The following is a 111725-nucleotide window of genomic DNA, read 5'->3' as shown; positions in this document are numbered from 1 at the left end:
GCTCGATCGGGTTGCCGTAGGCGTCGTTGACCTTCATGACGGCGGTCTCGTGGTTGCGCACGCGGGTGGAGACCACGTCGCGGCTGGTGAAGGGGTTGACCCAGCGCAGGCCCTCGGTGCGGATCGTGCCGCGGTAGCGGCCGAAGAGCTGGACGACGCGCGCCTGGCCCGGGGCCACGGTGTTGAGCCCGCTCATGGCCGTGAGCGAGGCGATGCCGGCGAGGATGCCCGCCACGACGAGTGCGGCGCACAGCGCGCTCTTGCCGTCGTGGCCGAAAAGCACCGCCAGGGCGATGAGTCCGGCGGCTATGAGCAGGCCGGCGAGCCCCAGCAGCAGGGCCGTCCCGCCGCCGATGTCGCGGGCGGGGAACTCCCGCACCCGAGCCGCCGGCATGACCGGCGGCTCCGTCGGCGGTGCGGTCTCCGTGGCGGTGATGGCGGTGTCCTGCATGGAGGTTCCCCGTTTCCTCGGCGTCGCGCGGTGGTCGGCCGCACGTCGTTGGGTGTCTAGCAAAGTGATAGCACATTATCGCCCTGTACCGTTTTCCGCACTGCGCCGTACCCGGTTCCCGCCACCCGGGGTGCTGTATGTCACGTGCCGCGAAGCCTTGATCGATGGGCGTTTGGTGACAGTTGCGGTGTTAGCTTCGTGAGCTGGGTTGGGGGCGGACAGAGTGGAGCTACGGGAGAGATGGGCCGAGCGGAAGCGCGACGGGCGCAGAAGAGCACCCGCACAGCAAAGGGCAAGAAGCCCAAGAAGTCCGGCATACGCCGCTTCTTCACCTGGAAGAAGCTGCTCGCCTACTTCGTGGGGCTCATAGCCCTCGGCGCCGGCGCCTTCGTGGCGCTCTACATGTACGTCGATGTGCCCACCGGCAAGCTGGAGACCCAGCTGCAGAGCAACGTCTACAAGCTCGACAACGGCACGGTGCTGGCCCGTACGGGACAGGTCAACCGTGACACGGTCACGCTGGACAAGATCCCCGAGGGCGTCCAGCACGCCGTCGTCGCCGCCGAGAACAAGGACTTCTGGACCGACCCCGGCGTCGACATCAAGGGCACCGCGCGCGGCATCTTCAACACCCTGATGGGCCGCGGCAAGCAGGGTGGCTCGACCATCACCCAGCAGTACGTCAAGAACTCGTACCTGAGCCAGGAGCAGACCGTCACCCGCAAGGTGAAGGAGCTGATCATCTCGCTCAAGGTGCAGCAGAAGTTCGACAAGAAGGAGATCCTCGCCGGGTATCTGAACACCAGCTACTACGGCCGCAACGCCTACGGCATCCAGGCCGCGTCCCGCGCGTACTTCGACAAGGACGTCAAGGACATCACCGTCGAGGAGGGCGCCTACCTCGCGGCGCTGCTCCAGGCCCCGAGCCAGTACGACTGGTCGGCGGCCACCGACGCGGGCAAGGCCAACGCCAAGGCGCGCTGGAACTACGTCCTCGACAAGATGGTCGAGAAGAAGTGGCTCGACCCGGACAAGCGCAGGACCATGCAGTTCGAGGTGCCGAAGCAGCCCAAGCCCCCCAAGGGCCTGACCGGGCAGAACGGCTATCTCGTCGAGGCGGCCAAGAGCGAGATCGAGCACGCCTTCCGCAAGAGCGGACGCGGCGAGGGCGCGCTCGCGGCCGGCGGCTGGACCATCACCCTCAGCATCGACCCCAACCGCCAGAAGGCCCTGGAGCAGGCGGTCAAGGACAAGGTCACCTCCAAGCTCGACCCGCAGGCCCGCAAGGTCGACGCGTACGCCCAGGTGGGCGCCGTGTCGGTGGACCGCAAGACCGGCAAGGTCGTGGCCCTGTACGGCGGCCAGGACTTCGAGAAGCACCAGATCAGCAACGCCACCCGCGAGGACTACCAGCCGGCCTCCACCTTCAAGCCGGTGATCTTCGCCTCCGCGCTGGACAACAAGTCCAAGACGCAGGACGGCCAGCCGATCACGGCGAGCACGATCTACGACGGCACCAGCGAACGCCCCGTCAAGAACAGTGACACGCCCTTCGCGCCGCAGAACGAGGACCACCAGAGCTACGGCCCGGTGACGGTCCAGGAGTCGATGAACAAGTCCATCAACTCCGCGTTCGCGCAGATGGCCGTCGACGTCGGCCTCGACAAGGTCAAGAAGACCGCCGTGGCCCTCGGCATGAACGGCGAGGCCGGCGGCTTCGAGGAGAAGCCCGCCATGTCGCTCGGCTCCATGAGCGCGAGCCCGCTGCACATGGCCGGCGTCTACGCCACGCTCGCCAACCACGGCAAGCAGACCACCCCGAGCATCGTCGCCTCCCTCTCCCGCAACGGTGAGAAGGTCGCCCTGCCGGACGCGATCGGCCCGCAGATCATCGACCGCGTGGACGCCGACGACGTCACCCAGGTCCTCAAGGGCGTGGTCAACGACGGTACGGCCAGCGTCGTGCAGAGCTCGGAGTACGCGGTGGCGGGCAAGACCGGCACCTCTGACGACAACAAGTCGGCCTGGTTCTCCGGCTACACCCCGGACCTCATCACCTCGGTCGGCATGTTCGGCGAGGGCCCCGGCGGCAAGCAGGTCCCGCTGACCGGCACCGGCGGTGTCGACGGCGGCCGTGTCAACGGTGGTGGCTACCCCGCCGAGATCTGGGCCGCGTACACCGGGAAGGTCGCCGACGGCGACACCGAGTTCGACCTGAAGACGGACGAGGCCGGCGCGGTGCCCCCGCCGCCCGCCCCGACGGTGTCCACGAAGCCCTCCGCGCCGCCGTCCGGCAAGCCCTCGTCGACCCCGTCGACCGGCCCGTCCACGCCGCCGTCGCCGAGCGCCTCGCGGAACACCCCGTCGCACGACCCCAAGCCGCCGACGACCAAGCCCACGCCGCCCACGCCGCCGACGACCAAGCCGACGCCGCCCACGCCGCCGACGCCGCCCACGGGCGGTGACGGCGTGGACCCGCCGTTCAACAACCGCGACTGACCCCGTACGCCCGTCCGGCCGCCGCCCCGCACCAGCGGGACGGCGGCCGGACGCGTGGTGCGGGGCCGGTCAGCCGCCGTTGACCGCGGTGGCGATCCGGTCGCCGACGTTCTTGTCGATGTTGCGCCAGTACTGGAAGGCGCGGTCCAGCACGGGCCTGCTCACGCCCTGCTTGAGGTGGCCGGAGACATTGGCGACCAGCCGGTCGCGCGCGGCGTCGTCGAGGACCTGGCGGACCATCGTCCCCGGCTGGCCCCAGTCGTCGTCCTCGCGGTGCAGCTTGTACGCCTCACGCACCATCTCGCCCGCCGCCGCCCAGCCCGCGATCTCACCGAAGCGGCCGGTGTCCGCGGCCGGACCGCCGTAGGAATTCGGCGCGTACGGCCGGGCCACATTCGCCGGCTCGTAACGCATCGGCCCGTCCTTCGCATAGGAATTCACGGCCGAGCGCGCCCGGTTGGGCGGCAGCTGGGAATAGTTCGGACCGATGCGGTAGCGGTGGGTGTCCGGGTACGAGAACAGCCGGCCCAGCAGCATCTTGTCCGGCGACGGGCCGATTCCCGGCACCAGACTGGACGGCTCGAAGGCCGCCTGCTCGATGTGGACGAAGAAGTCCTCGGGATTCTTGTTCAGCGTCATCCGGCCGACCTCGATCAGCGGATAGTCGCCGTGCGGCCAGACCTTGGTGAGGTCGAAGGGATTGAAGCGGTAGTCCGCGGCGTCCGCGAAGGGCATCACCTGGACATACACGGTCCACGACGGGGCATCGCCCGACTCGATCGCCTCGTACAGATCCCGGCGGTGCTTGTCCGCGTCGGAACCCGCCAGCTGGTCCGCCTCCTCCTGGGTGAGGAATTCGATGCCCTGGTCGGTCTTGACGTGGTACTTCACCCAGAACTTCTCGCCACCGCCGTTCACCCACATATAGGTGTGCGAGCTGTAGCCGTTCATATGGCGCCACGTCTTCGGCACGCCGCGGTCGCCCATCAGCCAAGTGACCATGTGCGCGGACTCCGGGGACAGCGTCCAGAAGTCCCACTGCATGTCGTTGTTCCGCAGGCCGGTCCGCGGATGGCGCTTCTGGCTGCGGATGAAGTCCTGGAACTTCTGCGGGTCACGGACGAAGAAGACCGGGGTGTTGTTGCCCACCATGTCGTAGTTGCCGTGCTCGGTGTAGAACTTCAGGGCGAAACCCCGCGGGTCACGCCAGGTGTCCGGGCTGCCCTGCTCTCCGGCGACCGTCGAGAAGCGGGCCAGCATCTCGCAGCGCTTGCCGGGCTGGAAGAGATCGGCCTTGGTGAACTGGCTGACGTCATTGGTGACTTCGAAGAACCCATAGGCGCCGCCGCCCTTGGCGTGGACCACGCGCTCCGGAACCCGTTCGCGGTTGAACTGGGCCATCTTCTCGATCAGATAGTGATCCTGGAGCAGGATGGGGCCGGTATCGCCGATGGTGAGCGAATGCTCGTCGCTCTCCACGGGAATGCCGACGTTGTTCGTGGTGTACGGAACCTGCTGCGCCGAGTCGGTCATGGGACGCCTCCCGGAACGGGGATGGGGTGAGGGCGCGCCCGTGCCGCCCTCCACCCGAGCCAGTGAACTCCGCCGACAGCGCGTCGGCAACAGGAGCCTGGACACTGTCCAGAATTCCACGTCGCCCGGGTGGAGGAAACGGCCGTACGAAGGCCCGGGGCCCCCGGCGCGTGCGCGGCGGCCTCAGCGGGCGTGCGCCGGCAGCGCCATCTCGAACCACACCACCTTCCCCGTGCTGAGCCGGGTGGCGCCCCACCGCCTGGCCAGCCTGTTCACCAGATACAGACCCCGGCCGCCCTCGTCCGAGGGCCGCGCCTGCCGCAGCCGCGGCAGCTGCGGCACATCGTCACCGACCTCGCAGCGCAGCACGTCCGTCCGGAGCAACCGCAGCGATATGGGCCGTTCGGCGTACCGCACGGCATTGGTGATCACCTCGCTGACCAGCAGCTCCACCGCGTCGCTGAGCTCGTCCAGGCCCCACCGGGCCAGCGCGCGCCGGGCCAGCCTGCGGGCCTGGCGGGCCGTCTGCGGGCGCGGGTCGAGGAACCAGTACGCCACGTCGCTCGGCGCGATCCCCTCGAAGCGGGCGGCGAGCAGGGCGATGTCGTCGTCCCGGTCGCCCGGGCCCAGCATGCCCAGCACCTCGTCGCACAGGGGCTCCAGCGGGGGCGGGTTCGGGCCCGTCAGCCGGGCCGTCTCGATCAGCCGCTCCCGCAGCTGCTCTATGCCGGTCCACACATCCCTTATCCGGGACTCCACCAGCCCGTCGGTGTACAGCAGCAGCGTCGCCCCGGCCGGCGCGTCCAGCTCCACCGCCTCGAAGTCGACCCCGCCCACGCCGATGGGCGCGCCCGGCGGCACGCGCAGCACCTCCGCGCGCCCGCCGCGGTGCAGCATGATCGGCGGCGGGTGCCCGGCGTTGGCGATGACGATGCGGTGCGCGACCGGGTCGTAGACCGCGTACAGACAGGTCGCCATGCGGTCCGAACCGAGCCGCTGCGCCTGCTCGTCCAGGTGGTGCAGCACCTCGGCCGGGGGCAGGTCCAGGCCCGCGAGGGTCTGCGCGGTGGTCCGCAGCTGGCCCATGATCGCGGCGGAGGTCATCGAGTGGCCCATGACATCACCGACGACCAGCGCCACGCGGTTGCCCGGCAGCGGGATGGCGTCGTACCAGTCACCTCCCACCCGTGCCGTCTCCGCCGCCGGGAGATAGCGGCTGGCGAGCCGCACGCCCGTCGGCTGCGGCAGCGAGTCCGGGAGCATGGTGCGCTGGAGCTCGTCCGCGATGTACACCTCGCGGCCGTAGAGCACGGCCTTGTCCACGCCCAGGGCGGTGTGGGTGGCGAGCTGCGCCGCCACCAGCAGGTCGTCGCCCTCGAAGGCGGGCCGGTCCGCGCGCCGGATGAAGACCGCCGCGCCGATCACCCGCCGCCGGCCCCGCAGCGGCGCGAGGATCGTGCGCTGCCGGTCCGGCACGGCGCGGTCCTCGCCCAGCAGCTCCGGGAGCGCCGCCCGCGCGGCGGGGGAGTCGCCGTAGACGGGCCGGACCCCTCGCAGCACCTCCGCGAGCGGCCCTCCTATGCGCACCTCGCAGCGCTCCGCCGCGACCGCCGCGAGATCGGTGGCCGGGTCGGAGCGGTCCACCGGGGCGTCGGCCCCGCCCGTCTCGCCCAGGCCGCGCACGTGCTCCGGCAGCTGGTCGGTGCGGCGCAGCCGCAGGACGACGGGGCCCACGGGCCGCTCGTCGCCCACGGGCAGCGGGTCGCGCAGATAGACGAGGATCGCGTCGGCGAAGGTCGGCACGGTGGCCCGGCACAGACCCAGCACGATCTCGTCCAGGTCGATGCCGCGCGCGATCCGCCGGGTCGCGGCGCCCACGAACCGCAGCCGCTCCCCGCCGGTGGCCCCGGCGGAGGGCATGCCCGCCCCGCCGGGCGCCTCCGGCGCGCGCCGCCCGGTGTCAGGCGCCCCGGGCCCGCCGCGCGCGCCGCCGGCCGGCTCGGAGCCACCGGACGCTCCCCGGGCGTCCGCGCCCGGTTCGGGCCGGGCCCTGCCGCCGCCGGAGGGATCAGGGGCGCCGTCCTCGGCGCCGGCCGGGACCTCGGGCCGGGTCCGGGGACCCGCGCCGCCGTCGGCCGGGGCGTCGTGCGTCACCGGCCGGTCCCCGGCACGGCCGGAGTCGTCCTGGCCGTCCCGGCGGGGGGCCGCCCGGTCCGGGCCGCCGGGCCCGGCGGAATCCGGACCCCGGTGGTCCGGGCCGCCCGTGGCGCGGTCGGCGGAGCCGTCGTGCCCGGCGGAAGCGCCGGCCCGGCCGGTGGGCGGATCGCCGGGTTCCGGACGAGCCTGCGAACGGCCGCGGTCGCGCGGGCCGTCCGAGCGGCCGTCCGGCTGGCGCGGCAGGCGGGCGGCGGCCGCGGCGGCCTCGGAGCCGAGCGCGGCCGTGCCCGGCGCGGGGGCGGCCGTCTGCTGGACGGCAGCCTGCCGCGTCGGCGCGGTCCGCTGTCTTCCGTGGGAGTTGGGATGCTCCGTCACGCGTGGGGTTCCATCCGTCGGGGCCGTACGCCCGGGTCGTTCAGGGGGCGCACCGTGGGTCAGGCGCGTCGCAGATTGAAGAAGAGCTGGATCTCTGGTGGTACATCCGTACTCGCCGGGGCGTACGCCAACGTGCTTTCCCCGGCGACGTCGAAGCCCGCCTCGCACACGACCTGGCGCAATTCGTCCCGCAGGTATCCGGATACCCGGATCGTGTTCCCCAGGAACGGAATCGCGAAGTCGTCCACGTCGGCCTCGACCATCGACAGGGCCAGCAGCCCCCCGGGTCTCAGCAGTCCGCGCACCATCCGCAGGGCGTGCGGGATCTCCGCGCGCGGCAGCATCAGCAACGAGAAGAAGGCGGCGACCCCGTCGAACGGCCCCAGCCGCCCGTCCCGCAGCTCGGCCAGGTCGAGCCGGAGGAACTCGGCCCCGGGGACGTTGGCGCGGGCCAGGTCCAGCATGCCGGGGGAGAGGTCGACGCCGACCACCCGGTGACCGGCCTCGTCAAGCTGCCGGGCCGTCGGCAGGCCCGTACCGCAGCCCAGGTCCAGGATCCGGGAGCCGGGCGGCAGCGTCTCCGCCAGCCAGGCACCCGCGGCGAGCTGGCCCTCCTTGTGCGGGAAGGCCTCGTCGTAGCGGTCGCCTATCGCGTCGAACGCCTCGGCCTGACCGCTGCGGTCCAGCCCTAAGCGGGCGTAGCCGTCGTACTCCCGCCCCTCGTCACCGCTCACGGCTCCGCCCTCCTGTGACCGTCTTGTTGTGAACATGCGTCACATGCCGTGTTCTGTTCGCGCCGTGCTGCTGTGCAGTATCGCGGAGGCCGATCCTACGGTTGTCCGTCGGGGGCCCGCCAAGCGCTTCCCGAGGTTACGCCCGGATCCCGGCCGGGGAGCGGTCCCAGTCGGCGGGCAGCGCCGGCACGGTCCAGGAGGGGTCGGGCCGCCAGTTCTCCCAGCCCCCGGCGAACGGCGCCCCCCAGGACTCGATGACCGCGACCGCGGCCCGCCCGGCCTCCCGCACCCGCGCCGCCTGCCCGGCGGACATCAGGCCCGCGCGCTGCGCCTGGCCGAACTCGTCCTCGTCCTTCCACTCCCAACTGCGGTCCGGATAGACGGCGATGTCCAGGAAGTGGTCCTCGGAGTCGACGCCGCCCGCCCAGCGCGCGAGCGGCTCCTCGAGGTTCACATACCAGTTCTTGAAGCCCCAGCCGGCGTCCCAGAACAGCCAGACCGACCAGGGCTCGCCGGGCCGGGCCAGCTTGAGCACGCCGGTGCCGAACCAGCGGGAGACGACGGTGGTACGCGGCTTGGTGTAGCGGGTGTCCAGCGGCTCCTCGTGGATGGCGGTGCCGTCCGCGAGGAGCGGCTTGACGCAGTCGGTGCCCGGTGCCATCCACACCGCGAGGAGCTCGTCGGTGTCCTGCACGACGGTGACGGGACGGCAGATGTGGACACGGTCGGTGCCGTTGCCCCGGTAGCGCCAGAGGATGTGGTCCCCCGGCGCCCAGGGGGCGCTGCCTGCTGTCGTGTCCACGGTGTCCGCTGTCATGCGCAGATCCTAGGCGGGGTGGCCTCGGGTGCGCCGTGATGTGCGCCGCAATAGGTACGGTCCAGGAGGCGGGGGTTGACGCGGGGCGCGTCCGCGGGCCGCCGGCGACAGCCCGCGCGCGGAACTACGGCCGCGTCATCCGCAGGACGTCCAGCGCCTCGTCCAGCTGCTCGCGCGTCAGCAACCCCCGCTCGACATAGCCCGATTCGAGCACCACGTCCCGGATCGTCTTCCGCTCGGCGAGCGACTTCTTCGCGACCTTCGCCGCCTCCTCGTAGCCGATGTAGCGGTTCAGCGGCGTGACGACGGACGGCGAGGACTCCGCGTACTCCCGGGCCCGCTCCGCGTTCGCGGTGATGCCGTCGACCGTGCGGTCCGCCAGCAGCCGGGACGCGTTCGCCAGCAGGCGCACGGACTCCAGCAGGTTCTTCGCCATGACCGGGAGCATCACGTTGAGCTCGAAGTTCCCGGCCGCGCCCGCCGTGGCAACGGTCGCGTCGTTGCCGATGACCTGGGCGGCCACCATCAGGACCGCCTCGGGGATCACCGGATTGACCTTCCCCGGCATGATCGACGAGCCCGGCTGGAGGTCGGGGACACTGATCTCGGAGAGGCCGGTGCGCGGGCCGGAGGCCATCCAGCGCAGGTCGTTGCAGATCTTGGTGAGGCCGACCGCGATCGTGCGCAGCTGACCGCTGGTCTCCACCAGGCCGTCCCGCGCCCCCTGCGCCTCGAAGTGGTCGCGGGCCTCGGTCAGCGGCAGCCCGGTCGTCCGCGCGACCTCGGCGATGACGGCGCCGGCGAAGCCCGCCGGGGTGTTGATGCCGGTGCCCACGGCCGTGCCGCCCAGGGGGAGTTCGGCCAGCCGCGGCAGCGAGGCGCGCAGCCGCTCGGCGCCGTAGCGCACCTGCGCCGCGTAGCCGCCGAACTCCTGGCCCAGGGTGACGGGCGTGGCGTCCATCAGGTGTGTGCGCCCCGACTTGACGACGTCCGCGAACTCGGCGGCCTTGCGCTCCAGCGCCGCCGCGAGGTGCTCCAGCGCCGGGATCAGGTCACCCGTGACGGCCGCGGTGGCCGCGATGTGGATGCTCGACGGGAAGACGTCGTTGGAGCTCTGCGAGGCGTTGACGTGGTCGTTCGGGTGCACGTCCCGGCCGAGGCGCTCGGTGGCCAGGGTGGCGATGACCTCGTTGGCGTTCATGTTGGAGGACGTGCCCGAGCCGGTCTGGAAGACGTCGATCGGGAAGTGGTCGTCCCAGCGCCCGCGCGCCACCTCCTCCGCGGCCTCGGCGACGGCCTCCGCGACGTCCTTGCCGATCACGCCCAGATCGGCGTTGACCCTGGCCGCGGCGGCCTTGATCCGGCCCAGCGCCTCGATGTGCGCCCGTTCCAGGCGCTGCCCGCTGACGGGGAAGTTCTCCACCGCCCGCTGGGTCTGCGCGCGCCACTTCGCGTGGGCCGGGACCCGTACCTCCCCCATGGAGTCGTGCTCGGTCCGGTACTGCTCACTGTCGGTCATCGTCACTTACCTCCTGTACGGCACAGCGTTTGTCCGGTCCGGCCTGTTCCCAAGAGGCACTCCCCCCTAGTAAATACCGCGGGTAACAACTGAAATCGGGGAGGCTCCATGACACGCAGACCCACCCTGCGCTGTGCCCTCGCCGCCGTCGCCGCGTTCGCCGCGGCGCTCGGCGGCATGGCCGCCACCGGACCCACCGCCCAGGCCGCCACCCGCACGGCCGCCTCCACCCCCCTGACCCCGGAACTGGAGAAGATCCGCGCCGCGGAGGCCGCGAAGCTCTACGGCGACGCCGCCGAGCGCCCGCTCGCCGACCGCAAGACCTCCCTGGTCTCGCTCGGCGACAGCGAGATATCCGGCGAGGGCGTGGGGAACTACGAACCGGGCACCAACGGGCCCACCAACTGGTGCCACCGCTCGCCCGACTCCGCCATCCACCGCACCACCATCCCCGCCGACGTGACCTACAACGTCGCCTGCTCCGGCGCCTCCACCGCCAACATCCGCATCGGCGGCAGCAAGCAGTACGCGGACGAGCTGGTGCAGAGCGACGCCCTCGCGATCAAGGCGCGCAACACCCACGTCAAGCTGGTCCTGCTGGTCGCCGGCGCCAACGACGACCTCCAGTTCGGCCCCGTGATGACCGACTGTGTCGAGCGCTATCTGCTGCTCCAGGGCACCTGCGAGCCGAAGTACGCGCCCGGCTGGCAGGCCCGCGTCGACGGCCTGGTGCCCAAGGTCGAGCAGACCGTACGGGACCTGCGCACCGTGATGACGAACGCGGGCTACGCCGCGGGTGACTACAAGCTCGTCGTCATGGGCTACCCCAGCCCCATCGGCCCCGACTTCGAGGACAACCCGGACTACCCCGGCAAGATCCCGGGCGGCTGCGTCGGTTACACCTCCGACGCGGCGTGGGGCCGCGACACCGCCGTGCCGGCCTTCGAGCGCGGCATGCGGCGGGTGGCCCGGGACACCGGCGCGCTCTTCCTCGACAACTCGCGCCTCTTCCACGGCCACGAGGTGTGCTCGGACAACACCTGGGCGCGCGGGCTCTACATCGACGTGGCCAACCCCTTCCCGCCGGACGCCAATTCCGTGCGCCAGTCCTTCCACCCCAACTTCCGCGGCCACGGCGCCTTCGCGTCGTGCCTCGGCCAGCTCTACGCCTCCGGCTACCGCGAGGCGGGCTGCGCGGACCCGGCGAGCACGGGGTCGCCCGTGCTGTACGAGGGCGCGTGGGACGACGCGTACCAGCCGCTGAAGAACGAGGCGACGGGCTCCTGCGTGGACGCGTACGGGGCGAGCAGCCGCAACGGCACGGAGGTCGGCGGCTGGGACTGCTCCGGCGCCCGCAACCAGGGCTGGTGGTACGACGCGCGGCGGCAGTCCCTGCACACGGAGCTCTCCCAGGACCGGTGCGTCGACGTGCCGGCGGGCGCCTACAAGGCCGGGACCGCGGTCGCGCTGTGGGACTGCCACGGCGGCACCAACCAGCGGTTCGTGCGCGACGGCTCGACGTACCGGCCCGCCGCCGCGCCTGAACTGTGTCTGACGCTGGCGGCGGCGAAGGAGCCGGTGCGCCTGGCGGCGTGCGACGGGTCGGCGCGGCAGCGCTTCGCGTAGGCGCGGGTCCGCCGCCTGCGGCGGGACTCGGTGGCCGGACGGGCCGATCTCGGCCCGTCCGGCCACCGAGGACAACGCGCGAAGCGTGTTGCGGGGCCCGGGGCGGAGCCCCCACGCGGCGGAGCCGCACATCGATGCGGCCGGGAAGGGGCGGGTGGGGGAACAAGCCCGCCGCAGGCGGCAACGGACGCGCGGCCGTCCCGAAACCGCTACCCCTGGCGCACCGGAATGCTCGTGAACGTCGGCGTCGGCGCCGGGTCCACGAAGAAATCGTTGCCCTTGTCGTCCACGACGATGAACGCCGGGAAGTCCTCGACCTCGATCCGCCAGACCGCCTCCATGCCGAGCTCCTCGTACTCCAGGACCTCGACCTTCTTGATGCAGTCCTGCGCGAGCCGCGCCGCCGGGCCGCCGATCGAGCCGAGGTAGAAGCCGCCATGGGCCGCACACGCGTCGGTGACCTGCTTCGAGCGGTTGCCCTTGGCGAGCATGACCTTGGAGCCGCCCGCCGCCTGGAACTGCTCGACGTACGCGTCCATCCGGCCGGCCGTCGTCGGGCCGAAGGAGCCGGACGCGTAGCCCTCCGGCGTCTTGGCCGGGCCCGCGTAGTAGACCGGGTGGTTCTTGAGGTACTCGGGCATCTCCTCGCCCGCGTCCAGCAGTTCCTTGATCTTCGCGTGGGCGATGTCGCGGGCGACGACGAGCGTGCCGGTCAGCGACAGCCGGGTCTTGACGGGGTGCTTGGTCAGCTCGGCGAGGATCTCGTCCATCGGCCGGTCGAGGTCGATGGCGACCGCGTCGAGGTCGGGACCGGCGCCCGCGGTCAGCTCCTCCTCGGTGGTGTCCGGCAGGAAGCGCGCCGGGTCGGTCTCCAGCTGCTCCAGGAAGACGCCCTCCGGCGTGATCTTGGCCAGGGCCTGGCGGTCGGCGGAGCAGGAGACGGCGATGGCGACCGGGCAGGACGCGCCGTGCCGCGGCAGCCGGACGACGCGCACGTCGTGGCAGAAGTACTTGCCGCCGAACTGGGCGCCGATGCCGATCTTCTGCGTCAGCTCGAAGACCTTCTCCTCCAGCTCCTTGTCACGGAAGCCGTGACCGAGCGGGGAGCCCTCCTCGGGCAGCTCGTCGAGGTAGTGCGCGGAGGCGTACTTCGCGGTCTTCAGGGCGTACTCCGCGCTCGTACCGCCGACGACGATCGCCAGATGGTACGGCGGGCAGGCGGCGGTGCCCAGGGAGCGGATCTTCTCCTCCAGGAACTTCATCATGGAGGACTCGTTGAGGACGGCCTTCGTCTCCTGGTAGAGGAAGGACTTGTTGGCCGAGCCGCCGCCCTTGGCCATGAAGAGGAACTTGTACGCGCCGCCGTCGGTCGCGTACAGCTCGATCTGCGCGGGCAGGTTGGAGCCGGTGTTCTTCTCGTCCCACATGGTCAGCGGGGCCATCTGGGAGTAGCGCAGGTTGAGCTCGGTGTAGGCGTCGTAGATGCCGTGCGAGAGCGCCGCCTCGTCGCCGCCCTCGGTGAGGACGTTCTGGCCGCGCTTGCCCATGACGATCGCCGTGCCGGTGTCCTGGCACATCGGCAGCACGCCGGCCGCGGCGATGTTGGCGTTCTTCAGCAGGTCGAGGGCGACGAAGCGGTCGTTGGCCGACGCCTCGGGGTCGTCGAGGATGCGGCGCAGCTGCGCGAGGTGCGCGGGGCGCAGGTAGTGCGAGATGTCGTGCATGGCCTCGGCGGCCAGCTTCCGCAGGGCCTCCGGCTCGACCTTGAGGAACGTACGGCCGTCGGCCTCGAAGGTGCTCACGCCCTCCGAAGTGACCAGGCGGTACGGAGTGTTGTCCTCACCCAGGGGCAGGAGATCCGTGTAGGCAAACTCTGGCATTGCGGCCATTCCTCACTCGGCAGACATGCTGGCTACTGCGACAGCATCCACAAGCGTAGAACGCGGGGCCCGGCGCGCGGCTGTGAGGTAAGGCTCACCGGCCATCGCCCCTGTCGCGATCTATCGCGTTTCGCTACCCTGGCGGGGTGGACGAGTCATCGCGCGAGAAGCGCCCCCCGGTGCAGTTGGAGAAGGCCGCTCCGGCCGAAACGGCGCTCCGCGCCTCCGACGCCGACCGGGACCGGACGGCCGACATCCTGCGCGAGGCGCTGGGCGAGGGCCGGATCACGGCGGAGGAGCACGCCGAGCGGATCGGCGCGGTCTATCAGGCCCGCACTCTCGGCGAGCTGGAGCCGCTGACCCGCGACCTCCCCCTCGCCTCCCGGCCCGCGCCCGCCGCGGCCACGCGCCCGTACGACGCACCGGTGCGCCCCGGCGGTGCGGCCGTCGAGGCCGCCGAGAATCTCATCGCGGTCTTCGGCGGCGCCGCGCGCAACGGCCGCTGGCGCGTCCCCCGCCGGATCAACGCCTTCGCCCTGTTCGGCGGCGTGGAGATCGACCTGACGGAGGCCGTCTTCGAACAGCAGGAGATCGTCATCAACGCCACCGCGATCTTCGGCGGCATCGAGATCAAGGTGCCGGAGAACGTCACCCTGCGCTCCACCGGCACGGGCGTCTTCGGCGGTTTCGAGGTCAAGTCCAGCGAGGCACCGGACGAGAGCGCGCCGGTCGTGACCGTCATGGGCTTCGCCGTCTTCGGCGGGGTGGAGGCCAAGCCCAGGAAGGGCAAGCGGCTGCGGAACCTCCGGGCGGGAGCCTGATCGCGGGCCAGTGCGTTCCGCTCATGGCAACGGTGTGAATAAGCACGCGCACAGCGGGTAAAGCTTGGTGCATCGTCTCTCGTACGGCTGCCGGTGCGAATGGCCGTGCGCAGTGGAGGCGGGCAAAGGTGACTCAATCGGCCAAGCTAAGCCGTCGTCAGGAGTAGACCGTGCTGCTACCGCATCAGCCCCTGCCTGAAGCCGCCGTACCGTCCCAGCGGATGCCCGCTCGGGATCAGGCCGGCCCCTGGCATTCGGAGGCGGTGTGCCGCCGGGATGAAGCCGGGCTCTTCTTCGCACCATCCAAGGAACCGACCGCCGCGCGGCTCTCCCGGGAGGAGGCCGCCAAGCGCGTCTGCGCGCGCTGCCCGGTGATGGTCGAGTGCCGGGAGCACGCGCTGCTCCAGCCGGAGCCCTATGGCGTGTGGGGCGGCCTGACCGCGGCGGAGCGCCGCGTCGTCCTGGCCCGGCGCCGCCGCCGCGAGGCGGAGCTGCAGCGCACGACGCGCGTCGCCGCGGCGGGCTGACCGTCCGGCCGCACCTGGGCGAGCAGGGGGCAGCCCGGGTGCGGATCTTCGTCCTCGACCGCCGGACGGGCACGTCGACGGGGGCCGGCCCGCGTCGGAGCGGCCCGGCCGGCGGTGAGGGAGAGGGTGACCCGGCGTGCGGAGACCGCCGGGGACCGTGATCAGCTGGGGCGCTCGAAGTCCACCGTGCTGTAGGCGCGCAGCTTCGACAGCCGGTGCGTGGAGTCGATCTGCCGGATGGTGCCCGACTTGGACCGCATCACCAGGGACTGCGTGGTCGCCGTCTCGGCGCGGTAGCGCACCCCGCGCAGCAGCTCGCCGTCCGTGATGCCGGTGGCCACGAAGAACACGTTCTCGCCGCTGACCAGGTCGTTCGTGTGCAGGACCTGGTCGAGGTCATGGCCCGCCGCCAGCGCGCGCTCGCGCTCCTCCTCGTCCTTGGGCCACAGCTTCGCCTGGATCGTGCCGCCGAGGCACTTGATGGCGCAGGCCGTGATGATGCCCTCGGGCGTACCGCCGATGCCCAGCAGCAGGTCCACGCCCGTGCCCTCGCGGACGGCCATGATGGCGCCTGCCACGTCGCCGTCGGAGATGAACTTGATGCGGGCGCCGGCCTCGCGGATCTCCTTGACGATGCCGTCGTGACGGGGGCGGTCGAGGACGACGACGGTCACGTCCTCCGGCGACGAGTGCTTCGCCTTCGCAACGCGGCGGATGTTGACGCCCACCGGGGCGTTGATGTCGACATAGTCGGCGGCCTCGGGGCCGGTGACCAGTTTGTCCATGTAGAAGACCGCGGACGGGTCGAACATCGAGCCGCGGTCGGCGACGGCCATGACGGAGACCGCGTTGGCCATGCCCTTGGCCGTCAGCGTCGTGCCGTCCACCGGGTCCACGGCGACGTCGCACTCGGCGCCGGTCCCGTCGCCCACGCGCTCACCGTTGTAGAGCATGGGCGCGTTGTCCTTCTCGCCCTCGCCGATGACGACGACGCCGTTCATGGAGACGGTGCCGATGAGGGCGCGCATGGCCTTGACCGCGGCGCCGTCCGCGCCGTTCTTGTCGCCGCGCCCGACCCAGCGGCCCGACGCCATGGCGCCGGCCTCGGTGACCCGGACGAGCTCCAGGGCGAGGTTGCGGTCGGGGGCCTCGGGGCTGACCTCGAGCGGGGACGGCAGGTGATGATCGGTCATCGGAGCACACCTTTCTGTACGGCCGACGGCCGTGGGACCTCTCGTCCCCCGAAGGGGGCAGAGGGTGAGGGTGCTGATGACTTTATCTGTTTACTGCGAGAGTGAGCAGGCCACCCCACGCATGAGCGGCGTCAAGGTCACCCGGCGGCGGCGCCGGCGCGCCCGGTGGCCTCCGGCGGCGTACCGCCGTCAAGATCCGCGCGGCCATGGGGGACGATAGGGGCGTGGCAGGTAGGAACCCTAAGGCGCAGACCGTACGGAACATGTTGCTGGCGATGGCGGTGATCATCCCGATCGCCCTGGTCAGCTATGTGTTCATCCCGAATGACGACAGCAAGGACCCTGTCAGGACCGTCGATTACCGGGTGGAGCTCGAGACGGCCCGGCGCGCCGCGCCGTACCCCGTCGCCGCGCCCGTGGGGCTCGACGCCGACTGGCGCGCGACCTCGGTCTCGTACCGCGCGGGCGGCAAGGACGGCTCCGCCTGGCACCTCGGCTTCCTCGACCCGGACACGCAGTACGTCGCGGTCGAGCAGAGCGACGCCCCCGCCGCGCCGTTCATCGACAACGTGACGCAGGGCGCGACGAAGACCAGGCGCACCGAGAAGGTGGGCGATGCCACCTGGCTGCGCTACGACGGCGAGAAGTACAACGCGCTGGTGCGCGAGGAGCACGGCGTGACGACGGTGGTCACCGGCACCGCCGCGCCGGAGCGGCTGACGAAGATGGCCGCCGCGCTCAAGGCCGACAGGGCCAGGACGGCCGGGAGGGCCTGAGCGCGACGGCCGGAGTGAACCGGTCCGCCCCGGGCGGGGCGGGTCGGGTCAGATGGTCGTGACGACCTCGTCGTAGGCGAGGCGCGGCGAGCGCGGGAACGGCGCGTCACCGGCGGGCTTGCCGATGTTGACGATCATCAGCGGGGTGTGGTCGTCGTCCAGGAACTCCTTCTGGACGGCGGCGAAGTCGAAGCCGGTCATCGGGCCCGCGGCCAGACCGGCGGCGCGGATGCCGACGATGAAGTACGCGGCCTGGAGGGCGCCGTTCACCTTGGCGGACTCCTCGCGGGTGGGGCGCTCGCTGAAGAAGACGTCCTTGGCCTGCGGGAAGTGCGGGAAGAGGGTCGGCAGTTCCTGGTGGAACTCGTTGTCCGCGGAGAGGATCGCGACGAGCGGCGCGGTGCGGGTCTTGGGCTGGTTGCCCTCCGACATGTGCGCCACCAAGCGCTCGCGGGCCTCCTCGGAGCGGACCAGCGTGATGCGCAGCGGCGTCTGGTTGAACGCGGTCGGCGCGTACTTCATCAGGTCGTAGACGGCCTGGATCTGCTCGTCGGTCACCGGCTCGTCGGAGAAGGAGCCGACCGTACGGGCCTCACGGAAGAGCAGGTCCTGGGCGGCGGGGTCGAGTGCGAGGGTCATTCGGGGCGTGCCTTCTCTTGTGTGCGGGAATATGTGCGGTGTGACCCACTCTGCCGCGCGGTACGTTAACTTTCAACTAAATCTGCGGTGGTGTGATGGGGCTCACGGCTCCGGGGTGTGAGCCGCCGGCGCCTGCGGCGGGCAGGGGAAAAGCCCGCCGCAGGCGCGGCCCCCGCGCGGCGGAGCCGCACATCAGACGCAGCCGGGAAGGGACGCGGCCGGGGAAGGAAAGATCAGCCCCGCGAAGCGTCCTCGGAGGAATCCGCCGCGAGCGCAGCGTCAAGGCGGGCCCGCGCCCCCTCCAGCCACCGCCGGCACACAGCAGCGAGCTCCTCGCCCCGCTCCCACAGCGCCAGCGACTCCTCGAGCGACGTGCCGCCCGCCTCCAAGCGCCGCACGACCTCGATCAGTTCATCCCGCGCCTGCTCGTACCCCAGCGCGCTCTCGCCCGTGTCACCGGCAGCCGCATCCGTCTTCGCCATGCCGCCAAGCCTAAGCGGGAGGGGTGACAACGGCCCGTACCCCGAACTCGCCCTCCGCGACCCGGGCCCGCAGCTCCTCCTCCGCCGCGACCTCGGCCGCGGCGCGCACCACCGAGCCGTCCGCGTGCTGGAGCACCGCGTAGCCACGGCGCAGCGTCGCCGCCGGGGACAGGCCGACCACGCGCGCGTGCGTGTGCGTCAGTTCCGAGTCCGCCCGGTCCAGCAGGTGGCCGAACGTGCGCCGCCCCCGCTCGACGAACGCGGCGATCTGCTCCTCCCGTTCGTTCACCATCCGCTGCGGCTGCTCCACGCAGGGGCGCGCCCGCACGGAGGCCAGCCCGCGCTCCTCGCGCTCCAGGTGCCCGGTGACGCAGCGCAGCGCGCGGTCCCGCAGCTGCCGTACGCGGAGCAGCTCCTCGCCCACATCCGGCACGACCCGCTTCGCCGCGTCCGTGGGCGTGGACGCGCGCAGGTCGGCGACCAGGTCGAGCAGCGGCGTGTCCGGCTCGTGGCCGATCGCGGAGACGACCGGCGTACGGCACGCGGCCACCGCCCGTACGAGCTGCTCGTCCGAGAACGGCAGCAGGTCCTCCACGCTGCCGCCGCCGCGCGCGACCACGATGACGTCCACGTCCGGATGGGCGTCCAGCTCCGCCACCGCCTCGATCACGCGTGGCACGGCGTGCACGCCCTGCACCGGGACGTTGCGCACCTCGAAGCGGACCGCCGGCCAGCGGTGCCGGGCGTTCTCCAGCACGTCGCGCTCGGCGGCGGACGCGCGCCCGCAGACCAGCCCGACGAGCTGCGGCAGGAACGGCAGCGGCCGCTTGCGTTCGGCGGCGAAGAGGCCCTCCGCGGCGAGCGACTTCTTCAGCTGCTCCAGCCGCGCCAGCAGCTCACCGACGCCGACCGGCCGGATCGCGGCGGCCCGCAGCGAGAGCGAGCCGCGCGGCGCGTACCACTCGGGCTTGGCGTGCACGACGACCCGCGCGCCCTCCGAGACGATGTCGGCGACCTCGTCGAACACGGAGCGGTAGCAGGTGACGGACAGCGAGATGTCGTGCGAGGGGTCGCGCAGGGTCAGGAACACCACACCCGCGCCCGGTCGCCGCGACAGCTGCGTGATCTGCCCTTCGACCCAGACGGCACCCAGCCGGTCGATCCACCCGCCGATGAGACGGGACACCTGCCCGACGGGGATCGGGGCGTCGGGGGACGTATCGAGGGCCATGGAGCGAGCCTAGCCGCGCGGTCGGCGGTCCGGGGCGGACCCCCGGCAGGAGCCCTCAGGCCGCCCGCGCCCGCCGCCGCACCGCCTGCGTACCCAGCACCGCCAGCCCCACCGCGCACCACACGCCGCCCACCCACTGCGCCGTGGGTGCCGCCTTCACGATCACCGCGATCACCACCGCCAGCCCCAGCAGCGGCACCACCACGTGCCGCACCGGCCGCAGGGCGCCCCGCTTCCGTACCCCGAACCACCCCATCACCGACAGGTGCAGCAGGGCGAAGGCGACCAGCGCGCCCACGTCGACCACCGACACCAGGCGGTCCAGCCCGTCGTCGCGCCGGGCCGCCCACACCGCCGCCACCAGCGTCACCGCCGCCGCGCCCAGCAGCGCGGGCCGGGGGACGCCGGAGCCGGGGTCGACCTTGGCCAGCGGGGCCGGCAGGCGGCGGTCGCGGGCCATGGCGAACAGCAGCCGTCCCGCCGCCGCCTGCCCGGCCAGCGCGGCGAAGGCCGCGCCGACCGCCTTGCTCGCGGCCACCAGGTCGTGCAGCCAGGCACCGGTCGCCGAGTCGACCGTGTCGTAGAAGGCCGGCCCCTGGTCCGCCGGGTGCGCGGCCAGCTCCGCCGGGGACATGGGGGCGAGCAGTGCCGCGAGGTAGGTCTGGAGGACGAACAGCACGCCCGTCACCGCCAGACACGTGAGCACGGCCCGCGCGACCCGCTCGGAGCCCCCGGCCGACTCCTCCGCGAACGCGGCGATCGCGTCGAAGCCGAGATAGGAGAGGACCGCCACGGACACCGCCGTGAACACCGCGCCCGCCGAGAAGCCGCCCTCCCCGGTCAGCGGCGACAGCCACCCGCGCCGGGCGCCGTGCTCCGAGAGCGTGAAGACCGCCGAGGCGAAGAAGACCAGCAGCACGGCGATCTCCACGGCCAGCACCCCGAAGCCCACCGCCGCCGCGGCCCGTACACCCCACAGATTCAGCCCCGTCGTCACGACCACCGCGAGCGCCGTCCACACCCACTGCGGCACCGCCGGCACGAGCGCGTGCATCGCGATGCCGGAGAAGAGATAGGCGACCGCCGGGATCAGCAGATAGTCGAGCATCGCCATCCAGCCGGCGATGAACCCCGCCCCTTCGCCGAGCCCCACGCGCGCGTAGGTGTAGACCGAGCCGGCCTGCGGGGCGACCCGCACCATCTGCGCGTACGACAGGGCGGTGAAGGCCATCGCCACCGTGGCCACTCCGTAAACGAGCGCGACCGCCCCGCGCGCCTTCGCGTCGAGCGTGCCGAAGATGCCGACCGGTGCCATGGGGGCGATGAAGAGGAGGCCGTACACCACGAGGTCCCGGAACGAGAGCGAGCGGCGCAGCGCGTCCTTCCGGCCGCCGCCGGGTGGTGTCGCCATGGAGTCGCCCCTCGTCGGTCCGTACCTCCCGCCCATCGTGCACCAGCTCCGGCCACGGTGCCGGTCGGCGGAACGGCCCCGGAGGGCGGGCCCGTACGATGGAGTGCATGACTGCTGCCGCCGCCCGCAAGGTCCTGCTCGCCGCCCCCCGTGGCTACTGCGCCGGCGTGGACCGCGCCGTGATCGCCGTCGAGAAAGCCCTGGAACAGTACGGTGCGCCCGTCTATGTGCGCCACGAGATCGTGCACAACAAGTACGTGGTGAAGACGCTGGAGAAGAAGGGCGCGATCTTCGTCGAGGAGACGGCGGAGGTGCCCGAGGGGAACATCGTCATCTTCTCCGCGCACGGCGTCGCCCCGGTCGTCCACGAGGAGGCCGCCCGCGGCAAGCTGGCCACCATCGACGCCACCTGCCCGCTGGTCACCAAGGTCCACAAGGAAGCCGTCCGCTTCGCGGGCGACGACTACGACATCCTCCTCATCGGCCACGAGGGCCACGAGGAGGTCATCGGCACGAGCGGCGAGGCCCCCGACCACATCACCCTGGTCGACGGCCCCGGCGACGTGGAGAACGTGAGCGTCCGCGACGAGTCCAAGGTCGTCTGGCTCTCCCAGACCACCCTGTCCGTCGACGAGACGATGGAGACCGTCGACGCGCTCAAGGGCCGCTTCCCGCAGCTGATCAGCCCGCCGAGCGACGACATCTGCTACGCCACGCAGAACCGGCAGACCGCCGTCAAGCAGATGGGCGCCGAGGCCGACCTGGTCATCGTCGTCGGCTCGAAGAACTCCTCCAACTCCGTCCGCCTGGTCGAGGTCGCCCTCGGCGCGGGCGCCCGCGCCGCCCACCTGGTCGACTTCGCCGACGAGATCGACGAGGCGTGGCTGGAGGGCGTGACCACGGTCGGCGTCACCTCGGGCGCCTCGGTCCCGGAGATCCTCGTCGAGGGCGTCCTGGAGTGGCTCGCCGAGCGCGGCTACGGCGACGTCGAGACGATCACGGCCGCCCAGGAGTCGATCACCTTCTCGCTGCCGAAGGAGCTGCGCCGCGACCTGCGCGCGGAGGCGGCGTCCCTGTCGGCCGGGAACGACGGCTCCGACAAGTCCTGAACCGGGCGGCCCGTGCCCGGTTCCGAGGGGTGAGCGCCCGGCTCACCCCTTAGCGTGGTCGGCATGAACGTATTCGGCGTGGACATCGGCGGATCGGGCATCAAGGGCGCACCGGTCGACCTGACGCGGGGCGAGCTGACCGCGGACCGTTTCAAGCTCCTCACACCACAGCCGGCCACCCCGGACGCCGTCGCCGACACCGTCCGGGAGGTCGTGGCGAATTTCGGCTGGTCCGGGCGGCCGGTCGGGGTCACGTTCCCGGGCGTGGTGGTGCAGGGCACGACGCGCACGGCGGCCAACGTCGCCAAGGAATGGGTCGGCGTGGACGCGGCCGGGCTGCTCGCCGCGCGGCTGGGCGCCCCCGTGACCGTGCTGAACGACGCGGACGCCGCGGGCCTCGCCGAGATGTACTACGGCGCGGCGCGCGGTCGCCGCGGCACGGTCGTCCTGCTCACCTTCGGTACGGGCATCGGCAGCGCGGTCTTCTCCGACGGCAGGCTCCTGCCCAACACCGAGCTGGGCCATCTGGAGCTGAACGGCCACGACGCCGAGACGCGCGCCTCGACCCGCGCCAAGGAAGAGGAGGAGCTGAGCTGGGCGCACTGGGCGCGCCGGGTGCAGCGGTACCTCGTCCATGTGGAGAAGCTCTTCTCGCCCGAGCTCTTCGTCATCGGCGGCGGCGTCAGCCGGAAGGCCGAGAAGTTCCTCCCGCTGATCGAGGGCGTCAGCGCGGAGATCGTGCCCGCTCGGCTGATGAACAACGCGGGGATCGTAGGGGCCGCGATGGCCGCCGGCGCGGCCTGGCCCGATCCCGTCGTTGCTGCCTGAGCAGCACCAGGTGGCGTACGAACGCGATCAGCGCGGTGAGCGCGGTGCCCGCGTAGAGCCACCCGGCGTGCAGGGACAGCACGGTGACCAGGCCCATGGCCTGCCCCGCGAAGCTGTCCGGGCCCTCGGCGAGGGGCACCGCGCCGACCGCGAAGGCGATGGGCGCGGTCACCGGCGCGGTGATCAGGTCGGCCGGCCGCACCCACAGGGCACAGGCCGAGCCCGCCACCAGGAAGAAGACGCCGTAGACCGCGGGCGAGCGGCCCGCCACGGAGTCCAGGGCGCCGGCCGCGAGCATGGCCAGGGCGGTCAGCAGGCCGCTGCCGAAGCCGGTCAGCCGGGGGCCGGGGACGCGCAGCGGGGGCGAGGCGCGCCCGGAGCGCGCGCGGTAGACCGTGGCCCGCTCGCCCTGTCCCACGGGGGAGGCGGGCCTGGGCACGGGGGAGGTGCGACGGACCTTGGGCTGGGGCGCACGGGTGCTGGGTTGCTCCACCCGACCAAACTAGGTCGAGAAGTGGGAGGAATCCGACGTTGGACACGCGGTTTGGGCCACCTTGGCCGCGCGTTCGACTGATAGTCCTTCCGGGGCCGTGGCGCGGCGGGGACCCGTAGACTGGTTGACCGGCCCCGCCGTGGGCCGCGGACCCTTTACACCCTTCCCGGGGATGGCGGCGGCCGACCCGCTGCCGGAACCGCCCCGGGAATCTCGCTACGGGAAGTCGCCACGTGTCGCTCACGATCGGAATCGTCGGTCTGCCGAATGTCGGCAAGTCGACCCTGTTCAACGCCCTGACCAAGAACGACGTGCTGGCGGCCAACTACCCGTTCGCCACCATCGAGCCCAACGTGGGCGTCGTCGGCGTCCCGGACCCCCGGCTGGACAAGCTCGCCGAGATCTTCGGCTCGCAGAAGATCCTCCCCGCCACCGTCGACTTCGTCGACATCGCGGGCATCGTGCGCGGCGCCTCCGAGGGTGAGGGCCTGGGCAACAAGTTCCTCGCGAACATCCGCGAGTCGGACGCGATCTGCCAGGTCATCCGCGCCTTCAAGGACGAGAACGTCGTCCACGTCGACGGCAAGGTCTCGCCCAAGGACGACATCGAGACGATCAACACCGAGCTGATCCTCGCGGACCTCCAGTCGGTCGAGAAGGCGGTCCCGCGCCTGACGAAGGAGTCCCGCCTCCAGAAGGAGAAGGTGGCCGTCCTCGCCGCCGTCGAGGCCGCCCGGACGATCCTGGAGTCCGGTCAGACGCTCTTCTCCGCCGGTATCACCAAGGGCACCGAGCAGGGCGACCTCCTGCACGAGCTGCACCTGCTCACCACCAAGCCCTTCCTCTACGTCTTCAACGTCGACGAGGACGAGCTGGTCGACGAGGACTTCAAGAACGAGCAGCGCGCCCTGGTGGCGCCCGCCGAGGCGATCTTCCTCAACGCCAAGATCGAGTCCGAGCTGATCGAGCTCGACGACGAGGAGGCGCTGGAGCTGCTCCAGTCCATGGGCCAGGAGGAGCCCGGCCTGGCCACCCTCGGCCGCGTCGGCTTCGCCACCCTGGGCCTCCAGACCTACCTCACGGCAGGCCCCAAGGAGACCCGCGCCTGGACCATCAAGAAGGGCGCCACGGCCCCCGAGGCGGCCGGTGTCATCCACACCGACTTCCAGAAGGGCTTCATCAAGGCCGAGGTCATCTCCTTCGACGACCTCGTGGCCGCCGGCTCCGTCGCCGAAGCCCGAGCCGCGGGCAAGGCCCGCATGGAGGGCAAGGAGTATGTGATGGCGGACGGGGATGTGGTGGAGTTCCGCTTCAATGTTTAGTGGGCGACTTACCACCACTTCGCTGATCTGACAAACATGCAGGTCAGAAGGGGTCCGGCTCTTCGGGGTCGGGCCCCTAAGTTTTTCCCGTGCTGACTTGGTGCTGACCTGGAGGCACCCCTCATCACCTCTCGGACCCCCTCCTGTGCTGACTTGGTGCTGGGTTCGCGCTGGTATCGATGTCCGCGCCGCTCGCCCCCTGTCAGGGTTCGGGCAAGGTGATGCCCGGCAGGTCGGCGCCGTGCAGCGAGGCGAGCTCATCCAGCACTGGAAGGAGCTCCATCAGGCGGCGAGGGTTCATGTCCCACCCCTCCAGCAGAGTGCGAACCTGCCGCCTCAGAGGTTCCGGGAGGGGCGAGGCGTGAGCGAAGAAGCTCTGCCAGGCGTCGTCTAGATCGCCCGCAATGAGGCTTTCGTGTTCGCCGGGAATTGTGGGAACTTCCCCATACACATGTGCGGCGGCAAGCTGATTCAGGCTGAAAGCGATCTGCCATGCGGCTTCGCGGCTACTCGGTGATTCCATGCCGATGACGTTATGGCCTTGCTGGCGGGAGAGGCGGCTGGTCGCACGGAGGTGTCCTGCCCCCTCCTGTGGGGCGGGTGGCCTCCGCCCGAAGCGCCGGGTCTAATCCGCCTCAAGGATGAGGAGCAAGATCACCCCGTGATCGCAACGGACCCTTGGCAAATGTTCCCCAGCGCGGTGAGATGACCTTCGAGGTAGATCGTCGCGGCAAGGGGAGCAATGTCAAAGGTTGTGGAGCCTCGCATTCAGTTCGCCAGCGAGGTCGTGATACCCAAGGTCCAGGAGGAGATCGGCGCGGTGCTCGACGAGCCCGTGATCTGCCCCTCGTGCACGGCAACCCGGGAGCTGACCTTCCAGGCCCGGGGGCGGGACGCCTTCATCTCGTGCTCCTGCGGCCACGAGTGGACGGACGGGTATGTCACGGCGATTGCGGTTCGTCAGATGACGCACCTGGCATACACGGGTCAGCCGGTCTTCTTCCCCGCCGGCAGGATGAGGGTGGTCGTCTTCCCTGACTTCGAGGACGACCTCACCCTGGCGCCAGAGCCGAAGAAGGATCGGGACGACCCCGCGGACCACGACCGGTTCAGGTGGGAAGTCGGCTGCTTCACCACCCACCACGCAAAGATGATGTTCACCATGTGCCTCCGGACAGCCCGCCACCTGACGAGCTTCGCCATGGCTTCCGACGGCAACCTGTTCGCTCGCCTTCACCCTGCGGCCGACGGCGTCGCTCTGGACGCGCACATGTCCACTGTGCTGGTAGCCCTGGGCCTGTACGACGCTGCGCAGCGCGCCGATGTGGCGAAGCTGCACGACGTACGGCTGTCCGACGTATCTGCTCTGCTCGCCCCTGAGCGCGTCCTCGCGCTGGCTGACCTCCGGCCTCCACTCCTGCTGCCTTCAGGGCACCCCTGCCACTTGCGTCTCTCCGATGTGACCCGCATGCAGACGGCGTCTGCGCCTGAGTGGGACCGCTGGCGGCAGGCCGCCGTCGACATCCTGGAGCGCAACATCGAGGACGCGGTGGCCCGGAAATACCGCCCCGTCCCTGCCCGCGAGGTGCGGGCCGACCCGCTCGCTGACTGGTTCGACGACGATCTGACCTGGTATACCGGCGAACTCCCGTCTGTGTAGGGGCCATGTGAGGAACATGCGCCAGTGCGGCCGGCAGCCCTGCTACGGTCGCAGCTCACCGCGGTCAAGGAGCTCCCGATGCCTTCTGCCCTTGTAGATCTTCGAGTCGAGCCAGTTGACGACGTGCTCACCCACGTGGAGCGCGCCCTTCAGGTGAGCCTGGACCGAGAGGCCGTGGTTCGCAAGCGCCGCTCGATCGGCGCACCGACCTCACGTAACACCTGGGTGCGCATCGAGCGGCGAACCACCGACAGGATCGATGGCCAGGGGTGGAACGGGACCGAGACCTCCGCGGTGCTGGCGGAGGTTGCTCGGCCGGCCTGGTACGCGGGCGCGGCTTGGCGGGACCCCAGCGCCCCGGCGATGTGGAGGGCCGACGAGACAGAGCTGATCACTGCCAAGCCTGTGAAGCCGGGCGGCGTGCTGACGGAAGCGCCCGACCTCGCGGACTCCTGGTGGGGGGCGTTGAACGTCTCGCTGGATGCGTTGGCCAGCTACAGCACCAGCCGCATCGCTACGCCGGACACCGTCCCGATCGAGAGGTCCGGCGTTTGGGCAACGATTCGGCGAGCATTCCCCGACAGCTCTCTCGACATCACCTTCGACGCCTGGACTCCGGCTCATGCAGACCTGAATTGGGCGAACCTGACCGGACCGAAGGAATGCTGGTTGCTGGACTGGGAGGATTGGGGCATGGCCCCGAGGGGGTTGGACGCGGCCTCGCTGTGGGGAGCTTCCCTGGCCGTTCCCGATCTGGCTGACCGCGTGTGGCGGGAACGCCGCTCAGACCTCGAATGCCGAACGGGCCGGATCATGTGTCTTTTCGTCTGCGCGAAGATCCTCGACTACGGAGATGATGACCCGAGGGCAGAGCCCGCTCGAAGGGAGTCGAGCGGGCTCCTCTTGGACATCTATGGACGCTGATTGCCGCCTCGCTCCCGCAGGAGGCAGCGATACCTGCGGATCTTCGCTTCGTCCACCGAACAGTCCAGGGCGTTGACGAGCTCTCGGAGGTGCGTGGGGTCGTCAGACCCTACAGCGACTCTGCGTACTTCAGGGAGGCAGTAGGCAACTCGAAGTGCTGCTTGCGCTCGGCTGCACTCCTGGGCTTCGGAGCGGAGGAAGATCCGCGGATCGACTCTGTCCCAAATCGGATCTTCGAAGCTCCCGCCAAAGGGGCTCATGCCCCACATCGTCGGTTCGTGCCAGCGCTTGGTGAGTGAATCCGCAGCCTCCAGAGTTTGCGCACCAACGAGCAAGCCCGCCGGCACCATGAGCACCTGCGGAACGAGCCCGCTTCCGGTGGGAAGGTCCGGCAGGCGCTCGGGGTTCCAGGAGGCGACACCCCAACGTCTGCACATCCCCAAGTCCACCGCTTCGCTCAGCACAGCAAAGGCGGTCGCTAGCACCTCGGGCTGCCGGTCCGGGGGGAGCCGAGCGAGCGTCCGCTCCGGGTTGTGGAGGAACACCACATCCGGTACGTGTTCCAAATCCTGAAGCGTCCGGCCCAGGGCTTTCCACAGCGGCACGGGGGAAAGGGAGTGCTTGCCAGGGCCGGGGAGAAAGCCGATCTTCGTTGATACTTCGAATTTCGGCAGGAGGTCACCGGCCACGCGCGCCAGGGTCGTGTGCGAAGCGAAGCCCCGGTAGTTGAAGCTCGTGTCGATGGCTCGGATGCCCAGATCGAGTGCGGCCTCGATCAAGCTGCGTTCGTGACGAGACCGGTGTAGCCCGAGGACAAGTCGGCGGTCAGCGGTGCACACAGCTGTTCCTCCACGAGGATCTCTGCCACGGTCTCAACGTGGGCTCCCACGGTGTTGGCGGCCTGGCTCAGGTTCACGGGCTGTCCGCTCAGAAGCACACCCAGGGCGGGCAGCGCCTTTTGCGTGAAAGTGATCTTCTTGCCACTGGACACGACCTCGACCGTCTCGCCGCGTTCGAGGATCTGCGGCCGGAACTCGGTGACACAGACCACCGAGCCCAACGGCCCGAAGGTCTTCAGGAACGGCACGTGCCGTCCCGGGCTGGTCTCCCGCTCGTGGGCGATCAAGTAGTCAACCGGACGATGCGAGGTGATGAGGCGGGCCGCAGCGGAGGCGAGTTCGTGTCGCTGGCCCTTCTCCTCGGACGAGTCAACTTGTCGAACCAGGTCTCGACGGAAAACCTCATCGTCGCGTGACCAGTCGGCCATCCATTGCATCCAGTTGACGCCCGTGCGCTTGGCGAACCCGAAGGTGACATGCAGGCTGTGCCCGTCTACACCTTGGCCGACGCGGGTAGCCCGGTGCCAGTGGCCGCGCGGGATGTGCATGATGTCGCCTTCGCGCATGGTCCCGGCCCAGAGGATGTCCTCGCTCGGTTCGTCGTTTCGGTCCGAGTCCCGAAACAGAGGGTACGGGCGGCTGGAGCCGCGGACCTCCCACCCTTTCTCGCCGGAGAGTTGGAGGACCAGGACATCGTGGTCGTCGAAGTGAAGGTCGAAGCCTGCGGCGTCGCCAGTCGTGAGATAGACGTTGGCTTGTACCCGCTCTCGCGACCACCACTGCCACGCTCGACACGTGACCTCCATGGTCGGGTCGAATACGTTCGTCTGGTCCAGAACGAGGGTCGCGCCGGCTGACAGCAGGCGGCCGAGTCGCAGCATGTTGACCATCGAGAGGCTCTGCCCCCTTCGGGTCACCTGCGGGCTGAGGTACTTGTTCGGGTGAAGCTCGTCGCCATGCTGGAAGACGCGAACCTGCGGGTTGCTCAGCCCCCTCCGCATCACCAGGTCCAACATCCTGGCGGGGGACAGCGTGCGGGCGAGCAACTGCTGATCGGCAATGGCACCACGCGCGAATGTGCCCCCGAGTTGGTTAGCCCCCTCCCAGCCGAGTGCATGCTCGACAGCCTTGACGAGCTGATGTTCCATGGCCTTTTCTCCTGTCTAATGCGTTGCCCTGTGAGGGAAGGGGCCCGCACAGCCCCCACTGTGCGGGCCCCACTTACGCTCTGCGACTACTCGGGAATGTTCAGAGGGTCGCCATCAGGCTGCGTGTCGCCGGTCGCGTGCGGCGGCGGATCACTGCGCCCGCTGTCGCATCGGTCGTGGACGCTGGACAGCTCCTCCACGGCGATGAGCAGCTCGTCGCGCTTCGAGAGATCGCTCATAGGTGTCACCTCCCTCCGAGGCAGTACCGAGCGGGCTTGTTGCCCGCTCTCGAACCTCGCCCACGTACGGTGCGATGTCGAACATTCGGCCGCAAGAGGGCGAGAGTCTGTGTGGACGTTGCAAGCCGCCCCGTGCCGGCCTGTGACGTCTGTTCGCTGGCGGATCGGCGGGAAGGCTCATGGCGCGCCGTAGGGGCGAACCGGTAATGGCATGACCGCTGCTCGGTAGCGGACCCGCTCGATGTCCGTAACTTGGATCTCCAGTGACTTCCCGAGCAGGAGTGCGTGCTGCCAGACCCCTTCAGACTCGGTTCGCCACTCGATGAGTCGTTGCTGCGCCCGATCGGTCAACACGATGAGCAGCCGATCCAGTTGGGTGGCGAACCAGCGAACGGCGTTAGTCGAGTTGGAGAACTTGGCTTTCGATAAGCTCCATCTGGCCGGAGCCTCTGCGGAGCCTTTGGTCCCAGAGGGTCCGGTGGCTACGAGTTCACAGTGGAAGTCGAACCCGACGTGCCACGGCTCCGTCACGCTGCGCGCCTCTCCGGCTCAACCGGGATGTCGATCTCACACCACACGGCTTTGCCGACCACGCGCCTGCTGCATCCCCACCGGCTAGAGATCGCTTCCACGAGCATCAGCCCGCGGCCGTGCGAGCGCAGACCTCCTTGGCGAGCTCGCGCCAGCTTGCGTCTCATCACTGCCGGGTTCCACGTGCCCGTGTCGCGAACCTCGATGCGGAGCCGCGAGCAGGTCAGCGAGTAGGTGACGAGGATCTGTCGGCCTGTCCCGTGTATCACCGCGTTGGTGACCAGTTCCGAAACGACGAGAACCAGGTCGTGGGCAAGGTTCTCAAGGCCCCACTCGGCAGCCAACTTCCCGGCAAGGTGCCGGGCAGGCTTGACGGCGTATGTGGCCTTCAGGTAGCGCGCGAACGCTTGGCGGTCCTTCGACATACGGTCCCCTCCAGCGAGCTGACCGGCGCATGCCGCACCGACTACAGCGACGGGCCGTGAAGATATGATCACCGGCAGTCGCCTAGGTGCATACTGTGCACCCTGTAGCCCTCAAGGTGTCAAGTCCCTACCTTGAAGACTCCAGACAAGCGTTGCTCGCCACCTAGCCGACGCGGCACACTGGCAGCAACACCGCAGGGGAGGCACCGGAGTTGCCCATCACCAAGAAGCGCCCGACGATCCGTCAGCGTCGGTTCGCCAGGACGCTGCGCGACCTCCGTCGGGCCGCTGGCCTGAAGCACGCCGATGCAGCTGAAGCTCTGGCCTGCAACGAGTCGAAGCTGACGCGGCTGGAGAACGCACAGTCGGGGATTCGGCTCGTTGACCTGCGCGTCCTCCTCGACCTCTACGGCGTCACTGACCCGGACGAGCGGGTCAAGATCGAGGCGATGGCCAGAGATGCGAGCAAGAAAGGCTGGTGGACGCGATACGAGAGCGCCGTGGACTCCGCCTACGCCGCGTATGTGGCCCTGGAGTCAGACGCCAGCGAGATCTACAACGTCGAGACAAGTCTGATCCCGGGGCTACTGCAAACGCCGGCGTACACCGAAGCCGCGGTCCGCTTGCAGGCCCCGGAAGCTTCTGCTGAAGCGATAGAAACTCAGGTCGCCGTACGCAAGGAGCGTCGCGAAGTTCTGCGCAGGGCCACACCTCTCCAGTTCTGGGTCATCCTCGCCGAATCCGTCCTTTACCACGAGGTTGGCGGTCGCGAGGTGATGAAAGAGCAGTTGGAGTTCCTCATCGAGGCCAGCAAAGAAACGAATATCGAGTTGCAGATCCTCCGCAGGGAGAGCCCACTCAACGCTTGCCTCTTTGGGCCGTACGTGATTATGAGCTTCCCGGACCCCGTGGAGTCTGACATCGCTTACACGGAGTCCACGAGAGGGGCTCTTTATTATGACGAGGCGCCGGACGTGGAAGCCTTCATTAAACTTTTTCGCCGTTTGAACGCAGCGGCGGAAAATGTTGATAAATCACGGACCCTGATAGCCAGGGCCCTTACTAGAGATGGTGTCAAGTGAAGCACAACGAGCTGACCACTGCCGCTGAACTGGTCTGGAAGAGGTCCTCCCACTCGGGGAACAACGGCAACTGCGTTGAGGTTGCTCACCTTGTGAGCGGTGTGGACTTGGGGGTGCGTGACTCCAAGAACATCGAGGGTGGAGCGCTTTCGTTCTCCCGTGAGCAGTGGACAGCGTTTGTGGAATTCGTTAAGCCTGAGTAACTTCGTGTCGCGTCAGTGCGGCGCAAAGTGTAAAGAAAGTCCCCCTCTGAGAGGGGGCTTTTCTCTTCTATTGCACCACCTGCATCAGAACTCCCTACGGCCTCATTCTAAGCATGTGGCTTCACGCAGCCGCCCCGCTATCGACGTATCCATCGACGTATTCGGTCCCGTTCAAATGGGCGGCGATCTTGCCCACCCCCCGTTCGAGCCGGTAGCGCACCGCCCTGCCGGTCACGCCCTGGAGGGCGCCGGCCTCGTCGTCCGGGAGGTCGGCGCCGTACCGCAGGACGAGGGCCTGGCGCTCGCCGAGCGAGAGGGGGGCCGTCGCCCACCCGCACCGGATGTCGGCCAGGTGGGCGAAGAGCGTGCTCGCGGCCCTCGGGTCGGTGGTGCCCTTGGGCATGTCGGCGTCGGGGGCGGTGGGACTGCGTAGGCCGTAGGCCGCCTCCGCGTCCCACACGGCTGGAAGGAGATGCTCGACCAGGGCCCGGTCGTACACGGTCACCGGCCGCTCCCTTCGGTCGCGTTGAGCGCGGCCTCGTAGGACACGTGCCCGGAGCGGTGCTTCGCCTCGGTCAGCCACCGGTCGCGAAGCCTCTGCGAGAGCCAGCGGTGCAGCAGTCCGGCCCCGCCCTCGGCGACGAGCTGGCGCGCGTAGGAGGCGCGCTCGGCGACGATGATGGTGGTCTCCTGCACCGCGTCCTCGTACTCCAGCGTCAGCCCGTAGTCCCGTGAGACACTCCGCGCCACGGCGCGACACACGCTCTCCACCTGCGGTTCGGCCAGGACGGTCCAGTCAGCCGTGGCGACCTCCTGCGCGCGGTCCATGTCCACCAGCGAGATGGTCATCGGACCACCTCCTTCACCGGCACTTCGCCGCCCTTGGTGACCATGACCATCAGGCCGGGGGCGCCGCGCGTGCCGGTGCGGTGACGCCACCATGTCGACTCCGACTCCATGGCTGGCACCTGCACGAAGGTGCGCGGGCCGTCCGTGTCCACGTGCTCGTGGTGCAGGTGTCCGGCGAGAAGCAGGTCCGCAGTGTGCATCGCGCTCGTCTTGTCGAACGCCTGCCCCCTCCACCACTCGAAGTGCTTGCCCGCCCTCCACTGGTGGCCGTGGGCGTGCGCGACGACCGTGCCGCTGCACTCGACCACGACCGTCAGCTCGTCGGTGTCCGGCACGTACACCTCGACGTGCGCGTACGGCTCGCCCGCCAGAGCCAGGGCCTCGCCGACGGAGACGAGGGCGTCGGTGTCGTGGGAGTCGTCGTAACGTGTGACGCCCTTCCCGCCGGGGCGGACGGCTTCGCCGTGGTTGCCGGGGACGGCAACGACCGTCAGACGGGAGGCGAGCGGGGCCAACTTCATTACGGCGTACGCCATCAGGCGCCGGGTCAGGCGGATCTGCTCCGTCAGGGTGAGCTGGGTCCTCCACGTGTTCGCCCCGCCCTGGGAGACGAAACCCTCGATGTGGTCGCCGAGCCAGGCGATGTGAACGTGATCGATGGCGAAGCGCATGCGGTACTCGGACAGCAGGTCGGCGGCCTTGTCGATGCAGTCCATCGCCCGGCGGATCGTGCCTTCGGGACCGTCGCCGTCGATCTTGCCGAGCTGCATGTCGCCCAGGGCGATCACGTACGTCCACTCGCCCTCGGTGTCCTGTGCGACGCGGACGGGCGGGGCGGGCTGATCGAAGACGGCCAGCAGCTCGTCGAGGCTGGGCCGCTCGGCCGGCATGCCCTTGCGGCGGCTGAAGGAGAAGCGGGCGCTCACGCCCGGGTCGCCGCTCGGCATGGTCCACTCCGAGGAGCGGAAGCCGGTGACCTCCCAGTCGGCAGGGTCGAGGCGGTGAGCGCGCAGCACGTCGGCAGCGGAGGAGTCCGGGTCCATCTCGGCCGGGCCGCGCACGGTGACCTCGGCCGCGTCGCCGGAGACCTCGATCTGCCGCGTGTAGTCGCGATCGGGGTCCGCCTGGCCGGTGAGTGTGGGCGGTGCGGTGGGCGCGGCCAGCAGGTCGGCCAGCAGGGTGTCAGTCACAGGGGCGCCTCCATGAGGGATCGTCGGTAGGTGCGGATGGTGGAGGCGGACACGCGGTGTCCGTGCTTGCGCAGGATCAGGGCGAGCCGCTCGGCCGAGGAGCCGTCCAGGAGGCGGATCGTCACCGTCTCGCGCTCGTGGGGTTCCAGTTCGTCGTAGATGCGCTGGAGGGTCGGGCCGGGGCTCCCGGGCAGTCCTTCGCTCACGCGGCCTCCTGGTCGATCGACTCCACGGCCGCCACGGCGAGGGCGGCCAGGTGGATGAGTCCGCCGCGAACGTGTTGGGCCTCGTCTTTTGCGAGCGCGCCGAAGGCCGCAGCGAGGATCGTGGAGTCCCAGCCCGGGGTCGCGGCGAGGCGGCGACTCATCTCGATCGACTGCCATCGGTTCGACTCGCGCTGGTGGTGGGCCCGCCCCTTCGCGGGGCGCTGCCCGCCGGTCAGGGGCATCGGCTCGTCTCCGAGCACCTTGCGGGCAGCCTTCACCTCTGCGACCACAGCCGCCGTGCGGTCGGTCCGGCGTGCCGGCCGCTTAGTCGTCTCGGTCACTTCGCCTTCTCCTTGTCGAGCAGCTCGTAGAGGGCTTCGGCACCGCCAGCGATGTATGTCTCCGTCACGTCACCGATGCGAAGCCGTACGGGCCGGGCTGAGCGGAGCGACTTGCACACCGTCGTCGTCAACTTGCTCCCGGCCGCGTCTGGGTCGCTCCAGATCCAGACGCGGGAGAATCCGGCGAGCATGCGGCGGTGCCTTGCGAACCACATCTCGACACCAGGGACCGCTACGGAGTGCCAGCCGATCTTCCGGTGGATGATGCGGTCGAACTCGCCCTCGGTCAGGTGGATCTCGTCGGTGGCCGCGTGGATGGAATCGACGCCGTACATCCGCGGGATGTCGCCCGCGAGGGTGTTGTACTTGCCATGCCCGACGTGGTCGTGGTCCTCAATGCAGCGGAAGCGGATGGTGAGGGGCTGTCCGCGGTGGCCGAGATACGGGATGGCAACCATCCCCCGGTACCTCTCGTGGCCCGGCAGGGGATCGTCAACGACGCCAAGCCGGAACGTATCCACCTCGGCGGGCCCGATCCCGCGATCGTGGAGATAGCGTGCGGCGTGACCCGTAAGCGCTGCCTGGTACGTACTCGTCGCCTCCTCCAGCATCTCGCGTTGCGAGGGCGAGAGAGGCCGCAAAGGATCGCGCTCCGGCAAAGTCGGTGCCTTCCTTTTCCATGATCAGAGTGAATGAGTCGCCACCCCGGCCGCAGGAGTGGCATTTCCACACCTGTCGGCTCGTGTTGTAGGAGAGCGACGGGGTGTTGTCTTCGTGGAATGGGCAGTTCGTCATCCCCATGGCCCGGTGGGGATCGGTGCCGGTGTCGTAGTGTTCGAGCACGGCTTCCAGGGCGGGCTTCTCACGCACCTCGTCGTCGAAGTCGTCTCGGCCGGCGTTGCGGAATATCAAGCGACCCTCCGTCCACGGAAGTGGTCGTGGTTGCCGTCCCAGCCGAGCTCCCCGAGGCCGACCGGTTCGCCGTTCTCCTCGAACAGCTCGCCAAGCTCACGGGTGAGGCGCCGCTGCTCCGCCACCTCTTCGAAGAGCGTCACGTGGCCCTCGCTCGGGGCAGGCGGAAGAACTCCTCGACGGTGGTGAGGACGTACGCGTCACGCCAGTTGGCGCCCCGGCGCCGGACGATCACTACGGCGTCGATGTCGTCCGGGTCCAGGCCGCGGTGCTTCGCGTAGTTGGCCCGCTCCTTCAGCGCCTCGCGGATGAAAACGCTCGGCTCGAACTTCGCGTTCTTGGCCTCGATCACGAGCGCCCTGCCGTGGGCAAGGCGGACAACGAGGTCTCCCTCGTCCTCCGAGCCAGTAAGCCGAAGGCGCTCGACGTCGAGCCCGGCACCCCGCAGCTCGTCGCGGAGCTCCGCCTCCCAGTCGGCTCCTCGCCTTTTGTTCCTGCGGTTCCGCGCCGCAATGTCGGTCAACTCTTACAATCCTTACTGCTTCAGGGCATCGAGCGGCGACCACTGAGGTGGCGCGGGCGGGGGGAGAGGGGAGATGCGGGGTTCGAGCTTGGTGAACTGGGTGTACTCCGGGTGGCACCGCAAGGTCGCGTACCGCTTGGCGGTGGGGTCGGAGGGCCCCATCCGCTGTTTGATCACCGCGATTCTGAACTCCAGCGAGGTGGGGTCCAGTGCGACCGACAGGGACAGTTCCGGCTTCTCGCTCAGGCCGCCCTTGACCTGGTCCCGGGACGGTGGCGCCCACGGGTCGCTCTTCGCTTCCCAGGACTTGTCGCTCGCGTGGTGCAGGACGATCACGGTGGCTCCCGTCGCGCGAGCCAGCTCAGTGAGACCGGACATGACAGCCATCTGCACGGTGTAGTCCGACTCGGCGTTCTCGACATCCATCAGGTTGTCGACGACGATCACGGCCGGGTATTCGTCCCACAGCTCGACGTACGCCTCAAGCTCCTCGTCGACCGCCTTCCACGTGATGGGGGAGCCGAAGGAGAAGGTCAGGTTCAGGTGGGCGAGTGCGTCCAGGTACTCCTGCCGGTACCGGCCACCGGCCGCCATGCCGGCCTCGACCATCGTCGTGGTGTCGCCGGTCATCATGCTGGCCAGCCGGGATGACGCGGTGAAGGCGCTCATGTCGGCGCTGAAGTACAGAGTGGGCAGGTTCATTTGGGCGACCCAGTACAGGGCCAAGCCGCTCTTCTGCGTCCCCGATCTGCCGGCAATCATCACGACCTCGCCGTGACGCGGGCGGCAGCCGAGGTTGTAGAGCGACTCGAAGGCGTCGACCCGCGGTAGTTCCTTGCCAGATTCCGCGTGCAGGGTCAGGGATCGTGCGGGGGTGAGCAAGCGTGAGCTCCTCCTCATCACCCGCCAGGCGGGGCGGCGACGACGGCCGCCCCTGCCCAGCGGAGGTCGGGTGCGGTCAGTCGAAAGACGGGGCGGCTGCCACGGCCGCGTCGACCGCTGCGTCACGCTGCTCGGCGTAAGCGATGACCTTGTCCCGGATGCCGATATCGGTGACCTGCTTCCACACCCACGCCGGGTGCGCACCGAGCTTGGTCGCGGGGACCTGGGTAACGGTGACGAGGACGGCGTTACCTACGAGGGTCGCCAGATCGCGGGCCAGGACGGTCTGTTCGATGCGCTGCCCCTTCGAGACCTCGGGCGCGAGCCGGTCGAGCTGCTCCGGGGTCCTGAAGACGGTCACATCGCACAGGGCCGAGTCCTTCGGGCCGTTGGGCGTGGGGCGCTGGCGCTCGAAGTCCTTGACTTCGATGAGGATGGCCGCGGCGCTGGCGGCCTCCTTCGGCTTGAACCATCCGCCGTTGGCGGTAGGGATGTCCTTGAGGTGCAGCGGCACTACTGATCTCCACTCTGTCGGTGAACGGTGTATGGGGTGCGGCGGGCTGGAGTGCGTCCCTTGAGAGAGCCCGCAGCGATGGCTGCGGCGACGGCCGCGCCGAGGAGGCGGTTCTTCATCACGAACCTGCCAGGGCCCGGCCTCGGGCCTTCCAGGCGTCCATGACGACCGGGTCGGAGAACGCGTTCTGGTTGGTGGCCCACAGACGGCGAAGGTCATCGACGGTCGCGCACGCCGTGATCTGTTCGAGGAGCGAGTTCTCCGCCTCCTGACGGGCTGCCGGGCGGGCGCTGGCGATGCTCTCGCCTTCCTCCTCGCCCTGCGGGACGACGCGGGCGTCAGGGAAGCCGTGCATGACGGTCGAGGTGCGCCGCGCGAGCTGACTCACCTCTGCAACGAGCTCGTGGAGCGTCATTCCAGATACACTCTTACGATCGAGTCCGAAGCATGTGGCGATCTCCTCCTGGACCTCCGTGCCCGCCCCTCGGAACGAAAACTGCGGGTCTTCCTGTGCTGAGCCGCACTTGATGGTGACGGTGACGGATCGGCCTTCGCCGGTCACGGTGAACCCCTTCTTTCGATGCGAGGGGCGTGCCGCCCTCGCTCTAGAAACACTATATCAATGGCTCGCGTGAAACGGAACCAGCGCATCCTTGGTCGCCCTCGCGCGGCGGATGTCCAGCGCCAGACGGGCGGCGTCCCAGCCGACGCGCAGGTCCGCCCAGTAGAGCGTGCAGTGAGCCTCGCCCGCAGGGAGGTGGATGATCACACCCCACTGCTGATTCACCTCGGAGATGCGCGAGTAGGCAGCCTCGGCGACGCTCGCCGGCACCTCCCGCTTCTTCCAGGCCGCCAGCGCCTTGGCGTCCTCGACGTCCACAGGGAAAGCCGTGTGGTCGTACAGCTCGCCGCGCGAGTATGTGGCGAGCTGAGAGGCCATCTTCAGGGAACCGTACTGCACAGAACCGGTCTTGAGGTCGCCGATGATCAGCCCGTCGATGGGGCGTCCGTCAGGGCCTGGCCCGGCGTACCGCAGCAGCCGGTCGAAGGTGCCTCCGGTGCCCAGCTCGTCGACCACGACGAACTGTTCCATCGCCACCACGTCGAACGCGGCGGTGGCGGCCTTGTACGCCGCCATGTCTGCGACATCCGATGCGGATGTGCCGGCCGGTAGGTCGTTCTCCTGATCCACCAGTTCGGACAGGCTGTGCAGGTGGGTACCCCGCTCTCGTGCAACGTTGGCTCCAGCGGCGGTGACCGCCCGCTCGGCGAGCTGATCGAGGGCCGCCTTCCCCTCGCGGGTCTGCGGGTTCAAGTATTGCAAATCGGCCAGCAGAGAGGGCTCGCGGCCCACGCCGAGGAGCGTCATGCGCTTACCCCAGGCCGTCAGTGCACTTTTGTCCTCGATGGCGTCGATGAAAGTGGTGACCCGCGTGAGGCCGCGCGGCTTGCCGCCGCTCTTGGGGATGACGAGCGGGCGCCCCCAGCGGTCGCGGGGGACGGACGGCGCTCGTGCGGGCAGGTCGGCGAGGTGGAAGGGCAAGCGAGCTCCTCAAGAGGTGGACTGTAGGTAGAGGCGGACCGAGTCGTCGGCGAGGAGGACAGGGACGCAGGCGTCTTGGTCCAGTAGATCCAGGCCGCGGCTTTCGGCAGCCGCAAGGATGCGCCGCAGGTGACCGGGAGCGTGGTCAGGGCTCACGGTGATGTGGTAGTCCCAGGCGTCGTGGTCCACGTGAAGTGTGACCCCAGGGAGCGAGACGAGTTCTACCGTCGTGATCGCCTCGTCTTCAGTGGCGGCCACCGGCCAGCCGTGTGTCATGCACAAGCTCCCCTCTCCCCGGACCGGCATCGACACCGATCGCTCGAACGTTCGTGCGAACACCTCCAGGATCTTGCCTGGTGGCCAACAGCGGGTCAACCCTTGGCAAAGCGTATCCGGAGTCACACCCTCCGCGTGTTCGCATTTCACCATGCGAAATGACCGCCAGGTCGCCCCTGAGCTGCGGTTTCTGTAGACGCGGTCGTGATCATTTCGCGAGGTGAAAAGAGGTGTCGAGGGGTGTTCAGGGCGTTTTAAAGTTGAACACTCCAGCAGTCCTCACAAGGAATTGATCATGCGCGCAATTGTGATAGCCCGACCTGGCGGACCGGAGGTGCTCCGGGTTCAGGAAGTGCCCGAACCCGCACCTATCGTCGGGCATCATGTGGTGAAGGTCTCAAGGGCTGGAGTGAATTACGCGGACATTCACCTCAGAGAGAACGGCTACCTGGCACCGGTCGAATACCCAGTCACGCCTGGCAATGAGGTCATGGGAACCCTTGCCGACGGCCGCAGAGTCGTTGCGCTAAGCCGCGGTGGCGGATATGCCGAACAGGCGCTGGTTCACCGGGCAGTCACATGGGAGGTACCGGACGGGGTCGCCGACGATCAGGCCGTAGCCCTTGCCCTCCAGGGGAATAGCGCATGGCACCTCCTGCACACGGTGCTCCAGCTCGGCAAAGGGGACTCGATCCTCATCCCTGCGGCAGCAGGCGGTGTCGGCTCACTCGCCGTGCAGCTCGCCAAGGCCGTCGGCGCCCGCGTGATCGCCATGGCCGGCAGTCCCGAGAAGGCGGAGCTCGTCCGGAGCCTGGGGGCCGACGCCGTGCTGGACTCGTCAACGCACCAGGATCTGACCGCCCGCATCCTCGACGCCAACGAAGGCCCGCTCACACACGCGCTGGAGATGACCGGTGGCGAGGTCTTCGACGCCACGCTCGCCGCACTCGGGCCCCGAGGGCACATGGCTGTCTACGGCTGCGTCTCGGGCGACCAGCGCGAGGTCCCCGTCGCTCAGCTCATGCAGGCATCCAAGCGGGTCTCCGGCTTCTGGCTCCCGAACCTCTACGGCGTGCGGTATGCGCTGAGGGACTCGATGAGGGCTCTGTTCGAAGCCACCGTCCACGGTGACCTCCGCCCGGTCGTCGGCCCCTGCTACGCGCTCAGCAACGCCGCCCAGGCCCATATTGACCTGCAAGGCCGCAAGACCATAGGTAAGGTATCGATCAAGGCAACTCGGTAGTAACCTCTCGTAGGGTCCGCCTATATGGAAGAGGGCGCGAACCGGCACATTCAGGTTCCCGTCGCGCCGCCGTGTGCGCGTGCGGCGGATCGTTCAGGGAAGTCATGGGCAAAGGAACAGCGCACGGGAAGAAGGTCTTCACAGTTCAGCGTGCATTCGCTGAACTCGAAGGCGACAGTCACGGCCCGACAGCTATCGCCAAACAAACGGAACTTGATGCGGCGACCGTGTACCGCATCCTCCAGGACGGCGTGGCGGACGGCACCTTCGTGCAGGAGGCCGGCGGCAGGTACCGGTTGGGGCCCGGGGCCTTTCGGCTGTCCATCCAGGCCCTCTCGCAGACGCCCGACCCCGAGGCAACGCAGGCCGTGCTCGACAAGTTGCAGCGCGCGACCGGCGGCCTGGTCGCCTACTACGCCGTCGTTGGCGCCCGCCGCATCTGCACCGATTACGCGATCGGCGACTTCGATCCACGCAGCATCGGCATCGACCCCTTCGAGCTGGTCAAGTACAGCCGGTCCCTGCGGACCGGAGCTTCAGGCCGGGTGATCCTGGCGCACATGCCCCCCTCTATACAGGAGAAGGTTCTCGCCGAACCTGTCCCTGAAGGTGTTGGTCCGGGGGTAATCCGTGACAACGAGTTGCTCATTGAGTCTCTCAAGGACATCCGGGCCGTGGGATTCGCCATCGGTCGGCAGGAATGCATGGCCGGATGGGATTCGGTGGCCGTCCCGGTTATGTGGGGGGACACTATCCACGGCTCCCTCCTACTGTGGGTGCACGTCGACAAGATGCCCGAAGATCCCAGTCAGCTTGTGGCCGCAACGATGACCGCCGCAGAAATGCTGAGTCGCCTGGCCTCCATGCTGTGGGCCTCGGAGTCCGTGGCCTGACGCACGCGAGCCGCTTCCCTTGACGTCAAGGGAAGCGGCTCGCGCGGCATTCGGCTACGAAGACTCGCCAGGGCCTCTGGCTTAATTGGCACTCTTGGTGCGTGTCGACTTGCTGCGCAGGAGCGCAGCATTGTCTGGAACTCGAATGAGATCGGTGTCCCGATCCTCGCGGGGGACACCGTAAAACCCTTCCGTCGTCTCAGGGTCGTAGTAGATGACGAGCTTGTCTTCTTCGAGCCACTTCTTCCAGCTCGCCAACTTGGACGCTTCCTCGTCGCTCAACTTTTCCCCGGCGCGCTTGCGGGCTTCGCAGCGCAGCATGACGAGGTTGTAGTTCCAGCGGTGCTCCTTCGCGATCTTCCACGGAATGAGCTCGGTGTCACGAACGATCCGGAGTGGGAGTTCCGCGCGATTGGCGTACGTGGCCCAGTACCCCGGAGAGGTCTCGATGTTGTACTTCTTCAAGTAGAACTCGACCATCTCGGCGTACGACTTGCCGCTCAGGAGCATGCGCTTGGCTTCGTCGTGATTCTGTACTTTGCTCCTCGGCGGCATGTGCGGCCCTTCCTCGCGTTCGTCCTCCTTTATGCGTGACACCCTGTGGTCGCAAGGCGCACGGCCCTACAGTGACATGTAAGAGTTGAACCAGTCAAGATGATCGAGCGGAGGTAGCGGCTGTGGGAGATGGGGCAACTACTGTCTGTGGTGTTTGTGGCCGCCCCGGGGTGCCGGTGGCCAGGTACACCATTACAGCGGAGGATGGCCGTACGGCCGAGGCCGACCGCTGTGCCGATCACGCTGAACCCTTTGAAATGGCGCTAGCCCGGCCAGCGAGGAGTCGGGCCCGCAGGCGGACCCCGGTGACGACCGTCGAGGAGATCAACAGAGCGAAGGCGTCCGAGTCGGCATCCGCCCCGCAGTCCCAGAAGGCCGAGGGCGGCATCCGCAAGCGCAGGCGGACTCCGGTGATGACCGTCGAGGAGATCAACAGGGCGAAGGAAGCCGGCGAGGCGTAAAACACGGAAGGCCCCCCGCCGACCACATGGGCCAGCAGGGGGAAGCTGTCACAGCGCCTGCTCGTCGGAGCTGTCCTCGCTCGGGGCGACGACGCCGAGCGCGGTGAGGATCTGCACGATCACGGCCACCTCGGGGCTGTCCGCGTAAATGATGGCCGCGATGCTGACCACTACGCCCAGGGCGGCGCAGACCGCGCCGGCACGGGAGCGGTACCGCACGGGCAGAGCGTCGAGCAGGACCTTGGGCACGGCCCCGGTGGGGCGGAGTTTGGTCTTGGTCATCGGCGACCGGCCTCCTTCTGGAGCTCCTCGAAGCCGCGCTCGCCGATCGCCACGTCCCGCGCGGTGCCCGTGCTCTTCAGCTCGGGGTTCGCGTCGTGGAAGGCAGCCACGGCGGCCTGGGTGTTCGCCCCGTAGTAGTCGGTGACGGCGCCCTTGATCGGGCCGTAGCCCGCTGTGATCAGCAGCCGCTGAAGGTCGCGCACCTGGGAGTGCCGCTTGCCGGGCTCCACGCCCGACGCCAGCGGGACGATGGTCGACGACGGCTTCGGCGGGGTGGGCTTCTCGCCCTTGACCAGCGCGATCAGGCGCTGGATGGGGAACGCGCCCGGGTCGCCGTGATCGTTCTCGGGCACGTGCTGGTGACCGCAGATCCCCTCAAAGTTCGTCCACTCTGTGAAGCTCATTCGCTGGCCGCCCGAGGAGCCGTAGCTCGACGGGTAGGAACGCCACGGCTTCGACGTGGAGACGAGGGGGATTGGGTATTCGGAGGTCAGCCACCGGACGAGACCGACGAGGCCGGCCATGTCCTCGTCGCTGGCCTCGGGCCAGTACAGGCCGGGGCCGCCCTTTTCGCAGGTGCCCACGAGTTCGATCTGCACCGCGTTGAGGGTGTTCGTCTGGACGCCGCCCGGCGCGTTGACCAGGGCGCGGGCAGACTCGTTCGCGTCGAAGTGCTGGCGGACCTGGCCGCCCTTGACGGTGAAGGTGGGAGCAACCGCACCGTCGTCGTAGTCCGGCCAGGAGCTGCACTCGGTGGTGTGCAGGACGATCACGTTCGGGTGCGGCATCGTGTCGCCGGGGTAGCGGCCCGAGAACCACTGGGAGTCGTTGTCGGCCTTGGGGTAGGTCGTTGCGGGCAGGGCTGTCTCCTTGTTCGGGTAACGGAAAGGCCCCGCCGTGGAGGGGCGGGGCCGCGGGGAAGTGGGGGTCTTAATTCGGGGACGCGGTGATGTGCGCATCCAGCCGCTCGGCGACCGCGAGACGCTCTATCCGCTCGTGGGCCAGCTCCGAGCGGAGGGTCGAGATGTCCCGGCTGTGCTGAGCCTGGCCGTCGAGGACTCGATCGAGGCCATGGATGACCCGGTCGAGGTCGTCACGGAGATTCGTCGCGTGATCGTTGGAGACCTGCTCCCGGGCCTCTTGGGTGTGCTCGCGCACTTCGGCCAGCGCGGCGCCCTGGCGGCGCACGAGTTCGACGAGGACCCCGACGAGGGCCACGGTGACGGCCCCGCCGGCAGAGACGAAGGCGACCTGCACCGAGGGCTCAAGAGGCACGGGTGAGCTCCTCGATCCTCGTCTCCAGGGCTTTGATGCGCCGGTCCTGGTCCTGGACGACGGGCAGCAAGGCCACGCCGAGGAGGTCGTAACGGAGGGCGTCAATGCGTCCCTCCTCGTCGTACGTGACGATCTCCGGGAGCGTCTCGGCGACCTCTTCGGCGATCAGACCGTACTCGTCCTTGCGGGCCTCCGGCTTGTCCTCGGTCGGCTTGCGGTCGTAGATGCGGGGACGCAGTGCGAGAACGGACTCGGGACGGATGCCGATGTCCCGCACGTTCTCCTTGTACCTGATGCTGGAGGTGTTCCGGCAGAACGTCCCGTCGCCCTCCACCCACACCGCGTACCAGGTCCCCGACCCGCTGGCCGAATTGTTGTGAGGCTTCTTCGACCCGTTGGCCCAGGCGATCGTGTCCCCGGCCTCCAGATAGCCCGAGTGCGAGTGCGAGGACGGCGGGAAGGTCGAGGGCTTCGACGTGATCGACGACCAGGAGTGCGAGTGGGTCGCGGGCGGGTACGTGTCCGGCGTGCCGGTGATGTCGCCCCAGGGATGCTTGTGTGCGGCCGGAGGCAGTGATGCCGGCCGGTTGGTGATCTCGGACCAGTCATGCGCATGGGCGGACGCAGGGAAGCTCGTGGGCTTGCCGGTCAGGCTGGACCAGGAAACGGAGGAGACCAGCGGGGTCCAGCCCGAGCCGTCCCAGAACTCGAATGCGTCAGCGTCGTAGTTGTACCCGAGCTTGCCCAGACGCGGTGTGGCAGGGCGCGTCGCGTCGATCCAGGCGCCGACCGAGTTGCCGACGAAGGAGCGCTCTTTGCTCACCGCGGACGAGGTGATCGCGGTGATGTTCGCGCCGACGGTGATGGTCGCGAGCGACAGCTCGTAGACGCCCGTGTCCGTCTGCGTGAGTGCGGGCACGCTGGCGCCCGCAGCACCCTGCAAGACACCCAGTGTGATCTGGTTCACGGCAGGGTCGAGTCGCAGGACGACTCGGTCGTACCGCGCGGAAGTGCTGGCCGCCGCGATCGAGAGCGTCTCCACTGCGGTGGAGAGCACGGCGTGCCCCCGCAGCACGGCGAAGCCGGGCTGGACCTTGACGGCCATGGTCGCGCCGTCGGCGCTCACACTGAAAGAGCTGGACCCGGCCGACGCGGCGACTCCGGAGTCCGCGGCCTCGCGGAAGAGCTGTGAGAACTGGCTTTCGGTGACGGCCTGGCCGTCGAAGGGGTAGGACGTAATCGCCACGTAGGGCGAGCTCCTTTCAGAGGGCGCGGTCCTCGGCGACGCGCAGCGAGGGGAAGAGGGACTCCAGGTCGGCCGGTAGGGCACCGCGGATCGCTGCGACCGCCGCGCGGAGGATCGCCTCGCGTTCTTCCGGGGTCAGGTCCGGGTACGAGGCGTGCGGCTCGCTGATGGTGATCTCGACCGTGCCGAAGATCTTCTGCACTTCGCCTGTGGGGTGGAGGGGCACGGTGGCGGAGATGGCTTTCACGCGGGGCCTTTCGTCACGCGAGGGCCGCCCAGAATCTGTTGGCCCCGTTGATCATGGAAGCGACGGCAATGGCGGCGGGGGCGGCTGTGCCGCCGGAGGCGTAGTAGCCGAACCGCTTCAGCGAGTTGAGGCCGAAGAAGTTCGGCGGAGCCCCGGCCGAGGACTCGGCCGCAAGCAACATGGGGCCGTCGCCGGTCGACGTGTTGTACTGCATTCGCCAGGCGACGTAGTACGTCCCGGCCCCCAGCGTGACGGCAGAGGTCAGGGGCGAGCTGATGGCCGCGCCGCCCCCGTTGTGCACTTCCGCTGGTGCGTACGGCGCCGTCGACAGGTCTCCGGTCGTCCCGACACGGGCGCCGTTCGCGTCGTAGATCGCGGCCCAGGAGCCAGAGGTCAAGCCGCCCGCGTAGCCGGTGGCGTGCCAAACGATCCGGCTCACCTGCGCGGACTGCCGCAGCCGCACGGCCGTGACGCGGATGGGACCGGCCCCGGGGTACAGGCCGGTCGAGGTGGCCATCGCTGGGTCGAAGGCCCATGCGACGAGGCCATGGTCGCCTGGGCCCCACTCATTCGGCAGCGGCGCCTGAACATCGGGAAGCTGCGCGGCCGGCACACGGCCGGAGGCGTCCAGCGCCGCGACCCCGTTCGCCACGCCCCGGACGGAGGAAGCGAGCGCACCGACGTGAGCGGCGGTGAGCGTGATGGAGGCGGCGCTGATTCCGCACACGGACTGGACGACTCCCGGGGCACCGGCCGGGCCCTGCGGTCCGGTCGCCCCCTGCGGGCCGGTGGCCCCGGCGGTTCCGGCGTCGCCCTTGGGGCCCTGCGGTCCCGTGGGCCCGGACGGGCCGGTGTCGCCCCTGGGGCCTTGCGGTCCCGAGGGGCCGGTCGGCCCGGTTGCTCCGGTGTCGCCCTTCACTCCCGGCGGGCCGGTGTCGCCCTTCGGGCCCGGTGCGCCGGGCGCTCCGGTGGGGCCGACGACGCCCTTGTCCTCCGGGGCAGGCCAGACGGCAAGGCTCATCAGACCACCTCCACGCCGCTGATGTGCATGTGTGCCTGCGTGCCGGTGCCCTGTACCTCGATGGTGTCCCTGGCGGTCAGCACCTGCCGGATGTCGAGGGTAAGGACGCCGCTCGGTGCGATGCCGACCCCGGACAGGAGCGGCACGCCGCCGATGCGGACGGTGATGCCTGCGCTCGCCGTGCTTGATGGGTTGGCGGCGACGATGTTGGTGACGACCGCGACGCCGGAGGCTGGCACGGTGTAGACGGTGGTCAGGCCGGTCGGCAGGGCCGCCCGGAAAAACGCTTTGGGCGTATGCGCCACTGCTAGAAAACTCCCATGAGACTCATGACTTGACCGGCAGGGTCGGCCCCGCCCTCGGCTGTGCGCTCCAGCGCGGAGACGCGGCGCTCGGTGCTCTGCGAGCGCTGGGCGGACGCGGCCCTCGGGTTGAAACCAGTCGGGTCGCCGAGCAGGGCTCCGACCTGAAAGCCGCCGTCCCCCGCTTTGAGAACCAGCCCGGTGACGGGTGCCGTCAGCTCCTGGCCGCCCGCGACGACGCAGACCCGGTCACCGAGGCCCCAGTCGACGCCGAACTCCATCGCGCTGTCCTCGACGGGAACGGCCTGGACGGCGGTCTTGGTGAAGCCCTCGTCAGCCAGCAGCTCGTTCCCAGCCTGGGTCAGCTCGGCCTTGTCGTTGGTGTTGCGCTGGTCGACGAATCTCTCGATGCGCCTGTTCCACTCGGCCTCGGCCTCCGTGGAGGCCGCGTTGTCAACGGGGAGGAACGTCCGGGCCTCCTGCTCGCCCTGGCCCGCGACGATGACACGGGTCGCGCCCGGGGTGGAGACCGCGACGCGCTGCCCGGCGAGCGTGCCGGCCAGTACATCGAGCCGGACCTCCCGCGAGCGGTCGGCGACCTGGCACGTCTCGAAGACCAGCTGGTTGCCGCGCTGCACGATCCGGAACCCCAGATCGGCCACGGCCGCGATGCCGGTCAGCAGCTCCCCCAGCGTGGGGAACCGGGCGGACTTGGAGATGACCGGCCCTCGGGCGCCGTTCGGCCCCATGACCAGCCCCGCGCGGCGACGTGCCGCCGGGGCGCCGGGCCCGCAGTTGGCGTTGACGTACGCGTGCATCAACGTCTCGGCCGGACCGCTACGTTCGTCGTGACCGACCTTCTGCGTGGTCACGTCAGCGTTCGCGGGCTCGGGCCAGGCGAGCATGTCGAGGAGGGTCACCGAGTCGGTGACACCCTCGAACACGATGGAGCCGAAGCGGTCCTCCGGGCTGGCCGCGTACTCGGAGGAAGTGACCGGGCCGGACATGAGAACGTCGCCGGGGCCGGTGATGATCAGGCCCGCGCCGGGCAGTCGGAGGGTGTCCGCGAGCGGGTGCTCGCTCGGGAGCGTCAGCTTGAAGGTGCCGACGTTGTTGAACTTGTTCTCCAGCTCCAGCGACAGATCCTCGGGCCGGACGAGGCCGACCCGGGTCAGCGTCCGGTCGCGCACTTCTACGGTGAGATCGGTGAGCTTCAGTCAGATCACCATCCATCGGCGCGGGCGCCAGGAGCAGACGATCTTGGAGGCCGCGGTGGTGTCAAGAAGGCGGACGGGCGCGGTCGACACGCCGGGCGGGACCGTCCAGAAGCGGGGTGCCGCGTCGAGCTGGGCGTACCGATTCGCCCCTTTGCCGTCCCTGACAGTGCCGTTGCGGCTGTCCACGACCAGCTTCTCCGCGGACGACAGGGAGCCGGTCCAGCGCAGCGTTTCGCCGGTTGGGGACGTGACGGTCAGATCCCGCCCGGGACCGTAGATCTCCCACACGGGGTAGGCAGGCACGTCGCCGCTGTTGTCGAGCTGGATCTCGCCGATGGCCTGCGACGCCGCGAGCGGCATCGACATCAGCGCCGACAGGAACGGCCTCGTGCCGGGATCACCTCCAACCCGCTGCGTCGAGACAGTGCTAGCCGTGAAGTACGGGTCGGGGGCGCGGAAGCTCACGGTGGTCTGCACGTCGCTGGTGCCCGTGAGCTCGATCTCGCCGCCGCCCGTCCGGTAGACAGGGGTCGACCAGCGCACCCCGTCGTCGTCGACCAGGACGAGCGAGCACTCCTGCGCGACGGCTCGTGCCAGGCGCGAGATCAGCGAGCGCAGGTGGGCGCGGTTCCGGCCGACGATGTCGAGGGGCATGTCGAGGTCGCGGGACAGAACCCGCTGCCCACGGAAGCGGGAGCCGTCCCCGGCCCCCTCCAGCCACTGCGCGGAGACGGAGGGCAGACCAAGGCCGGTCATGCCAGCCGTGGCCTGGTATCCGAACCCCGTGTCCGCCACTCCGTTGAGATCGAGCGAATCACGCTCGGTTTCCAACAGGAGTGCAGTCACTCACTCACCACCCCACCATTCGTGCGCGGTGGGTCGCCGCGAACAGCTCCTCGTGGGAGCTGAGCGACGAGCCGCTGGCCGCGTAGTAGTTAAGAACCTTGGTCACCCCGCCGCTTCCGGCAGGACCGATACCGCTTGCGATGGCGGCCGAAGCCGAGCGGGCGGCACTGGCGTAGTCGGTGGCGCCAGGGCGCGCGGTGATGGCGTCGACCGCCTTGGCTACCCGGCCGGACTCGGCCTCGACGCCCTTGGCGAAGCCCTGGCCGACGTAGCTGCCGAGCTGGGCAAAGACGCGGCTCGGTGAGTGGATGCCGAGGCTCGTCTTGATCGCGTCCACCATGGCGTCAGCGATCTTCAGCATCTGGGCCTCGATGGCCTTCTGCTGGGACTCCAGGCCCTTGACGATCCCCTCGGCCACGGCGATGCCGTTGGCGTACATCGCGTCCGAGGCCGTCTTGCCCGCCTGCTTCGCGTACTTGGCGAGCTCGGCTTGCAGGGCGTTGACCTGGTCGATGCCGTCCTTGCCGGCCGCCGCGATCGACTCGGCCGCAGCCAATCCGGCCTCCGGGCCCGCACTGGCGATCTGGTCGATCGCCGTCTGAGACAGGCCCCTGGCCTTCAGCACCGCGAGCGCCTTGGCGAAACGCTGCGCCTGGTCCACAGCGGCCGTGAGGTCGGCGACGATGCCTCCGAAGGAAGAGTCCTTCGACTTCGTCACGTCGCCCGTGGAGATGATCCGGTCGACCACGCGCGAGGCGTAATCCGCGGACTGCTCGCGCAGCTTGTCGAGCTTGTCCCGGGCGGCCTCCAGCTTCTTCGAGCCGCCGTCCCATGCCGCCGCGAGCTTCAGCAGCTCGGCGCGGTCGCGGTTGACCCGATCCCGCAGCGCCTTCGAGGCGGTCTTCGGGATCTTCGCCGTCAGGTCCTGGAGCGACTTGCGCACGGTGTCGTACTCGGACTCCAGGCCCTTGACGAGACCCTTGATGATCAGACGGCCGGCGTCGTAGAGGAGGACGGCGTCCTTCGGCGCCGGGCCCTTCCAGTCCTTGATCTTGTTGGTCAGTCCGGTCAGGGTGTCCTTGACCGAGCCGATCATGCTTTTGATGCCGTTGACCAGGCCCCTGATCAGGCTCTTACCCGCGTCGACGAGGGTGTTGTCAATCCCACCAAGCGCAGCTCGGGCCTGGGATGGGAGCTGCCGTACGAAGCCGACCGTGCTCGACACTCCGGACGAGATCGCCCGGCCCAGTGCGGACATGGCACTGCTGGCCACCGACCTGATCGCTTCCCAGCCTGCCGAGAAGAGGCGCCCGAGGCCGGACATCATCGAGCTTCCGAGACCGGACATGGTCGAGCCGAAACCGGAGAACAGCCCCCTGATGGCGTCCCAGATGACGACGCCCGCCATACGGATGCCGCCCCAAGCTGCCTTCCACAGTGCGCTGACAGCCTTCAACACCTTGCCGGCCGTCCCCAAAATGCCGACGTTGAGGAAGACCCCCAACGCGCCGACGATGACGTCCCAGATGCCCTTCAGGAACGACGTGATGCCGTTCCACAGGTCTACGAAGCCCTGCTTGAAGGTGGACCAGTCGCCGGTGAAGATGCCCTCGAAGAGTCCCCAGAAGATCTCGAAGACGCCCTTGATGGTGTCCCAGACGCCTCGGAAGATCTCGACGAAACCTTCAAGCACCAGCGCGACACCATTGATCGCGCCGACGAGGGAGTCGGCGAGGATGCCGATGATGAACTGGATGACCGGTACCAGGACCGGCATCAGGAACTCGACGACCTTGAGCAGTGCCTGAAGAAGCGGCTGGATCGCCTCGACGAGGCGAGCGAAGGCTTCCGCGAGCGGAGGTAGCACCGCCTCGACGATCGACTGAAGCATCGGGATCAGCGGTGTGATCACCGCCGACACGATCTGAATCAGGATCGCAACCAACGGCGTGATCGCCGTGAGGACTTGCGCGATGAACTGGGCGATCACCGGCAGAATCGGCGCCAGCCCCGAAAGGAGCTGTGCCACCAGCGGGGCAACCGCCGTGACGATCTGCTGGAAGAGCTGCGCGACGACGGGAAGGATCGTCTGGAGGACGCTGAACGCCGCTCCGAGCATCTGGCCGACGATCGGGACGAGTTGAGCGATGACCGGCGCGAGGGCCTGGATCGCTCCGGTGAGCGCGCCGCCCAGGAGCTGAATGATCGGGATGATCGACGGCGCCAGCGTCGTGAACGCGTTCGCGAGCGGGACGAGGGCGGCGGCCACCAGCGGGCCGAGCATCGCGGCGAAAGCGCCGATCACCTGCATCAGCGCGCCGAGAGCCTGGCCGAGCGGCGCCATCGCCGGGGCAAGGGCGACGACGGCGGCCTGGAGGCCGTCGAACATCGCTTTGACGCCCTCGGTGACCTCCGGCTGAGCCAGAGCCGAGGCAATCGCGCTCAGAGCGGTACCGATGATCGTGCCGACCTGCGGCAGGACTTCGGTCAGGAGCTGTCCGAGCTCGGTGAAGAGATTCTTGACCGCCGGGCCCGACTGGGTGGCGATGTTGTTCATCGCCTCGTGGGCCGCGCGGAAGACGTCGGTCAGTCCGGACTGGAAGCCCGGACTATCCACAGTCTTGTGGATGCGCTCCAGCGTGTCGGCCATCATGCCGAGCGAGGAACCGCCGGCCGCCTCGGCAGCGCGGGAGATGCCCGCGAAGATCCCACCCAGGTTGGACAGCACCCGGCCGAGATCCTTCAGCTCCGTGATGCCTTGATCGATCCAGCCTTTGAGGCGGCCGTCCGACTCGGCGGAGCTGAGGAAGTTGGAGAAGCGCGTCGAGATGTCGACGAACCACTGGGCCAAGGAAGGCAGGTAGGACGTACCAACCCGTCCCAGGACGGTGATGATGTTCGCGAAGGCGCCCGTGCCGTTCGTCGCGATGTCGATCGACCGGGACAGGTCGGTGAACATCTGGTTCAGCGCCGGATCAAGGGCGCCCTGGAGGCCCTTGGCGAACGCGCCGAAAAACTGGCCGAGTTCGGTGGCGGTCTGCCGAACGCCCGCCGTGAACTTCGGGAGGAGCCCGTCGACGAGCTCCTGGATCGGCTTCTTGGCCTGCTCCCAAAAGTTCGCCGAGATCGCGTCCTGAAGGCCAGACAGCGCGGTCTTGACCTCGGGAAGGACCTTGTTGAAGTCGCGGAAGGCGGCGATCGTGACACCGAGGCCGACTGCCATGCCGCCCAGAAGGCCGGGCAGCAGGAGCGCGGTCGCGCCGATCTTCGCCAGCGAAGCCGACAACGCGGCCAGGTTGGAAGCCGCGGACAGCCCCCAGCCGGCCAAGCCTGCGATGGCCAGGGCCAGAGAGCCGATGACTGGGACACTCTCGTCCAGGTTTTTCAGGGTCCGGCCGAGCTTCTCGAAGATGTTGTTCAGCACCCGGGCACCGCTGAGCGCGGCCAGTGCCGTGCCGACCTTCGCCATGGCGGCGTTGTCGAGGTCGGGGATGATCGGCACGGTGCGCGGGCGGGTGAGCATCCGAAGCCGGGCCGAGATTTTCGTGCCCGTGCCGTTGGCCATGTCGAGCTCGACCTTCACCTTCAACGGTGAGAGGTCATCGGCCCAGTCCTTGAGCTTGTGCTTCACGTGCTCCGCGGACTGCTGGTCGAGCTCCAGCTCGACCGTGCCGGTGCCCTTCAGGTCGTCAACCTTGAAGCCGATCTTCTGGCCGTTCGCCCGTTGCTGGAGCTCCCGGGCCGCGTTCCGCACGGCGGTGGCCATGCCGTCGGTGCTGATCGTGGTGTAGAAGCGGATCTTGCGAGCGTCGCTCTGCTTGTTCCGCTTGTTGACCTTCCGGAGTTCCTCGACGAACTCGCGCGAGGCGCCGCTCATGTCGATCGTCGTCGACACCTTGAGCTTTTCGAGCTGCTGCTCGATGCGGTCGAGCTGCCGCTCCGCATCCCGCCTGAAGTCGCGGGTGTCGGGGGAGACCTTGACGGCAACGCGGCCGATGATCTGGCCCGCTGACAAGGGCTACCTCCGAGAGAAGTGCTGGTAGAGCTGGGCCACGGTGGTGGGTCGTTTGTCGGCCTTCTTCTTGGCCTTGGCCTGCGGGCGGGGGAAGGCGGGGATCTTCGGGGCCTTTCCCTTGCCCCACTGACCGGTCGCCCGGGTGTTGGCGTTGAGTGCGTCGTACAGGTCGGCGCGCAGATGTCGGTCCTGGCCCCAGCCGAAGTGCTCCCTGCCGCCTGCCGCGAGGGCGACGGTCAGGGAGGTGTCGGGCAGCCTCGCGACGAGAAGGAGGACGAGTGCGGGGGAAGGCCCGCGGCCTGCGATCACCTCGGCGAGGTCAACGCCGTAGTAGAAGTGCAGGTCCGCGTACAGGCCCTCGCCGTAATCGTCGATCAGTCGCGCGAGGCCGAGGCTTCCCCCACCTGCGCGCCCCGCCCGTAGCGGTCGAAGATCTCGGCCAGGACGGCGAGGTCACCTCCGACGGCCGCGAGCAGCTTGTCGGCTGCCTCGCGGTGTTCGGCGACCAGGCGGATGGCCTCCGAGAGCAGCTCCTCCTGGTCCGCGTCGTCGCCGCCCATCTCGTCCTGGAGCTGCGCGAGCTGGTGGCGCGTGGCCTTGGGCAGCCGCAAGGGGTTGAGCAGGCGGATCGTGTCGTCGCCGAGCTCGATGTCCGTGCTGCCGTACTTGGCCTCGGCGGCGTTACGGATGTCGTCGAGGGAGAAAGAAGCCATGGGGGTGCGGACCTCCGGGAGTTGAAGTGCAGGGGGAGCGGACCGAGGGGGAAGGCCCGACGCGAGCGGGTCCGCGCGCTCGCGCCGGGAGAAAGGGGGGCAGGTCAGGCGGCCGTGCCGGCGCCCCACTTGGAGCTGTCCCAGAACGCCTTCGAGCCGTCGGCGAGCACGACGTGCTGGCCGGTGGTCCACTTCGCGGTGGGCGTCGCGATCACGGAGGCCAGGGCCGCAAGGTCGGCCGGGGCGACAGCTCCGGTCGGAGTGAAGGAACCGGGCGTGCCAGCCGAGGCGCCCGTGGCGACGGTGCCGCCGAGCGGGGTCACGGCGTAGGTCCAGGTGTTGTTGCCGTAGACCATGGGCTTGACGCCCAGGGGGAGACCAGCGAGCGACTCGGTGTCGCCGATCGCCATGTCGTCGGCCCGATAGATCTCTGCCTTCGGGGCGTAGACGGCGAAGTGCGACTCGCCGTCGATGAAGATGGCGAGAAATGCCGACTGGGTCGGCTTCGGATCGGCCGGAACACCAATTGAACCGTCCGGCAGTAGCGGCGCGTTGGCGCCGAAATAGAGCCTGAGTGCGCTGACATCGAACTGATTCAGCGTGAAAGTGATCGACTCAGTCCGCGCCGAATACTTGGTGCGCAGGGACTTGTTCTGAAGCGTGCCGATCGTGGTTGCCTCGCCGCCCTCGGACGTAATGCCGAAGACATCCTCAAGCGAGGTATGGCCGACGTTCTGCCAGGGGGAGACGGGTACGAGAAGGTCGTCGGGCATGGCGGTGCCGACCGGAGCGGTCAGATAGTTGCCATTTCCAACGACAAGGGTAGCGTTGTCGTTAAGCGCCAAAGAGGAACGATTCTCCTAATGCGCGCACGCCAGAAACCCCAACCGCCGCCAGAGGCGAATTGGGGTGCGTGCGGGATGAATTACGGGAGGGGGAAGGGGCGCGTCCGCGGCTTGCGGATCTGGATGTCGTACACCGACTCGTAGCGCCACACGCCGGTCGGAAGGTCCGCGTACTGCACGGGGCCGGTCGCGCTCTGCCAGTCGCTCGCCCGGCGTGGCGAGGAGTTCATGTCTACGCGGGTGATGTGACCCCGACCTGGGATGACTTCGTGGTTGAGCCACGAGTCCCGCAAAACCACGCGCACGGCCTCGGACAAAATCGCCGCGTCCTCGTCGCCGTTGGGGTCTGAGGCGAAGCAATTCACCGTGACGCGAGCCGCGTCGGTGAAGCGCGTATCAGCCGCCCACTGCCCGAAGGTGGGGTCACGGCGGACCAGAACCAGCGGGAACCGCTCGTGCCGGTCGATGAGGGACTTCACACGGACGCCCGGAAGACCCTTGCGGAGAATCGCGAGGAGCAGGTCTTCGACGGGCGAAAGTTCGGCCAGCGCCTTGATGTGATCGGGTATGCCAGCCACTAGTCGAGCTTCACCTTGCCCTTCCGCTTCTTGGGCAGATTCGAGGCGGTGGCAAGGATGTAGAGGCCGTCCATTGCCGGAAGCACGTCCAGGTACTTCTTACCGTGCTTGTCCTCGCGGACAATGACGGACTCGGCGCGACCGTACTCGATGGACAGGGCGGCCTTCTGGCCGCGATCGTCGGAGAGAATGACGTACCTGTTGTTGTCACCCGCTTCGACGTCGATTTCGGCGTGACCGTCCGCGCGGTGCTGCACGAGAATCTCCTCGGCGCGCACTGCGATCTCGAAGGCGCGGGCCGTCAACTCGGCCTGGACTCCTTCATTTACGGCGATGACCTTTTCGATCTTCCGGCCATTGACGCTCTGGTAGACCTTCGCCATCAGGGCCGCTCCCGGATGTCGATGCTCCAGTGCCTGGTGCGCCTGTCGCCGTGGTGGTAAGCGGGCGGACTGACGATGTCCCACTGGCGGCCGGCGTACTCGACGCGGGACCACAGGGAGACGCCGTCGAGGTGGGCGTCCACGATCATGCGCACCACGTTGATCTGCTGCTGGCCAGGGACTTCGGCACGGGCCGAGCGCTGGGGGACGAAGGCGGCGCGGACCTCAACCGGGCCGCTGGGGTCCGCCATGGTCACGGCGTTGCCGCGGGAGTCGGTGACCTCGACCGTCTTCCAGACCCGGGCCTTCTGGCCGCGTCTGCGCTGGAGGCTCACCAGGGCCCCCGGTCGGAGGAGAACATCGGGAACCGGGCCCCGTCGTAGTCGACGGGCACAAGGCCGCCCACACCGGGGCGGATGGTGGAGTCCCAGGAGCTGACGACCACGCTGACCAGGCCGGGCCGGGTGCCGGCCAGCCCTTCCAGGAGGCGCTTCTCCTCGGTGGTGAAGTGCACGGTGCCCGCGTCGTGGCCGAGGTCGGACCAGGCGAGGGTCTCGTCCCCGGCGCGCGACTGTGTGTATCCGCTGGGGTTGCTCATGTACCGGGCAGCCGCCTTAAGGACCAGAGTGCGCACGAGCTGCGGGGCGCGGTCCTCGGGCCAGTCGCGGCCGTAGGCCGCGGCGAGCGTGGAGGCGTCTTCGAGCGCGCCAGCCGCGATGCGCAGCTCGTCGGCGTCGAGGTCCCAGTCCAGGCGGCCCTTGAGGTCGTCGAGGGTGGCGTACGCCAAGGTGCCCTCCTTTCTGGGAAGGGCCCGGCGGCCGTGCGCCCTGTTGTCACAGGGACACACGGCCGCCGGGGCTCATCAGGCGTTGGCCGGGTCGGTCTCGGCCGCCGGGCCGGTCGGGGTGAAGACCTTCGCGGCGGAGACGCCGGTGATGGTCGCCAGCTCGGAGCCCACCTCGGGGTAGTCCGACTTGCCGTCGAGGGTCAGTCGGATTCCGCGGACGAAGTGCTGCTCGGAGGAGATGACTTCCTTCTCCTTCGCCTCGTCCCAGCCGACGAGAATGTCCGGCACGGAACGGAATCCGGCGTAGGTGTTGACCACGCTTCGGTCCTGCATGTACAGCGAGTCGTAATCGCGCACCCAGCGCAGGGCGATGGACTCGAAGCTGGTGGTCGCACCGTACGGAACAGACTGCGGAACCGAGGGGGCGCCGGACAGGAAGATGAAGCCGGACTTGGCGAACGCGTAAGCGGCGTCGGCGGGAATCGTCTGGTCGACGACGATTCGGAACCCGAAGCGCTCGCCGATACTTGCGGTGCGAAGTGCCGTCTCTGCCTCCGAGTCGCCCACATTCTGAGCCAGATTCAGGGCGGGATCGGTCAGGAGAGCCGACTCGAATTCCGTGCCGACGAGCAGGTAGCGGCCCTCGCGTGGCGCGTGGAAAGCGTTGAGAACTCGGCGCGCTTCGATGAGCGCGGACCGCAGGTTCTTGCCCGCGTTGCCGATGGTCACGTTGTAGTTCTGGCTGGTCAGAAGCTTGACCGCGCGTCGCTGGAGACCTCGGGCAATCGCCTTCGACTGTGGCCGGAGCAGCTTGGCCCAGCCATCGATGTCGAAATCATACTGTTCGTCGGTGAGCTTGACCGCAGAATATACGTTGCCACCAAAGGAGACCGCAATGGTCCGCTCGGAATACTCGTCGAACTGAATCGGCGAGGAGCGGTCGTTACGCCATGCGTAGTCATGGAAAGGCAGAATTCCTTCCACCTTCATGGAAATCGTGTCATTCTCGGCGCCCTTGAACTGATCGACGCCCTGCTTGGTGAAGAGATTGGGAATGATGAGCTCCTGCTCAAGCATTCCCACGGCCGTATTGACCAGCTTCTGAGGCTTTACGACCTGATGCTGAACGGTGGGCAAGTGGTGCTAACCTCCGGGGGCATAAAAACCCCCGGTCGGCTATCGATCCGGGGGCAGGAAAGAACGTTTCTGCAAGCGACTAAAAGCGACGAGAAAGCCGCGCGAGCTTGCGCGGGTCCATCTCTCCGTCTGAGCCGTCGTCCGGCGTCAGGCCACCTCCCAGGGACTGAGGGGCGGGAGCCGGGATGTACTTCGCCAGCACCTTCGCGTGCGCTACGAGGGCGGCCTCGTCCTCGCCCCGCAGGGCGTCCGCGAGATCGTCGGGCAGCTCGTACTTGCGGGCGACGGAGGCCCGCAGGATCGACCGCTCCAGCTCGGCGTTCTGTGTCTTCAGCTCGGCGACCGCGGCCTCGAACTCACCGGGGCCCTTCGCCTCGCTGAGCCGGGTCTCGGCCTCCCTGAGCCGGGTGCGGTAGTTCGCGGCTTCGCCGCGAACCTTGGCCAGCTCCTTGCGGGCCCACTCCGGCAGTACATCCTCGGCGGGCGTCTCGACTGGCTGGCCGGATGCCGGCTGCTCGGCCGGGGGCTGCTCCTCAGTCGGCGCGCTTGCCTCGGCCGGGGTGATGGTCTCTTCGGGCACGTCTCACGCCTCCGGGGTCGTGGTCGTTGTGCGCCGCGCCTCCTGGGCTGCGGCTCTCTGCTTCTGGCGGATGAACCGGCGCCAGACGCTCACCGCGTCCTTGCCGGTGTGGCCCCTGGTGACCTCGGGCCACAGGACCTCGTACTGCCGCGACAGCGCGGTCAGTTCGCTCGACTGGTACTGACCCCTGCTCCAGACCGGCATCGCGTAGCAGTGACAGTTGTCGTGGTAGCGGTCGCCGTCGTCGAAGACGGCGGAGGACTCGCTCTTGTAGACCGGGCCCCGGCTGATGAGCATCGCGCACCAGCCGCACGGGGTTCCGGTCCGCGACAGTCGCACGTACCCCAGGGCTCTGCGGTCGCGACGCATGTGCTTCCAGGTCGAGGACCGGCCGCCGTTCATCGCGACGCGCGAGGCCGCGGCTGCCTGCCGGGCGCCGACCTGCCGGTGCGCCTCCGCCCGGGAGGCGTCGGCGTCCTTCGCCGACTGCTGGTCGTCGACCTCGGCCAAGCGCCGGTTCAAGTTCTGTGTGCCGAGGGCGTCGAGCACCGTGCGCAGCTCTTCTTCGGCTGCGCGCTCTATGCGCTCCTCTTCCTCGCGGAGCCCCTTCAGCTCCTCGACCAGGATCTTCTCCCAGTCGTCGTCCCCGTCGTCGAGCTCCCGGCGCTTGTCCTTCTCGGAGGCTGGCTGGGCGTCGCTCTCCACAGGTCGCGGATCTTCGCTGTGCGGGTCGGAGGCTTCCCCGGGCTCGCCGGTCGCGGCCTCCTGCGCACGCGAGGGGCTGGGCGGCTCGTACGTGCCGGCCAACGCGGAGAACTCCCGCCGGAGGTCGCCGAGGGTGACGTGTGTCGGTTCTGGGTGGTACGGATCGGCCACCGTTGAGCCCGTCTGCAAGGCCCGCGCGAGCCGGTAGTAGGCACGGGCCAAGTCGCGGGCCTGGCGCCTACGGCCCATGACGAGCGAGATTGCCCGCCGCAGCCAGCCACCCGCCGTGGCCGCCCGCAGGTCGGCCGGTACGTCCTCCCACAGGGCCAGGGCCTCGGCCGTCGTCTGTACGCCGATCTGAGTCAGCGCCACGTGGAACGCGGCGCTGACCTCGTCCGTCTCGGCCTGCCGGGCGGGGCGTGTCACGCCGCCGCCTTCTCGGCTGGCACCTGCTCGTCGGGCGTCGCGCGGTTGAGCGCGCCCGCGAGCTGGGCCACCGAGTCGTCGTCCTCGCGCATCTGCTCCCAGTCCTCAAGCTCTGTCTGCGTGACGCCGGGGACGCGCCGCCAGAGTCCGCGCTCGGGGATGCCGAGCTGTTCGCGGAGCTTGCCGAGAGCATCCGCAGCCTGAGCGAGCGAGCGCGACTCCATGTCGCGCCAGATGACCTCGCCGCGGTAGTCCTCAGAGGAGGAGAGGTTGCCGGACAGCTCGGCGGCCAACCGGAAGACCCTCTCCCAGCTCTCGCCGAACGACGTGCGGAACTCGGCGATCTTCCTCGACAGGGCCACCTCCGCCGCCTGAAGGGCTTCAGCCGAGAGGTTGGCGATCTGCCCGAGTAGGTGGTGAGGGGGGACCTGCGCGAGGGCGCTAAGGTGCCGGACACTCATGTCGATCGAGTCGATGAATCCCCCGAGAGGAGTTTCGTCCAGCGATCCGAAGCGGACGTCCGGATCCTCGGCGAAGAGAAAACGCCTGCTGTTGTGGTTGATCCGCAGCGGGATTGGGTTGCCCAGCTCGTCGAGCACGGGCTCGCCCGTCTCGGCGTCGCGCTGGATCGGCGGCGCCATGCCGGTGACGGTCCTGACCTTCGTGCTGCCGTAGGACTGCGCGAGGAGCAAGTCGAAGACGGTCTGGTTGATCCGGTCTTGCAGCGCGATCATCGGCTCGATGACGCCGAGCGTGCGTCCCTCCAGGTCGACGTACGCCGCGAAACGCGTCACGGGGCACTCCATGGCCCCATGTGGCCGGCCGCCCTCCACGCGCACTGACTTCTCGTCGCTCAACGACCGGAAGGTGACGGTGTACTCGCGCCGGGCGTCCCACAGCCGGGCGGAGCCCGGCTGGTCGTCTTGCGGCCAGGCCGTCACCGTCAAGGCCGCGTACGGGGTGTCGTCGTTCGCGGGGTCTTCGAAGAGGGCGCTGGTCTTCAGCGCCGACAACCCCTTGGTGACGATGTCGCCGACCCGGTTCTTCTCCGTGACGGTGAAGGCGTGGCCATACGCGAGTGCGCCCCGGTAAACGGCCGCCTGACGGGCGTCAAGGCGCGAGCGCTGCCAGTGGGTCCATTCCGGGGTGGCCGAGTCGGGTTCGGCCGGCGTCTCGGTGCCCGAGCCGGGACGGTGGCCGTCCACGTACAGGGCCTGCGCGGGCGTCCCGACCAACAGTGGCATCCAGTTCGAGACCGCCCGCCGGGCCAGGAGCCGATACTCGTCGTCGGCCTGCGGCGGCATGTAGGGGTCAGCGTGCCGACCGTGTAGATAGGCGTCGATCTGAGCGAGTCGATCGCCGTCCCGGTGGAGGATGGCCAGGAGCTGACGCGCGAGCGCGAGGGGCGAGGCGGCGGGGATCACAGCATCACCGCCTTGGGTAAACTATGTCAATCGGTCAGAGGAAGTACCCGCGGCCGGTCCGCTTCCGGACCTTCTTGCCGCGGGCGCGGAGGTCGACGAGGGCCTCGTGCGCGAGCATCAGCGCGGCGTAGGCGTCGACCTTCTTCGGGCTTTCGCGCGACTCCTTGCCGAAGCTCACGCCGTAGTTGTTCACCCGCCGCCGCGCGTTGAGCACGTGGCGGCGGAGCTTGAGATCGCCGTCGTGGGCGAGCTTGCGGTCGAAGATGGACCGCATCAGGCGCTCGTGCGCCAGCGTCGATGTCTTGAGCGATCCGCGCATGTCCCAGCCGATGGCGTCCTTGCCGAGTGGGGACTTGACTGCGAGGTCCTCGCCGTAGGTGTCCGACCACTCGGAGATGTACGACTCCCACAGGGCGACGTCGGCGTAGAAACCCTGCACCTGGAAGAGCCGGAAGGCATCGTGCACGGCGCTGTCGACGGCCGCCTTGGGGACCTGCCAGTTGGCGCCAGCAGGGCCGTCCGGCTTCTCCCACAGTCCGATGGTGAAGGCGGCCATGTCCCGGACGCGGAGTGCAACAAGACAAGTTGCGTCGTCGGTCTTGCCGCCGTCAAAGCCGAGCGTGATCTCGTCACCCGGCGCGAGCGCCAGGGTGTCGTCGCGGAGCACGTCCCACTCGGCCGGCCCGTAGACCGCGTCTTCCTCGGCGACGATCTGGTTCAGGTACATGCGCCGGGAGCGCGCGGCCGAGATCGTCAGGCTCAGGACGGACTTGATGATCGACTCGACCTTGAGCCAGATCGCGTCCCCCCTGATCTTGGGGATGACGATGCGCAGGGCCTCGGCGGTCAGCGGGGTGGCCGGGTGCGCTTCGATCGAGTCGTACAGCGCGCCTACGTCGGCCGCCAGGCCGGCGCGCACCTTCTCGTACGCGTCACGCTGCCGTTCGGCGACCGAATCCTCACCAGGCATGAAGGCATTGGTGATGGCCAGGTAGCGGCTGTTCATCTTGGTGGCGTTGCCGTCGATGGTCTCGTACATCTTGTGGCCGCCGTTGCTGGCGACCCAGTGATGCGTTTCATTGAGCAATGAAAACGATGTTCGTTTTCCTTCGATTGCTCGGTACGAACTGGTCACCGCTTGGAGCCTCTTGCGGCCCCGGTCGGCGCGGATCAGCTCGGCACCCATCTTGATGTCGTAGGCCGCGATGAGCCGGTCTGAGATCAGGATGGGCAGGTAGCCCATCGTGTTCGTCGTCTGCTCCTGGCTGACGGCGGTCACCTGCACCCATGCCTGCGGGTGCGGCCTGGCCACCGGCTCGCCGTTCTCGTCCCAGTGAGAGAAGCGCGACGGACCAACGAACTCCACGAGCGAGATGACGGCGAGGAGGGGGTCCTTGCCCCAGCCCTTGAGCCGCTGAAGGACGCCGGTCCGGTATACGAACTCGCCGTCCTCGTCGATGGCGTACCACCACAAGAGGAAGCGGAGCTGTTCGCGGGTGAACTTCCAGGGGGCCGGCTGGTCGTCGGTGGAGCCTTCGCTGTTCAGGTACTCGGCGCACCACCCAGCGATCTGCCAGCCGAGGGTGCGCTTGGGAAGCGCCCACTGCCCGGAGGCGTCTTTCTGCCAGGTCGGTCCGTGGAACTCCGGCTCCAGGGCCTCGATCTCGTCGAGGGTGAGGGGTGCGGTCTTCGCCACTGCTCACCCCCCGAGATCAGGCTTCGAGGCCGAGATCCTTCTTGTAGTCGGCAATGGCGAGTACGGCCGCGGACTGTTCCTGCGGCTCCGGCTCGTGCAGCTCGATGCGCACACGCCGCCGGTCACCCTCAGCCACGAGGAGCCGCTCGAAGGCGGAGTAGATGGTCTGGAGCATTTGACCGCTTCGCTTGCCGCTCTTCTTGTAGTAGCTCAGGTCCTCGCACAGCGAATAGGCGAGAGCCCAATCGCTGTTCTGGTAGAAGTCGGCCTGCCCGCTGGTTTTCAGGGAAGCCCACAGTCGGCGAGCGATCGGATGCCAGTCGCGGTCCGCATTCGGCACTTTGACTTCGCGCAGCGTGCCCTTGGTGACGGGCTGGACATCGCTACCCTTGCGTTCTCGGGGGCGGGCGAGATCTGCCTCGCGGTTAGGTACGGGGCCAGGGATCTCGACCACCTCCTTCCAGGTCATGGGCCCCCGAGGGACGGGGTCCTCGGGGGCCGGCGCGGCTCGACGGGACATGCCCGGAGCTCTGCGCGGTCAAAGCAGGCCCGGGTGCTGTTCTGTCCGGAGGAACCTGCGTCGGGCTCGTCGGCGCGCGGCAGCTTGGGCCGCCGCTCCTTCCCTGGAGCTCTTAACCCGGTGATGCCACCCGCAAAGGGATGTCAGGTTGGCCTCTCGATGGTCGTCACCGGGTTGTATGTGGTCAACATCCGTAGCAGGCTCGGGGCATTGCGCGCCGTACTGGTCTCTGGCTGTGCATCTATGCCGGTCACGCCTGAGGATGCGAATCCTGATCTGGGGCCAGTTTGCCGGAAGTCGGGCCCTTCGGTCTGAAGAAGACCAAGCCATAAGCCTCCAATCGCCGACCCACGGGTAGTTGCAGCGGCGGAAAGGGGATTAGAGACTTCCCTCTTTGGGCCCCGGAGGGGCCCAATCGAGAAAGTAGAAAGCCTTATTGGCGGCGCCTTCTACTTATATATACGGAGACCGTGCGGCGATCCGGAAAGGCTCTTCACGGTGACGCCGGTCACGCGGGGCCCGAGGTCCGGGCCGCCAGGTTCAAGTCTTGCAAACAGGTGACACTATGTCGTACGTTGCGCAGGACAGAACGTAAACGGCCCCGGGTCACAGGTGCGCGAACACCTACCCGGGGCCGTCCATCCACCGAGAGGGGTTATCTCTCGATGCGAGTGCATCGTAACCGGCACGACCGCGCCTTCGTGGTCGTCCCCAACGCCGCCGCCAGGCACAAGGACCTGTCGCTCACCGCCCGCGGCCTGCTCGTCACCCTCCTGTCCCTGCCGGACGGCACGCAGACCACCGTGGACAGCGTGACCGACGAGGTCGAGGAAGGGCGCCGAGCCGTGAGTAAGGCGTTCAGCCAGCTTGAAGCAGCGGGATACCTCCGCCGGGACCGGTCCCAGGACCCCGAGACCGGCTTCTGGAACACACAGTCCCATGTCTCTGATCTTCCGATGGACCGGATTCCGGCGGTCGGTGAACCGAGGGGGCGGAACGTCGGCGACTCTCCCAGGGGAGTAAAGAACCGGGGAAAGAACCTCCTCCCCACCGCGCCGAAGAACGACGGCAACGAGCTGGCCGAGGCCAGCAACGAGGAGGAGGCGGAGAAGTCCCAGGACAAGCAGGACCAGGCCGCCCCGGCTGACGCCGAGGTCGGCCGTGCCGCCGCCGTCCTGGCCAAGCTCGGCAGCAACGACCGCCGCCTCGCCCTCGGCGCCGCCGACATCCTTCGCCTGGCGCCGCTGGCCGCCGAGTGGCTCGTCGACGGCCACCGGGAGCTGAAGCTCCTGACCGTCCTGACCACCCGCCTGCCGGAGCGGATCGACGCCCCGGCCGCGCTGGTGCAGTACCGCCTGAAGAACCACCGCCCGGCCAAGCCCGAGCCGAAGGCCGCCATCCAGGCCCCGACCACCCGGGCCTCCTGCCAGTCCTGCGGCGCCCCCTTCCGCGCCGGAGTCGAACGCGAGCTCTGCCAGCTGTGCACCGACGAGATGACACAAGCCGTTGCCCGGCTGACCGCCGACGAACCCACCGTCGACCCTGCTCCCACCGAGGGCCCTTCTCCTGTCACTGCCGAGGCCGCCGAGCTGCTGGCCTCCATCAGGCAGCGCCGTGCCAACGGCGACTTCGCCCCGGGCGCCAAGTCGCGCTTCTTCGCCGCCGTCTGATCTGCCAGCGCTCGACCCCTCGGAAAGGGACACCCATGTCCACCATGCGCATGCCCTGGTACGCCCGCGTCGTCTTCACCGCTGGCCGCCCGTTCGTCCTCGTCGCCGCCCTCGTCATGTCCGTGCCCGGCGAGATCCGGATGGCACAGATCGCCGGATGGCAGGGCTGGGTTACCTGGCTCATGCCGGTCTGCGTCTCCGCCTACGCCGCGTGCGCCGCCGTCATATCCGAAGCCCGCCGCCGCCTCGACCTGCCAGGCCGCGTGACTGCCACCATCGGCGCCGGAGCCGCCCTCGGCCTGGCACTGTCAGCTCAGGTCGTGGCACACCTGATCGACCGCGGCTACATGGCGAGCTCCGCCATCCTGGTGGCGGTCGTGTCCGCCGTGCCACCGTTGGTTGTCGCACACATGCTCCACATGGCAGCCACGCCGGCCGCCGAACAGAAGGCCATCGAGCAGATGCGCGAGCTCGAAGGGGTGGCCGCCTTCTTCGCTGGCGAGCTGGCCGAGGCCCTCGACCTGGCAGGCCGACAGCTCGTGTCCAAGAGTCGGGGCATCGTGAACGAGTACGACGAGCTCACCGAGGCCGCCAGCGAGTTGGCAGATGAATACGGCGAGCTGACCCACGAGGTCGACGGCGAGTTGGCAGAGGCCCAGCAGGCAGCGACGCAGCCGCGCAACGGCAACGGCCGGCAGAGCGGTCCGAGCCGGAAGGCCGTCCCGCTGACCGTGGTGAAGGAAACCGTCGCCGCGATGAAGGCCGAAGGCGCCAAGGTGTCAGGGCCGACGCTGGCAGAACGCCTCGGCTGCTCCGTCCGGTCCGGGTACCGGTACCTCGGCGAGGTACAGGTCGCCTGACGCGCCTCCTCCAGCGGGGTCCTGTGTGAGTGCAGGGCCCCGCTGGAATCAAGCCTTCACAGAAAGTCTGTCGATCACGTCTTGGGCGGGCAGCACTTCGCCCTGCATCCCATTCCACGTGAACTGCCGTCGGCCGCGGCTGTGCTCACGCACCCAAGCCAAGTCGGCCGGGTCGGCCGTGTCGCGCGGGGCGGACGGCTTGCGGCGCTGGTGCTCCGCGACCAGGTGCAGGAGTGCAGCCCGGCGGGTCTCGCCGTCGGCGACGTCGCGCTCCTTGAGCAGGGCCCGGCAACCGGCCGCCGTCGCTGGAATGAGGAGCCCGGTGCCTTTCGGGCCCCGAATCCGCACGTGCCAGTCGTAGTGGCGCATGAACTGCAACCCGAGGGCGATCCGTAGCAGCGTCGTCGCTTTCGCGTCGGCGGGGTCCCCGCTCAGCAGGTCCGTGAATCGCCCCCCGGGGGCGCCGTCGGTCCCGAAGTAGCTGACCGTGGTCTCGGCAAGACCGCGAGCCTCGTCGGTCACCGCCAGCGTGGCCACCTCGATGGTGTAGCGAGCGGGACGGACGGCCGGCGCAATGGGCCGTTTCACGAAGCGGAGACGACGAACCAGCATCCGGCCGTGATCCTCCGTGCCGGGATCGTCGCAGCGTTGCACGGTCGCGATGTTGAGCCGACGGTCTACATCGGCCGGCGTGGCGATGGTGAATACGTCGGGCTGATCACCGCGCTCGTCATCACGCCAGCTCAAGGCGGCATCACTGCTGAAGGGGATGGCGTCGCTGAAGTGGGACAGCGGCATGCGGTAGGCGTCGAGGCGCTCGCGTCCGGTGCGCCTGTCGACCCGCTGGGGCTTGGTGACCTTCTTCAGATCGAGCAGCCCTAACAGCCACTGAGCGTGGGCTTCAACGCTGGCCCTGTCCTGGTTGATCGACAAACGGCACCTTCTAGAGCTGGGGGTCGCGTGGGGCCACTGGCCCCGCCGGGGCTCTTAGCATTCTGCCCTCGCGCGAGGGCGCCGAGGAGGGGTTCGCGTACATTCAGCCAGCGGGGTGATGGGGCCGTTCTGCGCACCCTGACATCGGCGTTTATCCTGCTCAGCGGCATATTGTTGCCCGCTCGTCGACCCTGGAACTGTGGCGGAATCCGAGCTGCTATGACAGGGCGGTCCGCGCGCATGCGTACCGGGGGTCATCCCCCACCCCTGCGCCGGGGGGTCGCGCACGTACGCGTATGCCTGCACCACGCACACCCCCCGCACCCCCCAAGGCAGTACCCCGGAACGCCCGCAAAACAGCCTCTGACCTGCGCTTTCGACCCTGCGTTTGCAAGAGTTGAACCTGATGGGCTAGCTTTCTGCCTGTCGCCGCAACGGGACGCCAGCCGCAAGGCGGGCAGACCAGGGCGGGGACGGTCACTCGAAGCGATTGCAAGAGTTGAACCAACGGCTTGGACTCGCTAGAGTCGGAGCCAACGCCACACCAGCCACTGAGAACGGGTCGCATGAGCGGCGCCGCCGGATGGCGGGGTAGGCGGGAGGTTCAGTGCGATTGATAGAGTTGAACCGAACGGTGAAGATCCGCTAGGGTCGGAGCCACAGCCGCCCGGCCCACCGGGCAGGCACTCGAACTCCCTGCCTGCTGGCCTACATGCCGCAGCATGGGCAGCACGACCACCGTCCCGATACCGCCGTGAGGCAGGCGTCGGGGGTGAAGGAAGGGCGACCACGGCCCGGAAGTGAACGCGAACGTAGGTAGGGCATCCTGCCGCTTGATGGGAGCGCGATCGGACGGCACCGAGAACCCCTTCGGGTACAGCCACCCAGGTGTAAGGAACGCTGCCCGTACCGGTCTATCCAGCCGGTAGCAGTCGGGCGCCGTATTCAACTGGCTCAACTCGCTGTGCCGTTACGCAGGATGCCCTGCGGATCGGTGGACAGGAGGTCGGATGGATCGGTCGGCAGGAATGTGACTGGCGTGTGTCAGGGCTCACCGTCCATCGGACGGCCGGAAACGGATCGGGAACCTCGGAAACGAGGTGAGCGGATCGCGGTACGGCGTGAGGGTGGACGGTGAGACGAGGCGCGAGTGAGCCTCACCCATCAATCGCTCACATTGAACATTCGGTCCCTCGTGGGCCGAGCCTCCCGGACGCCATGGGGCGTAGGTGCAAAGCCGCCGGGAGGCGCCATGATCGCGACGCGTTTGTAATAGTTGAACTGCGCTCGTGATCGTGATCTACCGCCTTGCCGTTCGGTGAGGCGGCCTGCAAGGCGGGCTGTGTCCGCCGCAACCCGAATGGAGAAAACATGAACGTCGCTGGTGTGTCCCTGGCGAAGGCGTCCGACCTGGCGACCGGCCTGGCTGCCGAGGCCCAGCTCCAGAACCTCCAGGAGCGCGTCTGGATGCTGGCGCGAGAGCTCGACGCGGCGAACGCGGAGCTTGCCGTCCGCAAGGGCATCGAGCTGGAGCTCGTGAGCCTGTCCCTTGAAACGGCGATCGAGAACGAGGTGCTGCGCGACGCGGTGGAGATGCTGTCGGCGCGTCGCGCCCTGGAGCTCGGGCTGTCGCTGCGCGTCTGACGCCGGTCCATTTGAAATAGTGTATCTAGCTGCGAGGATGTTCATGCGACACGCATTCGACACGCCACCGGACGAGACGCTGGCCAAGTACGCGGCCCGACTCGAAGAGGACCACCGTGCCTGGCCCTCCTGGTACACCGGCCGGTCCTCCCACGATGACCTCCCGACGCACGTAGAGATGTTCTGGTGGCGTCAGGACGCCACCGGATGGATCGGCGACAAGAGCAACTTCGAGGTGGCTCGCGACCTGATACGGGCCACCGCCGATGAGGGCCGCGAAGACACCGAGGTCTCCGACGAGCAGGTCTATGAGTGCGGAGGGGGATCAAGCGCCTGGGATGTCGCCCAGCTCTTCGTCCAGGTCTATGAGGGGATCTGTCCCCTGGACTGCCTTGGCACGCACACCGACGACTGCAAGCCGGGCTGCGACCCGTACGAGGACGAGTGCTACGGCGCCGAGTGCGAGGGCGACTGCCAGGGGCGCCGCACCTACACGGCAGCCTTCCGTGAGGCCGTCGCCTTGGCGGAGTTCGTCAAGCACGAGCACCCGTTCCTCTACGAGGACGACTACGAGGACCAGCGCCGCGAGGTGTTCGAGAAGAACCTCGACGAGGCCCTTGCGGACATCGCGTTGCACTACCCGTACGACACCGAAGCGGACCACAAGAGCATCGTCGAGCACGCTTCCGAGCAGCTCTGGGACCTGTCCGACAACGAGCCGGATGGCTACGCGGACTGGGGCGGCGTGCGTGACGCGTACGACCACGGTCGCGGTGAGCACTTCCTGAACCTCGGGCGCGACTTCATGCGCAACGAGATCCCCGGTCAGCTCGCCCTCATGCCGGCCTGACCCTCCCCTGAACCGCCACCCCTCCCTGTCCACCCCCATCGCGGGGAGGGGTGGCTTCCCCCTGCGAATGCGAGGACCCATGCGTACCGCCACCCGTCCCTACGAGGTGCGCGTCTGGAACGAGGTCGGAGACTTCCTCGGTCTGTGGGAGATCCAACAGGACGGTCGTCAGTACGTCGTCACCCATGACCACCGCGAGGAGACCCGCTTCGACAGCGAGGGCGACGCCCTGAACTTCGCCCGCCTCGGCGCCGAGGCGCTCGCCGAGACCTCCCGCCGCGACTGCCCGTGTGAGGGCGACCCCGAGTGCGGTGTCTGGGAGCCCCACGGCATCGCCGTACAGGAAGTCGAAGCCGAGCTCTCCCTGATCACCCCGCCACTCCTTTGCCTGTAGACCCACCACAAATGGAGCGACACCGTGCACACCTTCAAGAGGCTCGCCTCGACCTTCACCAAGCGGATCGCCCAGCCGTCCGTCATGCCGGCCGGGCCGTCCCGGCTGCGCCGTGCCCTCAACCCCTGGGGAGCTCTGCGGGCTGAGCGGCAGGCCGCCGAGATCTACATGTCCCTGGCCTCCCAGGTGGTCGAGGTCTCCGCGGAGCGGGAGGAGACGCTCGACCGGTACCGCACCGCCGTGTGCGACTTCGCCACCCTCTTCGACGACGGCATGCTGGCCTGCCACATCGCGGAGAAGCTCACCTGTTCGGAGGCCGAGGGGCTCGCCGACTTCTTCCGCGCCGTCGACCACCCCCACGTCGCCGACCTCTGGCTGGAGTGCCACCGCGAGGGCGACGGCGAGAACGACCTCCATTACATGGGCGAGCGCATCACGCCCACCGACCTGGCCATCGCGGCTTGACGAGGCAGGAATCCAGGAATGCCCGAGTGTGACTTCTGCTGCCTGCCCGCCGCCCGCTGGCTGTACATCCCCCAGGATCGAGCCCGCTTCGCTCTGATGACTGACGACGGCGTGGTGGCCCCGATCCCCAACAACGGCCGCTGGCGGGCGTGCGATCTCTGCTCCGACCTCGTCGACACCGACGATATGGAACGCCTTATCGCCCGTGCCCTGACCAACATGCGCGTCCTCGGCCTGGCCATCCCGGACGGGGGGCCGGAGCTTGAGCACATGGCCGTGGTGGTCATGGCCAACTTCGCAACGGTGCTGGCCGGTCGGCCGGTCAAGCGTCGGCTATGAAGCCCCAGGGCTTCTCTCTCTGACCACTGTGAACTCGTAACAAGCGGCCCCTTCGTGCCAGAGGGCGGAGGGGCCGCGTCCGATATAGACCTGGAAGCAAACATGAATGCGTTCAAGACGGCCCCGAGCAATGCCGAGCAGTCGAATCCGATGCTCGCGAAGATCCGCGCACTTCTGGCGAAGGCCGAAGACCCCGCCTCCTCTCCCGCAGAGGCCGAGGCGTTCTTTGCGAAGGCGGCGGAGCTGATGGCGAAGTATGGGATCGAACAGGCCATGCTCGCCGACTCCGACCCGGCTATGGACCGCCCCGGCGACCGTGTGATCGTCGTCGAGGGTACGTACGTCAACGACCGGCTATACCTTCTCGGCTACATCGCTGAGGCCCTGAACTGCCCTGGCCTCACCAAGGATAAGAGCCGGGGCAGGACCGAGGTTCATCTCTTCGGCTACGAATCCGACCTGGACCGGGTGGAGTTGCTTTTCACCTCGCTCCTCCTTCAAATGTTCAACGGCATGCGCCAGGGCCGCCCCGCCTATGGGGAGAAGCTGATCACCTATCGGAAGTCGTGGATGGCCGGGTTCATCCTCCGTATCGACGAGCGACTCCGAGAGATCGAGGCCCGTGCAAGGCAGGAAGCCCCGGTAGCTGCCTCTGGCCGCTCTGCCGAGCTGGTCGTCGCCGACCGTAAGGCAGTCGTCCAGGCGCGCTTCAAGGCTGCCTATCCCGATTCCCGTAGTGGAGGCGGCACGAAGCGTCGGGGTACTGGTGTTGCCGACGGCCGGGCGGCGGCCAACCGCGCCGACTTGGGACAGACCCGCGTTGGCGGACGCCGAGCCATCGCGGCCTGATCCGCAATTCCAGTGGCCTCCCCTGCACTGATGGAAGCCGTCAACGAGATTGCCTGCGCCGAATGCGGCGACGTCCCCGAGCTGCTCGACGAAGACCTGACATGCGGCCCCTGCCGCATCCGAATTCACCTTGGAGTCACCGTGATTGAAAAGAAGACCGTTACTGTCCGATTCGAGATCGAAGAGATCGTCACCTGCGACGTGGAGGCCGAGGTCACTGTGCCAGCCGACATCGCCGAGGACGACGACGCCCTCCTGGCCTGGCTCGAAGAGAACAACGACGCCTGGGTGGACGAGATAGACCCACTGTCCCAGCACGTCGCCGAGCGCACGGTGACCGACGTATACGGAACGGCGGCCTGACCGCTGATGATCACCGACCGAAACATGGAGAAGATCAAGGCCGCCGTCACGAAGCTCGACGAGGCCGTGAAGAGCTGGCGCGACGAGCCCGAGGGTGGACACGCCTGGTCGTGGGATGACGAGAACGTCGGCAGTCACCTCGCCGACGCGGCCGAGGTCCTGATCCTCGCTCTTCCCCCTGCCCTGTGGCCGGACTCCTGGTTCCAGGCCAAGTCGGCCACCCAGCCCGGCGACCGGCCCGTCAGCCGGTACGAGGAACGGCTCGTCGACGAGCTCCTCGACCTCCTGGGCCTCTGAGCCCACCCACGACGAAGGCGCCCGGCCCTCCCGTTGGAGGAGGGAGGGCCGGGCGCCGCTCGAAAGGATTATCCATGAGCGCGATGACCTGTCGCGAATGCGACCTCGGCCTCTGCGCAGTTCAGCCCGACGGCCTCTTCGACTGCGCCGAGTGCGGCCACCGCTTCGACGTAGACGACCTGTACTTCGACCCTGACGAGGTCTGGTCCGTGGACGAGTCCGGAATCCTTCAGCACTACCTCACCCCGGCTGCCTGTCTGAAGTGGATGGGCGAGATCGCCGACTTCCCCACGGGCGACTGGGACAAGGCCCAGCACGCGCTGTGGAACTACCGGCGCGCGACCGCCGAACTCCTCGCCGCCCTCAATGCCGGCCTGCCCTACGTCACCCTCTGAAGCACTGAAGGAATTGAAATGAAGCGCAAAGTCTTGCTCGGCGTCTCACGGACTGTTTGGGCAGAGATCGAAATAGAGATCGACATTCCCGAAGAGTTGGTCGACGACGACCACATACACGACTGTGCCGGACTTCATGAGTTGGTCATGCGTAACCGGGAGGCATGGAAGGACCTACCGCCGAAGCAGCAAACCGTCGACGAGGACGCTCTCGTTGAACTGTTCGTCAACTAACCCAGTGGAATACGCCATGAACCAACTCACCACGTACGAGTTCCCCGAGGGCAAGCTGTACGTCACCATCGTCCCGGCCCGCACCAAGAGCGAGGTATGGGGAGGCGAATCGGTCCTCCTCCCTGAGCCGCGACTCGCCATCAGTTCCTCGCTCGACGAGAAGCACGCCCCCGGCTTCGTGAAGATCCGGGGCCGGAAGTACCGGGTCGCCTCACGGCGCACCCGGGCCCACGCCCGGCGCGAGGCGTATCTGCGCAGTGCGGACTGCTCCGTGTGGAGCTGGGAAAGTCCGCTGCGCCGCTGGGAGTTCACCAACGGGAACGACCAGGAGATCGGCGAGTCCACCGCAGCTCGCGGACGGCTGCGACAGATGGTCGAGGACGCCGCCACTCGGTTCGAAGCCGACCACCCCGACTGGCGGCTCATCAGCGAGCGCCTGGAGCTGGAGGGCGAACTCAGGTCGGCCGAAGTCGCCGTCGCCACGGTGCGCGACGAACTGCGCAAGGCCGAAGCGCGCGTGACCGACTTGACCGCCCGGATCGCCACCTACACCGCCTAGGAACACAGTGATCACCATTGCCCCGCCCGCCAACGTAGTGCGGTGCGTCGCGTGCACCGGACCGATACGCCACATCGACCGAGCTCCCTACGAGTGCGCCGACTGCGCCCGGCACGTCTTCATGAGCGACGGACTGATCCGCCCTGGCTACCACTGGGAGATCGTCACCGGCTGGCTCACCAGCGTCGAGACCGTGGATATGGACGACTGATGTCGACCATCACCCTCGCCCCTACCGACGACTTCCCCTGGCTGACGGAGACTTGGCCCCAAGAAGACCTCGAAGCCGTCGCCGCACCCTGGCCCGTCAGGTGGCTCTTCCCACCTGAGCCCGGCGACCCGGACCGTGTGGTGTACGGCTTCAGCGGCTCCGGCGGCCTGGAGGTCGGCATCCGCGACGTCCTCGGCCACGACTTGGACATTGTCGGCATCGAGATCAACAAGGATGCCGCCGCGACCGCGGTGAAGGCCGGGTTCCAGCGGATCGTCGTCGATATACGGACCCTCGATCCGCGCCACCCTGCCCTGCGCTGGACCCGTGGCCTCCTGATCACCGCACCGTGCCAGTGCTGGACCGTGGCCGGCAAAAGGGCCGGACTCGACCCCCACAATCAGCAAATCTTCTTGGACATGCTGACCTGCGCCTGGGAGGCGACGATCGGCGTTTGGGAAGAGGACCAGTGCACCGAGGACTGTTCGAGCGATTGCCCCGACTGTCCGTACGGCTGGTCCGGTCCCATCTACGGCATCGACGAAGTCCGGGCCATGGCAGAGGACTTGACTGACGACCGGATCGGCCTCCTCGCGGAGGTCGTGATCTGGGGCTTGGCCCTCAGCGCCACCTGGGACGGCTTCTCGTGGGTCGCCATGGAGCAGTCGAGCGCTCTGCCCGAGGTCATCATCGACGGCATCAGGAGTGAGTTCAGGTGCGCCGATTGGCTCTCCGTCGACTTCCAAGTGCTCGACGCTGTGGAGTACGGACTCGCCAGCCGCCGCAAGAGGGTCTTCATGCTCGCCGCCCGGCACCGCTTCCTCGACGCAGCCCGCACGAAGCCCGTCAGCGAAATCCCCACCACCACCGCAGCCCAAGCGCTCGGTTGGCCCGAAGGCATCCGCGTGAACACGCGGGGCGTCCGCAAGACGGCCGGGGGGAACTGCTGGTCGGCGGACAAGCCAGCCATCGCCATCACCTCGAAAATTCGCGGATGGTACTGGGAGCACGATAAGGACCGTCGGTTCTCGCTCGACGAAGCCGCCCTGCTCAACGGCTTCCGCCCTGGCTATCCGTGGACCGGCTCCCGGTCGAGTTGCACGCAACAGATCGGCGACGTGGTCGCCCCACCTATGGGGGCCGTTGTCATCGGGGCCCTCCTATCCCGGCCATGGGAGGAACGCCTCCGGCAGTACCTCGCCGAGATCTACAACCACGCATCTGCCCGGCCCGAGCACGCGCTCGCGGCTTGATCACCGAAGAGAGAACATGCGCGCCAACCTCCTGCTGATGCACTACGCCCGCAGCCCCCTGGGCTGCCCGGTGCGCGAGGCGGACCGCCTCACGTCCATGGCCGACGCCCGCATAGCTATCTGCGTCGCGTCCGGTGTGGCGATCGAGGACATCGACCCCGCCTCCGGGTACAACCACTCCCGCGCCGCGTACGAACGCGCCCGTGCCTCCTGGATCGACCTGATCCGACAGCACGGTGCCAGCGAGTTCCACGAGGTACGCGACATCGCATGGGCCCGCGGCCTGTGGGCCGAGAAACGCCCCGAGTTCGTCGAGGGCGACGACTGGCTCACCGAAGCACTCGACGCCCACAAGGAGTTCATCGCCTCCCTCGGCCACCCCTGCCGCCGATCGTCCTGCGTCGTCCACTTCCCCGCACCGACCGCGACGATGCTCGCCGTGTAGCTCAGGCCCCATTGATAGAGTTTACCTAGGAGTGACATGACTGCCAGCGCCACCACCCGTCCGTTCAGCCCGGAGCCGATCCCGCGGATGCGGAAGATCGGTGATGTGAAGGCCGGCCAGCGCATCAAGGCCACAGGCAAAGACACCAGGGGGTACACCGTGACCCGAGTCGGCCGCGTGCTGGCCGCACCGAAGCGTGTGATGGCTCAGGACTGGGACAAGCGCGTCAAGAAGTGGCGCCTGCACATCTCCGACGAACCCGGAGCCATGCCCGCCCATCGCAACTCTTTGGCGCTGCCCATGGGAGCCGAAGTCGAACTGCTCCCCGACGCGTGAAGCATCTCCTCCGCAAGCGGCCCGAGCAGCGTCTTCAGTGTCTGTGCTGCCGGGCCGCTTTCGCCGACGATGCGTCCGCCCGCCGGTCGACGTTTCCGTGTCCCGGCCAACCGCTCGTCCACGGGCCGCTGGGGGTGCGCGAGCACATCCTCTACCCCACCTGGGCCAAGGACCGATCCTGCTCGGCATGGGGCTGTCCCGACCCCGACCCCTCCCACGCATGGCACGGACCCGATCCCTACTGCGACGAAAGTCCCTGCCGGACCTGCCTGCACGACTGCGACTGTGACGTGTGCGAGGGCCGCGTCCGGGCGCCCGGCCTGTACCGCCTCGTGGATAGCCGCGAAGGCTGACCACCTCAACAAGGAGTAATGAATGTCCAAGCGCGCTGGTCATCATGAATTCGCGGCCTGGGTGAACCAGACCGCCACGGCAGCCGGTTTCCTGGTCGACGTACCTGGGTCCAGCGGCGCCCAGGAGCTCGCCGAAGCAATCGGCACTGCCGCGTCCTCAGTGCGCCGTGTCCTCGCAGGGGAGCGCGTGCCGGCCGTCCAACTCTGGCCCGCCTGGGCGGCTGCCCTGAAGGTCGAGGTCGAGGAGTTCCATCGCCGCGCGGCCGAGAGCCGGCGCATTGCCAGGGCTGCCCGCGTTCGACAGGGCGGGACCCGACCGGTTGTCGGTCCGCGCGTGATCGGCCTCTTGGGGCCCGCGGGATCGGGCAAGGACACCGCCGCGCACACCCTTGTGGCCGCCGGATGGCAGCGTAAGGCGTTCGCCGACAAGGTGAAGGACTTCCTCTACGCGGTGAACCCGCCCGTCCCGCACGAGGAAGGGGGCGAGGCGTGGCCCCTGGCCGCCACGGTGGACGCCTTCGGCTGGGAGAGAGTTAAGCAGCACCCTGGCGTCCGCGAGCTCCTCCAGCGCTGCGGCACCGAGGCCGGTCGCAACAACCTAGGCCCCGACGTGTGGGTGAATGCGCTGTTCAGCGACTTCGCGGACTGGGACCGCCCGACTGTCATCACAGACGTTCGCTTCCCGAACGAGGCCGAGGCGATCCGGGCCCGCGGCGGCTTGTTGGTCCGGATCGACCGGCCGGGCCAGGCGCCCATCGACGGGGCGGACCACATCAGTGAGCAGGCGCTCGTCGACTGGCCGGTCGACGCGGTGGTGATCAACGACGGCACGGAGCTCCAGCTCGGGTGCCGCCTCCTCTCCATCGCGAGCGAATGTAAGAGTTGATCTGGCCTGGTCATTGAGATAGTGTCACCAGCAACGAGGGAGGAGCACCGTGACCAGCACGAACACATACCGCATCGGCCACCCGTTGGTCCTCGACGAACTGCCGGCTGGCACAGAGATACGCGACGCCGACGGGGATACCGGAACGAAGACGCGCGACGGAGCCTGGAAGGTGATCGGCTTCCCGGTGACGCTGGACCCGGACTGGTTCACGTTCCCCGTCGAGGTCGTCAACCCCACGCCAGAGACAGCGTTGCTGGTGGCCGACATAACCGGCCCGCATCGCCTGCCCGACCTCATGGCCGAGCTCCGCAGTGTCGTCACGGATATCCGGGCACTGCACACGCGCCAGGAGCATGAGCTCGACGAGCTCCGCGGCGAGGACGGCGATGTACCAAGCGGCAACCACCGGCGCTGGGATGAACTCCGGTACGACCTCCACATGGAGCAGGACTCCGAGAAGCTCGCGGCCGTCCTGCGCCGACTGGAGCAACTCGTCGACCCCGAGGGCGCCAAGTGAGGCTCACTCCCCGCCGGGAGGAGATCGAAGCGGTGAAGGCGCTGCTGGAGTCGCCGGACTTTGACAGCGCCGATCAGATGGCGAAGGCCGTCATCAAGGAAGTCGCCGGCATCCTCCAAATGCGCGACTGGATCGCCCTCGTCCACACCTGGGGCGATGGCTCGAAGGGCTTGAACTTCGCCCCCTTCGGCAACGAGGTCGAGGCCCGCGCCTTCGCCTCGAAGATGGCGTTCGGCGGCACCGGACGCCTCGTGAAACTTCATGCGCCCGGCGTGATGCTCGCCAACCACAACGGCAAGCCGGGCTGGAAGGGCTACTGCCAGCACCCCGAGTGCGGCCACGCCCCCTTCACTCACTCCGCCGCAAGCGCCGCACGGGGCGCCTGTCAGATACCCACCTGCCCGTGCGACCGATTCCGCAAGTAGAACAGGAGAGCCAGGCATGACCATCAAGGCTGTTGCGTTCAGCCGCTGCGCGTGCGGTAAGGAACGCGGCTACGACGACGAGCGCACCGCCGCCAAGGCACTCGGCAGAGCGCAGGCCAAGCGCGACCGCCTGGGGGAACGCAAGGGCCACCGTCGTGGTCTGTACCGCGAGAACCGGTACTACGAGTGCCAGTACGGCATGTTCCACCTGACTTCGCAGTCGCGCGCCGAGTACCTCGGGGCCGCCGCGTGAAGCACAGCGAGAAGGCGCTCGCGAACGGCTGGGGCTGGGTCCTCGGCGTCTCGGGCGAGGAGTGCCGGGTGTACTCGCGCCCCGCCCAGCAGCCTCCGGCGGAAGACCCGGCGGAGCTGCTCGGACGGGTCACGAAGCTCCTCGGCATCGACGACCCGTCGCAACTTCCGGCCGCCATCCGACGGCTCCAGGGCGACCGCAAGCAGGCCCTCGCCTCGGCGGCGACTGCCTGGGACGCCGTACACGAGCTCACCCGGCGGGCCGGAGCCCAGGCGTGAGCGCGGGCGGGAGCAACCGGTTGCTGACGCCGGAAGAGGTGGCCGACTGGCTGAAGGTCAGCGAGATCACCGTCAAGAACAAGTACCGGACGTGGGGGTTGAAGGCCCAGAAGGTCGGCCGCCTCCTGCGGTTCCGCGAGCGCGACATCGTCGCCTACCTCGAAGATCACTACGGGTAAAACGGCACCACGTTGCCTTGCCCCAGCAAGAGAAGGGGGCCACATGGCAACCGTCTTCCAGAAGTGCAAGACCGATCCGCAGGATCGAAACTACCCGTGCGAGAAGAACCGCTGCGGCCACAACTGGACCGTCCGCTACCGCGAGCCCGGCGGACGGACCGCGAGGCAGCGTGAGAAGACCTTCGCCAAGAAGACCGGGCCGGACGGCGCGGACGCCTGGGCCAGCAAGGTCGAGCACGACAAGGGTATGGGTATCTACCTTGACCCGCAGCGGGGGGCCATCACCCTCCGAGCGTGGGCGAAGGACTGGCTCGAACGGCAGATCCTCGCCGAGGGCACCATGCGGAACTACGAGGGCTTCACGAAGAACCACCTCGTCCCCCACCTCGGCCGGAAGACGCTGGCCGGCCTTGCGAGAGCCGACTTCGAACGGTTCATCGCCGCCCTGCACCGCAAGGGTGAGGGCATGGCGGCCTCGACGATCAACGACCGCATGAAGTTCGTGACGGCCATGATCGAGGCCGCCGTCAAGGAGAAGCGAATACCTGAGAACCCGGCGGTCGGCGTCAAGATCGCCCGGACGAGCTCCCTGGCCGTCGACGAGGACGAGATCCCCACCCTCGAAGAAGTCGACCTCCTCGCGAACCACATCTCGCAGCAGTACCGGCTGACGATCTACTTGATGTCGGGCGCTGGGCTACGCCCCAGCGAGGCCCTCGCCTTCGCGAGCGAATGCCGACGAACCGAGTTCATCAGGGTTCGCTGGCAGGTCAGCGCGAAGGCGAACCGTGGCGACTGCCGCACCACCTTCGTGCCGCTGAAGCATCGTGCCGAGGGCGAATACCGCGACATTCCGATCGCCCCCTTCCTGGAGGAGGAGATCGACACCCACACCGAGCAGTGGGGGCCGATCCCTGTCATCTTCCAGAACAAGGCTGGCAAGGATAAACAGCTCGAAGTGTTCTTTGCCCCCCGCGACCGCGGAAAGGGCAGCATGCCGACCGCATCCACGTTCGGCTATCACTTCAAGAAGGCATGCATCGCTGCCGGACTCGTAGACTCGAACGGCAAGCCGAAATACACGCCCCACTCCTTGAGGCACTTCTTCGCCTCGACAGCTCTGGCGGCCGGCATCCCCATCCACGAGGTCTCGCGCTGGCTGGGCCACAAGTCCATCAAGATCACGGCCGACGTGTACGGACACCTCGTCCCGGGGGCCTGGCACCGCTGCCGCGAGGTCATGCAGAACGCGATGCGGCCGGTGCCGGTGGCAGTGGAGAGCCCCGCTTCCGAGGACGCCGGGGACTACGGGACTGTGGCGTGAGTGTGCTGACCTGCGAAAACGGTACTGATACTGTGCTGACCTGACCCTCCAGAAAGTACGTTTCCGCAGGTCAGAGCGTTGTGGTTGAAGTTCCGCTTCAATGTTTAGTGGGCGACGTACCACCACTTCGCTGATCTGACAAACATGCAGGTCAGAAGGGGTCCGGCTCTTCGGGGTCGGGCCCCTAAGTTTTTCCCGTGCTGGATGGGTGCTGGATATTCTGACGGTGGGTCAGCAGTGCTCAGGTGTCGTGAACAGTGGACCGGTGTCCCACATGAACGACCCAGACCACCAGCTCCCCGTTGTCGATCGTGTAGACGACGCGGTAGTCGCCCACCCGCAGACGGCGTCGCTCGGGCTGGGACACGAGTGCGGGGGTGTTGAAGCCGAGGGGGTCGGTCTCCAGCTCGGTCAGTCTGGCAAGGATGCGCAGCGTCATGTCGCGGGGGACCTTGCGGAGCTCGGCCTGTGCCTCGGGCCGGAAGACGGTGCGGTATTCACTCACCGCGCGCCAGCGTCTCCCTCATGACGTCCTCGACCGGGATGCCGGGAGCCGGGTTCGCCATGCGCTCGTCGATGATCCGGTTGATCTCGCGCTCTTCCCATTCCTGATACCTACGCAGCACCTCGATCGACACCACAGCGGCAACTTCCTTGCCCCGGCGGGTGATCACCGTGGGCACGTCGTCGCGGTCGGCGCGCTCCACGACCTCGGCCAGGTGTGCGCGTACATCGCGGATGGACTCTATGGGCAGTGGCTGAGTCATGCGCCCAAGCGCACCGAGTGTCCCATGTGTACACAACGCCTGGGGCTCACCCGAAGAACTCCAGCAGCGCCCCCGCCACCGCCTCCGGCTGTTCCTCCACCAGGTAGTTCCGGGTGTTCTTGATCTCCGTGACGCGGACGTCCGTGCCCTGGGCCGGGAGGGCTTCGCGCATGTAGTCGTAGAAGGCCCCGTAGGCCAGGCCCAGCATCGGGGCGGTCACCTTGGGGTAGGTGTTGAAGTCCGCGATGTCCTGTTGGTACGCCTGGAACCAGCCCTTGCTGGCGCGGATCGCGTCGGGGGTGGAGTAGGCGCGGGCGTAGATGTCGCGGTCGCGCGGGGTGATGGCGTCGGGGTTGATCAGGCTCAGGTTGAACATGTAGTCGACGAGGTGGCGGTAGCGGCCGTCGGCGAGGAGTTGTTCCGGGAGGTCCTGGACCTGCTGGAAGGCGAGCCACCAGCGGTGGGGGCCCCGGTCGCCGGGGCGGGGGACCATGGGGAATTCGTAGTAACTGTCGTCGATGTGGGTGGTGTTCAGGATCGCCACCCGCCCGGTGGCTTCCGGGTGGTTGGCGGCGTGGGCGAAGGCGACCATGGCGCCGATGCCGTGCCCCGCGATGTCGACGCGCTCATGGCCGAGATGGCGGGCCAGTTCGTGGATGTCCCGGGCCATGTTCTTCTTCTCGAAGCCGGACCGCGGCTTCTCCGAGCCGCCCATGCCCCTGATGTCCACGACGATGACCCGGTGGCGCGCGGCCAGGGCGGGCATGACCTTGCGGTATTCCCACCAGGTCTCGGGCCAGCCGGGCAGCAGGACCAGCGGGTATCCTTGACCACCCGTCACATAGTGCAGCCTGACCCCGTTGACGTCGGCGTACCGGCTGCTGAAGCCGCCGTCCAGGGTCGCCGCCAGCCGGGCGTCGTCGGTCGTCTCGGCGCTGTCCACGGCAATCTCCACGGCGCTCTCCCCGGGCGTGAGCACTCCCGGCGCCGTGTCGGCGTTCGACGGCATCTCGCTTCCCCGTTCCTCGAACCCTCCGCTGAGTTTGAAATTCAAACTCAGCCCGATTTCGATGAAGATAACAACATCCCGAATGATCGGCTAGAGGCGCTCGGAAGTAACTGCGCCTCCCAGGAGGCGAGTTGGCGCCCCCTCCGAGCCGTCACGGAGAGTGGCGGACGCGTGGTGTCGGATGGTGAGCGTGCGGCGCATAATTGCAGACGTGCCTCAGGGGGGTGCCAGCCGCACATGCGGCTCTCATCACCAACTACACGTCGCTGAACTGCAATTCACTGCATCTAGTGAATCCTTGGCCTGTAGTTGCGGACGACAACCGAGGGTTGCCAAGCTGTTGCGGACTGTCAACCTGTTGGGAGTGGCCGTGGCCTTCGGTGACCAGCCCGCATACCTCCGAGTCGCCGGTGATCTTCGCCAGAAGATCGTCGCCGGCGAGCTGCCGCCGCACACACGCCTCCCCTCCCAGGCCCGCATCCGCGAGCAGTACGGCGTCTCGGACACCGTCGCCCTGGAGGCCCGCAAGGTCCTGATGGCCGAGGGGCTGGTGGAGGGGAGATCCGGGTCCGGCACCTATGTGCGCGAGCAACCCGTGCCGCGCGCTCTGGCGCGCACGGGCTATCGCACGGCGGGGGAGTCCACGCCGTTCCGCCAGGAGCAGGCCGACAGCAGGGTCAAGGGCACCTGGGAGTCGCGCAGCGAGCAGGTGGCGGTGGATTCCGCGCTGGCGCGCCGGCTGCGCGTCGCCGCCGGCGACCGCGCGATGCGCACCGACTATCTCTTCCGGGCCGGGGGCGAGCCGGTGATGCTCTCCACCTCCTGGGAGCCCCTCGCGCTCACCGGCCGCACGCCCGTGATGCTTCCCGAGGAGGGCCCGCTGGCCGGGCGCGGGGTCGTCGAGCGGATGGCCGCCATCGACCTGATCGTCGACAACGTCGCGGAGGAGGTCAGCGCCCGGCCCGGCCTCGCGGAGGAGGTGCTGTCCCTCGGCGGCGTCCCCGGGCACTACGTGGTGGTCGTCTCGCGCACCTATTTCGCGGGCGGCTGCCCGGTGGAGACGGCGGATGTGGTGGTGCTCGCCGAGCGCTATCGCGTCGCGTACCACCTTCCGGTCAAATAGCCGGGCCGCGCTCGGCGCGCAGCTTTTACCACCCGCTCGTTAAACGGTGGTGACGTCCGCGTGAACAGCTTCCGGGTGCTCGGCATCCGGCTCCTGAAGATCGATTTTCGGCCGCCGGTGATCCACGCCCTGATCCGTACCGGCAGGTAGGAACCGTGTGGTATGCCCCGCTTTGTCCCGATAGGGCAGAGCGTTTTTTACTGTTGCAAAACTCACATACGGCCAGGTCAGAGCCTTTTCGCGGAACGCAATCGTCCAAATCGCTCGTACGATGGCGCGGTTTGTGTCCTGCCCGTGGGGGAGAAGAAAGCAAAGGAGATCCGGGGCGTTGAGTACCGAGCAGGGTTCCCACTCCAACTACCGCCGGACCCTCGGTCCGGTGGCGTTGACCGCCGTCGGCCTCGGGTCGATCATCGGCTCCGGCTGGCTCTTCGGCGCCCAGCGGGCCGCGGCCATCGCCGGTCCCGCCGCGATCCTTGCCTGGGTCATCGGCGCCGCCGTCGCACTGACCATCGCGCTCACCTACAGCGAGCTCGGCGCGATGTTCCCCAAGGCCGGCGGCATGGTCCGCTACGGCCAGTACTCGCACGGCTCGCTCGCCGGCTATCTCGCCGCGTGGGCCAACTGGATCGCGATCGTCTCCGTCATCCCCGGTGAGGCGACCGCTTCCGTGCAGTACATGAGCTCCTGGAAGTGGAGCTGGGCGAAGGAGCTGTACGACGGCAAGGAGCTGACCGGCAGCGGTGTGGCCCTGGCGAGCGTCCTGCTGCTCTTCTACTTCTTCCTCAACTGGTTCGCGATCACGCTGTTCGCGAAGACCAACAACGCGATCACGGTCTTCAAGGTCGTCATCCCGGTCCTGACCGCGGGCGCCCTGATGTGGGCGCACTTCGACACCAAGAACATCGAGTCGGCCGGCGGCTTCACGCCCAACGGCTGGAGCTCGGTCTTCACCGCGGTCGCGCTCTCCGGCATCGTCTGGGCGTTCAACGGCTTCCAGTCCCCGCTGAACATGGCGGGCGAGGCCCGCAACCCCGGCAAGTCGCTGCCGAAGGCCGTCATCAGCTCGATCCTCATCGCGCTGGTCATCTACATCGCGCTCCAGGTCGCCTTCCTGATGGCCGTTCCGTCGGCCGACCTCTCCTCGCACGGCTGGGCCGACCTCGGCAAGATCTACAACTCGCCGCTCGCCGACCTGGCCGTCGCCTGGGGCCTGAACTGGCTCGCGATGCTGCTGTACGCGGACGCCTTCATCTCCCCGTCCGGCACGGGCATGATCTACGCCGCCACCACCTCGCGCATGATCCAGGGTGTCCAGGAGAACGGCCACCTGCCCGGCGTCTTCGGCAAGGTCGACAAGAAGACCGGCGTACCGCGCCCCGCCCTGGTGCTCAACCTGATCGTCGCGTTCATGTTCCTGGCCGTCTTCCGCGGCTGGGGCTCGCTCGCCGAGATCGTCTCGGTGGCCACCGTCATCTCGTACATCACCGGCCCCGTCGCCGTGATGTCGCTGCGCCGCATCGCCCCGGACCTCAAGCGCCCGGTCATGCTGAAGGCCATGCCGGTCATCGCGCCCATCGCGATGATCTTCGGCTCGCTGGTGCTCTACTGGGCCCGCTGGCCGCTCACGGGCAAGGTCATCCTGATCATGGCCGTCGGTCTGCCGATCTGGGCCTGGTACGAGCTGCGCAAGCCGTGGGCCGAGCTCAAGCCGCACCTGCGGGCCGGCGTCTGGATGGTCGCCTATCTGCTGGTCATGGCCTGCGTCTCGTGGGCCGGTGGCACGGAGTTCGGCGGCAAGGGCTACCTCGCCCAGGGCTGGGACATCGTCGTCGTCGTCCTGCTCTCGCTCGGCTTCTACATCTGGGGTGTGCGCAGCGCCTGGCGCAACCCGACCCTGGTCGAGACCGAGAAGGAGCTGCTCGCCGAGCAGGCGGCCGAGGAGGCCGCGCTCTCCGAGGCCAAGGCGTAACCGCCGAAAGCTCCGTCCCGCAGGGGGCGGTCGAGGGCCCGTCACGGGTCCGCGACCGCCCCCTGCGGTGTTCTCGGGGACATCCGGCGGGCGGCGCGCGCATGCCTTTGGCAAGTCCGGGTAACGGCCAGGAGTGGCCTCGGGGGCGAGGTCGGGTGCCGCGTGGCCAAATGCGTACCTCTTCGTGAAAAAGCGTATCCGCTGAGTAAAGGTCGGGCGTAGGCTCGGGCATATGCGGACTGCGGTTTCTCCGGGAAACGCCAGACGGTATGCGCCGGTGCGCACGACGGCGGGAAGGCGGGGGCGATGACTGACAGCGGACCGGTCCTTCCCTGGCTGGTGATCCGCCAGGAGGACAACGGCAACCGCTACCGCGTCGGGCGTTACGCCACGAAGACGGAGGCCGAGGAGGTCGCCGAGCGGCTCGACGCCGGCGGCCGCCGCCAGCTCTATGTCGTGGTGCGGGTGGGGCGCGCGCTGTCCTGAGCGGCCCGCCGGCCCCGCAAGGGCGCGCCGCCGGCCACCGCATAGGCTGCGGCTCATGACGACGGCGCGTGTGGTGGTGGGCGGAGCGGTGTTCGACCGAGGGCGGCTGCTCGCCGCGCGGCGCAGCGCGCCGCCCGAGCTGGCCGGCCGCTGGGAGCTGCCCGGAGGCAAGCTCGAACCCGGCGAGACGGCCGAGCAGGCGCTGGTCCGCGAGCTGCGCGAGGAGCTCGGCGTCGAGGTCGAGCCGCTGGAGCGGATCGCGGGCGAGTGGCCCCTGCGCCCGCCGTTCGTGCTCCAGGTGTGGACGGCGAAGCTCGTCGCGGGCACCGCGCGCCCGCTCCAGGACCACGACGAGGTGCGCTGGCTGTCGCCCGGCAGCGCCGACGAGGTCGACTGGCTGGACGAGGACAGGCCCGCGGTCGCCGCGGCGGTCCGCCTGCTGGCCGGGGGTACATGACCCCGCGTCCCTCCCCGGAGGGGCCCGTACGCCGCCGCGGTCGGTCAAATGCCCGCCGGGGCGTACTCCATCCGTGTCACAGAGCCCTTCCACCGCCGCCGGGAAGATAGTCGGCCTGACATACCGGGTATGTGCTGATTATCCTCCCCGAACCGGGCGCGCCCGGTGGGGTCGCAGCGGGCTGGGAAGTGATCGGCGTGAGCGACAGCGCAGGGACCTTGGCGTCCACGCCCGGATTCGCCGAGTGGAGCTTCCCCGCCGAGGCGGGCGCCGTGCGCACGGCCCGCACGCTCGTGCGCGACACCCTGCGCGAATGGGGCCTGGAGGCGGTCACCGACGTGACGGTGCTGCTGGTCAGCGAGCTGGTCACCAACTCCCTGCGGTACGCGAGCGGCCCCATCGGCGTACGGATGTACTCCCGCGCCGGTCCCACCCTGCTCGTCGAGGTCTCCGACCCGCTGCCCGACCCGCCCCGCGAGCGCGCGGCCCACCCCGACGACGAGGGCGGACGTGGCCTGCAATTGGTGGCATGCACGTCGCGTCGCTGGGGAACGCGCCGGGGTAACACCGGTAAGACCGTGTGGTTCGAGCTGGGCCTGCCCGGTTAGGAAACCCCCGGGGGAGACATAGCGGGTCGAGACCGTGCTGTGATCGTGAAGTCCGTGTTCCGAGAGGCCCCTGTGCTGGATACTCGGGCTTCTGATGCCGGTGCGAGCACATGAGCCGGAGGGGACGGGCACGTGAGCGAAAAGCCAGCGGGTACGGCGAGCGGTACGCCGGAGGACACACAGGCCGCGGCGATGTGGCAGAACAGCCCGCCGGGATCCCTCTACGACTACATCCGCGTGGCCTCGTTCTCCCTGGGCGCCGACGGGCGCATCCAGCAGTGGAGCGAGCGCGCGGCGGAGCTCTTCGGAATAGCGGCCCGGCACGCCGTCGGCAAGGATCCCCTGGAGATCTTCGCCCCGGCCGCCCCGGGGGCGGGCCGCGGCCAGGGCCCCGCCGCCCCCTTCCTCGGCGAGGGCGGGCCCGACGGCCGGGAGTGGACGGGCCTCGTCCCCTATCCGCGCGGCGAACGGCCGCCGGGGCTGGCCGAGATCTATGTGATGCCCACCGAGGACGAGGACGGCGCGCGGGGTGCGCTCTGCGTGGCCGTGGACGCCCGGGCGCTGCGCGGAATAGAGACCGACATCGCGGCCTCCGAGGCCGTTTTCGGCCAATCTCCCCTGGGATTCTTCTTCTTCGGCACGGACCTCACCCTGCTCCGCGTCAACGAGAGCTTCGCCCAGACCTTCGGCCGCCCCGCCGCCTGGCACCGCGGCCGCACCCCGCACGACTTCCTGCCGCGCGGCGAGGCCGAGCGGCTGACCGCGGCGCTGCGCCAAGTCCTCGACACCGGGCGGCCGGTGTCCGACATCCAGCTCGTGGGGCCGGTCCCCGGGCAGAGCGAGCGCCGCCGCTGGTCCGTCTCGCTCTACCGGCTGCACAGCGGCAGCGGGCGGCCCATCGGGGTGGCCGCCCTCGCCACCGACGTCACCGGCCGCCGCCGCGCGGAGCGCGAGGCCGCGGGCGTGCGCCGCAACCTCGCGCTGCTCAACGAGGCGGGCGCGCGCATCGGCAACTCCCTGGACCTGGAGACCACCGCGCGCGAGCTGCTGGACGTCGCCGTCCCCCAGTTCTGCGACCTCGCCTCCGTCGACCTCTACCAGGGCCTCCTCGTGGGCGACGAGGCGCCGCCCGGCCTCGCCGACGGCAGCGGCGAGCTGCGGCGCGTCGCGTACGCCAGCGCGGTCTCCGGCGCGCCCGTGGACGGCGCCGACAAGCCCGTGCAGGTCGGCGAGGTGCACCGCTACGCCTTCCACTCGCCCTACGCCGCCGCCCTGCGCACCGCGCAGGTGCAGCCGGTGCCGAACCGCGAGCGCGAGGACGGACCGGAGCTGGGCGCCGTCGTGCACTCCACGCTCGCCGTGCCGATGGTCGCCCGGGACACGGTGGTGGGCCTGGCGCGGTTCTCCCGTACGAAGGGCAGTGAGCCGTTCGGCGAGCGCGACACCGCGCTCGCCGTGGAGCTCGCGGCGCGCGCCGCGGTCTGCATCGACAACGCCTGGCTCTACCGGCGCGAGCACGAGCGCGCGCTCATCCTCCAGCGCAGCCTGCTGCCCCCGGGCGACCCCGACGCCGCCGGGCTGGACATCGCCTGCCGCTATCTCCCGGCCAACGCGGCCACCGAGGTGGGCGGCGACTGGTTCGACGTCATCGAGCTGCCCGGCCACCGCACCGCCCTGGTCGTCGGCGACGTCATGGGCCGCGGCCTGCGGGCCGCCGTCGCCATGGGCGAACTCCGCACGGCCGTACGGACGCTGGCCATGCTCGACCTGGAGCCCGCCGAGGTGCTCTCCGCGCTCGACGAGATCGCCCACGGCCTCGGCAGGCCGGGCGGCAAGCAGTCCGCGTCGCGGGGCGTGCGCGGCGGCGTGCGGGCGGCCGACCTCTCCGAGGTCTATCTGGCCACGTGCGTCTACGCGGTCTACGACCCGGTCACCCGGCGCTGCACGGTCGCCAACGCCGGGCACCTGCCGCCGGTCCTCGTCGAGGCGGGCGAGCCCGCGCTCCTGCTGGACGTGCCGCCCGGCATGCCGCTCGGCGTCGGCGGCGAGCCCTTCGAGCAGGTGGAGATCGACCTGCCCGACCGCGCGCTGCTCGTCCTCTACACCGACGGCCTCGTGGAGTCCCGCGACCACCCGCTGGACGAGGGCCTGGAGGCGTTCCGGGACGCCCTCACCGACCCCTCCCGCCCGCTGGAGGACGTCTGCGACCACGTCCTGGGCGCGCTGGACACCCACCACGGCGAGGACGACATCGCGCTGCTCATGGCGCGGCTGCGCGGCCTGCCCGCCGACTGCGTCGGCGACTGGACGCTGCCGCCCGACGCCCGCTCCGTGGCGCGGGCCCGGGAGCTGGCGCGCGAACAGCTGCTCTCCTGGGGCCTGGAGAGCCTCGTGGACACCACCGAACTGCTGGTCAGCGAGCTGGCCACGAACGCCCTGCGGTACGGCGAGGGCGAGATCCGGCTGCGGCTGCTCCTCGACCGGACGCTGGTGTGCGAGGTCTGGGACGGGGGGCTCGTCCAGCCCCGGCGGCGCCGGGCGCGCGACACGGACGAAGGGGGGCGCGGGCTCCAGCTCGTGGGGCTGCTCAGCGCGGCGTGGGGCAGCCGCCGCACGCCCCACGGCAAGACGGTGTGGTTCGAGCTGGCCCTGCCGGACGGCGACACGCCCACGCCGGACGCGGTGGAGGCGCTGATGAGCCTGTACTGACCGGCGGCCGCGCGGCACCTCACTCCGCGGCCAGCCGCCCCCTCGTGGCGCCGCCGCCGAACGTCGCCGGGAGGAGGCCCGTCAGGATGATGCCGCCCAGCAGCGCGCCGCACAGGGCGCGCGCCGGGTGGGGGGTGCGGGGGTCGTACGGGGTGGCGTAGTCGGAGACGTCGTGCTCGGCGAGGGCGCGGGCCTGGCGGGCCAGGGAGTCCGCGTCGCCGGTCACGTGCAGCACCGCCGGGCCGCCCCTGGGCACCAGGGCGCGGGCCGTGGCCAGATGACGCTCCGCCTCGGCCAGCCGGGTGCGGGCGCGGCAGCCGATGGCGCCCCGGTGGGTGCTGATGAAGTCCCGCGCCGCCGCGACCTCGCTCCGCGCGGCGCTCAGCGCCCGCTCCACGCGCCGCCGGGCGCGCCCCTCGTCGGCGAGGGCCCCGGCCTCCGCGTCGAGGACTCCCGCGGTCTCCTGGAGGCGCCGCAGCACCGCCCGCGGGTCGTACCGCCCGCTCGCGATCTGCCGGTGGGCCTCCGCCAGCGCCTGTTCGGCGTCCGCCACCCGCCCGCCGTCCGCCGTGCCGGTGGCCAGGGCCTCGGCCAGGCTCGCCTCCGCGTCGGCCAGGGCGGCCGGCAGCCGGGCGGCCGTGCCGGTGAGCTCGCGGGCGCGGCGCAGCGCCGAGGTGGTGAGCGTGCGGGCCTGCGCGAGGGCGGCCTCGGCGGCGCGCAGCGAGATCGCCGCGCCGTCCGCGTCGCCCTCCGCCAGGGAGCGGCGCGCCTCGGCCAGGCCCGCCATGGCGAAGGCGAGGCGGTCACGGGCCTCGGCGGGGTGCCGGGCCACGGGGGAGAGCGCCGCTTTGGTGCAGCACTCGGTGAGCGCGGCGAGCGCGGCCTCCGCGGTGTCGACGCGCGGCCCGAGCGCCCGCGCGATCTCCTCGGCGTGCTCCAGGATGCCGGTGGCGTTGACCTTCAGGGCCCGCAGCCGGTCGAAGGCCCCGGATTCCGCGTCCAGCCGGCGGTTGGCGCTGGTGCAGTGGGAGCAGATCTCGTCCAAGGTGCGGCGGCGGATCTCGTCGTCCTCGTACGGCGCGTCGTCCAGGCCCTGCCGCAGCCGGAAGGCGTAGGCGAGCTCGCTTCGCGCGTAGGCGACGGCCTCGGCGAAGGGGCGGGTGGCCGACTTGCCCAACTGCGCCGTGGTGAAGAGAAGTTCCTCGGCGCTCGTGCGGACGGCGTCGTCGGTCTCGACGAGGTTGCGCGCAGCCTCGGCCTCCAGTTCGGGCAGCGGGGTGAGCGGCTGGGCCAAACGGGCGAGGCCGGGCGGGGTCGAGGTGGCGACGGTGGGCCGCGCCCGCCGGGCGGCGCGGCGGTGGGCGGCCCGGCGGGAGCAGAAGCAGAGGTAGAGGCCGGTGAGCAGGGCCAGGACGGCCACCGTCACCGGCAGCCACACCCGGCGGTGGCCCGGCACGAGACCGTCGCCGCCCGGGTCGCTGCTGCCCGGTGAGATCGCGGGGAGCCGCACCGGCTTGCCCTGGAGCACGGCGCCGTAGCCCTCGGCGGCGCCGATGGCCGCGCCCGCCCAGTCGTGCTGGGCCAGGGCGGGCGCGATGGCGGTGGCGGAGACGTTCTTCAGCTGCTCCTGGCGGAAGCCGGAGTCCGGGGCGGCGGAGACCGCGTACTGCCGGTCGTGCGTGGCGATGGCGAGCAGCACGTCGTGCGGGCCCAGGCCGTTGCGGTCGGCGGTGGCGTTGGCCCAGTCGTGCCCGGAGCGGCCGGAGAAGTCGCGTACGTAGGTGACGTACAGCTGGATGTGGTGGGCGGTGTGCAGCCGGTTGAGGGCGGTGTTGACCTGCGAACGGCGCTGGCCCAGCGCGCCGACGGTGTCGGTGATCCGGCCGCCGGTGTCCAGGTCGAGGGGCGTGTCGGCGTGGGCTCCCGGGCCGGGGAACGTGAGCGCGCACAGCGTGAGGAGGGCGAGGGGGGCCCTGATCCGGGCCCGGCCCGGCGCCCCCGGCCCGTACCGCCTGGAAAGCCGTGTCACATTTGGGAGCGTATGGCGGTACTGCCCGACTCGCTACCGGGAGCTCGGAGCCCTCCACGGAGCGTATTCGCGCCCGGCTCGCGCCGGGCTCACTCCCCGCGGCGCCGGATCTTGTTGCCCAGCCACACCAGTGGGTCGTACTTACGGTCGGCGGCCCGCTCCTTGAGCGGGATCAGCGCGTTGTCCGTGATCTTGATGTGCTCGGGGCAGACCTCCGTGCAGCACTTGGTGATGTTGCAGTAGCCCAGGCCGTGCTCGTCCTGCGCGGCGCGCTTGCGGTCGATGCCCGCCTCCGCCGCCGCGTCCAGGGGGTGCATGTCCAGCTCGGCGACGCGCATCAGGAAGCGGGGTCCGGCGAAGGCGGTCTTGTTCTCCTCGTGGTCGCGCACCACGTGGCAGGTGTCCTGGCACAGGAAGCACTCGATGCACTTGCGGAACTCCTGCGACCGGCCGACGTCCTCCTGCCGCATCCGGTAGTCCCCGGCCGCCACTCCCGGCGGCGGCACGAAGGCGGGCACCTCGCGCGCCTTCGCGTAATTGAAGGACACGTCCGTCACCAGGTCCCGCAGCACCGGGAAGGCCCGCATCGGGGTCACCGTCACCGTCGCGTCCGGATCGAGGGAGGACATCCGGGTCATGCACATCAGCCGCGGCCTGCCGTTGATCTCCGCGCTGCACGAACCGCACTTGCCCGCCTTGCAGTTCCACCGGACGGCCAGGTCGGCGGCCTCGGTGGCCTGGAGCCGGTGGATGACGTCGAGGACCACCTCACCCTCGTTGACGGCCACGGTGTAGTCGACGAGTTGTCCCCCGTCCGCATCACCCCGCCAGACCCGGAAATGGGCGTCGTAGCTCACGCGCTCTCCTTGTTCGCTTCTCCGCCCGCGTGGCGCGGAGGTGCGGGTTTCGTGTTCGTCCGCGGCCCGGCGGCCACGCGTGCGACGCTCACCCCTGCCTCCTGTTCGCTTCTCCGCCCGCGTGGCGCGGAGGTGCGGGTTTCGTGTTCGTCCGCGGCCCGGCGGCCACGCGTGCGACGCTCACGTAGTCAGCTCCTCGTCGGTCAGATACTTCACCAGCTCCTCCTTCTCGAAGAGCGCCAGCAGGTCGCCGCGGATCGGCGGCATCTCGCGCCGGGCCACCCGCACCAGCCCCAGCAGGGGATCGGCCGCCGCGGAGCCCGGGCTCTCCTCCGACAGCCGGCAGACGAGGTTCACCCGCCGCCACTGCCGGTCCATCGCCGGGTGGTCGTCGCGCGTGTGCCCGCCCCGGCTCTCCGTGCGCTCCAGGGCCGCGCGCGCCACGCACTCGCTGACCAGCAGCATGTTCCGCAGGTCCAGGGCCAGGTGCCAGCCGGGGTTGAACTGCCGGTGCCCCTCCACCCCCGCCCGCCGGGAGCGGTCCCGCAGCGCCGCGAGCCGGCGCAGCGCCTCCGACATCTCGGGGCCCTTGCGGATGATGCCCACCAGGTCGTTCATCGACTGCTGGAGCTCCTGGTGGAGGGTGTACGGATTCTCCGCAGGCCCCTGCGAGACGGCCGGGTCGCCGCCCTCGGCGCCGAACGGGCGCAGCGCCTCCGCCTCCGCCGCCTCGACCTCGGTGTCGGACACGGCCGGCCGGTCCGCCGCCGCGAGCCCCGCCGCGTAGCGCGCGGCGTGGAGCCCGGCCCGCCGCCCGAAGACCAGCAGGTCGGAGAGGGAGTTGCCGCCCAGCCGGTTGGAGCCGTGCATGCCGCCCGCAACCTCGCCCGCGGCGAAGAGGCCGGGCACGCCGACCGCCGCCGCCGTGTCCGGGTCGACGTCCACCCCGCCCATCACGTAGTGGCAGGTGGGCCCGACCTCCATCGGCTCGGCGGTGATGTCCACGTCCGCCAGCTCCTTGAACTGGTGATGCATGGAGGGGAGTTTGCGGCGGATGTCCTCGGCGGGCAGCCTGCTGGAGATGTCCAGGAAGACCCCGCCGTGCGGGCTGCCGCGGCCCGCCTTCACCTCGGAGTTGATGGCACGGGCCACCTCGTCGCGGGGGAGCAGCTCCGGCGGGCGGCGGTTGTGGTCGGGGTCCTGGTACCAGCGGTCGCCCTCCTCCTCGGACTCCGCGTACTTCTCCTTGAAGACGTCCGGGACGTAGTCGAACATGAACCGCTTGCCGTCGCTGTTGCGCAGCACCCCGCCGTCACCGCGCACGGACTCGGTGACCAGGATGCCCTTGACGGACGGCGGCCAGACCATGCCGGTGGGGTGGAACTGCACGAACTCCATGTTGATCAGCGACGCCCCGGCGAGCAGCGCGAGCGCGTGCCCGTCGCCCGTGTACTCCCAGGAGTTGGACGTCACCTTGAAGGACTTGCCGATGCCGCCGGTGGCCAGCACCACGGCCGGGGCCTCGATGGTGAAGAAGCGGCCGGACTCGCGCTCGTAGCCGAAGACGCCGGAGATCCGCTCACCGCTCTTGAGCAGGCGCGTGACCGTGCACTCCTGGAAGACCTTCAGCCGGGACTCGTAGTCACCACTCTCCCGGTGGTCCTCCTGCTGGAGCGAGACGATCTTCTGCTGGAGGGTGCGGATCAGCTCCAGGCCCGTACGGTCGCCGACGTGTGCCAGCCGCGGGTACTCGTGGCCGCCGAAGTTGCGCTGCGAGATCCGGCCGTCGGCGGTGCGGTCGAAGACCGCGCCCCAGGTCTCCAGCTCCCAGACCCGCTCGGGCGCCTCCTGGGCGTGCAGCTCGGCCATCCGCCACTGGTTGAGGAATTTGCCGCCGCGCATGGTGTCGCGGAAGTGGACCTGCCAGTTGTCGCCCTGGTTGACATTGCCCATGCTGGCGGCGATGCCGCCCTCGGCCATGACCGTGTGGGCCTTGCCGAACAGCGACTTGCAGATCACCGCGCAGCGCAGGCCCTGCTCCCGGGCCTCGATGGCGGCCCGCAGCCCCGCGCCTCCGGCACCGACCACGACGACGTCCCAGGATTGCCGGGCCGTACGCGACATCAACATGCCCCTCTCTAGAAAAAGCGCGGATCGTCGAAGGCGCCGCTGGCGACGAGATAGACGTAGAAGTCGGCGACCGCCACGCTGACCAGGGAGGCCCAGGCGAGCAGCATGTGGCGGGCGTTCAGCGCGCTGACCCAGCCCCACATGCGGTAGCGCACGGGGTGCTTGGAGAAATTGCGCAGCCGGCCGCCGACGATGTGCCGGCAGGAGTGGCAGGAGAGGGTGTACGCCCAGATCAGGGCGATGTTGGCGAGCAGCACGAGCGTGCCGAGCCCCATGTGACCCCACTCGCCCCGCGCGTCGCGGAAGCCGAGGACGGTGTCGTACGTGAGGATGCCCGCGACGATCACCGCGAAGTAGAAGAAGTAGCGGTGGACGTTCTGCAGGATCAGCGGGAAGCGGGTCTCGCCGGTGTACTTCTTGTGCGGCTCCGCGACCGCGCAGGCCGGGGGCGAGGCCCAGAAGCCGCGGTAGTAAGCCTTGCGGTAGTAGTAGCAGGTCAGCCGGAAGCCCAGCGGGAAGATCAGGACCAGCAGGGCCGGCGACAGGCCCCACCAGGAGCCGAAGAGGCCCCAGTCCGCGCCGTCCTTCATGGGGACGCAGTTCTTCGCGATGCAGGGGGAGTAGAACGGCGAGACGTACGGGGCGGCGTAGTAGTCGCCGTTCGCGAAGGCGCGCCAGGTGGAGTAGACGACGAACGCCAGCAGCCCGGCGGCCGTGGCCGCGGGCGCGAGCCACCAGCGGTCGGTGCGCAGGTGGCGGGGGGCGATCGAGGCGCGCGACGCGTGGTGCACGCCACCGGGGGACTGGCTGGGGGCGGTGGCGGTGCCTGTCCGGGGATCGGTACCAGTGGCCAAAGTGGGACTCCGGGGAGGAGTGGGTGGTCGGTGTCTCGCCGCGCTGCCCGGGGGTGTCAGGGGGCGTGCCGGTCGCGGGCCCCGAGCCCCTCCTCGTCGGCGTCCTTCCACAGCGAGGCGTCGTACGGGGCGTCGGGCACCGGGACCGGCTCGGGGCGGGGCTGGCCGGTGGCGTGGGCGGAGCGCAGGAGCGTGACGCTCTCGCGCAGGTGGGCGGCGTCGGTGCGCACGCGCCGCAGCTCAAGGTCCCGGGTGCCCAGGAGGGGTTCCAGCCGGGCGAGCGCGCGGCCGAGGTCGTCCAGGCAGCGCTGGACTGCCGTCACTTCATCGTTCAGGGACATGGGTCCTTGCCCTCACTTCCGCGATCGGCGGTTGCGGGTGACGACGGTGTTGCGACAGTGAGTGTCGCGCGTCACACCCCTCCGGGGGAAGATAGCGTTCGCGATCGCGCCGTCGGGGGAGGCGCCGCACCACGTTCGGGGGCCTGGGCGCCGTTCCGCCACGTGGGTGGCGTGCGGCCCGGCGGCGCCGTGTCGGCGCCCCTTCGCCATGCCCGTCGCTTTGAGTGGTTGTCGGTAGATGCGATCAACCGCGCATTGCGCCGGACGAGCCATCCGGCGGCAGCCCAGTCCGGCGGAGGTATCCCATGGCCCCCCTCTCGGCACCCCTGACGACCCTGACCCGGTCCCGCACGGGCCGCTCCGCCGTGCTGCTCGCCGCGGGCGTCCTGCTCCCGCTGCCCGTCCTGGCCGGCTGCGGCGGCGGGGGCCACGACGGCGCCGAGGGCTCCGTCACCCCGCCGGACATCGCCGCCGCCCCGCGCGCCAAGGTCGCCGACCGCGGCACCCTGCGCTGGGCGGTGGACGCGCTGCCCGCGACCTTCAACACCTTCCAGGCCGACGCCGACCCCACCACCCAGCGCGTCGCCGGAGCGGTGCTGCCCGCGCTGTTCACCATGGACCGGAGCGGGCGCCCGCAGCGCAACGCCGACTACCTCACCTCCGCCACCGTCGCCGAGCGCGAGCCCCGGCAGGTCGTCGTCTACAAGCTCAACCCCAGGGCGGCCTGGAGCGACGGCAAGGCCCTGTCGGCCGCCGACTTCGAGGCCCAGTGGAAGGCGCTGCGCGGCAAGGACAGCGCCTACTGGACGGCGCGCAACGCCGGCTACGACCGGATCGACCGCGTCGAGCGGGGCACGGACGCCCACGAGGTCAAGGTCACCTTCGCCAAGCCCTTCGCCGACTGGGCCTCGCTCTTCACCCCGCTCTACCCGAAGTCCGTGATGGGCAGCCCGGGCGGCTTCAACGACGGCGCCCGCAACGAGCTGAAGGTCTCCGCGGGCCCCTTCCGGGTCGACTCCCGGGACAAGGACGAGGGCACGCTCACGCTCGTACGCGACCCGAAGTGGTGGGGCGACCGGGCCAAGCTCGACCGCCTCGTGCTGCGCGCGGTGCCGCCCGGCGAGCGCGCCGACGAGCTGGCGGACGGCAAGCTCGACCTCGCCGACGTGAGCCCCTCCGTCGCGCACCGGATCATCGCCGCGAACAAGCCGCTGAAGAAGGGGGAGAAGGGGGAGGGGGAGAAGGGCAACCGCGCCGTGGTGGGCAGGCCCCCCGAGGCCGAGGCGCTGCGCGGGCTGACCGTGCGCAAGTCCCTGGAGCCCGCCTACACCCAGCTCGCCCTGAACGGCGCCTCCGGCCCGCTGGCCGACGAGCGGGTGCGCCGCGCGGTCGCCCGCGCCATCGACCGCAAGGACCTCGCCGAGGTGGTGCTGCGCCCGCTGGGCCTGCCCGCCGACCCGCTCGGCAGCCACTTCTACATGGCGGGACAGCAGGGGTACGAGGACAACAGCGACGCCATCGGCGGGCCCGACCCCAAGGCCGCCGAGGCCCTGCTCGGCGACGCGGGCTGGCAGCAGAAGGGCGTCCACGGCTCGGCCCTGTCGAAGAAGCAGGCCGAGGCGGACAAGGCGGGGCGCCCGGACCGCGGCACCGAGCCCACGGAGGACGAGGAGGACACCCGGACCGCCGACGAACCGGCCGCCGAGCCCGGCGAGGAGTCGGCCGCGGAGCGGCAGGAGCGCGAGGAGCGCACGGGCCAGCCCGGCGACGTCGACGAGAAGGCCCCCCGCGACGCCGGCGGCAAGGCCATCGCCGCCCCGGTCCGGATGAAGGACGGCAAGAAGCTCAGCCTCCGCTTCATCCTTCCGGAGGGCGCGGCCGCCGAGCCGCTGCGGGCCGTCGGCGACCGCATCGCCCGGCGCCTGGAGGCGGTCGGCATCCAGACCGACATCACGAAGGTCGCCGACGCGGGCTACTTCAAGGACCACATCGCCGCGGGCAGCTACGACCTCGCCCTCTACTCCTGGCCCACCACGGCCTTCCCCGCGACCGACGCCCGGCCCGTCTTCGCCAAGCCGCAGCCCGCGGCCGACGGCTCGCTGCTGGTGGAGCAGAACTACACCCGGGTCGGCACGGACCAGATCGACCAGCTCTTCGAGCAGGCGTCCACGGAGCTGGACGCGGACGTCTCCCACGACCTGGTCGACCGCGCGGACGCCCGGATCTGGGCGGCGGCCGGCTCCATCCCCCTCTATCAGCGGCCCGAGCTCGTCGCAGCCCGCGGCACCGTGGTCAACGCCGGGGCCTTCGGCTTCGCCACCCCGCGCTACCAGGACCTGGGCTTCCGCGCCTGACCGGGCGCGCGGCCGCCGGAGGGGCTCGTTCCGGCGGCCGGGCCGATGGAATTACCGCAGGTCAGAACACCCGTACGCATCCCCGGGCCGCCGAAGTCGGCGCGGGCCCGTACCATGGAGTTGATAGGCCGTGGCGTGTCCTGCCCGGCAGGCGCGCGTACCGGACCGTACGCGTCGCCATCCACGATTCCGGGAGAAGCGCCGCAAGTGCCCACGCGCCACGACATTCGAAACGTCGCCATCGTCGCCCACGTCGACCACGGCAAGACGACCATCGTCGATGCCATGCTCAAGCAGGCCGGTGCCTTCGCCGCGCACCAGCTCGAGTCCGTCGACGACCGCGTCATGGACTCGAACGACCTGGAGCGTGAGAAGGGCATCACGATCCTCGCCAAGAACACGGCGGTGAAGTATCACCCCAAGGACGGCGGGGACCCGATCACGATCAACATCATCGACACCCCCGGCCACGCCGACTTCGGTGGCGAGGTCGAGCGCGGTCTGTCGATGGTCGACGCGGTCGTGCTGCTCGTCGACGCCTCCGAGGGCCCGCTGCCCCAGACCCGCTTCGTGCTGCGCAAGGCGCTCGCCAAGCGGATGCCGGTCATCCTGTGCATCAACAAGACGGACCGCCCGGACTCCCGCATCGACGAGGTCGTCAACGAGACGTACGACCTCTTCCTCGACCTGGACGCCGACGAGGACCAGATCGAGTTCCCGATCGTCTACGCCTGCGGCCGTGACGGCGTCGCCTCGCTGACCAAGCCGGAGGACGGCACCGTCCCCGCGGACAGCACCAACCTGGAGCCGTTCTTCTCCACGATCCTGGAGCACGTCCCGGCCCCGACGTTCGACGAGGAGGCGCCGCTCCAGGCGCACGTCACCAACCTCGACGCCGACAACTTCCTCGGCCGCATCGCGCTGCTCCGCGTCGAGCAGGGCGAGCTGCGCAAGGGCCAGACGGTCGCGTGGATCAAGCGTGACGGCACCATCGCCAACGTCCGCATCACCGAGCTGATGATGACCGAGGCCCTCACCCGCAAGCCCGCCGAGATGGCCGGCCCGGGTGACATCTGCGCCGTCGCCGGTATCCCCGACATCATGATCGGCGAGACCCTGGCCGACCCGGAGAACCCGATCGCGCTGCCGCTGATCACGGTCGACGAGCCGGCGATCTCCATGACCATCGGCACCAACACCTCGCCGCTGGTCGGCCGTGGCGGCACCGGCAAGGGCGCGGATGCCAAGTCCGCGGTCAAGGACCGCAAGGTCACCGCCCGCCAGGTCAAGGACCGCCTGGACCGCGAGCTGGTCGGTAACGTCTCGCTGCGCGTCCTGGACACCGAGCGCCCCGACGCCTGGGAGGTGCAGGGCCGCGGTGAGCTGGCGCTGGCCATCCTGGTCGAGCAGATGCGCCGCGAGGGCTTCGAGATGACGATCGGCAAGCCGCAGGTCGTCACCAAGCAGGTCGACGGCAAGACCTACGAGCCGGTCGAGCGCCTGACGGTCGACGTGCCCGAGGAGCACATGGGCGCGGTCACGCAGCTCATGGGCACCCGCAAGGGCCGGATGGACAACATGTCCAACCACGGCTCCGGCTGGGTCCGCATGGAGTTCGTCGTCCCGTCCCGCGGCCTGATCGGCTTCCGTACGGAGTTCCTGACGAACACCCGCGGCACCGGCATCGCCCACTCCATCCACGAGGGCCACGAGCCGTGGTTCGGCGAGCTGAAGACCCGTAACAACGGCTCCCTGGTCGCCGACCGCGCCGGTGCCGTCACCGCCTTCGCGATGACGAACCTCCAGGAGCGCGGCGTCCTCTTCACGGACCCGGGCACCGAGGTCTACGAGGGCATGATCGTCGGCGAGAACTCCCGCGCCGACGACATGGACGTCAACATCACCAAGGAGAAGAAGCTCACCAACATGCGCTCCTCCTCCGCCGACTCCTTCGAGGCGATCGTCCCGCCGCGCAAGCTGTCGCTGGAGCAGTCCCTGGAGTTCTGCCGCGACGACGAGTGCGTCGAGGTGACCCCGGAGGCCGTCCGCATCCGCAAGGTCGTCCTGGACCAGAAGGAGCGCGGCCGCACCGCCTCCCGCGCCAAGCGCTGACGCGTCTGACGCACCGGCAGTTTTCCTGGGGCCCGGCTTCACCACTTTCACCGGTGGTGGCGCCGGGCCTCTGGCATGCTCGGGGTGGGCACCGCCGGCCTTTCGGGCAAGTGATTAAGTGCCAGGTTTACCCCACGAGTGTCCGAATAGCGGACAGACAACAGCAGTTGTTGTGTTAACAGTCCGTTTCGCGGGTGTCTGTCTCTCCTCGCTTTGTCCGGATTTCGGACAGGCGAATGTGATCGATGTGACCAAAGCGAGACCCTTTAAGTGTGGTTTACAAGCCGGACGTACTCAATAGTTGGGTTCATTGAGCTCGGGTCAATGGGTCACGCGCTGTGGGGAGCGCCGACTCACGAGCACACTCGGGGTACCGGTTCCGTCTCCGCTGTCAGGGGTGTCAGCGTGGGACCGGTGCCTCTCTTGTAGTGGACAGTGGACTCCTGAGGAGGCATACCCATGCGCGGTGCCAAGAGTGCGAAGTGGGTCACAAGCGCGATAGTCGTGGCCATGGCCGCGACGGCTTGTGGCGGTGGATCCGACAGCTCGTCAGACTCGGGCAAACCCCAGGGTTATGTCTCCATGGACAACGGTGAGCCGCAGAACCCGCTCATCCCCTCGGACGTCAACGAGACCTTCGGCCACCAGGTCGTCACCGCGCTCTACTCGCCGCTGGTGAAGTTCGGCGACCAGGGCAAGATCGTGAACGACGCCGCCGAGAAGATCTCGACGGAGGACTCCAAGACCTGGACGATCAAGATCAAGTCCGGCTGGACGTTCCACAACGGCGAGAAGGTCACCTCGCAGTCGTACATCGACGCGTGGAACTGGGCCGCCAACGTCAAGAACAACCAGAAGGACAGCCTCTGGTTCAACGACATCAAGGGCTACGAGGACGTCCACCCGGAGAAGGGCGACCCGAAGGCCGACAAGATGTCGGGCCTCAAGGCCGTGGACGAGACCACCTTCACGGTCGAACTCGGCCACGCCGTCCCGTACTTCGAGTACAAGCTGGGCTACGTGCCGTTCATGCCGCAGTCGAAGGAGTTCTTCAAGGACCCCAAGGCGGCCGGCCAGAAGCCGATCGGCCAGGGCCCGTACAAGTTCGAGAAGTGGGAGCACAAGAAGCTCATCCAGGTCGGCGTCTACGACGGCTACAAGGGTGACGACAAGCCCAAGAACAAGGGCGTGCAGTTCAAGGCGTATTCGACCGTCGAGGCCGCCTACCAGGACCTGCTCTCCGACAACCTCGACGTGATCCGCCAGGTCGGCCCCAAGGACCTGCCGAAGTACAAGTCGGACCTGGGCGACCGGGCGATCGATCAGCCCTACGCGGCCGTTCAGAGCATCGTCCCGGCCTTCTACAGCGAGCCGTTCAAGAACGTCAACCCCAAGGTGCTCCAGGGCCTGTCGATGGCCATCGACAGGCCGACCATCACCAAGACGGTCCTCAACAACACCCGCGTCCCCGCCACGAGCTTCACGGCGCCGGGTGTCATGGGCAACCAGACCGACCTCGGCGTCGACGTCTTCAAGTTCGACCCGACGAAGGCCAAGGAGCTCATCAAGGAGGGCGGCGGCGTCCCGGGCAACAAGATCTGGATCCAGTACAACGGTGACGGTGGCCACAAGGAGTGGATCACCGCCGTGTGCCAGAACATCCGCCAGAACACCGGCATCGAGTGCCTCGGCGACGCCAAGCCGGACTTCCAGGCCGACCTCGACGCCCGCGACCAGAAGCAGGTCAAGGCGATGTACCGCGGTGGCTGGGTCGCCGACTACCCGCTGAACGTCAACTTCATGCGTGAGCTCTACCGCAGCGACGCCGAGGCCAACAGCGGCCACTTCTCGGACAAGGGCATCGACGAGCTCTTCGACAAGGGCGACAACGCCAAGACCCTGGACGAGTCGGTCAAGCTCTACCAGGAGGCCGAGAAGGCCATGGCGCAGAAGATGCCGGCCATCCCGCTGTGGAACTACAAGGCCAACGCCGGGTTCTCCAAGAAGGTCGAGAACGTGAAGTTCGACTTCCGCGGCGACCCGGTCGTCACCGAGATCACCCCCAAGTAGTCCCCGCACTCGCGGAACCATCCGCAACCGGTTCCCCCGCCACCCCCGTAATCCGGTACGGGCGGGAAGGTTCCGGGGGCCGCCCGGCAGCCCGGCTGCCGGCGCGGCCCCCGGTGCCGTCGTTATCCATATGGAGGCACCATGGGGCGCTTTGTCGCGCGGCGACTGCTCCAGATGATCCCGGTCTTCCTGGGGTCAACCTTGCTGATCTTCCTCATGATGCACGCCCTGCCCGGTGATCCCGTGCGGGCGATGTGGGGAGAGCAGGCCATCGACACGACGCAGATCGCCCGGGTCAAGCACGACCTCGGGCTCGACCTGCCGCTCTGGCACCAGTACTGGAACTACCTGAGCGGGCTGTTCCAGGGCGACTTCGGCACCCAGATAGCCAGTCAGAGACCTGTGGCCGATGTGATCGCCGATGCCTTTCCGGTGACCATCCGACTGGCGCTGTTCGCGTTCGTCTTCACCGTGGTCGTCGGCATCAGCCTCGGTGTGCTGGCCGGCCTGCGCGCCGATCGCTGGCTGGACAAGGGGGTGCTCTTCTTCACCCTGTTGCTGGTGTCCGTGCCGTCCTTCGTGCTCGGCTACGCGTTCCAGTTCCTGTTCGCCATGAAGCTGGGATGGCTGACGCCCACGGTCCAGAACTCCGAGGACTTCGGGCAGTTGTTCATGCCGGCCGTCGTGCTGGGCTCGTTGTCCCTCGCGTACGTCACCAGGCTGACCCGGACCTCCATCGCGGAGAACATGCGCGCGGACTACATCCGTACCGCCGTCGCCAAGGGACTGCCGCGGCGCCGCGTCGTCGGCGTGCACCTGCTGCGCAACTCGCTGATCCCCGTGGTGACGTTCCTCGGCACCGACCTCGGTGCCCTGCTGGGAGGCGCCGTCGTCACCGAGGGCATCTTTAACATCAACGGTGTCGGACGCGTCATCTACGAGGCGCTCAACCGTCACGAGGGCTCCACCGTCACCGGTGTCGCCACTCTGCTCATCATCGTCTATCTCCTGGCCAGCCTGATCGTCGACCTGCTTTACGCGGTCCTGGACCCGAGGATCCGTTATGCCTGAGGCAACCGAAGGCACCGTCATGACGCCGTCGGCCGCTGAGGAGAAGGTCGTGAAGGCGGACAACACGCCCAAGAGTGGCGGCAGTTCGAGCGGCAAGCCGCGCAGTCTGTGGTCCGACGCCTGGCGTGACCTCCGCCGCAACCCGTTGTTCGTCGCGTCCGCCGTGCTGATCCTGCTGCTCCTGGTGATGACCGTTGCCCCGGGACTGTTCACCGACACCTCGCCGCGCGACGGGAACCTGAGCGGTTCCTTCCTCAAGCAGCCGGACTACGGCAACGTCTTCTCGGGCGACTGGCTCGGCTACGACGGCCAGGGCCGCAGCATCTGGGCGCGCATGGTCTACGGCGCGCGGGCCTCCGTGACCGTCGGAGTCGTGGTCACGCTCGCCGTCACCCTCTTCGGCGGTCTCGTCGGCATGCTGGCCGGATATTTCGGCGGCTGGTTCGACAGCCTGCTCTCCCGGATCACCGACATCTTCGCGGGCATCCCCTTCCTGCTCGGCGCCATGGTCGCGCTCACCTCCTTCGACGTACGCTCCGTCTGGGTGGTCTCGGGGGCACTGGCCTTCCTGGGCTGGACGCAGATCGCCCGTGTCATGCGTGGGTCGGTGATCTCCTGCAAGCAGTCGGACTACGTCGTGGCAGCCAAGGCCCTCGGCGCCGGCACCAGCAGGATCCTGCTGCGGCACATCCTGCCCAATGCCGTCGCACCGGTGATCGTGGTCGCGACCATCGCGCTCGGCGGCTACATCTCGTCCGAGGCCACGCTGTCCTACCTGGGCATCGGCCTGGCCGACCCGGCCATCTCCTGGGGCATCGACATCTCCGCCGGCAAGGACCAGTTGCGCAACGCGCCGCACGTCCTGCTGTTCCCGGCGCTGATGGTCTCGATCACGGTGCTGGCCTTCATCATGCTCGGCGATGCGGTCCGCAACGCCCTCGACCCCAAGCTGCGCTGAGGGAGGCGTACGTGACCGACAAGAACGCCCAGAAAGCGCCCCTGCTCGAAGTCCGTGACCTGCACGTGGAGTTCCACACCCGCGACGGCGTCGCCAAGGCCGTCAACGGTGTCAACTACTCCGTGGACTCCGGCGAGACGCTCGCCGTGCTCGGCGAGTCCGGCTCCGGCAAGTCCGTGACGGCGCAGGCCATCATGGGCATCCTCGACATGCCGCCCGGGAAGATCCCGCAGGGTGAGATCCTCTTCCGCGGCCAGGACATGCTGAAGATGTCCCCCGAGGAGCGGCGGAAGATCCGGGGTGCCAAGATCGCCATGATCTTCCAGGACGCCCTGTCCTCCCTGAACCCGGTGCTCAGCGTCGGCTATCAGCTCGGTGAGATGTTCCGGGTGCACAAGGGGATGTCCAAGAAGGAGGCCAGGGCCAAGGCCATCGAGCTGATGGACCGGGTGCGCATCCCGGCGGCCAAGGAGCGGGTGGGCGACTATCCGCACCAGTTCTCCGGCGGCATGCGCCAGCGCATCATGATCGCGATGGCGCTGGCCCTGGAGCCCGACCTGATCATCGCGGACGAGCCCACCACGGCCCTGGACGTGACCGTCCAGGCGCAGGTGATGGACCTGCTGGCCGAGCTCCAGCGCGAGTTCAACATGGGCCTCATCCTCATCACCCACGACCTGGGTGTCGTCGCGGACGTCGCCGACAAGATCGCCGTGATGTACGCGGGCCGCATCGTCGAGACCGCGCCCGTCCACGAGCTCTACAAGCGTCCCGCCCACCCCTACTCGCGCGGCCTGCTGGACTCGATCCCGCGGCTGGACCAGAAGGGGCAGGAGCTCTACGCGATCAAGGGGCTGCCGCCCAACCTGCTCGCCATCCCGAGCGGGTGCGCGTTCAACCCCCGCTGTCCCCAGGCACAGGACATCTGCCGTACGGACGTGCCCGCCCTGCACCAGGTGACCGAGCGGGACGGCGCGTCGCTCGCCGGCCGCGGCAGCGCGTGCCACTTCTGGAAGGAGACGATCCATGGCTGAGACCGGCAAGAAGGACGAGGCCGTGGCGGAGCCGACGCCCAATGTCTCCGAGGTCGTCGCCACCGACGCGAGCACGACCGCGGAGGTCGCGGCGGTCCTCGACGCCCCCGTGGACCGCGGTGAGCCCATCCTCCAGGTCCGCAACCTCGTCAAGCACTTCCCGCTGACGCAGGGCATCCTCTTCAAGCGGCAGGTCGGCGCCGTCAAGGCCGTCGATGGCATCACCTTCGACCTCTACCAGGGCGAGACGCTCGGCATCGTCGGCGAGTCCGGCTGCGGCAAGTCGACGGTCGCCAAGCTGCTGATGACCCTGGAGACGGCCACCTCGGGTGAGGTCTTCTACAAGGGCCAGGACATCACCAAGCTGTCCGGGCGCGCGCTGAAGGCCGTGCGCCGCAACATCCAGATGGTCTTCCAGGACCCCTACACCTCGCTCAACCCCCGGATGACCGTCGGTGACATCATCGGCGAGCCCTTCGAGATCCACCCCGAGGTGGCCCCGAAGGGCGACCGGCGCAAGCGGGTGCAGGAGCTGCTGGACGTCGTCGGGCTCAACCCCGAATACATCAACCGCTACCCGCACCAGTTCTCCGGCGGCCAGCGCCAGCGCATCGGCATCGCCCGCGGCCTCGCGCTCAACCCGGAGATCATCGTCTGCGACGAGCCGGTCTCCGCGCTGGACGTCTCCGTGCAGGCGCAGGTCATCAACCTGATGGAGAAGCTCCAGGACGAGTTCAACCTCTCCTACATCTTCATCGCGCACGACCTGTCCATCGTCCGGCACATCTCCGACCGGGTCGGCGTGATGTACCTCGGCAAGATGGCCGAGATCGGCACGGACGCGCAGATCTACGAGCACCCGACGCACCCCTACACCCAGGCGCTGCTCTCCGCCGTGCCCGTGCCCGACCCGGAGGCGCGCGAGGGCCGGGAGCGGATCATCCTGACCGGCGACGTGCCCTCCCCGGCGAACCCGCCGTCCGGCTGCCGCTTCCGCACGCGCTGCTGGAAGGCGCAGGACAGGTGCGCGGAGGAGCTCCCGCTGCTCGCGATTCCCGAGGTCTACCAGGGCAAGGACACCCCGGCCGCGCACGAGTCGGCGTGCCACTTCGCCGAGGAGCGGCAGGTGGTTCCGGCGGCGTAGCCGTCCGCACACCCCGGGCCGGGATCCGTCCCGGGCCTTTGTCCCCGTGAACGCCGGGCGGGCCGGATCTCCGGCCCGCCCGGCGTTCACGCGTGCCCGCACTCACGCATACGGGCGGTTTCTGCGCCACCCGGCACCCAGAGAGCCTCATGAAGTCACCACATGGGGTGTTATCTCGTCCTAAGCAAGGCTGAGGACGAGGAGGGCCCCATGCGGGGAGTCGCGTGTGTCCGGTGGGGCGTCTGTGTGGTGGCGATGGCGCTGGTGGCGTCGGGGTGCGGGGGAGGCAGCAGCGACGGCGCCGGGGTCGTGCGGGCCTCCTGGGGGGATCCGCAGAATCAGCTGGAGCCCGCCGACACCAACGAGGTCCAGGGCGGCAAGGTGCTGGACATGATCTTCCGCGGGCTCAAGCGGTACGACCCCAGGAGCGGCGCGGCGGAGAACGTGCTCGCCGACCGGATCGAGACCTCCGACCAGCAGAATTTCACCATCACCGTCAAGGACGGCTGGACCTTCAGCAATGGCGAGAAGGTCACCTCGAAATCCTTCGTGGACGCCTGGAACTACGCGGCCCTGATCGACAACAAACAGAAGAACGCCTCCTTCTTCGCGTATATCGACGGCTACGAAAAGGTCCACCCGGCCAGTGGGACGGCGACCTCGAAGACTCTCCCCGGCCTGTCCGTGAAGGACGACAGGACCTTCACGGTCAAGCTGCGGACGAAGTTCTCCACCTGGCCCGACACCCTCGGCTACGCCGCCTACGCCCCGCTGCCCGCGGCCTTCTTCGAGAACCACGCCGCCTGGCTGAAGAAGCCCATCGGCAACGGCCCGTACGTCATCGACTCCTACAACAAGGGTTCGTCGATGAAGCTCCTGAAATGGGACGCCTATCCGGGCCCCGACAAGGCGCAGAACAAGGGCGTGGAACTGCGGGTCTACACCGACAACAACACCGCTTACACCGATCTCCAGGCCGGGAACCTCGACCTGGTCGACGACATTCCGAGCGCCCAGCTGAAGAACGTCAAGAAGGACCTCGGTGACCGCTACATCAACCAGCCGGCCGGCATCATCCAGACCCTGGCCTTCCCGATGTACGACCCGGCCTGGTCGAAGCCCGGGATGGAGAAGGTCCGCCGGGGGCTGTCCATGGCCGTCAACCGCGACCAGATCACCGATCAGATCTACCGCAAGACCCGCACCCCCGCGACCGACTGGACCTCCCCGGCCCTCGGCGAGGCGGGCGGCTACAAATCGGGCCTGTGCGGTGACGCCTGCACCTACGACGCCGCCATGGCGAAGAAGCTGATCCAGGACGGCGGCGGGCTGCCCGGCGGCCGGGTCACCCTCACCTCCAATGTCGACACCGGCTCGCACCGCGTGTGGATGGACGCCGTCTGCAACAGCATCAACAACGCCCTGGGCAACGACCGGGCGTGCACCGTCAACCCCATCGGCACCTTCGCGGACTTCCGGAACCAGACCGCCGAGCAGCGGATGACCGGGCCCTTCCGCTCGGGCTGGCAGATGGACTACCCGCTCATCCAGAACTTCCTGCAACCGCTCTACTACACCGACGCCTCGTCGAACTACGGGAAATTCTCGGACCCGCGGTTCGACAAGCTCGTCGACGAGGCCAACGCGGAAAGCTCGGCGGACAAGGCGGACGCCACGTTCCAGGACGCCGAGAAGATCCTCGCCGAGCAGATGCCGGCCATTCCGCTGTGGTACCAGAACGGCAGCGCCGGCTATTCCGAGAAGCTCTCCGAGGTCACGCTCAATCCCTTCAGCGTGCCCGTCTACGAGCAGATCAAGGTCAGCTGACGAGCCTTCGTACGGACCGGGAGGCCCGGCCCGACCGGGCCTCCCGCCACGACCCCCGGAGCCCTCATGGGACGGTATGTGATCCGGCGGCTGCTCCAGATGATCCCGGTGTTCATCGGCAGCACGTTCCTGATCTTCTTCATGGTCTACACGCTGGGCGACCCCGTCGCCGCGCTCTTCGGCGACAAGGCGCCCGACCCCGCGACCGCCGCGCGGATCCGCCAGGAGCTCTATCTCGACGCGCCGCTGTGGAAGCAGTACCTGCACTACATGGGGCAGATCCTCACCGGTGACTTCGGCACGGCCTTCAACGGCCAGAAGGTCACCGAGCTGATGGCGGGCGCCTTTCCGGTGACGCTGCGCCTCACGCTCACCGCCATCGTCTTCGAGATCGTCGTGGGCCTCGTGCTCGGCGTCCTCAGCGGGCTGCGCCGCGGCCGCTCGGTGGACACCTCGGTGCTGCTGCTCACCCTCGTCGTGGTCTCCATCCCGACCTTCGTCAGCGGCTATGTGCTGCAGTTCCTCTTCGGCGTGAGATGGGGGCTGGCCTCGCCGTCGGTCTCGCCCGACGCCCCGCTCGACGAGCTGCTCCTGCCGGGGGTGGTGCTGGGCCTGACCTCGCTGGCGTACGTCACCCGGCTGACGCGGACGTCCATCGCGGAGAACTCCCGCGCGGACTACATCCGCACGGCCGTCGCCAAGGGCCTGCCGCGGGGCCGGATCATCACCCGGCACCTGCTGCGCAACTCCCTGATCCCCGTCGTCACCTTCATCGGCACCGACATCGGGGCGCTGATGGGCGGCGCCATCGTCACCGAGCGGATCTTCAACATCCACGGCGTCGGCTACCAGTTGTTCCAGGGCATCCTGCGGCAGAACTCGCCGACCGTGGTGGGCTTCGTGACGATCCTGGTCATCGTCTTCCTGGTGGCCAATCTGCTGGTCGACCTCCTCTACGCCGTGCTCGACCCGAGGATCCGCTATGCCTGAGTCCCCCGAGCCGCAGGACGCCATCACCCCCGCCGGGGGCGGCGCGATGAGCCTGGCCACCAGCGAGGCGGAGACGCTGGAGAAGGGCCCGCCGCCGACCGCCGGCGTGCCCACGGGCAAGCCCCGCAGCCTGTGGTCGGACGCCTGGCAGGACCTGCGCCGCAACCCCGTCTTCGTGGTCTCGGCGCTGATCATCCTCTTTCTGGTCCTGATCGCCGTCTGGCCGGAGATGATCGCGAGCGGGAACCCGCTCCAGTGCGACCTCGCCAAGGCCCAGGACGGTTCCGCGCCCGGCCACCCCTTCGGCTACGACGCCCAGGGCTGCGACGTCTACACCCGTACGGTCCACGGCGCGCGCGCCTCCATCACCGTCGGCATCTGCGCCACGGCCGGGGCCACCCTGCTCGGCAGCGTCCTCGGCGGGCTCGCGGGCTTCTACGGCGGCTGGTGGGACGCGCTGCTCTCCCGCCTCGCCGACGTCTTCTTCGGCATCCCGATCATCCTGGGCGGGCTGGTCTTCCTCTCGGTGGTCACCAGCGGATCGGTGTGGCCCGTCGTCGGGTTCATCGTGCTGCTGGGCTGGCCGCAGATCTCCCGCATCGCCCGCGGCGCCGTCGTCACCGCGAAGCAGAACGACTACGTCCAGGCCGCGCGGGCGCTCGGCGCCGGCAACGGGCGGATGCTGCTGCGGCACATCGCGCCCAACGCCGTGGCGCCGGTCATCGTCGTGGCGACCATCGCGCTCGGCACCTACATCGCCCTGGAGGCGACGCTGTCCTTCATCGGCGTCGGGCTCAAACCGCCCACCGTCTCCTGGGGCATCGACATCTCCAACGCCTCCGTCCAGATCCGCAACGCCCCGCACATGCTGCTGTGGCCCGCGGGAGCACTGAGCATCACGGTGCTGGCGTTCATCATGCTCGGCGACGCGGTGCGCGACGCCCTCGACCCCAAACTGCGCTGAGGAGCGGGCGGATGGAGCACCAGGAAGCACAGCCGGTCCTGCTGGACGTACGCGACCTCCAGGTCGAGTTCCGCACCCGCGAGGGCGTGGCCAAGGCGGTCAACGGCGTCGACTACAGCGTCCGGGAGGGCGAGACACTCGCCGTGCTGGGGGAGTCGGGCTCGGGCAAGTCGGTGACCGCACAGGCGATCATGGGCATCCTCGACTCACCACCGGGCCATGTCACCGGCGGCCAGGTCTTCTTCCGCGGCCAGGACCTGCTGACCATGCCCGCCGAGACGCGCCGCCGCGTACGGGGCGCCAAGCTCGCCATGATCTTCCAGGACGCCCTCTCCTCGCTCAACCCCGTGCTGAGCGTGGGCGCCCAGCTCAGCGAGATGTTCGAGGTGCACGAGGGGATGACCCGCAAGGACTCGCGGGCCAAGGCGGTCCAGCTGATGGACCGGGTCCGCATCCCGGCGGCCAAGGACCGGGTGGGCGACTACCCGCACCAGTTCTCCGGCGGCATGCGCCAGCGCATCATGATCGCGATGGCGATCGCCCTGGAACCCGCCCTCGTCATCGCGGACGAGCCCACCACGGCCCTGGACGTGACCGTCCAGGCGCAGGTGATGGACCTGCTGGCCGAGCTCCAGCGCGAGTACGACATGGGTCTCGTCCTCATCACCCACGACCTGGGTGTCGTGGCGGACGTCGCCGACAAGATCGCCGTGATGTACGCGGGCCGCATCGTCGAGACCGCCCCCGTCCTCGACCTCTACGCCGCGCCCGCCCACCCCTATACCCGTGGCCTCCTCGACTCCATCCCGCGCCTGGACCGCAAGGGCAAGCAGCTCTACGCGATCAAGGGGCTGCCGCCCAACCTGACCGCCATCCCGCCCGGCTGCCCCTTCAACCCCCGCTGCCCCCGCGCCCAGGACATCTGCCGCACCGACCGGCCACCGCTCTTCACCGTCGCCCCCGGCCGGACCAGCGCCTGCCACTTCTGGAAGGACACCCTCGATGAGAGCTGACGGCGAGGTGATCCTGGAGGTACGCGACCTCGTCAAGCACTACCCGCTGACCCAGGGCATCGTCTTCCAGCGGCAGGTCGGCGCCGTCCAGGCGGTCTCCGGCGTCTCCTTCGACCTGCGGCGCGGCGAGACGCTCGGCATCGTCGGCGAGTCCGGCTGCGGCAAGTCGACGGTCGCCAAGCTGCTGGTCAGCCTGGAACGGCCGACGAGCGGGCGGATCCGCTACAAAGGAGAGGACATCACCCGGCTGTCCGGGCGGGCGCTCAAGGCCGTGCGCCGCAACATCCAGATGGTCTTCCAGGACCCCTACACCTCGCTCAACCCCCGGATGACGGTGGGCGACATCATCGGCGAACCTTTCGAGATCCACCCCGAGGTGGCGCCCAGGGGCAGCCGGCGGCAGAAGGTCCGCGACCTGCTGGACGTCGTCGGCCTCAACCCCGAATACATCAACCGCTACCCGCACCAGTTCTCCGGCGGCCAGCGCCAGCGCATCGGCATCGCCCGCGGGCTCGCGCTGCGCCCGGAGATCATCGTCTGCGACGAGCCGGTCTCCGCGCTGGACGTCTCCGTGCAGGCCCAGGTCGTCAACCTCCTGGAGCGGCTCCAGGACGAGTTCGACCTGTCGTACGTCTTCATCGCCCACGACCTGTCCGTGGTCCGGCACATCTGCGACCGGGTCGCGGTGATGTATCTCGGGCGGCTCGCGGAGGTGGGCACGGACGAGCAGATCTACGAGCACCCGACGCACCCCTACACCCAGGCCCTGCTCTCCGCCGTCCCCGTCCCGGACCCCCGGGCCCGCGCGCGCCGCGACCGGATCCTGCTGGCCGGCGACGTGCCCTCGCCCGCGGCGCCGCCGTCCGGGTGCCGCTTCCGGACGCGGTGCTGGAAGGCGCGGGCGAAGTGCGCGGAGGTGGTGCCGCCACTGGAGGTGCCGGACTGGTTCCGGGAGGGGGGTTGGGGGGCTACGCATGAGTCCGCGTGCCACTTCGCCGAGGAGCGGAGGGTTGTGCCGGGGGGTGGGTGAGGGGGGCTGCCGGCCTGCGGCGCTTTTTCCCCTGCCCGCCGCGGGCGCGAGGCGGCCCGCGGCCGACGTCATCCCGACAGCGCCGGGTCCAGGATCACCTCCCGGTCGCGCTCCACCGTCGGCGGCTCCGGGAAGTGGCATGCCGTCAAATGAGCTGAGCCGCTCCCTTCCAGGCGCACAAGCGAAGGCTCCTCCGACGCACACCGGGCCTGCGCCTTCCAGCACCGCGTCCGGAAGCGGCACCCCGAGGGCGGGCTGATGGGGGAGGGGACGTCGCCCGCCAGGCGGATCCGTTCGCGGACCGGCGAGCCCGCGGTGAAGCCCTCCGGGACCGCGGACAGCAGCGCGTGGGTGTAAGGGTGGCGCGGGCGGCGGTAGATGTCGTCGCGGTCGCCCACCTCGACGATGCGCCCGAGGTACATCACGGCGACGCGCTGCGAGAAGTGCCGGACCACGGCGAGGTCGTGGGCGATGAAGAGGAAGGCGATGCCGAGCTCGCGCTGGAGGGAGCGGAGCAGGTTGACCACCTGCGCCTGGATGGACACGTCGAGCGCGGACACCGGCTCGTCCGCCACCACCAGCCGCGGCTCCAGGGCGAGCGCGCGGGCCACCCCGATGCGCTGCCGCTGGCCGCCGGAGAACTCGTGCGGGAAGCGGTTGTAGTGCTCGGGGCTGAGCCCCACGGTCTCCAGGAGCTCGCGCACGCGCGCCTCGCGGCCGCCGGGCGGCCGGATGCCGTTGATCTCCATGGGTCCGGAGATGATCCGGCCGACGGTCTGCCGGGGGTTCAGGGACGCGTACGGGTCCTGGAAGATCATCTGGATCTGGGCGCGGACCGGCGCCAGCTCCGTACGCGACGCGTGGGTGATGTCGCGGCCCTGATAGGTGATCCGGCCGGCCGTGGGCTCCAGCAGGCGGGTGAGCAGCCGCCCGGTGGTGGACTTGCCGCAGCCCGACTCGCCGACCAGGCCGAAGCTCTCGCCCGCCCGTACGGTCAGGTCGATGCCGTCCACGGCCTGCACCGCCCCCACCTTCCGGCGGAACGGGAAGCCGCCCATGATCGGGAAGTGCTTGGTCAGCCCCTCGGCGACGAGCAGCGGCTCGCCCGGGGACACCTGGTCGCTCATTACGGGACCATCCTTTCTGCAGCCCTCACGAGTAGGGTTGTGACCTCTCGGTCCCGGTGGGTGCACGGCCATGTTCGCGAGCCGCTCGACGGCCACGATGAGTTCCGCCGGCCCCACCGGGCCGAGGCCGTCTGATCGGCTTCAGGGACACGCCCCGCAGAGGGCCGATTAATGAGCTCCCGGCAGACGTCCTCACCACCGAGCAGGTGCTCCGAGTACGACACAGGAGTGCTTCTTTCGTGTACATCGGCTGGGACTGGGCCACCG

General features: G+C 69.0%; 123 protein-coding genes (1 of these 123 running past the window's edge). 57 read left to right on the top strand and 66 right to left on the bottom strand.

The features are described from left to right. A protein-coding gene (locus ACH427_RS21520) for an SPFH domain-containing protein (protein WP_398871388.1) crosses the window boundary here: on the bottom strand, positions 1-451 show its start. It extends 509 nt beyond the left edge of the window; 451 of the gene's 960 nt are visible here — the first part of the coding sequence; its start codon is at positions 449-451; its stop codon lies off the left edge, out of view. 240 nt (positions 452-691) lie between these two features. Here ACH427_RS21520 and ACH427_RS21515 point away from each other — a divergent pair, with 240 nt between their 5' ends. Beyond that, positions 692-2950, top strand: a complete 2259-nt coding sequence (locus ACH427_RS21515) for a transglycosylase domain-containing protein (protein WP_398871386.1) — start codon at positions 692-694, stop codon at positions 2948-2950. Between the two features lie 69 nt (positions 2951-3019). On the opposite strand, the gene ACH427_RS21510 is transcribed toward ACH427_RS21515, so the two are convergent. The 5 genes from ACH427_RS21510 to ACH427_RS21490 form a co-directional block, all read right to left on the bottom strand. Further along, complete coding sequence (locus tag ACH427_RS21510; protein ID WP_398871384.1) at positions 3020-4483, bottom strand: catalase; 1464 nt, start codon at positions 4481-4483, stop codon at positions 3020-3022. 183 nt (positions 4484-4666) lie between these two features. Further along, positions 4667-7015, bottom strand: a complete 2349-nt coding sequence (locus ACH427_RS21505) for a SpoIIE family protein phosphatase (protein WP_398871382.1) — start codon at positions 7013-7015, stop codon at positions 4667-4669. A gap of 59 nt (positions 7016-7074) precedes the next feature. After that, positions 7075-7785, bottom strand: coding sequence for a class I SAM-dependent DNA methyltransferase (locus ACH427_RS21500; protein WP_398871380.1), 711 nt, complete (start codon positions 7783-7785; stop codon positions 7075-7077). Positions 7786-7885: 100 nt separating this feature from the next. Next, positions 7886-8566, bottom strand: a complete 681-nt coding sequence (locus ACH427_RS21495; protein WP_398871378.1) for a DUF402 domain-containing protein — start codon at positions 8564-8566, stop codon at positions 7886-7888. A 124-nt stretch (positions 8567-8690) separates the two neighbouring features. Next, the gene (locus tag ACH427_RS21490; RefSeq protein WP_398871376.1) at positions 8691-10085 is read right to left on the bottom strand and encodes a class II fumarate hydratase; all 1395 of its coding nucleotides are present in this window, start codon (positions 10083-10085) and stop codon (positions 8691-8693) included. 108 nt (positions 10086-10193) lie between these two features. Here ACH427_RS21490 and ACH427_RS21485 point away from each other — a divergent pair, with 108 nt between their 5' ends. Further along, on the top strand, positions 10194-11711 hold the full coding sequence (locus ACH427_RS21485) for a ricin-type beta-trefoil lectin domain protein (RefSeq protein ID WP_398871374.1): 1518 nt from the start codon (positions 10194-10196) through the stop codon (positions 11709-11711). Between the two features lie 209 nt (positions 11712-11920). Here ACH427_RS21485 and ACH427_RS21480 read toward each other — a convergent pair whose 3' ends face one another. Next, entirely contained in the window at positions 11921-13591 is a 1671-nt protein-coding gene (locus tag ACH427_RS21480; RefSeq protein ID WP_398871372.1) for a fumarate hydratase, read from the bottom strand. Between the two features lie 146 nt (positions 13592-13737). Between ACH427_RS21480 and ACH427_RS21475 the strand changes: the two genes are divergently transcribed. Together ACH427_RS21475 and ACH427_RS21470 are read left to right on the top strand one after the other, a co-directional pair. After that, a complete protein-coding gene (locus ACH427_RS21475; RefSeq protein ID WP_398871370.1) occupies positions 13738-14412 on the top strand; it encodes a DUF1707 domain-containing protein in 675 nt (224 codons plus the stop codon). 221 nt (positions 14413-14633) lie between these two features. Continuing rightward, on the top strand, positions 14634-14939 hold the full coding sequence (locus ACH427_RS21470; RefSeq protein ID WP_366004878.1) for a WhiB family transcriptional regulator: 306 nt from the start codon (positions 14634-14636) through the stop codon (positions 14937-14939). Between the two features lie 161 nt (positions 14940-15100). Here ACH427_RS21470 and glpX read toward each other — a convergent pair whose 3' ends face one another. Further along, complete coding sequence (glpX, locus tag ACH427_RS21465; protein ID WP_398871368.1) at positions 15101-16132, bottom strand: class II fructose-bisphosphatase; 1032 nt, start codon at positions 16130-16132, stop codon at positions 15101-15103. Between the two features lie 224 nt (positions 16133-16356). Between glpX and ACH427_RS21460 the strand changes: the two genes are divergently transcribed. Further along, entirely contained in the window at positions 16357-16908 is a 552-nt protein-coding gene (locus ACH427_RS21460; RefSeq protein WP_398871366.1) for a DUF4245 domain-containing protein, read from the top strand. Positions 16909-16956: 48 nt separating this feature from the next. On the opposite strand, the gene ACH427_RS21455 is transcribed toward ACH427_RS21460, so the two are convergent. From ACH427_RS21455 to ACH427_RS21440, 4 genes are all read right to left on the bottom strand, one after another. Continuing rightward, entirely contained in the window at positions 16957-17547 is a 591-nt protein-coding gene (locus ACH427_RS21455) for a malonic semialdehyde reductase (RefSeq protein ID WP_398871364.1), read from the bottom strand. Between the two features lie 233 nt (positions 17548-17780). Further along, a complete protein-coding gene (locus tag ACH427_RS21450) occupies positions 17781-18029 on the bottom strand; it encodes an exodeoxyribonuclease VII small subunit (protein WP_398871361.1) in 249 nt (82 codons plus the stop codon). Positions 18030-18039: 10 nt separating this feature from the next. Next, positions 18040-19260 carry an exodeoxyribonuclease VII large subunit gene (xseA, locus tag ACH427_RS21445; RefSeq protein WP_398871359.1) on the bottom strand — a complete coding sequence of 407 codons (1221 nt, stop codon included), beginning with the start codon at positions 19258-19260 and terminating at the stop codon, positions 18040-18042. Positions 19261-19315: 55 nt separating this feature from the next. Beyond that, on the bottom strand, positions 19316-20671 hold the full coding sequence (locus tag ACH427_RS21440) for an APC family permease (protein ID WP_398871357.1): 1356 nt from the start codon (positions 20669-20671) through the stop codon (positions 19316-19318). A 98-nt stretch (positions 20672-20769) separates the two neighbouring features. Here ACH427_RS21440 and ACH427_RS21435 point away from each other — a divergent pair, with 98 nt between their 5' ends. Further along, positions 20770-21780, top strand: a complete 1011-nt coding sequence (locus ACH427_RS21435; protein WP_398871355.1) for a 4-hydroxy-3-methylbut-2-enyl diphosphate reductase — start codon at positions 20770-20772, stop codon at positions 21778-21780. A 63-nt stretch (positions 21781-21843) separates the two neighbouring features. Beyond that, a complete protein-coding gene (ppgK, locus tag ACH427_RS21430) occupies positions 21844-22608 on the top strand; it encodes a polyphosphate--glucose phosphotransferase (protein WP_398871353.1) in 765 nt (254 codons plus the stop codon). On the opposite strand, the gene ACH427_RS21425 is transcribed toward ppgK, so the two are convergent. After that, a complete protein-coding gene (locus tag ACH427_RS21425; RefSeq protein ID WP_398871351.1) occupies positions 22505-23101 on the bottom strand; it encodes a DUF6542 domain-containing protein in 597 nt (198 codons plus the stop codon). The genes ppgK and ACH427_RS21425 overlap by 104 nt on opposite strands. Before the next feature lie 233 nt (positions 23102-23334). Between ACH427_RS21425 and ychF the strand changes: the two genes are divergently transcribed. Next, positions 23335-24423, top strand: coding sequence for a redox-regulated ATPase YchF (gene ychF / locus ACH427_RS21420; protein ID WP_398871348.1), 1089 nt, complete (start codon positions 23335-23337; stop codon positions 24421-24423). A gap of 202 nt (positions 24424-24625) precedes the next feature. On the opposite strand, the gene ACH427_RS21415 is transcribed toward ychF, so the two are convergent. After that, entirely contained in the window at positions 24626-24946 is a 321-nt protein-coding gene (locus ACH427_RS21415) for a hypothetical protein (RefSeq protein ID WP_398871346.1), read from the bottom strand. A gap of 219 nt (positions 24947-25165) precedes the next feature. On the opposite strand from ACH427_RS21415, the gene ACH427_RS21410 reads away from it, so the two are divergent. Further along, a complete protein-coding gene (locus ACH427_RS21410) occupies positions 25166-26083 on the top strand; it encodes a hypothetical protein (RefSeq protein ID WP_398871344.1) in 918 nt (305 codons plus the stop codon). Between the two features lie 78 nt (positions 26084-26161). Next, positions 26162-27007 carry a hypothetical protein gene (locus ACH427_RS21405; protein WP_398871342.1) on the top strand — a complete coding sequence of 282 codons (846 nt, stop codon included), beginning with the start codon at positions 26162-26164 and terminating at the stop codon, positions 27005-27007. Here ACH427_RS21405 and ACH427_RS21400 read toward each other — a convergent pair. From ACH427_RS21400 to ACH427_RS21385, 4 genes are all read right to left on the bottom strand, one after another. Beyond that, positions 26995-27786: an aldo/keto reductase gene (locus ACH427_RS21400; RefSeq protein WP_398871340.1), complete on the bottom strand. Its 792-nt coding sequence runs from the start codon at positions 27784-27786 to the stop codon at positions 26995-26997. The genes ACH427_RS21405 and ACH427_RS21400 overlap by 13 nt on opposite strands. Continuing rightward, positions 27783-28994 (bottom strand): JmjC domain-containing protein, encoded by a 1212-nt coding sequence (locus tag ACH427_RS21395; RefSeq protein WP_398871338.1) that lies wholly within the window; start codon positions 28992-28994, stop codon positions 27783-27785. The genes ACH427_RS21400 and ACH427_RS21395 overlap by 4 nt, the downstream gene beginning before the upstream one ends. Before the next feature lie 86 nt (positions 28995-29080). Further along, positions 29081-29233, bottom strand: a complete 153-nt coding sequence (locus tag ACH427_RS21390; protein WP_398871336.1) for a hypothetical protein — start codon at positions 29231-29233, stop codon at positions 29081-29083. A gap of 527 nt (positions 29234-29760) precedes the next feature. Beyond that, entirely contained in the window at positions 29761-30189 is a 429-nt protein-coding gene (locus tag ACH427_RS21385; protein WP_398871334.1) for an ATP-binding protein, read from the bottom strand. A 212-nt stretch (positions 30190-30401) separates the two neighbouring features. Between ACH427_RS21385 and ACH427_RS21380 the strand changes: the two genes are divergently transcribed. Both ACH427_RS21380 and ACH427_RS21375 read left to right on the top strand, forming a co-directional pair. Beyond that, on the top strand, positions 30402-31271 hold the full coding sequence (locus ACH427_RS21380; RefSeq protein WP_398871332.1) for a helix-turn-helix domain-containing protein: 870 nt from the start codon (positions 30402-30404) through the stop codon (positions 31269-31271). Further along, the gene (locus ACH427_RS21375) at positions 31268-31474 is read left to right on the top strand and encodes a DUF397 domain-containing protein (protein WP_398871330.1); all 207 of its coding nucleotides are present in this window, start codon (positions 31268-31270) and stop codon (positions 31472-31474) included. The genes ACH427_RS21380 and ACH427_RS21375 overlap by 4 nt, the downstream gene beginning before the upstream one ends. 121 nt (positions 31475-31595) lie before the next feature. On the opposite strand, the gene ACH427_RS21370 is transcribed toward ACH427_RS21375, so the two are convergent. The 14 genes from ACH427_RS21370 to ACH427_RS21305 all read right to left on the bottom strand — a co-directional run bounded on the left by ACH427_RS21370 (position 31596) and on the right by ACH427_RS21305 (position 38773). After that, positions 31596-31979 (bottom strand): hypothetical protein, encoded by a 384-nt coding sequence (locus ACH427_RS21370; protein ID WP_398871329.1) that lies wholly within the window; start codon positions 31977-31979, stop codon positions 31596-31598. Beyond that, positions 31976-32323 carry a hypothetical protein gene (locus ACH427_RS21365; RefSeq protein WP_398871327.1) on the bottom strand — a complete coding sequence of 116 codons (348 nt, stop codon included), beginning with the start codon at positions 32321-32323 and terminating at the stop codon, positions 31976-31978. The genes ACH427_RS21370 and ACH427_RS21365 overlap by 4 nt, the downstream gene beginning before the upstream one ends. Further along, the gene (locus tag ACH427_RS21360; protein ID WP_398871325.1) at positions 32320-33513 is read right to left on the bottom strand and encodes a hypothetical protein; all 1194 of its coding nucleotides are present in this window, start codon (positions 33511-33513) and stop codon (positions 32320-32322) included. Before ACH427_RS21360 ends, ACH427_RS21365 begins: the two co-directional genes overlap by 4 nt. Then, positions 33510-33719, bottom strand: a complete 210-nt coding sequence (locus ACH427_RS21355; protein WP_398871324.1) for a hypothetical protein — start codon at positions 33717-33719, stop codon at positions 33510-33512. Before ACH427_RS21355 ends, ACH427_RS21360 begins: the two co-directional genes overlap by 4 nt. Then, positions 33716-34060, bottom strand: a complete 345-nt coding sequence (locus tag ACH427_RS21350) for a hypothetical protein (protein WP_398871322.1) — start codon at positions 34058-34060, stop codon at positions 33716-33718. The genes ACH427_RS21355 and ACH427_RS21350 overlap by 4 nt, the downstream gene beginning before the upstream one ends. After that, entirely contained in the window at positions 34057-34518 is a 462-nt protein-coding gene (locus tag ACH427_RS21345) for a hypothetical protein (RefSeq protein WP_398871320.1), read from the bottom strand. Before ACH427_RS21345 ends, ACH427_RS21350 begins: the two co-directional genes overlap by 4 nt. A 34-nt stretch (positions 34519-34552) precedes the next feature. Then, on the bottom strand, positions 34553-34903 hold the full coding sequence (locus ACH427_RS21340) for a CHC2 zinc finger domain-containing protein (protein ID WP_398871484.1): 351 nt from the start codon (positions 34901-34903) through the stop codon (positions 34553-34555). Between the two features lie 65 nt (positions 34904-34968). Continuing rightward, on the bottom strand, positions 34969-35115 hold the full coding sequence (locus ACH427_RS21335; RefSeq protein ID WP_398871318.1) for a hypothetical protein: 147 nt from the start codon (positions 35113-35115) through the stop codon (positions 34969-34971). Next, positions 35112-35495, bottom strand: coding sequence for a hypothetical protein (locus ACH427_RS21330; protein WP_398871316.1), 384 nt, complete (start codon positions 35493-35495; stop codon positions 35112-35114). Before ACH427_RS21330 ends, ACH427_RS21335 begins: the two co-directional genes overlap by 4 nt. 12 nt (positions 35496-35507) lie before the next feature. Further along, positions 35508-36377, bottom strand: a complete 870-nt coding sequence (locus ACH427_RS21325) for an AAA family ATPase (RefSeq protein WP_398871314.1) — start codon at positions 36375-36377, stop codon at positions 35508-35510. 76 nt (positions 36378-36453) lie between these two features. Beyond that, positions 36454-36891: a hypothetical protein gene (locus tag ACH427_RS21320; RefSeq protein WP_398871312.1), complete on the bottom strand. Its 438-nt coding sequence runs from the start codon at positions 36889-36891 to the stop codon at positions 36454-36456. Between the two features lie 118 nt (positions 36892-37009). After that, on the bottom strand, positions 37010-37306 hold the full coding sequence (locus ACH427_RS21315) for a hypothetical protein (protein WP_398871310.1): 297 nt from the start codon (positions 37304-37306) through the stop codon (positions 37010-37012). 204 nt (positions 37307-37510) lie between these two features. Continuing rightward, positions 37511-38434 carry a hypothetical protein gene (locus tag ACH427_RS21310; RefSeq protein ID WP_398871308.1) on the bottom strand — a complete coding sequence of 308 codons (924 nt, stop codon included), beginning with the start codon at positions 38432-38434 and terminating at the stop codon, positions 37511-37513. 9 nt (positions 38435-38443) lie between these two features. Then, positions 38444-38773 (bottom strand): hypothetical protein, encoded by a 330-nt coding sequence (locus ACH427_RS21305; RefSeq protein WP_398871306.1) that lies wholly within the window; start codon positions 38771-38773, stop codon positions 38444-38446. Between the two features lie 232 nt (positions 38774-39005). On the opposite strand from ACH427_RS21305, the gene ACH427_RS21300 reads away from it, so the two are divergent. Then, a complete protein-coding gene (locus ACH427_RS21300) occupies positions 39006-39953 on the top strand; it encodes a zinc-binding alcohol dehydrogenase family protein (RefSeq protein WP_398871304.1) in 948 nt (315 codons plus the stop codon). Positions 39954-40057: 104 nt separating this feature from the next. Next, positions 40058-40846 carry an IclR family transcriptional regulator gene (locus ACH427_RS21295; RefSeq protein ID WP_398871302.1) on the top strand — a complete coding sequence of 263 codons (789 nt, stop codon included), beginning with the start codon at positions 40058-40060 and terminating at the stop codon, positions 40844-40846. Positions 40847-40927: 81 nt separating this feature from the next. Here ACH427_RS21295 and ACH427_RS21290 read toward each other — a convergent pair whose 3' ends face one another. Continuing rightward, positions 40928-41401 (bottom strand): hypothetical protein, encoded by a 474-nt coding sequence (locus tag ACH427_RS21290; protein ID WP_398871300.1) that lies wholly within the window; start codon positions 41399-41401, stop codon positions 40928-40930. 305 nt (positions 41402-41706) lie between these two features. On the opposite strand from ACH427_RS21290, the gene ACH427_RS21285 reads away from it, so the two are divergent. After that, positions 41707-41862 (top strand): hypothetical protein, encoded by a 156-nt coding sequence (locus ACH427_RS21285; RefSeq protein ID WP_398871299.1) that lies wholly within the window; start codon positions 41707-41709, stop codon positions 41860-41862. Between the two features lie 48 nt (positions 41863-41910). Here ACH427_RS21285 and ACH427_RS21280 read toward each other — a convergent pair whose 3' ends face one another. From ACH427_RS21280 to ACH427_RS21170, 23 genes are all read right to left on the bottom strand, one after another. Beyond that, positions 41911-42144 carry a hypothetical protein gene (locus ACH427_RS21280; protein ID WP_398871296.1) on the bottom strand — a complete coding sequence of 78 codons (234 nt, stop codon included), beginning with the start codon at positions 42142-42144 and terminating at the stop codon, positions 41911-41913. After that, positions 42141-43103 carry a peptidoglycan-binding protein gene (locus ACH427_RS21275; RefSeq protein ID WP_398871294.1) on the bottom strand — a complete coding sequence of 321 codons (963 nt, stop codon included), beginning with the start codon at positions 43101-43103 and terminating at the stop codon, positions 42141-42143. The genes ACH427_RS21280 and ACH427_RS21275 overlap by 4 nt, the downstream gene beginning before the upstream one ends. After that, complete coding sequence (locus ACH427_RS21270; RefSeq protein WP_398871292.1) at positions 43075-43419, bottom strand: hypothetical protein; 345 nt, start codon at positions 43417-43419, stop codon at positions 43075-43077. The genes ACH427_RS21275 and ACH427_RS21270 overlap by 29 nt, the downstream gene beginning before the upstream one ends. Beyond that, positions 43409-44665: a tail fiber domain-containing protein gene (locus ACH427_RS21265; RefSeq protein ID WP_398871290.1), complete on the bottom strand. Its 1257-nt coding sequence runs from the start codon at positions 44663-44665 to the stop codon at positions 43409-43411. The genes ACH427_RS21270 and ACH427_RS21265 overlap by 11 nt, the downstream gene beginning before the upstream one ends. A gap of 16 nt (positions 44666-44681) precedes the next feature. Further along, on the bottom strand, positions 44682-44912 hold the full coding sequence (locus tag ACH427_RS21260) for a hypothetical protein (protein WP_398871288.1): 231 nt from the start codon (positions 44910-44912) through the stop codon (positions 44682-44684). A gap of 13 nt (positions 44913-44925) precedes the next feature. After that, the gene (locus tag ACH427_RS21255) at positions 44926-45933 is read right to left on the bottom strand and encodes a hypothetical protein (protein WP_398871286.1); all 1008 of its coding nucleotides are present in this window, start codon (positions 45931-45933) and stop codon (positions 44926-44928) included. Beyond that, positions 45933-46238: a hypothetical protein gene (locus ACH427_RS21250; protein WP_398871284.1), complete on the bottom strand. Its 306-nt coding sequence runs from the start codon at positions 46236-46238 to the stop codon at positions 45933-45935. The genes ACH427_RS21255 and ACH427_RS21250 overlap by 1 nt, the downstream gene beginning before the upstream one ends. A 2-nt stretch (positions 46239-46240) precedes the next feature. Next, entirely contained in the window at positions 46241-47425 is a 1185-nt protein-coding gene (locus ACH427_RS21245; RefSeq protein WP_398871283.1) for a siphovirus ReqiPepy6 Gp37-like family protein, read from the bottom strand. Between the two features lie 27 nt (positions 47426-47452). Further along, entirely contained in the window at positions 47453-48298 is an 846-nt protein-coding gene (locus ACH427_RS21240; RefSeq protein WP_398871281.1) for a phage tail family protein, read from the bottom strand. Positions 48299-48302: 4 nt separating this feature from the next. Further along, the gene (locus ACH427_RS21235) at positions 48303-52313 is read right to left on the bottom strand and encodes a hypothetical protein (protein WP_398871279.1); all 4011 of its coding nucleotides are present in this window, start codon (positions 52311-52313) and stop codon (positions 48303-48305) included. Between the two features lie 3 nt (positions 52314-52316). Beyond that, on the bottom strand, positions 52317-52622 hold the full coding sequence (locus tag ACH427_RS21230) for a hypothetical protein (protein WP_398871277.1): 306 nt from the start codon (positions 52620-52622) through the stop codon (positions 52317-52319). Positions 52623-52687: 65 nt separating this feature from the next. Then, positions 52688-53026 carry a phage tail assembly protein gene (locus ACH427_RS21225; protein ID WP_398871275.1) on the bottom strand — a complete coding sequence of 113 codons (339 nt, stop codon included), beginning with the start codon at positions 53024-53026 and terminating at the stop codon, positions 52688-52690. A gap of 104 nt (positions 53027-53130) precedes the next feature. After that, a complete protein-coding gene (locus ACH427_RS21220; protein WP_398871273.1) occupies positions 53131-53871 on the bottom strand; it encodes a hypothetical protein in 741 nt (246 codons plus the stop codon). A gap of 80 nt (positions 53872-53951) precedes the next feature. After that, a complete protein-coding gene (locus tag ACH427_RS21215) occupies positions 53952-54449 on the bottom strand; it encodes a hypothetical protein (protein ID WP_398871271.1) in 498 nt (165 codons plus the stop codon). Then, complete coding sequence (locus tag ACH427_RS21210) at positions 54449-54832, bottom strand: DUF5403 family protein (protein ID WP_398871269.1); 384 nt, start codon at positions 54830-54832, stop codon at positions 54449-54451. The genes ACH427_RS21215 and ACH427_RS21210 overlap by 1 nt, the downstream gene beginning before the upstream one ends. Then, on the bottom strand, positions 54832-55167 hold the full coding sequence (locus tag ACH427_RS21205) for a phage head-tail adapter protein (protein ID WP_398871267.1): 336 nt from the start codon (positions 55165-55167) through the stop codon (positions 54832-54834). Before ACH427_RS21205 ends, ACH427_RS21210 begins: the two co-directional genes overlap by 1 nt. After that, the gene (locus ACH427_RS21200) at positions 55164-55619 is read right to left on the bottom strand and encodes a hypothetical protein (RefSeq protein ID WP_398871265.1); all 456 of its coding nucleotides are present in this window, start codon (positions 55617-55619) and stop codon (positions 55164-55166) included. Before ACH427_RS21200 ends, ACH427_RS21205 begins: the two co-directional genes overlap by 4 nt. A gap of 75 nt (positions 55620-55694) precedes the next feature. Then, the gene (locus tag ACH427_RS21195) at positions 55695-56756 is read right to left on the bottom strand and encodes a hypothetical protein (protein WP_398871263.1); all 1062 of its coding nucleotides are present in this window, start codon (positions 56754-56756) and stop codon (positions 55695-55697) included. A gap of 79 nt (positions 56757-56835) precedes the next feature. Continuing rightward, entirely contained in the window at positions 56836-57336 is a 501-nt protein-coding gene (locus ACH427_RS21190; RefSeq protein WP_398871261.1) for a hypothetical protein, read from the bottom strand. A gap of 3 nt (positions 57337-57339) precedes the next feature. Next, positions 57340-58467, bottom strand: coding sequence for a hypothetical protein (locus tag ACH427_RS21185; RefSeq protein WP_398871259.1), 1128 nt, complete (start codon positions 58465-58467; stop codon positions 57340-57342). Then, positions 58464-59891 carry a phage portal protein gene (locus ACH427_RS21180; protein WP_398871257.1) on the bottom strand — a complete coding sequence of 476 codons (1428 nt, stop codon included), beginning with the start codon at positions 59889-59891 and terminating at the stop codon, positions 58464-58466. Before ACH427_RS21180 ends, ACH427_RS21185 begins: the two co-directional genes overlap by 4 nt. A 34-nt stretch (positions 59892-59925) precedes the next feature. Beyond that, positions 59926-61587, bottom strand: a complete 1662-nt coding sequence (locus ACH427_RS21175) for a terminase (protein ID WP_398871255.1) — start codon at positions 61585-61587, stop codon at positions 59926-59928. Between the two features lie 16 nt (positions 61588-61603). Continuing rightward, positions 61604-62056: a hypothetical protein gene (locus ACH427_RS21170; protein WP_398871254.1), complete on the bottom strand. Its 453-nt coding sequence runs from the start codon at positions 62054-62056 to the stop codon at positions 61604-61606. A 716-nt stretch (positions 62057-62772) separates the two neighbouring features. Between ACH427_RS21170 and ACH427_RS21165 the strand changes: the two genes are divergently transcribed. Both ACH427_RS21165 and ACH427_RS21160 read left to right on the top strand, forming a co-directional pair. Beyond that, a complete protein-coding gene (locus ACH427_RS21165) occupies positions 62773-63777 on the top strand; it encodes a hypothetical protein (RefSeq protein WP_398871252.1) in 1005 nt (334 codons plus the stop codon). Between the two features lie 35 nt (positions 63778-63812). Beyond that, positions 63813-64637, top strand: a complete 825-nt coding sequence (locus tag ACH427_RS21160) for a hypothetical protein (protein ID WP_398871250.1) — start codon at positions 63813-63815, stop codon at positions 64635-64637. Between the two features lie 48 nt (positions 64638-64685). Here the strand turns inward: ACH427_RS21160 and ACH427_RS21155 are convergent, their stop codons facing one another. After that, positions 64686-65570 (bottom strand): hypothetical protein, encoded by an 885-nt coding sequence (locus ACH427_RS21155; RefSeq protein WP_398871248.1) that lies wholly within the window; start codon positions 65568-65570, stop codon positions 64686-64688. A gap of 1371 nt (positions 65571-66941) precedes the next feature. Between ACH427_RS21155 and ACH427_RS21150 the strand changes: the two genes are divergently transcribed. The 22 genes from ACH427_RS21150 (at position 66942) to ACH427_RS21045 (ending at position 78422) form a co-directional block, all read left to right on the top strand. Then, positions 66942-67214: a hypothetical protein gene (locus ACH427_RS21150; protein ID WP_398871245.1), complete on the top strand. Its 273-nt coding sequence runs from the start codon at positions 66942-66944 to the stop codon at positions 67212-67214. A 43-nt stretch (positions 67215-67257) separates the two neighbouring features. Further along, complete coding sequence (locus tag ACH427_RS21145) at positions 67258-68064, top strand: hypothetical protein (protein WP_398871243.1); 807 nt, start codon at positions 67258-67260, stop codon at positions 68062-68064. A 79-nt stretch (positions 68065-68143) separates the two neighbouring features. Continuing rightward, a complete protein-coding gene (locus ACH427_RS21140; RefSeq protein WP_398871241.1) occupies positions 68144-68458 on the top strand; it encodes a hypothetical protein in 315 nt (104 codons plus the stop codon). A 24-nt stretch (positions 68459-68482) separates the two neighbouring features. After that, positions 68483-68923: a hypothetical protein gene (locus ACH427_RS21135; RefSeq protein WP_398871238.1), complete on the top strand. Its 441-nt coding sequence runs from the start codon at positions 68483-68485 to the stop codon at positions 68921-68923. Positions 68924-68941: 18 nt separating this feature from the next. After that, the gene (locus ACH427_RS21130) at positions 68942-69262 is read left to right on the top strand and encodes a hypothetical protein (protein WP_398871236.1); all 321 of its coding nucleotides are present in this window, start codon (positions 68942-68944) and stop codon (positions 69260-69262) included. A 102-nt stretch (positions 69263-69364) separates the two neighbouring features. Beyond that, the gene (locus tag ACH427_RS21125) at positions 69365-70111 is read left to right on the top strand and encodes a DUF2786 domain-containing protein (RefSeq protein WP_398871234.1); all 747 of its coding nucleotides are present in this window, start codon (positions 69365-69367) and stop codon (positions 70109-70111) included. 30 nt (positions 70112-70141) lie between these two features. Next, positions 70142-70474 carry a hypothetical protein gene (locus tag ACH427_RS21120; protein ID WP_398871232.1) on the top strand — a complete coding sequence of 111 codons (333 nt, stop codon included), beginning with the start codon at positions 70142-70144 and terminating at the stop codon, positions 70472-70474. A gap of 6 nt (positions 70475-70480) precedes the next feature. Next, complete coding sequence (locus tag ACH427_RS21115) at positions 70481-70771, top strand: hypothetical protein (RefSeq protein ID WP_398871230.1); 291 nt, start codon at positions 70481-70483, stop codon at positions 70769-70771. Positions 70772-70845: 74 nt separating this feature from the next. Further along, positions 70846-71166: a hypothetical protein gene (locus tag ACH427_RS21110; RefSeq protein WP_398871228.1), complete on the top strand. Its 321-nt coding sequence runs from the start codon at positions 70846-70848 to the stop codon at positions 71164-71166. Between the two features lie 18 nt (positions 71167-71184). Further along, entirely contained in the window at positions 71185-71400 is a 216-nt protein-coding gene (locus ACH427_RS21105; protein WP_398871226.1) for a hypothetical protein, read from the top strand. A 16-nt stretch (positions 71401-71416) separates the two neighbouring features. Continuing rightward, the gene (locus ACH427_RS21100) at positions 71417-71959 is read left to right on the top strand and encodes a hypothetical protein (protein WP_398871224.1); all 543 of its coding nucleotides are present in this window, start codon (positions 71417-71419) and stop codon (positions 71957-71959) included. Between the two features lie 7 nt (positions 71960-71966). Then, entirely contained in the window at positions 71967-72170 is a 204-nt protein-coding gene (locus ACH427_RS21095; RefSeq protein WP_398871222.1) for a hypothetical protein, read from the top strand. Continuing rightward, positions 72170-73423, top strand: coding sequence for a DNA cytosine methyltransferase (locus ACH427_RS21090; protein ID WP_398871220.1), 1254 nt, complete (start codon positions 72170-72172; stop codon positions 73421-73423). Before ACH427_RS21095 ends, ACH427_RS21090 begins: the two co-directional genes overlap by 1 nt. A gap of 16 nt (positions 73424-73439) precedes the next feature. Next, positions 73440-73868 carry a hypothetical protein gene (locus ACH427_RS21085; protein ID WP_398871219.1) on the top strand — a complete coding sequence of 143 codons (429 nt, stop codon included), beginning with the start codon at positions 73440-73442 and terminating at the stop codon, positions 73866-73868. A gap of 36 nt (positions 73869-73904) precedes the next feature. Next, positions 73905-74204 carry a hypothetical protein gene (locus tag ACH427_RS21080; protein WP_398871217.1) on the top strand — a complete coding sequence of 100 codons (300 nt, stop codon included), beginning with the start codon at positions 73905-73907 and terminating at the stop codon, positions 74202-74204. Positions 74205-74579: 375 nt separating this feature from the next. Further along, on the top strand, positions 74580-75443 hold the full coding sequence (locus ACH427_RS21075) for a hypothetical protein (RefSeq protein WP_398871214.1): 864 nt from the start codon (positions 74580-74582) through the stop codon (positions 75441-75443). A gap of 49 nt (positions 75444-75492) precedes the next feature. After that, the gene (locus tag ACH427_RS21070; protein WP_398871212.1) at positions 75493-75963 is read left to right on the top strand and encodes a hypothetical protein; all 471 of its coding nucleotides are present in this window, start codon (positions 75493-75495) and stop codon (positions 75961-75963) included. A gap of 32 nt (positions 75964-75995) precedes the next feature. After that, a complete protein-coding gene (locus ACH427_RS21065; RefSeq protein ID WP_398871209.1) occupies positions 75996-76388 on the top strand; it encodes a hypothetical protein in 393 nt (130 codons plus the stop codon). A gap of 16 nt (positions 76389-76404) precedes the next feature. Then, the gene (locus tag ACH427_RS21060) at positions 76405-76641 is read left to right on the top strand and encodes a hypothetical protein (RefSeq protein WP_398871204.1); all 237 of its coding nucleotides are present in this window, start codon (positions 76405-76407) and stop codon (positions 76639-76641) included. Then, the gene (locus ACH427_RS21055; RefSeq protein ID WP_398871202.1) at positions 76638-76919 is read left to right on the top strand and encodes a hypothetical protein; all 282 of its coding nucleotides are present in this window, start codon (positions 76638-76640) and stop codon (positions 76917-76919) included. The genes ACH427_RS21060 and ACH427_RS21055 overlap by 4 nt, the downstream gene beginning before the upstream one ends. Then, complete coding sequence (locus ACH427_RS21050; RefSeq protein ID WP_398871200.1) at positions 76916-77098, top strand: helix-turn-helix domain-containing protein; 183 nt, start codon at positions 76916-76918, stop codon at positions 77096-77098. The genes ACH427_RS21055 and ACH427_RS21050 overlap by 4 nt, the downstream gene beginning before the upstream one ends. Positions 77099-77141: 43 nt before the next feature. Continuing rightward, entirely contained in the window at positions 77142-78422 is a 1281-nt protein-coding gene (locus ACH427_RS21045) for a tyrosine-type recombinase/integrase (RefSeq protein ID WP_398871198.1), read from the top strand. A gap of 241 nt (positions 78423-78663) precedes the next feature. Here the strand turns inward: ACH427_RS21045 and ACH427_RS21040 are convergent, their stop codons facing one another. Genes ACH427_RS21040 through ACH427_RS21030 form a run of 3 tightly spaced genes read right to left on the bottom strand, consistent with a single transcriptional unit; the run spans position 78664 to position 80198 of the window. Further along, a complete protein-coding gene (locus tag ACH427_RS21040) occupies positions 78664-78927 on the bottom strand; it encodes a type II toxin-antitoxin system RelE/ParE family toxin (protein ID WP_398871196.1) in 264 nt (87 codons plus the stop codon). Next, on the bottom strand, positions 78920-79189 hold the full coding sequence (locus ACH427_RS21035; protein WP_398871194.1) for a type II toxin-antitoxin system Phd/YefM family antitoxin: 270 nt from the start codon (positions 79187-79189) through the stop codon (positions 78920-78922). The genes ACH427_RS21040 and ACH427_RS21035 overlap by 8 nt, the downstream gene beginning before the upstream one ends. A 46-nt stretch (positions 79190-79235) precedes the next feature. After that, positions 79236-80198 (bottom strand): alpha/beta fold hydrolase, encoded by a 963-nt coding sequence (locus ACH427_RS21030; RefSeq protein ID WP_398871192.1) that lies wholly within the window; start codon positions 80196-80198, stop codon positions 79236-79238. Positions 80199-80568: 370 nt separating this feature from the next. Between ACH427_RS21030 and ACH427_RS21025 the strand changes: the two genes are divergently transcribed. From ACH427_RS21025 to ACH427_RS21000, 6 genes are all read left to right on the top strand, one after another. Then, positions 80569-81321, top strand: coding sequence for a GntR family transcriptional regulator (locus ACH427_RS21025; RefSeq protein ID WP_398871190.1), 753 nt, complete (start codon positions 80569-80571; stop codon positions 81319-81321). 328 nt (positions 81322-81649) lie between these two features. Further along, positions 81650-83293, top strand: coding sequence for an APC family permease (locus tag ACH427_RS21020; protein WP_398871188.1), 1644 nt, complete (start codon positions 81650-81652; stop codon positions 83291-83293). Positions 83294-83599: 306 nt separating this feature from the next. Beyond that, entirely contained in the window at positions 83600-83779 is a 180-nt protein-coding gene (locus ACH427_RS21015; RefSeq protein WP_361528815.1) for an SPOR domain-containing protein, read from the top strand. 55 nt (positions 83780-83834) lie between these two features. After that, a complete protein-coding gene (locus tag ACH427_RS21010; RefSeq protein WP_398871185.1) occupies positions 83835-84236 on the top strand; it encodes a (deoxy)nucleoside triphosphate pyrophosphohydrolase in 402 nt (133 codons plus the stop codon). A gap of 188 nt (positions 84237-84424) precedes the next feature. Further along, complete coding sequence (locus ACH427_RS21005) at positions 84425-84844, top strand: ATP-binding protein (protein WP_361528819.1); 420 nt, start codon at positions 84425-84427, stop codon at positions 84842-84844. 192 nt (positions 84845-85036) lie between these two features. Then, positions 85037-87553: a SpoIIE family protein phosphatase gene (locus ACH427_RS21000; RefSeq protein ID WP_398871481.1), complete on the top strand. Its 2517-nt coding sequence runs from the start codon at positions 85037-85039 to the stop codon at positions 87551-87553. Between the two features lie 19 nt (positions 87554-87572). Here ACH427_RS21000 and ACH427_RS20995 read toward each other — a convergent pair whose 3' ends face one another. From ACH427_RS20995 to ACH427_RS20975, 5 genes are all read right to left on the bottom strand, one after another. After that, positions 87573-89582 carry a TPM domain-containing protein gene (locus ACH427_RS20995; protein ID WP_398871182.1) on the bottom strand — a complete coding sequence of 670 codons (2010 nt, stop codon included), beginning with the start codon at positions 89580-89582 and terminating at the stop codon, positions 87573-87575. Positions 89583-89671: 89 nt separating this feature from the next. Next, entirely contained in the window at positions 89672-90439 is a 768-nt protein-coding gene (locus tag ACH427_RS20990; protein WP_398871180.1) for a succinate dehydrogenase/fumarate reductase iron-sulfur subunit, read from the bottom strand. A 180-nt stretch (positions 90440-90619) separates the two neighbouring features. Beyond that, positions 90620-92563: a fumarate reductase/succinate dehydrogenase flavoprotein subunit gene (locus ACH427_RS20985; RefSeq protein WP_398871178.1), complete on the bottom strand. Its 1944-nt coding sequence runs from the start codon at positions 92561-92563 to the stop codon at positions 90620-90622. A 14-nt stretch (positions 92564-92577) separates the two neighbouring features. Continuing rightward, the gene (locus ACH427_RS20980; protein WP_398871176.1) at positions 92578-93423 is read right to left on the bottom strand and encodes a hypothetical protein; all 846 of its coding nucleotides are present in this window, start codon (positions 93421-93423) and stop codon (positions 92578-92580) included. Between the two features lie 56 nt (positions 93424-93479). Further along, positions 93480-93764 (bottom strand): hypothetical protein, encoded by a 285-nt coding sequence (locus tag ACH427_RS20975; protein WP_398871174.1) that lies wholly within the window; start codon positions 93762-93764, stop codon positions 93480-93482. A 305-nt stretch (positions 93765-94069) separates the two neighbouring features. Between ACH427_RS20975 and ACH427_RS20970 the strand changes: the two genes are divergently transcribed. From ACH427_RS20970 to ACH427_RS20915, 12 genes are all read left to right on the top strand, one after another. Then, on the top strand, positions 94070-96118 hold the full coding sequence (locus ACH427_RS20970) for an ABC transporter substrate-binding protein (RefSeq protein ID WP_398871173.1): 2049 nt from the start codon (positions 94070-94072) through the stop codon (positions 96116-96118). 207 nt (positions 96119-96325) lie between these two features. Further along, a complete protein-coding gene (gene typA, locus ACH427_RS20965) occupies positions 96326-98230 on the top strand; it encodes a translational GTPase TypA (RefSeq protein WP_398871171.1) in 1905 nt (634 codons plus the stop codon). A gap of 459 nt (positions 98231-98689) precedes the next feature. Continuing rightward, complete coding sequence (locus tag ACH427_RS20960; RefSeq protein WP_398871169.1) at positions 98690-100300, top strand: ABC transporter substrate-binding protein; 1611 nt, start codon at positions 98690-98692, stop codon at positions 100298-100300. 141 nt (positions 100301-100441) lie between these two features. After that, complete coding sequence (locus tag ACH427_RS20955) at positions 100442-101371, top strand: ABC transporter permease (RefSeq protein ID WP_398871167.1); 930 nt, start codon at positions 100442-100444, stop codon at positions 101369-101371. Further along, a complete protein-coding gene (locus ACH427_RS20950) occupies positions 101364-102329 on the top strand; it encodes an ABC transporter permease (RefSeq protein WP_398871164.1) in 966 nt (321 codons plus the stop codon). Before ACH427_RS20955 ends, ACH427_RS20950 begins: the two co-directional genes overlap by 8 nt. Before the next feature lie 11 nt (positions 102330-102340). Then, complete coding sequence (locus tag ACH427_RS20945) at positions 102341-103363, top strand: ABC transporter ATP-binding protein (RefSeq protein ID WP_398871162.1); 1023 nt, start codon at positions 102341-102343, stop codon at positions 103361-103363. Further along, positions 103356-104507, top strand: a complete 1152-nt coding sequence (locus tag ACH427_RS20940) for an ABC transporter ATP-binding protein (RefSeq protein WP_398871160.1) — start codon at positions 103356-103358, stop codon at positions 104505-104507. The genes ACH427_RS20945 and ACH427_RS20940 overlap by 8 nt, the downstream gene beginning before the upstream one ends. Before the next feature lie 210 nt (positions 104508-104717). Next, positions 104718-106334 carry an ABC transporter substrate-binding protein gene (locus ACH427_RS20935; protein ID WP_398871158.1) on the top strand — a complete coding sequence of 539 codons (1617 nt, stop codon included), beginning with the start codon at positions 104718-104720 and terminating at the stop codon, positions 106332-106334. A gap of 66 nt (positions 106335-106400) precedes the next feature. Next, positions 106401-107324 (top strand): ABC transporter permease, encoded by a 924-nt coding sequence (locus tag ACH427_RS20930; protein WP_398871156.1) that lies wholly within the window; start codon positions 106401-106403, stop codon positions 107322-107324. Next, on the top strand, positions 107317-108288 hold the full coding sequence (locus tag ACH427_RS20925; RefSeq protein ID WP_398871154.1) for an ABC transporter permease: 972 nt from the start codon (positions 107317-107319) through the stop codon (positions 108286-108288). The genes ACH427_RS20930 and ACH427_RS20925 overlap by 8 nt, the downstream gene beginning before the upstream one ends. A gap of 11 nt (positions 108289-108299) precedes the next feature. Next, positions 108300-109301, top strand: a complete 1002-nt coding sequence (locus tag ACH427_RS20920) for an ABC transporter ATP-binding protein (RefSeq protein WP_398871152.1) — start codon at positions 108300-108302, stop codon at positions 109299-109301. Continuing rightward, positions 109291-110331, top strand: a complete 1041-nt coding sequence (locus ACH427_RS20915) for an ABC transporter ATP-binding protein (RefSeq protein ID WP_398871150.1) — start codon at positions 109291-109293, stop codon at positions 110329-110331. The genes ACH427_RS20920 and ACH427_RS20915 overlap by 11 nt, the downstream gene beginning before the upstream one ends. A 68-nt stretch (positions 110332-110399) precedes the next feature. Here ACH427_RS20915 and ACH427_RS20910 read toward each other — a convergent pair whose 3' ends face one another. Further along, positions 110400-111458, bottom strand: a complete 1059-nt coding sequence (locus ACH427_RS20910) for an ABC transporter ATP-binding protein (protein ID WP_398871148.1) — start codon at positions 111456-111458, stop codon at positions 110400-110402. Between the last annotated feature and the right edge of the window lie 267 nt (positions 111459-111725).

Source organism: Streptomyces sp. NPDC020379, from assembly GCF_044387105.1.
In the GTDB taxonomy this organism is placed as follows: domain Bacteria; phylum Actinomycetota; class Actinomycetes; order Streptomycetales; family Streptomycetaceae; genus Streptomyces.
Note: the sequence above shows the minus strand (reverse complement) of the source record. Positions and strands in the feature narration are given on the sequence as shown.

What these genes read in the sequence shown, in the direction of transcription:
- ACH427_RS21515 (WP_398871386.1), top strand. Translation starts at nt 692, where the DNA reads ATGGGCCGAGCGGAAGCGCGACGGGCGCAGAAGAGCACCCGCACAGCA.
- ACH427_RS21510 (WP_398871384.1), bottom strand. Translation starts at nt 4,483, where the DNA reads ATGACCGACTCGGCGCAGCAGGTTCCGTACACCACGAACAACGTCGGC.
- ACH427_RS21500 (WP_398871380.1), bottom strand. Translation starts at nt 7,785, where the DNA reads ATGTTCACAACAAGACGGTCACAGGAGGGCGGAGCCGTGAGCGGTGAC.
- ACH427_RS21495 (WP_398871378.1), bottom strand. Translation starts at nt 8,566, where the DNA reads ATGACAGCGGACACCGTGGACACGACAGCAGGCAGCGCCCCCTGGGCG.
- ACH427_RS21490 (WP_398871376.1), bottom strand. Translation starts at nt 10,085, where the DNA reads ATGACCGACAGTGAGCAGTACCGGACCGAGCACGACTCCATGGGGGAG.
- ACH427_RS21485 (WP_398871374.1), top strand. Translation starts at nt 10,194, where the DNA reads ATGACACGCAGACCCACCCTGCGCTGTGCCCTCGCCGCCGTCGCCGCG.
- ACH427_RS21480 (WP_398871372.1), bottom strand. Translation starts at nt 13,591, where the DNA reads ATGCCAGAGTTTGCCTACACGGATCTCCTGCCCCTGGGTGAGGACAAC.
- ACH427_RS21470 (WP_366004878.1), top strand. Translation starts at nt 14,634, where the DNA reads ATGCCCGCTCGGGATCAGGCCGGCCCCTGGCATTCGGAGGCGGTGTGC.
- glpX (WP_398871368.1), bottom strand. Translation starts at nt 16,132, where the DNA reads ATGACCGATCATCACCTGCCGTCCCCGCTCGAGGTCAGCCCCGAGGCC.
- ACH427_RS21455 (WP_398871364.1), bottom strand. Translation starts at nt 17,547, where the DNA reads ATGACCCTCGCACTCGACCCCGCCGCCCAGGACCTGCTCTTCCGTGAG.
- ACH427_RS21450 (WP_398871361.1), bottom strand. Translation starts at nt 18,029, where the DNA reads ATGGCGAAGACGGATGCGGCTGCCGGTGACACGGGCGAGAGCGCGCTG.
- xseA (WP_398871359.1), bottom strand. Translation starts at nt 19,260, where the DNA reads ATGGCCCTCGATACGTCCCCCGACGCCCCGATCCCCGTCGGGCAGGTG.
- ACH427_RS21440 (WP_398871357.1), bottom strand. Translation starts at nt 20,671, where the DNA reads ATGGCGACACCACCCGGCGGCGGCCGGAAGGACGCGCTGCGCCGCTCG.
- ACH427_RS21435 (WP_398871355.1), top strand. Translation starts at nt 20,770, where the DNA reads ATGGAGTGCATGACTGCTGCCGCCGCCCGCAAGGTCCTGCTCGCCGCC.
- ppgK (WP_398871353.1), top strand. Translation starts at nt 21,844, where the DNA reads ATGAACGTATTCGGCGTGGACATCGGCGGATCGGGCATCAAGGGCGCA.
- ACH427_RS21415 (WP_398871346.1), bottom strand. Translation starts at nt 24,946, where the DNA reads ATGGAATCACCGAGTAGCCGCGAAGCCGCATGGCAGATCGCTTTCAGC.
- ACH427_RS21410 (WP_398871344.1), top strand. Translation starts at nt 25,166, where the DNA reads ATGTCAAAGGTTGTGGAGCCTCGCATTCAGTTCGCCAGCGAGGTCGTG.
- ACH427_RS21405 (WP_398871342.1), top strand. Translation starts at nt 26,162, where the DNA reads ATGCCTTCTGCCCTTGTAGATCTTCGAGTCGAGCCAGTTGACGACGTG.
- ACH427_RS21395 (WP_398871338.1), bottom strand. Translation starts at nt 28,994, where the DNA reads ATGGAACATCAGCTCGTCAAGGCTGTCGAGCATGCACTCGGCTGGGAG.
- ACH427_RS21390 (WP_398871336.1), bottom strand. Translation starts at nt 29,233, where the DNA reads ATGAGCGATCTCTCGAAGCGCGACGAGCTGCTCATCGCCGTGGAGGAG.
- ACH427_RS21385 (WP_398871334.1), bottom strand. Translation starts at nt 30,189, where the DNA reads ATGTCGAAGGACCGCCAAGCGTTCGCGCGCTACCTGAAGGCCACATAC.
- ACH427_RS21365 (WP_398871327.1), bottom strand. Translation starts at nt 32,323, where the DNA reads ATGACCATCTCGCTGGTGGACATGGACCGCGCGCAGGAGGTCGCCACG.
- ACH427_RS21345 (WP_398871320.1), bottom strand. Translation starts at nt 34,518, where the DNA reads ATGGTTGCCATCCCGTATCTCGGCCACCGCGGACAGCCCCTCACCATC.
- ACH427_RS21315 (WP_398871310.1), bottom strand. Translation starts at nt 37,306, where the DNA reads ATGACGCTCCACGAGCTCGTTGCAGAGGTGAGTCAGCTCGCGCGGCGC.
- ACH427_RS21300 (WP_398871304.1), top strand. Translation starts at nt 39,006, where the DNA reads ATGCGCGCAATTGTGATAGCCCGACCTGGCGGACCGGAGGTGCTCCGG.
- ACH427_RS21295 (WP_398871302.1), top strand. Translation starts at nt 40,058, where the DNA reads ATGGGCAAAGGAACAGCGCACGGGAAGAAGGTCTTCACAGTTCAGCGT.
- ACH427_RS21290 (WP_398871300.1), bottom strand. Translation starts at nt 41,401, where the DNA reads ATGCCGCCGAGGAGCAAAGTACAGAATCACGACGAAGCCAAGCGCATG.
- ACH427_RS21280 (WP_398871296.1), bottom strand. Translation starts at nt 42,144, where the DNA reads ATGACCAAGACCAAACTCCGCCCCACCGGGGCCGTGCCCAAGGTCCTG.
- ACH427_RS21275 (WP_398871294.1), bottom strand. Translation starts at nt 43,103, where the DNA reads ATGCGCACATCACCGCGTCCCCGAATTAAGACCCCCACTTCCCCGCGG.
- ACH427_RS21255 (WP_398871286.1), bottom strand. Translation starts at nt 45,933, where the DNA reads ATGAGCCTTGCCGTCTGGCCTGCCCCGGAGGACAAGGGCGTCGTCGGC.
- ACH427_RS21225 (WP_398871275.1), bottom strand. Translation starts at nt 53,026, where the DNA reads ATGGCTTCTTTCTCCCTCGACGACATCCGTAACGCCGCCGAGGCCAAG.
- ACH427_RS21210 (WP_398871269.1), bottom strand. Translation starts at nt 54,832, where the DNA reads ATGGCGAAGGTCTACCAGAGCGTCAATGGCCGGAAGATCGAAAAGGTC.
- ACH427_RS21170 (WP_398871254.1), bottom strand. Translation starts at nt 62,056, where the DNA reads ATGACCTGGAAGGAGGTGGTCGAGATCCCTGGCCCCGTACCTAACCGC.
- ACH427_RS21165 (WP_398871252.1), top strand. Translation starts at nt 62,773, where the DNA reads ATGCGAGTGCATCGTAACCGGCACGACCGCGCCTTCGTGGTCGTCCCC.
- ACH427_RS21160 (WP_398871250.1), top strand. Translation starts at nt 63,813, where the DNA reads ATGTCCACCATGCGCATGCCCTGGTACGCCCGCGTCGTCTTCACCGCT.
- ACH427_RS21150 (WP_398871245.1), top strand. Translation starts at nt 66,942, where the DNA reads ATGAACGTCGCTGGTGTGTCCCTGGCGAAGGCGTCCGACCTGGCGACC.
- ACH427_RS21145 (WP_398871243.1), top strand. Translation starts at nt 67,258, where the DNA reads ATGCGACACGCATTCGACACGCCACCGGACGAGACGCTGGCCAAGTAC.
- ACH427_RS21140 (WP_398871241.1), top strand. Translation starts at nt 68,144, where the DNA reads ATGCGTACCGCCACCCGTCCCTACGAGGTGCGCGTCTGGAACGAGGTC.
- ACH427_RS21130 (WP_398871236.1), top strand. Translation starts at nt 68,942, where the DNA reads ATGCCCGAGTGTGACTTCTGCTGCCTGCCCGCCGCCCGCTGGCTGTAC.
- ACH427_RS21125 (WP_398871234.1), top strand. Translation starts at nt 69,365, where the DNA reads ATGAATGCGTTCAAGACGGCCCCGAGCAATGCCGAGCAGTCGAATCCG.
- ACH427_RS21120 (WP_398871232.1), top strand. Translation starts at nt 70,142, where the DNA reads ATGGAAGCCGTCAACGAGATTGCCTGCGCCGAATGCGGCGACGTCCCC.
- ACH427_RS21115 (WP_398871230.1), top strand. Translation starts at nt 70,481, where the DNA reads ATGATCACCGACCGAAACATGGAGAAGATCAAGGCCGCCGTCACGAAG.
- ACH427_RS21110 (WP_398871228.1), top strand. Translation starts at nt 70,846, where the DNA reads ATGAGCGCGATGACCTGTCGCGAATGCGACCTCGGCCTCTGCGCAGTT.
- ACH427_RS21105 (WP_398871226.1), top strand. Translation starts at nt 71,185, where the DNA reads ATGAAGCGCAAAGTCTTGCTCGGCGTCTCACGGACTGTTTGGGCAGAG.
- ACH427_RS21100 (WP_398871224.1), top strand. Translation starts at nt 71,417, where the DNA reads ATGAACCAACTCACCACGTACGAGTTCCCCGAGGGCAAGCTGTACGTC.
- ACH427_RS21090 (WP_398871220.1), top strand. Translation starts at nt 72,170, where the DNA reads ATGTCGACCATCACCCTCGCCCCTACCGACGACTTCCCCTGGCTGACG.
- ACH427_RS21085 (WP_398871219.1), top strand. Translation starts at nt 73,440, where the DNA reads ATGCGCGCCAACCTCCTGCTGATGCACTACGCCCGCAGCCCCCTGGGC.
- ACH427_RS21080 (WP_398871217.1), top strand. Translation starts at nt 73,905, where the DNA reads ATGACTGCCAGCGCCACCACCCGTCCGTTCAGCCCGGAGCCGATCCCG.
- ACH427_RS21075 (WP_398871214.1), top strand. Translation starts at nt 74,580, where the DNA reads ATGTCCAAGCGCGCTGGTCATCATGAATTCGCGGCCTGGGTGAACCAG.
- ACH427_RS21060 (WP_398871204.1), top strand. Translation starts at nt 76,405, where the DNA reads ATGACCATCAAGGCTGTTGCGTTCAGCCGCTGCGCGTGCGGTAAGGAA.
- ACH427_RS21045 (WP_398871198.1), top strand. Translation starts at nt 77,142, where the DNA reads ATGGCAACCGTCTTCCAGAAGTGCAAGACCGATCCGCAGGATCGAAAC.
- ACH427_RS21035 (WP_398871194.1), bottom strand. Translation starts at nt 79,189, where the DNA reads ATGACTCAGCCACTGCCCATAGAGTCCATCCGCGATGTACGCGCACAC.
- ACH427_RS21030 (WP_398871192.1), bottom strand. Translation starts at nt 80,198, where the DNA reads ATGCCGTCGAACGCCGACACGGCGCCGGGAGTGCTCACGCCCGGGGAG.
- ACH427_RS21015 (WP_361528815.1), top strand. Translation starts at nt 83,600, where the DNA reads ATGACTGACAGCGGACCGGTCCTTCCCTGGCTGGTGATCCGCCAGGAG.
- ACH427_RS21010 (WP_398871185.1), top strand. Translation starts at nt 83,835, where the DNA reads ATGACGACGGCGCGTGTGGTGGTGGGCGGAGCGGTGTTCGACCGAGGG.
- ACH427_RS21000 (WP_398871481.1), top strand. Translation starts at nt 85,037, where the DNA reads ATGTGGCAGAACAGCCCGCCGGGATCCCTCTACGACTACATCCGCGTG.
- ACH427_RS20985 (WP_398871178.1), bottom strand. Translation starts at nt 92,563, where the DNA reads ATGTCGCGTACGGCCCGGCAATCCTGGGACGTCGTCGTGGTCGGTGCC.
- ACH427_RS20975 (WP_398871174.1), bottom strand. Translation starts at nt 93,764, where the DNA reads ATGTCCCTGAACGATGAAGTGACGGCAGTCCAGCGCTGCCTGGACGAC.
- ACH427_RS20970 (WP_398871173.1), top strand. Translation starts at nt 94,070, where the DNA reads ATGGCCCCCCTCTCGGCACCCCTGACGACCCTGACCCGGTCCCGCACG.
- ACH427_RS20960 (WP_398871169.1), top strand. Translation starts at nt 98,690, where the DNA reads ATGCGCGGTGCCAAGAGTGCGAAGTGGGTCACAAGCGCGATAGTCGTG.
- ACH427_RS20955 (WP_398871167.1), top strand. Translation starts at nt 100,442, where the DNA reads ATGGGGCGCTTTGTCGCGCGGCGACTGCTCCAGATGATCCCGGTCTTC.
- ACH427_RS20950 (WP_398871164.1), top strand. Translation starts at nt 101,364, where the DNA reads ATGCCTGAGGCAACCGAAGGCACCGTCATGACGCCGTCGGCCGCTGAG.
- ACH427_RS20940 (WP_398871160.1), top strand. Translation starts at nt 103,356, where the DNA reads ATGGCTGAGACCGGCAAGAAGGACGAGGCCGTGGCGGAGCCGACGCCC.
- ACH427_RS20935 (WP_398871158.1), top strand. Translation starts at nt 104,718, where the DNA reads ATGCGGGGAGTCGCGTGTGTCCGGTGGGGCGTCTGTGTGGTGGCGATG.
- ACH427_RS20930 (WP_398871156.1), top strand. Translation starts at nt 106,401, where the DNA reads ATGGGACGGTATGTGATCCGGCGGCTGCTCCAGATGATCCCGGTGTTC.
- ACH427_RS20925 (WP_398871154.1), top strand. Translation starts at nt 107,317, where the DNA reads ATGCCTGAGTCCCCCGAGCCGCAGGACGCCATCACCCCCGCCGGGGGC.
- ACH427_RS20920 (WP_398871152.1), top strand. Translation starts at nt 108,300, where the DNA reads ATGGAGCACCAGGAAGCACAGCCGGTCCTGCTGGACGTACGCGACCTC.
- ACH427_RS20915 (WP_398871150.1), top strand. Translation starts at nt 109,291, where the DNA reads ATGAGAGCTGACGGCGAGGTGATCCTGGAGGTACGCGACCTCGTCAAG.
- ACH427_RS20910 (WP_398871148.1), bottom strand. Translation starts at nt 111,458, where the DNA reads ATGAGCGACCAGGTGTCCCCGGGCGAGCCGCTGCTCGTCGCCGAGGGG.